Source organism: Dysgonomonas mossii, from assembly GCF_004569505.1.
Taxonomy (GTDB): domain Bacteria; phylum Bacteroidota; class Bacteroidia; order Bacteroidales; family Dysgonomonadaceae; genus Dysgonomonas.
In genome coordinates this window covers 922,743-1,038,085 of sequence record NZ_SPPK01000002.1, presented here as the reverse complement: position 1 = coordinate 1,038,085, position 115,343 = coordinate 922,743, and the positions used below count along the sequence as shown (strand labels likewise).

91 protein-coding genes and 1 riboswitch (2 of these 92 cut by a window edge) are annotated in these 115,343 nt (G+C 37.1%); of the genes, 51 read left to right on the top strand and 40 right to left on the bottom strand.

The window, feature by feature from the left end; genetic code table 11:
- Positions 1–854, top strand: the final stretch of a protein-coding gene (locus E4T88_RS09690) for a M16 family metallopeptidase (RefSeq protein ID WP_135105234.1). The gene continues 1,951 nt to the left of window position 1, outside the view; only the last 854 of its 2,805 coding nucleotides appear in the window; its start codon lies beyond the left edge, outside the window; it ends in the stop codon at positions 852–854.
- Positions 855–990: 136 nt separating this feature from the next.
- On the opposite strand, the gene trxA is transcribed toward E4T88_RS09690, so the two are convergent.
- Together trxA and dnaE are read right to left on the bottom strand one after the other, a co-directional pair.
- Positions 991–1,308 (bottom strand): thioredoxin, encoded by a 318-nt coding sequence (gene trxA / locus E4T88_RS09685; protein ID WP_135105233.1) that lies wholly within the window; start codon positions 1,306–1,308, stop codon positions 991–993.
- A gap of 93 nt (positions 1,309–1,401) precedes the next feature.
- A complete protein-coding gene (gene dnaE / locus E4T88_RS09680) occupies positions 1,402–5,151 on the bottom strand; it encodes a DNA polymerase III subunit alpha (RefSeq protein ID WP_135105232.1) in 3,750 nt (1,249 codons plus the stop codon).
- Positions 5,152–5,707: 556 nt separating this feature from the next.
- On the opposite strand from dnaE, the gene E4T88_RS09675 reads away from it, so the two are divergent.
- Together E4T88_RS09675 and E4T88_RS09670 are read left to right on the top strand one after the other, a co-directional pair.
- Entirely contained in the window at positions 5,708–8,125 is a 2,418-nt protein-coding gene (locus E4T88_RS09675; protein WP_135105231.1) for a TonB-dependent receptor, read from the top strand.
- Between the two features lie 75 nt (positions 8,126–8,200).
- Entirely contained in the window at positions 8,201–9,349 is a 1,149-nt protein-coding gene (locus E4T88_RS09670; protein ID WP_135105230.1) for an iron-containing alcohol dehydrogenase, read from the top strand.
- Positions 9,350–9,387: 38 nt separating this feature from the next.
- On the opposite strand, the gene E4T88_RS09665 is transcribed toward E4T88_RS09670, so the two are convergent.
- The 6 genes from E4T88_RS09665 to E4T88_RS09640 all read right to left on the bottom strand — a co-directional run bounded on the left by E4T88_RS09665 (position 9,388) and on the right by E4T88_RS09640 (position 17,803).
- The gene (locus E4T88_RS09665) at positions 9,388–10,959 is read right to left on the bottom strand and encodes a carboxypeptidase-like regulatory domain-containing protein (RefSeq protein ID WP_135105229.1); all 1,572 of its coding nucleotides are present in this window, start codon (positions 10,957–10,959) and stop codon (positions 9,388–9,390) included.
- Between the two features lie 13 nt (positions 10,960–10,972).
- Positions 10,973–11,824, bottom strand: a complete 852-nt coding sequence (locus E4T88_RS09660) for a FecR family protein (protein WP_135105228.1) — start codon at positions 11,822–11,824, stop codon at positions 10,973–10,975.
- Positions 11,821–12,372 carry an RNA polymerase sigma-70 factor gene (locus E4T88_RS09655; protein WP_135105287.1) on the bottom strand — a complete coding sequence of 184 codons (552 nt, stop codon included), beginning with the start codon at positions 12,370–12,372 and terminating at the stop codon, positions 11,821–11,823. The genes E4T88_RS09660 and E4T88_RS09655 overlap by 4 nt, the downstream gene beginning before the upstream one ends.
- A gap of 51 nt (positions 12,373–12,423) precedes the next feature.
- Positions 12,424–13,686, bottom strand: coding sequence for a carboxypeptidase-like regulatory domain-containing protein (locus E4T88_RS09650; protein WP_135105227.1), 1,263 nt, complete (start codon positions 13,684–13,686; stop codon positions 12,424–12,426).
- 246 nt (positions 13,687–13,932) lie between these two features.
- Positions 13,933–16,062 carry a S46 family peptidase gene (locus E4T88_RS09645; RefSeq protein WP_135105226.1) on the bottom strand — a complete coding sequence of 710 codons (2,130 nt, stop codon included), beginning with the start codon at positions 16,060–16,062 and terminating at the stop codon, positions 13,933–13,935.
- A gap of 223 nt (positions 16,063–16,285) precedes the next feature.
- Complete coding sequence (locus tag E4T88_RS09640; protein ID WP_135105225.1) at positions 16,286–17,803, bottom strand: oligosaccharide flippase family protein; 1,518 nt, start codon at positions 17,801–17,803, stop codon at positions 16,286–16,288.
- 224 nt (positions 17,804–18,027) lie between these two features.
- Here E4T88_RS09640 and E4T88_RS09635 point away from each other — a divergent pair, with 224 nt between their 5' ends.
- Positions 18,028–19,836 (top strand): AMP-dependent synthetase/ligase, encoded by a 1,809-nt coding sequence (locus tag E4T88_RS09635; RefSeq protein WP_135105224.1) that lies wholly within the window; start codon positions 18,028–18,030, stop codon positions 19,834–19,836.
- A 50-nt stretch (positions 19,837–19,886) separates the two neighbouring features.
- On the top strand, positions 19,887–21,017 hold the full coding sequence (gene hemW / locus E4T88_RS09630; RefSeq protein WP_135105223.1) for a radical SAM family heme chaperone HemW: 1,131 nt from the start codon (positions 19,887–19,889) through the stop codon (positions 21,015–21,017).
- A gap of 47 nt (positions 21,018–21,064) precedes the next feature.
- Here the strand turns inward: hemW and E4T88_RS09625 are convergent, their stop codons facing one another.
- The 6 genes from E4T88_RS09625 to E4T88_RS09600 all read right to left on the bottom strand — a co-directional run bounded on the left by E4T88_RS09625 (position 21,065) and on the right by E4T88_RS09600 (position 27,357).
- Positions 21,065–22,432 (bottom strand): DUF58 domain-containing protein, encoded by a 1,368-nt coding sequence (locus E4T88_RS09625; RefSeq protein WP_135105222.1) that lies wholly within the window; start codon positions 22,430–22,432, stop codon positions 21,065–21,067.
- Positions 22,396–23,370 carry an AAA family ATPase gene (locus E4T88_RS09620; protein ID WP_135105221.1) on the bottom strand — a complete coding sequence of 325 codons (975 nt, stop codon included), beginning with the start codon at positions 23,368–23,370 and terminating at the stop codon, positions 22,396–22,398. The genes E4T88_RS09625 and E4T88_RS09620 overlap by 37 nt, the downstream gene beginning before the upstream one ends.
- Before the next feature lie 10 nt (positions 23,371–23,380).
- Positions 23,381–24,763 carry a DUF4350 domain-containing protein gene (locus tag E4T88_RS09615; RefSeq protein WP_135105220.1) on the bottom strand — a complete coding sequence of 461 codons (1,383 nt, stop codon included), beginning with the start codon at positions 24,761–24,763 and terminating at the stop codon, positions 23,381–23,383.
- A complete protein-coding gene (locus tag E4T88_RS09610) occupies positions 24,753–25,436 on the bottom strand; it encodes a hypothetical protein (protein WP_135105219.1) in 684 nt (227 codons plus the stop codon). The genes E4T88_RS09615 and E4T88_RS09610 overlap by 11 nt, the downstream gene beginning before the upstream one ends.
- A 90-nt stretch (positions 25,437–25,526) precedes the next feature.
- Positions 25,527–26,408, bottom strand: coding sequence for a hypothetical protein (locus E4T88_RS09605; protein WP_135105218.1), 882 nt, complete (start codon positions 26,406–26,408; stop codon positions 25,527–25,529).
- Positions 26,368–27,357, bottom strand: a complete 990-nt coding sequence (locus E4T88_RS09600) for a stage II sporulation protein M (protein WP_135105217.1) — start codon at positions 27,355–27,357, stop codon at positions 26,368–26,370. Before E4T88_RS09600 ends, E4T88_RS09605 begins: the two co-directional genes overlap by 41 nt.
- 130 nt (positions 27,358–27,487) lie before the next feature.
- On the opposite strand from E4T88_RS09600, the gene E4T88_RS09595 reads away from it, so the two are divergent.
- Positions 27,488–28,237, top strand: coding sequence for an RDD family protein (locus E4T88_RS09595; RefSeq protein ID WP_135105216.1), 750 nt, complete (start codon positions 27,488–27,490; stop codon positions 28,235–28,237).
- A gap of 7 nt (positions 28,238–28,244) precedes the next feature.
- Here E4T88_RS09595 and E4T88_RS09590 read toward each other — a convergent pair whose 3' ends face one another.
- The 5 genes from E4T88_RS09590 to E4T88_RS09570 form a co-directional block, all read right to left on the bottom strand.
- Complete coding sequence (locus tag E4T88_RS09590) at positions 28,245–29,348, bottom strand: TIGR04133 family radical SAM/SPASM protein (protein WP_135105215.1); 1,104 nt, start codon at positions 29,346–29,348, stop codon at positions 28,245–28,247.
- Positions 29,348–29,821 (bottom strand): radical SAM-associated putative lipoprotein, encoded by a 474-nt coding sequence (locus tag E4T88_RS09585; protein ID WP_135105214.1) that lies wholly within the window; start codon positions 29,819–29,821, stop codon positions 29,348–29,350. The genes E4T88_RS09590 and E4T88_RS09585 overlap by 1 nt, the downstream gene beginning before the upstream one ends.
- A gap of 79 nt (positions 29,822–29,900) precedes the next feature.
- The gene (locus E4T88_RS09580; protein WP_135105213.1) at positions 29,901–31,343 is read right to left on the bottom strand and encodes a glycoside hydrolase family 57 protein; all 1,443 of its coding nucleotides are present in this window, start codon (positions 31,341–31,343) and stop codon (positions 29,901–29,903) included.
- A gap of 18 nt (positions 31,344–31,361) precedes the next feature.
- Complete coding sequence (locus E4T88_RS09575; protein ID WP_135105212.1) at positions 31,362–32,618, bottom strand: glycosyltransferase; 1,257 nt, start codon at positions 32,616–32,618, stop codon at positions 31,362–31,364.
- A 73-nt stretch (positions 32,619–32,691) separates the two neighbouring features.
- Positions 32,692–34,665, bottom strand: a complete 1,974-nt coding sequence (locus E4T88_RS09570; RefSeq protein WP_135105211.1) for a glycogen debranching enzyme N-terminal domain-containing protein — start codon at positions 34,663–34,665, stop codon at positions 32,692–32,694.
- A 377-nt stretch (positions 34,666–35,042) separates the two neighbouring features.
- Between E4T88_RS09570 and lgt the strand changes: the two genes are divergently transcribed.
- Together lgt and E4T88_RS09560 are read left to right on the top strand one after the other, a co-directional pair.
- Positions 35,043–35,888 carry a prolipoprotein diacylglyceryl transferase gene (lgt, locus tag E4T88_RS09565; protein ID WP_135105210.1) on the top strand — a complete coding sequence of 282 codons (846 nt, stop codon included), beginning with the start codon at positions 35,043–35,045 and terminating at the stop codon, positions 35,886–35,888.
- 35 nt (positions 35,889–35,923) lie between these two features.
- Positions 35,924–37,129, top strand: a complete 1,206-nt coding sequence (locus E4T88_RS09560; protein WP_135105209.1) for an FprA family A-type flavoprotein — start codon at positions 35,924–35,926, stop codon at positions 37,127–37,129.
- Between the two features lie 89 nt (positions 37,130–37,218).
- Here E4T88_RS09560 and E4T88_RS09555 read toward each other — a convergent pair whose 3' ends face one another.
- Entirely contained in the window at positions 37,219–37,815 is a 597-nt protein-coding gene (locus tag E4T88_RS09555) for an outer membrane beta-barrel protein (protein WP_135105208.1), read from the bottom strand.
- A 298-nt stretch (positions 37,816–38,113) separates the two neighbouring features.
- On the opposite strand from E4T88_RS09555, the gene E4T88_RS09550 reads away from it, so the two are divergent.
- Complete coding sequence (locus tag E4T88_RS09550; protein ID WP_135105207.1) at positions 38,114–39,001, top strand: helix-turn-helix domain-containing protein; 888 nt, start codon at positions 38,114–38,116, stop codon at positions 38,999–39,001.
- 66 nt (positions 39,002–39,067) lie between these two features.
- Here the strand turns inward: E4T88_RS09550 and E4T88_RS09545 are convergent, their stop codons facing one another.
- Positions 39,068–39,361: a hypothetical protein gene (locus E4T88_RS09545; protein WP_135105206.1), complete on the bottom strand. Its 294-nt coding sequence runs from the start codon at positions 39,359–39,361 to the stop codon at positions 39,068–39,070.
- A 172-nt stretch (positions 39,362–39,533) separates the two neighbouring features.
- Between E4T88_RS09545 and E4T88_RS09540 the strand changes: the two genes are divergently transcribed.
- Positions 39,534–39,806, top strand: a complete 273-nt coding sequence (locus E4T88_RS09540; protein WP_006842849.1) for a hypothetical protein — start codon at positions 39,534–39,536, stop codon at positions 39,804–39,806.
- Positions 39,807–39,884: 78 nt separating this feature from the next.
- On the opposite strand, the gene tsaD is transcribed toward E4T88_RS09540, so the two are convergent.
- Positions 39,885–40,901, bottom strand: a complete 1,017-nt coding sequence (tsaD, locus tag E4T88_RS09535; protein WP_135105205.1) for a tRNA (adenosine(37)-N6)-threonylcarbamoyltransferase complex transferase subunit TsaD — start codon at positions 40,899–40,901, stop codon at positions 39,885–39,887.
- A gap of 175 nt (positions 40,902–41,076) precedes the next feature.
- Between tsaD and gldB the strand changes: the two genes are divergently transcribed.
- A complete protein-coding gene (gene gldB, locus E4T88_RS09530; protein WP_135105204.1) occupies positions 41,077–42,066 on the top strand; it encodes a gliding motility lipoprotein GldB in 990 nt (329 codons plus the stop codon).
- A gap of 100 nt (positions 42,067–42,166) precedes the next feature.
- Positions 42,167–43,684: a replicative DNA helicase gene (gene dnaB / locus E4T88_RS09525; protein ID WP_135105203.1), complete on the top strand. Its 1,518-nt coding sequence runs from the start codon at positions 42,167–42,169 to the stop codon at positions 43,682–43,684.
- Positions 43,685–43,877: 193 nt separating this feature from the next.
- Here the strand turns inward: dnaB and secDF are convergent, their stop codons facing one another.
- From secDF to E4T88_RS09505, 4 genes are all read right to left on the bottom strand, one after another.
- Positions 43,878–46,865 (bottom strand): protein translocase subunit SecDF, encoded by a 2,988-nt coding sequence (gene secDF, locus E4T88_RS09520; protein WP_135105202.1) that lies wholly within the window; start codon positions 46,863–46,865, stop codon positions 43,878–43,880.
- Between the two features lie 264 nt (positions 46,866–47,129).
- Positions 47,130–48,785 carry an AMP-binding protein gene (locus E4T88_RS09515; protein WP_135105201.1) on the bottom strand — a complete coding sequence of 552 codons (1,656 nt, stop codon included), beginning with the start codon at positions 48,783–48,785 and terminating at the stop codon, positions 47,130–47,132.
- Between the two features lie 42 nt (positions 48,786–48,827).
- Complete coding sequence (locus tag E4T88_RS09510) at positions 48,828–49,382, bottom strand: helix-turn-helix domain-containing protein (protein WP_006842856.1); 555 nt, start codon at positions 49,380–49,382, stop codon at positions 48,828–48,830.
- A gap of 12 nt (positions 49,383–49,394) precedes the next feature.
- On the bottom strand, positions 49,395–50,336 hold the full coding sequence (locus tag E4T88_RS09505) for an RluA family pseudouridine synthase (protein ID WP_135105200.1): 942 nt from the start codon (positions 50,334–50,336) through the stop codon (positions 49,395–49,397).
- Positions 50,337–50,549: 213 nt separating this feature from the next.
- Positions 50,550–50,731, top strand: a riboswitch (cobalamin riboswitch).
- A gap of 93 nt (positions 50,732–50,824) precedes the next feature.
- Here E4T88_RS09505 and E4T88_RS09500 point away from each other — a divergent pair.
- The 5 genes from E4T88_RS09500 to E4T88_RS09480 all read left to right on the top strand — a co-directional run bounded on the left by E4T88_RS09500 (position 50,825) and on the right by E4T88_RS09480 (position 59,571).
- The gene (locus tag E4T88_RS09500; protein ID WP_135105199.1) at positions 50,825–52,831 is read left to right on the top strand and encodes a TonB-dependent receptor plug domain-containing protein; all 2,007 of its coding nucleotides are present in this window, start codon (positions 50,825–50,827) and stop codon (positions 52,829–52,831) included.
- A 22-nt stretch (positions 52,832–52,853) separates the two neighbouring features.
- Positions 52,854–53,972 (top strand): YncE family protein, encoded by a 1,119-nt coding sequence (locus tag E4T88_RS09495; protein WP_135105198.1) that lies wholly within the window; start codon positions 52,854–52,856, stop codon positions 53,970–53,972.
- Positions 53,973–53,980: 8 nt separating this feature from the next.
- On the top strand, positions 53,981–55,126 hold the full coding sequence (locus E4T88_RS09490) for an ABC transporter substrate-binding protein (RefSeq protein ID WP_135105197.1): 1,146 nt from the start codon (positions 53,981–53,983) through the stop codon (positions 55,124–55,126).
- Between the two features lie 264 nt (positions 55,127–55,390).
- Positions 55,391–57,262, top strand: a complete 1,872-nt coding sequence (locus E4T88_RS09485; RefSeq protein WP_135105196.1) for an alpha-amylase family glycosyl hydrolase — start codon at positions 55,391–55,393, stop codon at positions 57,260–57,262.
- Positions 57,263–57,417: 155 nt separating this feature from the next.
- Positions 57,418–59,571: a S9 family peptidase gene (locus E4T88_RS09480; RefSeq protein WP_135105195.1), complete on the top strand. Its 2,154-nt coding sequence runs from the start codon at positions 57,418–57,420 to the stop codon at positions 59,569–59,571.
- 57 nt (positions 59,572–59,628) lie between these two features.
- Here E4T88_RS09480 and E4T88_RS09475 read toward each other — a convergent pair whose 3' ends face one another.
- The 4 genes from E4T88_RS09475 to E4T88_RS09460 form a co-directional block, all read right to left on the bottom strand.
- Complete coding sequence (locus E4T88_RS09475) at positions 59,629–60,768, bottom strand: hypothetical protein (protein WP_135105194.1); 1,140 nt, start codon at positions 60,766–60,768, stop codon at positions 59,629–59,631.
- Positions 60,769–60,877: 109 nt separating this feature from the next.
- Positions 60,878–61,435 (bottom strand): 5-formyltetrahydrofolate cyclo-ligase, encoded by a 558-nt coding sequence (locus E4T88_RS09470; RefSeq protein WP_135105193.1) that lies wholly within the window; start codon positions 61,433–61,435, stop codon positions 60,878–60,880.
- A 173-nt stretch (positions 61,436–61,608) separates the two neighbouring features.
- Complete coding sequence (locus tag E4T88_RS09465) at positions 61,609–63,330, bottom strand: S41 family peptidase (protein WP_135105192.1); 1,722 nt, start codon at positions 63,328–63,330, stop codon at positions 61,609–61,611.
- On the bottom strand, positions 63,331–63,780 hold the full coding sequence (locus E4T88_RS09460) for a deoxycytidylate deaminase (protein WP_006842865.1): 450 nt from the start codon (positions 63,778–63,780) through the stop codon (positions 63,331–63,333).
- A 574-nt stretch (positions 63,781–64,354) separates the two neighbouring features.
- On the opposite strand from E4T88_RS09460, the gene E4T88_RS09455 reads away from it, so the two are divergent.
- Together E4T88_RS09455 and E4T88_RS09450 are read left to right on the top strand one after the other, a co-directional pair.
- Positions 64,355–64,978, top strand: coding sequence for an inorganic pyrophosphatase (locus E4T88_RS09455; protein ID WP_135105191.1), 624 nt, complete (start codon positions 64,355–64,357; stop codon positions 64,976–64,978).
- On the top strand, positions 64,968–65,822 hold the full coding sequence (locus tag E4T88_RS09450; protein ID WP_260393679.1) for a metallophosphoesterase: 855 nt from the start codon (positions 64,968–64,970) through the stop codon (positions 65,820–65,822). Before E4T88_RS09455 ends, E4T88_RS09450 begins: the two co-directional genes overlap by 11 nt.
- 18 nt (positions 65,823–65,840) lie before the next feature.
- Here the strand turns inward: E4T88_RS09450 and E4T88_RS09445 are convergent, their stop codons facing one another.
- The gene (locus E4T88_RS09445) at positions 65,841–66,557 is read right to left on the bottom strand and encodes a DUF4276 family protein (protein ID WP_135105190.1); all 717 of its coding nucleotides are present in this window, start codon (positions 66,555–66,557) and stop codon (positions 65,841–65,843) included.
- A complete protein-coding gene (locus E4T88_RS09440) occupies positions 66,557–67,693 on the bottom strand; it encodes an AAA family ATPase (protein WP_135105189.1) in 1,137 nt (378 codons plus the stop codon). Before E4T88_RS09440 ends, E4T88_RS09445 begins: the two co-directional genes overlap by 1 nt.
- A 259-nt stretch (positions 67,694–67,952) precedes the next feature.
- Here E4T88_RS09440 and E4T88_RS09435 point away from each other — a divergent pair, with 259 nt between their 5' ends.
- The 9 genes from E4T88_RS09435 to E4T88_RS09395 all read left to right on the top strand — a co-directional run bounded on the left by E4T88_RS09435 (position 67,953) and on the right by E4T88_RS09395 (position 79,350).
- Positions 67,953–69,197: an efflux RND transporter periplasmic adaptor subunit gene (locus E4T88_RS09435; protein WP_135105188.1), complete on the top strand. Its 1,245-nt coding sequence runs from the start codon at positions 67,953–67,955 to the stop codon at positions 69,195–69,197.
- 107 nt (positions 69,198–69,304) lie between these two features.
- The gene (locus E4T88_RS09430; protein ID WP_006842871.1) at positions 69,305–69,973 is read left to right on the top strand and encodes an ABC transporter ATP-binding protein; all 669 of its coding nucleotides are present in this window, start codon (positions 69,305–69,307) and stop codon (positions 69,971–69,973) included.
- 73 nt (positions 69,974–70,046) lie between these two features.
- A complete protein-coding gene (locus tag E4T88_RS09425) occupies positions 70,047–71,330 on the top strand; it encodes an ABC transporter permease (RefSeq protein WP_135105187.1) in 1,284 nt (427 codons plus the stop codon).
- 111 nt (positions 71,331–71,441) lie between these two features.
- Positions 71,442–72,587, top strand: coding sequence for an ABC transporter permease (locus E4T88_RS09420; protein WP_260393678.1), 1,146 nt, complete (start codon positions 71,442–71,444; stop codon positions 72,585–72,587).
- 26 nt (positions 72,588–72,613) lie between these two features.
- A complete protein-coding gene (locus E4T88_RS09415) occupies positions 72,614–73,873 on the top strand; it encodes an ABC transporter permease (protein WP_135105185.1) in 1,260 nt (419 codons plus the stop codon).
- A 4-nt stretch (positions 73,874–73,877) separates the two neighbouring features.
- Positions 73,878–75,134, top strand: coding sequence for an FtsX-like permease family protein (locus E4T88_RS09410; RefSeq protein ID WP_135105184.1), 1,257 nt, complete (start codon positions 73,878–73,880; stop codon positions 75,132–75,134).
- 21 nt (positions 75,135–75,155) lie between these two features.
- Positions 75,156–76,637 carry a TolC family protein gene (locus E4T88_RS09405; RefSeq protein WP_135105183.1) on the top strand — a complete coding sequence of 494 codons (1,482 nt, stop codon included), beginning with the start codon at positions 75,156–75,158 and terminating at the stop codon, positions 76,635–76,637.
- Positions 76,638–76,678: 41 nt separating this feature from the next.
- Positions 76,679–78,046, top strand: a complete 1,368-nt coding sequence (locus E4T88_RS09400) for a sigma-54-dependent transcriptional regulator (RefSeq protein WP_135105182.1) — start codon at positions 76,679–76,681, stop codon at positions 78,044–78,046.
- A gap of 5 nt (positions 78,047–78,051) precedes the next feature.
- Complete coding sequence (locus E4T88_RS09395; RefSeq protein WP_135105181.1) at positions 78,052–79,350, top strand: sensor histidine kinase; 1,299 nt, start codon at positions 78,052–78,054, stop codon at positions 79,348–79,350.
- Positions 79,351–79,385: 35 nt separating this feature from the next.
- Here E4T88_RS09395 and E4T88_RS09390 read toward each other — a convergent pair whose 3' ends face one another.
- Positions 79,386–80,129 carry an NUDIX hydrolase gene (locus E4T88_RS09390; protein ID WP_135105180.1) on the bottom strand — a complete coding sequence of 248 codons (744 nt, stop codon included), beginning with the start codon at positions 80,127–80,129 and terminating at the stop codon, positions 79,386–79,388.
- Between the two features lie 218 nt (positions 80,130–80,347).
- On the opposite strand from E4T88_RS09390, the gene E4T88_RS09385 reads away from it, so the two are divergent.
- The 4 genes from E4T88_RS09385 (at position 80,348) to E4T88_RS09370 (ending at position 86,640) form a co-directional block, all read left to right on the top strand.
- On the top strand, positions 80,348–82,681 hold the full coding sequence (locus E4T88_RS09385) for a glycoside hydrolase family 3 protein (RefSeq protein ID WP_135105179.1): 2,334 nt from the start codon (positions 80,348–80,350) through the stop codon (positions 82,679–82,681).
- A gap of 68 nt (positions 82,682–82,749) precedes the next feature.
- Positions 82,750–83,535, top strand: a complete 786-nt coding sequence (locus E4T88_RS09380) for a histidine phosphatase family protein (RefSeq protein WP_135105178.1) — start codon at positions 82,750–82,752, stop codon at positions 83,533–83,535.
- A gap of 32 nt (positions 83,536–83,567) precedes the next feature.
- Entirely contained in the window at positions 83,568–85,841 is a 2,274-nt protein-coding gene (locus E4T88_RS09375) for a TonB-dependent receptor (protein ID WP_135105177.1), read from the top strand.
- Positions 85,842–85,860: 19 nt separating this feature from the next.
- Positions 85,861–86,640: an acid phosphatase gene (locus E4T88_RS09370; RefSeq protein ID WP_135105176.1), complete on the top strand. Its 780-nt coding sequence runs from the start codon at positions 85,861–85,863 to the stop codon at positions 86,638–86,640.
- A gap of 355 nt (positions 86,641–86,995) precedes the next feature.
- On the opposite strand, the gene E4T88_RS09365 is transcribed toward E4T88_RS09370, so the two are convergent.
- Positions 86,996–89,410, bottom strand: a complete 2,415-nt coding sequence (locus tag E4T88_RS09365; RefSeq protein WP_135105175.1) for a TonB-dependent receptor — start codon at positions 89,408–89,410, stop codon at positions 86,996–86,998.
- A 155-nt stretch (positions 89,411–89,565) separates the two neighbouring features.
- Entirely contained in the window at positions 89,566–89,844 is a 279-nt protein-coding gene (locus E4T88_RS09360) for a hypothetical protein (RefSeq protein WP_135105174.1), read from the bottom strand.
- A 274-nt stretch (positions 89,845–90,118) separates the two neighbouring features.
- Between E4T88_RS09360 and E4T88_RS09355 the strand changes: the two genes are divergently transcribed.
- The 8 genes from E4T88_RS09355 (at position 90,119) to E4T88_RS09320 (ending at position 96,634) form a co-directional block, all read left to right on the top strand.
- On the top strand, positions 90,119–90,691 hold the full coding sequence (locus E4T88_RS09355) for a hypothetical protein (protein ID WP_135105173.1): 573 nt from the start codon (positions 90,119–90,121) through the stop codon (positions 90,689–90,691).
- 53 nt (positions 90,692–90,744) lie between these two features.
- Positions 90,745–91,353 (top strand): LemA family protein, encoded by a 609-nt coding sequence (locus E4T88_RS09350; protein ID WP_135105172.1) that lies wholly within the window; start codon positions 90,745–90,747, stop codon positions 91,351–91,353.
- 14 nt (positions 91,354–91,367) lie between these two features.
- The gene (locus E4T88_RS09345; RefSeq protein WP_135105171.1) at positions 91,368–92,135 is read left to right on the top strand and encodes a TPM domain-containing protein; all 768 of its coding nucleotides are present in this window, start codon (positions 91,368–91,370) and stop codon (positions 92,133–92,135) included.
- Positions 92,136–92,158: 23 nt separating this feature from the next.
- On the top strand, positions 92,159–92,761 hold the full coding sequence (locus tag E4T88_RS09340; protein ID WP_135105170.1) for a DUF4230 domain-containing protein: 603 nt from the start codon (positions 92,159–92,161) through the stop codon (positions 92,759–92,761).
- Between the two features lie 129 nt (positions 92,762–92,890).
- On the top strand, positions 92,891–93,337 hold the full coding sequence (locus E4T88_RS09335) for a MarR family winged helix-turn-helix transcriptional regulator (RefSeq protein WP_006842889.1): 447 nt from the start codon (positions 92,891–92,893) through the stop codon (positions 93,335–93,337).
- Between the two features lie 36 nt (positions 93,338–93,373).
- Entirely contained in the window at positions 93,374–94,009 is a 636-nt protein-coding gene (locus E4T88_RS09330; RefSeq protein ID WP_135105169.1) for a nitroreductase family protein, read from the top strand.
- 32 nt (positions 94,010–94,041) lie between these two features.
- Complete coding sequence (gene tpx / locus E4T88_RS09325; protein WP_135105168.1) at positions 94,042–94,545, top strand: thiol peroxidase; 504 nt, start codon at positions 94,042–94,044, stop codon at positions 94,543–94,545.
- Positions 94,546–95,032: 487 nt separating this feature from the next.
- A complete protein-coding gene (locus E4T88_RS09320; RefSeq protein ID WP_135105167.1) occupies positions 95,033–96,634 on the top strand; it encodes an ABC-F family ATP-binding cassette domain-containing protein in 1,602 nt (533 codons plus the stop codon).
- Between the two features lie 37 nt (positions 96,635–96,671).
- Here the strand turns inward: E4T88_RS09320 and E4T88_RS09315 are convergent, their stop codons facing one another.
- On the bottom strand, positions 96,672–98,099 hold the full coding sequence (locus E4T88_RS09315; RefSeq protein ID WP_135105166.1) for an alpha-L-fucosidase: 1,428 nt from the start codon (positions 98,097–98,099) through the stop codon (positions 96,672–96,674).
- Between the two features lie 244 nt (positions 98,100–98,343).
- Here E4T88_RS09315 and E4T88_RS09310 point away from each other — a divergent pair, with 244 nt between their 5' ends.
- A complete protein-coding gene (locus E4T88_RS09310) occupies positions 98,344–99,474 on the top strand; it encodes a porin family protein (protein ID WP_135105165.1) in 1,131 nt (376 codons plus the stop codon).
- Positions 99,471–101,180 (top strand): IPT/TIG domain-containing protein, encoded by a 1,710-nt coding sequence (locus tag E4T88_RS09305; RefSeq protein ID WP_135105164.1) that lies wholly within the window; start codon positions 99,471–99,473, stop codon positions 101,178–101,180. The genes E4T88_RS09310 and E4T88_RS09305 overlap by 4 nt, the downstream gene beginning before the upstream one ends.
- 5 nt (positions 101,181–101,185) lie before the next feature.
- Here the strand turns inward: E4T88_RS09305 and E4T88_RS09300 are convergent, their stop codons facing one another.
- The 4 genes from E4T88_RS09300 to E4T88_RS09285 form a co-directional block, all read right to left on the bottom strand.
- The gene (locus E4T88_RS09300) at positions 101,186–102,754 is read right to left on the bottom strand and encodes an NAD(P)/FAD-dependent oxidoreductase (protein WP_135105163.1); all 1,569 of its coding nucleotides are present in this window, start codon (positions 102,752–102,754) and stop codon (positions 101,186–101,188) included.
- A gap of 102 nt (positions 102,755–102,856) precedes the next feature.
- On the bottom strand, positions 102,857–103,318 hold the full coding sequence (locus E4T88_RS09295) for a hypothetical protein (RefSeq protein ID WP_135105162.1): 462 nt from the start codon (positions 103,316–103,318) through the stop codon (positions 102,857–102,859).
- Between the two features lie 70 nt (positions 103,319–103,388).
- The gene (locus E4T88_RS09290; protein WP_135105161.1) at positions 103,389–104,804 is read right to left on the bottom strand and encodes a DHA2 family efflux MFS transporter permease subunit; all 1,416 of its coding nucleotides are present in this window, start codon (positions 104,802–104,804) and stop codon (positions 103,389–103,391) included.
- A 151-nt stretch (positions 104,805–104,955) separates the two neighbouring features.
- Positions 104,956–105,939, bottom strand: coding sequence for a cation diffusion facilitator family transporter (locus E4T88_RS09285; RefSeq protein WP_135105160.1), 984 nt, complete (start codon positions 105,937–105,939; stop codon positions 104,956–104,958).
- Between the two features lie 187 nt (positions 105,940–106,126).
- On the opposite strand from E4T88_RS09285, the gene E4T88_RS09280 reads away from it, so the two are divergent.
- From E4T88_RS09280 to E4T88_RS09240, 9 genes are all read left to right on the top strand, one after another.
- A complete protein-coding gene (locus tag E4T88_RS09280; protein WP_135105159.1) occupies positions 106,127–107,455 on the top strand; it encodes a deoxyguanosinetriphosphate triphosphohydrolase in 1,329 nt (442 codons plus the stop codon).
- Positions 107,456–108,257: 802 nt separating this feature from the next.
- Positions 108,258–109,985 (top strand): S41 family peptidase, encoded by a 1,728-nt coding sequence (locus tag E4T88_RS09275; RefSeq protein ID WP_135105158.1) that lies wholly within the window; start codon positions 108,258–108,260, stop codon positions 109,983–109,985.
- Positions 109,986–110,077: 92 nt separating this feature from the next.
- Positions 110,078–110,689: a DUF4290 domain-containing protein gene (locus E4T88_RS09270; protein ID WP_135105157.1), complete on the top strand. Its 612-nt coding sequence runs from the start codon at positions 110,078–110,080 to the stop codon at positions 110,687–110,689.
- Positions 110,690–110,702: 13 nt separating this feature from the next.
- Positions 110,703–111,221, top strand: coding sequence for a ribosome maturation factor RimM (gene rimM, locus E4T88_RS09265; protein WP_135105156.1), 519 nt, complete (start codon positions 110,703–110,705; stop codon positions 111,219–111,221).
- A 281-nt stretch (positions 111,222–111,502) separates the two neighbouring features.
- Positions 111,503–112,579 carry a glutamate 5-kinase gene (gene proB / locus E4T88_RS09260; protein WP_135105155.1) on the top strand — a complete coding sequence of 359 codons (1,077 nt, stop codon included), beginning with the start codon at positions 111,503–111,505 and terminating at the stop codon, positions 112,577–112,579.
- A 2-nt stretch (positions 112,580–112,581) separates the two neighbouring features.
- A complete protein-coding gene (locus tag E4T88_RS09255; protein WP_135105154.1) occupies positions 112,582–113,835 on the top strand; it encodes a glutamate-5-semialdehyde dehydrogenase in 1,254 nt (417 codons plus the stop codon).
- A gap of 29 nt (positions 113,836–113,864) precedes the next feature.
- Complete coding sequence (locus E4T88_RS09250) at positions 113,865–114,785, top strand: acyltransferase (protein WP_135105153.1); 921 nt, start codon at positions 113,865–113,867, stop codon at positions 114,783–114,785.
- 16 nt (positions 114,786–114,801) lie between these two features.
- On the top strand, positions 114,802–114,984 hold the full coding sequence (locus E4T88_RS09245) for a hypothetical protein (protein WP_135105152.1): 183 nt from the start codon (positions 114,802–114,804) through the stop codon (positions 114,982–114,984).
- Positions 114,985–115,030: 46 nt separating this feature from the next.
- On the top strand, positions 115,031–115,343 hold the 5' portion of the coding sequence (locus tag E4T88_RS09240) for an N-acetylornithine carbamoyltransferase (protein ID WP_135105151.1). The gene runs 641 nt beyond the window's last position; the window shows 313 of its 954 coding nt (coding positions 1–313); it begins with the start codon at positions 115,031–115,033; its stop codon lies beyond the right edge, outside the window.

Below are 115,343 nucleotides of genomic sequence, written 5' to 3'. Positions count from 1 at the left end.
TGAAGAACCTGACATCCGAACCTTCCTTCATCTTGAATATCAACAAGACTAAAGCCATGTATGGAGACAACCCGCGCATGCAAGTTATGTTGTTAGAAGATGCAGAAAAATTGAACTACGATCGTATTATTGAAATATACAAAGAAATATATGCAAATCCAGGTTCATTTGTTTTCAACTTTGTGGGTACAGTAGACGAAGCTATTCTGAAACCATTAGTAGAACAATATCTTGCTTCGTTACCATCAGGAAACAAAGATGCCAAATACAAGAATGTAGATTCGAATATACGCAAAGGACACGTTGAAAATGTCTTCGAACAAGAGATGAAAACGCCAAAAACATCTGCATTCGAAATGTATAGCGGAACTCTGAACTATGAGCAAAAGAATCAAATTGCATTATCTGCGCTTAAGCAAATATTGGATATTGTATATGTGCGTACAGTAAGAGAAGAAGCCGGCGGTACGTATGGCGTTGGGGTACGCTCTTGGATCTCTCGCATTCCGGCAGGTCAGAGTGTATTGCAAATGTCTTTTGATACTGATCCTGAAAGAGTCGCTTCAATAACACCTATTATCAGCCGCGAAATAAATAAGATAGCTGAGAACGGCCCTGAAGATACAGACTTCCTGAAAGTAAAAGAATATATGGTAAAGAAATTCCAAGAGGATGAAAAACAAAACGGCTATTGGGTGGGCATATTAGGTTCTAAATATTTCTATGGAGAAGATAACCATTCAAGTTATCTAGCGCTTGTGAACTCCCTATCCAAAGATGATATCAAAGCTTTAACTAAACAATTGGTATCTCAAGGAAATCATATAGAAGTAATTATGAATCCGAAAAAATAAAAGCTGATTTTTAGAATTCACTTCAAAATAAAGAAAGCCGTCTGAAAATATCAGACGGCTTTCTTATTTATATCTTCAATATCTAAATTACTGTCAATATCTGTAATTCATTATTACACTCTATGAAAATCAGAATTTATTTCAATAGATTTTCAATTTTGTCTACTAAAACAGATTTCTGTGCTGCACCAACTTGTTTATCAACCACTTCACCATTTTTAATAAAAAGTATAGTGGGGATATTACGAATACCATATTTAGAGGTAATCTCGTCATTGTTATCCACATCTACTTTACCAATGGTTACTTTATCGGCATATTCACCGGCCAATTCTTCAACAATTGGACCGACCATACGACATGGGCCACACCATTCTGCCCAAAAATCAATAACGACAGGCTTGTCCGATTTTAGAACATCCTCAAAACTTGCATCTGTAATTTCTAAAGCCATAACTTTTGTCTATTTGTTTATATATTTTATATATTAAGTCTATTTCATTTTTTCCTCTGCAAAGGTAAATAATCTATTTTAGATATAAAAATTTCAATTTACCTTAAAGACAAAACTTTCGTTTTCTACCAGATAATCAATAAGTTCCTGTTTTACATTTATTTTATAGCTTCGTGAGAACAAGTCTACTTTCATATTTCGCTCTCCGTCTACTACTTCAAAATATAACAATGAATTACCCGGATTGTTTTTAGTTAAAGTTGATAATTCTTCTACCATCTGAGTATTCATGTCATGCAGAGGCAATGTAATAGTTATCTTCTCTACCAAGGTATCTTTTATGTCGGGCAACAAATGAATTGAATTAATCTTTAGCTCCATCTGATTTGCATCGTACTTACGCCCTTGGACACGCCCCCTTACAAATACATATAAACCAGGACGGCCATATTTGCTAAAATTGATATAATCATCGCCAAAAAGAGGTATCTCTCCACTACCTGTAAAATCCTCTATACGCAATATCATATATGGCTTCCCATTTTTGGTGATGCCCTCACGCATTCCACTGACCATCCCCCCAAAAGTAACTTCTTTATTTTTCAACGCATCCTTATCTTCTATTTCAGACATACCTACATTACATACATAATTTAGGATGATCTTGTATTCATCAAGTGGATGGGCTGATAAATAGATACCGATCAGTTCCCGCTCTTTATTCAAACGTTCCAGATCTGACCACTTTTCTACTTTTGGAATTTCGGGACGAGCAATATCAAACGAAGCATCGTCTCCAAACAGGGAGTTTGCTGCTTGATTTTTATCTATCTGAAATTTATTTCCATAACGAATAAGCATATCTATAAATGTTTCACCTTTTCCATTCATTCCAAAAAATTGCTCCCGAGTCATTCCCGGAAAGTTGTCGAATGCTCCGGCCAAGGCTAAAGATTCTATGTTCTTCTTATTACATGCACTAAGATTGATACGCTCTACGAAATCAAAGATATCTTTGAAAGGGCCATTATTTCTCCTTTCTTCTATGATATTCATTACAGCCCCCTCTCCTACACCTTTCACGGCTGCTAGACCAAAGCGAATATCTCCTTCTTTGTTCACCGAGAACTTAAGGTAAGATTCATTCACATCAGGACCAAAAACATTCAAATTCATGGCTTTACACTCATCCATAAACTTAGTTATTTCCGTAATATTAGATAAGTTCCGAGATAGAACCGCAGCCATATATTCGGATGGATAGTTTGCTTTCAACCAGGCCGTTTGATATGCAACCCAAGAATAACATGTCGCATGAGACTTATTAAATGCATACGAAGCAAATTTTTCCCAGTCGGCCCATATCTTATCCAGTGTCTTCTTTTGATGTCCGTTCTTTGTTCCTCCCGCAATGAATTTCTCCTTTAGGGCATTCATCTTGTCTATAAGCTTTTTACCCATAGCCTTACGTAGCTCATCGGATTGTCCACGTGTAAAATCAGCTAATAGACGAGAAAGTAACATGACCTGTTCCTGATATACGGTAATACCATACGTATCGTTCAGATAGCGCTCCATTATCGGAATATCATAACTGATCTCTTCCTTTCCATGCTTTCGGGCAATAAATGATGGAATGTAATCCATCGGTCCCGGGCGATAAAGAGCATTCATCGCAATCAGGTCTTCAAACTTGGAAGGCTGCAACTCTTTCAGGTATTTCTGCATACCGGCAGACTCGAACTGGAACGTACCTGTTGTTTTTCCCTGACTATAGAGTTCATATGTTACAGGATCTTCCAAAGATATACTGTCTATATCGATATCTTTACCTGTTGTATGTTTGATATTTTCAATTGCCTCTTTTATGATCGAAAGGGTTTTTAACCCCAAGAAGTCCATTTTGATAAGTCCGGTTTCTTCAATAACAGTACCTTCATACTGAGTAACCAAGATATTTTCTCCGGTCTCCTTATCTTCCGCCGTACTAACGGGTACAATATCTGAAATATCCTGCTGCCCGATAATGATACCACATGCATGTACACCTGTATTGCGGACATTACCCTCTAGCATCTGCGCATATTTTATTGTATCGCGCATTATCGGATCGTAGCTGTTTGCTGCTTCTTTCAGCTCGGGAACATATTCGATTGCATCACGCAAGGTGACTTTTTTCTTATCTGGAATACGATCGGGTACAAACTTTGCCAAACGATTAGATTCTGACAAAGGCAGCTTTTGTACACGAGCAACGTCTTTTATAGCCGACTTAGTCGCCATAGTTCCATATGTGATAATATGTGCCACACGTTCTTGACCATATTTATCTGTTACCCATTTCAAGACTTTACCTCGCCCATCATCATCAAAGTCGATATCTATATCGGGCATTGATATACGGTCGGGATTCAAGAAACGCTCAAACAGGAGGTCATATTTAATAGGGTCTATATCTGTTATACCCAAACAATAAGCAACTGCCGAACCCGCAGCCGAACCACGTCCGGGACCTACAGCAACCCCCATACTGCGTGCTGCAGCAATAAAGTCCTGAACAATGAGGAAGTATCCCGGAAACCCCATAGTTTTCATCGTATTCAACTCAAAATCGAGCCGTTCTACGATCTCCGGACTTCGGTCTTTTCCATATCGTTTATCTGCTCCTATGACTGTAAGGTGTCGCAGATAGTCTGATTCCAGCTTTATACGAATAACCTTATCATACCCTCCCAAACGGTGATATGCTTTTTCTCCGAATTCAAGAATAAGGTCTTCTTCGGAGTACATAATTTTATACCCTTCTTCGGTTCCAAATGAGGCATCGATCGTAAAGAAAGGCATCAATGCATCCGAATCTATAGAATAAAATTCTACTTTATTTGCTATCTCAAGCGTATTGGTCAATACTTCAGGATGATCTGCAAAGATTTGATTCATCTCTGCTGTTGTTTTCAACCATTCCTGTTTTGTATATCTCATCCGTTTAGGATCGTCAAAATCTTTCCCGGTACTCAAACAGATCAGTCGGTCGTGTGCATCGGCATCCTCCTCATCTACAAAGTGAACGTCATTTGTTGCGATTACCTTAACTCCGTACTTTTCACCGATACGAAGCAGTTCTTTATTTACCTTTTCCTGCAAAGGATATGCTTCTGCATTTGCATCGGCACGGTTTGTCTTATGTCTCTGCAACTCGAGATAATAATCTTCCCCAAAGAGATTTTTAAACCACTGAACAGTTTTTTCAGCCTCTTCTATATCATCAGACATAATCTTTTTAGATACTTCACCTCCAAGACATGCTGTAGAGATAATAAGTCCTTCATGATATTTTTCAAGCAATTCTTTGTCGATACGAGGACGCATATAATAACCTTCTGTCCATCCGTACGAAATCATTTTGATAAGGTTTTTATACCCGGTAAGATTTTTGGCCAAAACCACCAAGTGCCAACCACTCATATCCGGCTTGCCTTCCTTCAGATGTCTGCTCCGACGTGCTACATAACATTCGCAACCTATAATGGGCTTAAACTTCTTAGCCTCTTCTTCCTTTATTTTGGTTTTTAAATCTCCTATCTGAATCGAATTATCTGATTCTTTATCTGCCTCTAATTTCTTTATCTCAGTTTTTAATTCCTTAATAGCAGCATCATATTTCGAATTTTTCTTTTTTACGTAATTGAAAAACTCTTTTATCCCAAACATTGCGCCATGATCGGTCAATGCAATGGCTTTCATTCCATCACCAACCGCCTTATCTACTAGCTTTTGAATACTAGCCTGACCATCAAGCAGTGAATATTGGGAGTGAACATGTAAGTGTACAAAATTATTCATATCTCAATCTTTGCTTTTTCACAATTTGTAAAGTTACTATAAATAGCCTGCCTTTACCACAAAAATACGCATCAGTTTTCAACAAATAATATACGTTAGGTTTTATACCCTTGTAGTCACTGAGATAAAGATACGCTGGCAGCTAATCATAAAACCAGAACATTCTGAACATAACGTAAACAACTAACCAAAAGCACCTTAAAATAGACAATACAATAATTAAAAACATCATTTATAAAACATGTGGTCAGAAATTATAAATACTGACAGTTTATTAAATCTATTCATATATTTTTGTAGCAGATGTTAAATCAGACTAAACAGCTTCCTAGCTTTAACTGAGAACATTCTCATTGAATTAACAAACTTTACAAAACTTGAAAATGGTAAGATCCTCCGGATTTTACCATTTTCTACATCTTACATTATCCAAATACTCTGTGTTTGATTTCTGATAAACCAGAAAATCATATTTATACGAATATAATTTTATAATTAACAATATATTGGTACACAGAAAATATATACCTAAATTTGTGTGCACAAAACTGGCCGTATGATCAAGAAAAACATATTATTACTTCTCATATTTATTACATCTCTTGCTTATTCACAGCAAATAAAAATCACAGGAAAAGTTACCAACCAACAAGGAAAATCTTTGGAGCACGTTTCTGTTTCGGAGATGAATAGCCGCAATGGAGTAATAACAAATGAGAGAGGCGAGTATGCATTATCTATACAACCTAAAGATTCGATTAAGATCATATTCTCTCTGATAGGCTATCAACGTCACCAATATATAATCCCTAAACCGAAAAGTGACCTGATACTAAATATCACATTAAAAGAAGATAATAATACTTTAGAAGCCATTACTATAGAAGGTCAACAAACCGTTACCACAGTTATTGAACGAATCGACTACTTAGCAACCAGACGTGCTTCAAATCCTTGGGGAAGTATAGAATCTCTCCTCGCAACGATGGGGGGAGTAAGCTCCACAAACGAACTGAGTTCACAATACTCGGTACGCGGAGGGAACTTTGATGAAAATATCGTATACGTTAATGGGAATGAGATTTATCGTCCTCTCCTAGTGCGCTCAGCTCAGCAGGAAGGGTTAAGTTTTATAAATACTGACATGGTGCAAACCGTCGGTTTTTCTGCCGGAGGATATAGTGCAGAGTATGGAGATAAGATGTCATCAGTGCTTGATATTACATATAAAAAACCTAAAGAGTTTGAAGCGTCTGCCTCAGCCGGACTTCTAGGAGGAAGTGTTCATATCGGTAATTCGACAGGAAAATTCTCGCAGATTACGGGAGTTCGTTATAAAACGACTCACTCCCTACTGAGCTCTACCGATACTAAAGCCGAATACGACCCGTCATTTATTGATGCTCAAACATATATAACGTACGAATTGTCGCCCAAATGGGAAGTTAGTATGCTCGGAAACTATGCGCACAATACTTATGAATATACGCCCAAAACTCGCAGTACTAGTTTTGGTACGCTTACGACACCTCGCAACTTTACGGTATATTTTGATGGATGGGAAAGGGATCGGTTTATTACTTACCAAGCAGCATTTACACTGAAAGGTAGAATAAATGAAAATCTAAATATAGGTATTACCAGCTCTACATTCTCTTCTGACGAGAGAGAGCGTTATGATATAGAAGGCAACTATATATTGAAAGAGCAGAACATTGTAGAAGGGAATGAAGCCTTTGACGAGTCTTCTGTATTAGGGATAGGACGATATATTGAACATGCACGCAATCAGGTAAAATCGGAAGTATATACAATCAGTCATTTCGGAGACTTTAAGATAGGAAGCAACCTCTTGAAATGGGGGCTCACTTATCAACAAGAAAATGTAAGAGATAAGATCAAAGAGTGGGAAATGAGAGATTCTGCGGGTTACTCTCTACCAAATACAGGAATAGATGTCAATCTATATTCGAACCTGAAAGCAGATAACAAAATCAAGCCTTCTCGTTTTTCCGGATATATACAAGACACTTATAAACTTAATACAGACAATGGCTTGTTTATTATAAATGCCGGAGTCAGAGCCAGCTATTGGACTTTAAATAAAGAACTGATAGTAAGCCCACGTGGAGCTATAGCTTTTGTACCCAGCGGAATCGAAAACTTCTCGATACGACTAGCGGGAGGCATTTATTATCAGGCTCCTTTTTACAAAGAATTCCAGAAAATAGTAAACGTAGATGGTAATAATGTTATCGAGCTGAATAAGGATATTAAATCACAAAAATCGATTCATGTCGTACTAGGAAGTGATTATTATTTTGGAGGCGGGGGCGAACACAACTCTCCACCTCTGAAGTTATCAGGAGAAATATACTATAAGAAATTATCTGACTTGATTCCATATACAGTAAACAATGTAAAAATACGTTATTCAGGAGAAAATAGTTCTAAAGGCTTTGCTCTAGGGATGGACATGAAGCTGTACGGAGAATTTATTCCGGGTGTAGATAGCTGGATTAGTCTGGGAATAATGAAAACGCAACAGGAAATAGATGGACAAAAAGTTCCTCTACCCACGGATCAACGTTTCAACTTTGCCTTATTTTATCAAGATTATATGCCGGGATATGAACGCCTAAAAATGAGCCTTAGGGGACTATGGTCGCAAGGCTTACCCGTTTCTGCACCATACAAAGGGTATGAAAACGGATATTTCCGCACACCGGCATATAAACGTGTAGATATCGGTTTTTCGTGGCAAATACTAGGCGAAAACTTCGCTATAAGAAATACAAATTCGCTATGTAAAGCACTAAAAAACATCTGGCTAGGAATAGATATCTTTAATATATTCGACATGCAAAATACAAATACGTATTATTGGATTACAGATATCTACAATCACCAATATGCCGTACCAAATTATCTGACCGGACGCCAAGTAAACGCAAAACTATTAATCGAATTTTAGCTTATTTAATAAATTGAATTCAATCATATAAGGTTAAATAATATAACTTTACTATCAATCAAAAACGAAGAGATTATGGAAAATTTTTCATTAGCAAATCCCGTAAAGATTATATTCGGGGAAGGAATGATCAAAGAGATTACAAACGAAATACCTCAAGGCAGTAAAGTGTTGATGACTTACGGAGGAGGCAGTATAAAGAAAAACGGAGTGTACGATCAGGCTGTAAAAGCTTTAAGCGGTTACGAATGGCATGAATTTGGAGGAATAGAACCAAATCCACACTATGAAACCTGCATGAAGGCTGTCGCTGTAATCAAAGAAAAGGGTATCGATTTTATATTATCCGTAGGTGGCGGATCGGTTCTTGACGCTACAAAGTTTATTTCTGCCGCAGTCTATTTCGAAGAGGGTGATCCGTGGCAGATACTGTCTAAAGGCAGCAAAGTAAAGAAAGCTATGCCTTTTGGTGACATTATTACATTGCCTGCTACAGGATCAGAAATGAATAGCGGAGCTGTAATAACCCGTGCCGAAACTCAAGAAAAACTTGCATTTGGTTCTCCCCTCACCTACCCTAAGTTTTCTGTACTTGATCCGACTGTAACATATTCATTACCTCCCCGCCAAACAGGGAATGGAGTTGTAGATGCTTTTGTACATGTAATGGAGCAATACCTGACGTATAACGAAGGAAATTCTTTGCTGCAAGATAATATGGCTGAAGCTATTGTAAAAACATTGGTAGAAGAAGGACCTAAAGCACTGAAAGAACCTAACAACTATGACGTTCGTGCCAATCTGATGTGGGCTTCAACGTGGGCACTGAATGGCTGGATTGCCTGCGGTGTGCCCGAAGACTGGGCTACTCACATGATCGGACATGAACTTACAGCTTTCTATGGACTTGATCATGCCCAAACTCTTGCTATTGTATTACCGGGAGTAATGACAGTACTAAAAGATCAGAAAGGAAGAAAGATCACTCGTCTTGGAAAAGAGGTGTTTGGCATCCAAGGAAGCGATGCAATAGATAGAACGATTAAAGCAGTGGAAGACTTCTTCGAATCGATGGGTGTAAAAACTCATCTGTCAGACTACGGATTGGGCTACGAGGCTATAAATAAAGTAGCTGAGCGATTAGGAAACCGTGGATGGAAACTCGGTGAATGTCATAATATTACTGCTGATGTAATCAAAGACATCTTGACTTTAAGAAAATAAGTCGCAAATATAGAAAGTAAGCCGATAATTATATCGGCTTATTTTATAATCAGATCTTCGGAAACCTCGCTTAAATTATTTATTATTAATTCTTTTAGCTTTTCTTCCGGCAATATTACATTAAAGTTACCCCAAAAATTTCTGTCATACTGGTACTTAGTATCTGAGAATATGTTTTGAGTAGGTATTCTTTCCTTTCGGGCAAATGCATTTACATCTGTTGTATCTACCATACAGTTTACCATTTCGAACCACAGATATAATGGAGTGCTAAAAAGCTTTCGCTTTCTTTTCATCTTAAATTCGAGGTCTCCGCGAATATGGTTCACATAATAAATACCATCATTGGATAATTTATACGAAACATTATACCGAGCCTGTTGTAATGTTAGCCGAATATCCTTATTTTTTTTTCGAACATAAAGATCTGTAGCCCGTTGAACAAATTTGGGATTGATCTCGAAATGAGCTTCTATCAATGCATAATTCTCTGCGTCAATAAACAATTGTCCTTTAAACAAAGGTTCATCGATATATTCTTTCTGACAGAATGAAATAATATTCACCCTTCTGCCATCTACAACTGTAATATCTGTATGCCCATACTCATATTTATTTTGCTCTTCAGGCTTCAAAAAATCAGGTAAGTTCTTCACCAAATCCAATATCAGACAAGAATTAATACCGGATTTCATTTTTGTAAAGATTGTATCACTTTCCTGAATGCTCTTAATACGGCGCATCTTTATAAGTTTTACCTGATCAAGATTTACATTTACATCATAGCCGGTCTTATACATTTTAAGCACCGCCTCAGTTACATCTATATTATTTTTTTTATGGTCTATCCCCTCTCTGTAGAAGGTTGTAAGATAAACAGGCGAGGTTGAGTAGTTATTCTTACGATTCTCTAGCATACGGTTAATCTCTTCTTGAGGCTCAACTACTCTAATTACAACCTCTTGTAATGGTATTATTCTGGGCTCGAGGGCAAAACGAATATGCTGTCCGGCCAATAGACCGACTTCCACTTCCTGACTTTCGTAACCTACATGAGTAAACTTTACCTTGGAGCGACGAAGAGAATCAGGCAATATCAATTTGAATTCTCCATCCTGATTAGAAATCGTTCCTATTGTTGAGTTGCTGATTCCTACTGCGCTATAAGCTAAAGGCTCATCCGTGATCTGGTCGTATATTGCACCACTAAAAGTAAAGAACTTTTTCTCTACACTATCTACCTTTTCTATTGAAATTACAGTATGTGCTTTTGTCCGATCTGCAACTTGTAACAAGATATGATTTCCAACAACGGAAATCTTTAGTTGATTATTCCCGGTGATCGCATATATGGCTTCCCGCAATGTATATTCGCCTTTTGCAATCTTAACCTTCTTGTCATTGTTTATAATCTGGCTATCATAGATAAATAAATAACCCGACTTGTCGGATACTTGCCTCAGCAGCTTATATACACTCTCTTTACTTTTTGGTAATTGTATCTTCCTATTTAGCACTGCGCCATCATCTGCCTGTAAGATCACTGCTACCATCATTAGCAATAACGATACAAGAATACGATGAAAGGTATTTTCAGCCGTATATTTCATGGCAGTTAATATATTATTTTTGTGATATAGATATCACATTATCTTGCTGTTTAAACTGCAAATTAAGAGCCAGACAAATCAGTTCAGCCATTGTGTATGGAGTATCCCCCGAAAAGGTAACTGTCAGTAGGCGATCTTGCAGTTCGGGTGACACAGTTAGCTGCTCTGCATCGGAGTTCATATTTATAACTCTCACAATATCCGACAATCGCTGATCTTTAAAATGAACCCTTTTAAGGTACGATTCAAACTGTGAAACATCTATGGTTTTAACCTTATGTAGATTATCAGATTCCAAAAGGGCTGTTTCTCCGGCCCTTACATTTACTGTCTGCCCGTTCAATTTTGAAGTGACTCTTACTTCTCCACGCCGTACTGATAAAGAAAATGAATTTTTATTTTCACTCTTCACATTAAATGAAGTGCCCAATACTTCAATAATCGTTTGCTGAGTTTCAATGACAAATGGCTTACTTGGATTTCGACTGATATCAAAAAATGCATTTCCCTCCAAAACGACCTCTCGTTTATCATCCGAAAAACGATTCGGATACTGCAAAGATGCTTGATCTGAGAGATATACTACCGATCCATCTTCTAAAGTAGAGATCAGAGTTGGAGCATCCTTTTCGTTATTGATTGTCAACATTTCCTTATGGCTGGTCTTTTGTCCCCATATAACGAATACTGAAATGGCACAAATACATAAAATTGCAGCCGCAGCCCCCCATCTTACCAAAGATGTACGTATGCTTGCCTTTTTCGCTACTTTATTCTCCGGCAGCAATCCGTCCCGATCGAGCCGCATATAAAGGCGATCCCAAGCCTGATCTGTAATCTTATTATTTGTTTCTTTCAAATTCATGATGCGTGTGTATATTTTTCTATTTCCTGTCTTAATATCTGATATGCTTTTGTCATTTCTGCCTCTACCGTTTTTATTGACACAGAAAGCAATTGTGCAATTTCTTTATATTTACGACCTTCCATCCGATGCATTCTGAAAATGCGAAGTCGTCGTTCCGGTAACTGTTCCAGCGTACGATTTATAATATTCTGCAACTCTTTATATTCAATCTGTTCTTGCGCAGTCGTTTCCGATGCTTCAAGCTTCCTGCTTAATATATTTTCTCTGTGACGTTCTTTTACGTACTGATGTTCGAAATATTGAAGGGACTGGTTACGTACTGCCCCATACAAATAGCTCTTCATCGAACGGACAATATTCAATGCCTCTCGGTCGCGCCACAATACATAAAATAATTCCTGAACAATCTCTTCGGCTGCATCTTTACGACCAATTATGCCAAACGAGTACATGTATAAAGGCAGATAGTACTGGCGAAAAACCTGTTCGAAGGTTTCTATATCACCATCCTTTATCTTCTTGAATATAAGCACATCGTTCAGCATAATAAGTACAATCACAAGTAAGACCAAATATAATAAATCATAACGAATTTATCAGTTACTTTGTTGTTTCTTTAATTTATTTACTGCCGATTCGAGCGACTCTGTAGGTTCTATAATGTTATAGCCCTCCCAGAAATTGGCATCATAGAAGTTACTCACTTTGTCTGATAACGAATATCTGTCGCTAAATGCTTCTCTAGCGGGAATTTTAGCTATATTATTTTCTTGCCTGTCGGTAACAACCATCTCTGATATAATTGTATAGTTGGTAGAGAACAGTCTGCGCTTATAATCACATTTGAAGCGAACTTCGTTACGAACATAATTCAGATAGCTTTTTCCATTCTGCTGCTTATAAGTAACCAAATAGGCTACCTCTTCAGGTTTGAAATGCAATCTGAACGGTTTTTTACGAAGAATGGCCTGTGTAACTTTATTGCGGTCGTCCATACTCAAATTAAACTCTGCCCGTGAAAAAGCTAATGTTTCCTGATCAATGTACAAGTTACCATAAAACAGGGCGTAAGGCATGACAACCTGAGGCTCAAAACTTATCACATAATGAAGACGTTCGTTTATCATTACACTGTTCTCCATCTTGTACTTGTAGTAATGAAGAGAAGCTTTATCTAACATTATATCCCTATTCTTTACAATATCCAGGTAAGTAGACAAGTTTGGACCTCCTACAAATTTAACAAGCAAAGTATCACCGGGTTTTGGACTAAGTAGTTTCCTGCCCTTCAACACTTGTACCCTATCTCCTGCATCCGATTGAGTATATGGGGTCTTGTAGATATCTATAACAGCTTCGGAGATATTTATATAGCTTCGTCTTTTTTGTATAGTTTCACGATAGAATCCGGTTAAAAGATTTGTCATCAAACTATTGTTATCACCTATCTTATCGATAGCTTTTTCTACCAACTGCAATGGATCTGTAGATTCGACAACGACCTCTTTCAATTTGTTCTCGTTACGTGTAAGGAAGATTGTAATATTACTCATATCCTGATCCAATAGAGGTACCCGCTGATTGAAGTAGCCTATGTGGGAAACTTCTATTGTTTTAACATTCAGGGAATCTCTGACCTTAATCGTAAATCCTCCATCCGCATTCGATATTGTACCTATACCTGTTCCGGGAACAGATATACTTACATATTCAAGAGTCTTCTTTGACTTTATATCCTTCACTACTCCGGTTATTGTAATATATCCCGGATCTTTGGCCGAATAAGTTGGAAGTGCTACACTCCAAATTATAAGGACTGTAAATACAGTTTGTATCAATTTTAAACATTTAGTTCTCATGGCTATATTGTTTTTAATGATGATTAATAAAACCGGTTGTATTATTATGATCGTTCAAAAAATGAAAACCCTATCCTTTATCTGATATTTAACATTTAATGAATGAAGGTTTAGTTCTAAACAAATCTGAGCATCAATAAAAACGATATAAATAACAAAATAAACAACTAACAATCTGCCACTTACAAAACAAAGGCTTGTGATTTTACTATCACAAGCCTTTGTTTTCCTTATACTCTTATATTTTTATTTTGCCACTTTCAGCTCGTTGATAAGACGAGGGCAGTTCATTACCTTATCTATTATGTAAAGTACGTAACGAATGTCTACACTGATTGTACGTTGCAACTCTGGTTCAAACAAAATGTCACCGCTCAGCGATTCCCAGTTACCATCAAAAGCAAGTCCGATTAGTTCTGCGTTTCCATTAAATACAGGACTACCGGAGTTACCACCTGTAATATCGTTGTTCGACAAGAAGTTTACATACATTTTTCCATCCGCTTTGTTTGCATATTGTCCAAAGTCCTTACTTGCCAAATCGTCCAATATGTATTGTTGCACACCGAATTCAGGATCGTTAGGAACTTGTTTATTCAATACGCCTTGAGATGTTGAATAATAGTCGTAAGTAACCGCATCGGCAGGCTTATATCCGCCCACAGAGCCATAGCTCAAACGTTGAGTGAAGTTAGCATCCGGGTAGAAAGCTTTATTCGGCTCCATTTCCATTAATCCCGCCATAAACAGACGGCTGCCTTTATCTATCTGAGGATAATAAGGTGCAGATGCCTGACGTAATAGGCTTAAGCATGGTTCTAAAGATTGAGCGAATGCAATTGCAGGGTCATTATTGATTGCCTCCTGATCTTCACTACTTACTAGAGCTGTAGCAGCTTCCAGATTGGTAAATTTAGTATTGTTGTAGAACCACTCGGCAAATTTATCATAGTCTCCACCAAATTCATTTGCAATCTTTGTATATACCGAAGGCAAGTATTCAGCAGGAACTCTTTCTGCATATATTTTTAGTAATGCAGGCATTACTTTACGATCGAGAGCCGGCTCATAATCTTTATAAAGCGGAGCTAAACGTTTTGTGAATTCTTCACCTTTATTTTTGTCAGGATCCATTCTATTTACAAGGAGTGCCGTATTTGCATAGCGGATAATTTCAATCCCATTGAAGAATGTTTCGTACAGATATGTCTGAATTCTAGATGTTTCCATTGTTTCAGTATAGCCTTCTTTCACTAGCGTAAGAGCATCTCCATATTTTGCTTGCAATGCCGGTTTTGACGCAGCCCATTGTGCAAATTTAGCTTCAAGTTGTTCTTTATCTTTTATAACGCCTAGTTTAGCAATAGCTTCGTTCATCCCCATAGCATTTTTCCAGTAGTTGGAGCTTCCTGCATATTTAGACGCATATTTGATACGAATAGCATCGCTTGCGTTCATATCTTTTCTCCAGATATCCTGTTTTGCTCCGCGAACTTCAATCCGAGGTTTATGTTCCGATTCTACCATTTGGTTGATACCCCACGATGTCATATAGCGTTCGGTACTTCCCGGATATCCAATCGTCATGGCATAGTCGTTCTCCTTGTAACCCTTCAGAGAAACAGGAACTGAATATTTAGGTTTGTAAGGTACATTATCTGCACTATATTCTGCTGCACCATTGTCTTTGTTTGCATAAACGCGGAATACAGAGAAGTCGCCTGTATGGCGAGGCCACATCCAGTTGTCTGTTTCACCACCAAATTTTCCTACAGAAGATGGAGGAGTAAATACAAGTCTTACGTCTCTGAATACTTCGTATACAACAACATAGTATTTGTTGTGTGTATAGAAAGGTATTACTTGCGCTCTAAGAAACTTATTGTCTTTATATTTTTCAAGATATACTTGCGACAAAGAGTCTATTTTTTCTTCACGTACATTCTCGCTGTCAGTAGGTAATAGTGTGGAGGTTACAAAATCTGTAATGTCTTCGGTCTTTTGTAAGAAAGCAACAGTCAAACCTTCTGCTGGTAATTCTTCCTGAAATGACTGGCTTACAAAACCGTCTTTCAAATAATCATGATCTACGGAACTAAGCTTTTGTATTGCATCGTATCCGCAGTGATGGTTGGTGAATATCAACCCTTGACGAGATACCGATACTCCGGTACAGCCTCTACCAAAAATAACTACAGCATCTTTCAGCGATGGGTTAGTCTCACTGTATATGCTATCAATAGGGAACTTAAATCCCAGCTCTTTCATGCGGGCAGCACTCTGCCTGTTGAGTTCTTTCAACAGCCACATTCCTTCGTCAGCCTTTACTCCGGCAACAGTAAGGAAAATTGCTAATATTAAAAATAGTTTTCTCATCGTTTTAGTTATTATTAATTAATGATATATTTTATAATTAATCGCCTTTAAGCCACACCTACATAATCTACTGTCTGGCTGAAAGATACAGCAAAAAGGTGACAAAAGTAACAGTTTTTATCTGCTTTTTTTAGTGTAACCTTTTATTCTCCACAGAGCACACATCCCATTTATATACAGATAATTATATTTAATTTTCACAACACGATGAAATAAGAAAGTGTCACTTATTTTTTTTATTGTTGCTAATATATTTACCAATGACAGGAATCTCTTTTAATGGTAGATCTTTCTTTATTATAACGCCCGTAAATATAACAAGGAATACCGTACGATATGCCAGTCGTAAGATTTCGTTATCTATCTGTGGATACATGGCAGCAATATAAAATGCGACAGCCAATGCAAAGTATAAGAAAATGCGCTTCAGATCGTATTTTATCGGATAATATTTTTGTCCTATAAAATAAGATATACTCATAATAATCAGATTACAAATCAGCGTAGCCCATGCACTGGCAATATAGCCATAAACAGGGACAAAGATGATATTGATCGCAACCTGAAGGATACATCCGAAAACAGAGAAATAGGCTCCGTATTTTGTCTTATCGGTCAGCTTATACCATACCGAAAGGTTGAAGTACATCCCAAAAAATATTTCACCCATCATGGCAATAGGAACAATGACTGTACCTACTGTATAGTTTTTGCTGACTATATACTTCAATATATCAAGATAAAACATCACAGCCAGAAAAACGAGTAAAGCAAATATTACAAAATACTTCATTGCATCGGCATACGGTTTTGTACTACTGTTTTCCCTATCCTTGCTAAAGAAGAAGGGCTCGTAAGCATATCGGAATGCCTGTGTAAACATTGTTATAATAACCGTTATCTTAAGGCAAGCATTGTATATACCTAATTGGCTGAAAGCTTCATCGGGATTATCAAATAAAAAAGGATAAGTCAATTGCGCTACAGTCTGATTTATAACTCCTGCCAGCCCCAATATTAAAAGAGGAAATGAGTATATCAGCATACGTCTGATCAGAGCATTATCAAACTGGAGCTTCACATTCTTCATTGTTGTCGGTATCAATAGTATCAATACCACCAAGCTAGACAGCAAGTTTGCCAAAAAGATGTATCCGATACCGATCTCGGGATGAAAGAACTTATTAATAGCCAGGTCCGGATAATTTTTGTATAGCCAAGGACATAGAACCAAAAACAGAAGATTGAAAAATATATTAAACCCTATAAACGTTAGCTTCAATGTAGCAAACCTTATCGGTCTTTTCTGATAACGCAAATAAGCAAAAGGGATTGTCATAAAAGCGTCTAACGCAACAACGATAGCCATCATCCAGATATGTTCCTTATGATCGGTATATTCCATCCATGACGAAATAGGATTGATGAAAGAAAAACAGAATAGAATAAACAGCAGAGATGTTGTAGCTAATGAGATTAAAGATGTAGCATATACTTTATCAGGATTCTCTTCTTTCTTGTTCATAAAGCGGAAAAATCCCGTTTCCATGCCGTAAGTCAGCAAAACCATGAACAACGCCGTGTAGCCGTATATATAGCTTACCTTGCCATACTCGATAGTATCAGTAAAAATATAAGTGTGTAAAGGAACAAGCAACCAATTAAATATGCGGCCAACAATACTACTCAATCCATAGATTGCAGTATCTTTTGCTAAGCTCTTCATTCCACTCCCTGCCATATAGGTATATTTAGTTGGCTACAAAAGTAGTAAAAATAAATCATGAGTTGTATTTTATACCCTGCTAGTTGATTCCATATTTTTATTCGTCAAGACACATTACTTAATCCCTTGATAGTGGCCACAATAGATGCCTAAGCAACTATAAAAAGTGAAATTAAATAATCATTTTTTAATATTATAAATTACCTTTGTGATAATAATAAATAAAAAAGGAAGTCCAAATGAATTATTATCATCTGTCTATATTGGTACATCGTCAGGCTATCAGGTATGGTAAGAGAACAGCTCTGAAATATAGGAATCCGTACGAAAAGAAATGGAAGAATATTTCATGGAATAAGTTTTCGGACAATGTAATGAAAACAGCCTGGGCAATGGCTGAAATGGGTGTAGAAGAAGGCTCTAGGATCGCTGTGTATTCTCAGAATATGCCGCAATATCTTTTTGCGGATTTCGGTACTTTTGCCAACCGTTGCATTTCGGTACCTATCTATGCAACATCATCACCGTCGCAAGTAGAATATATCGTAAAAGATGCCAGTATACAGTTACTGTTCGCCGGAGAGCAGTTCCAATATAATAATGCATTTAAAGTGCAACAAAATTCGCCTGTATTGAAGAAAATTGTTGTATTCGATAATAATGTCAAATTTCATCCCGATGATAAGACTTCTGTCTATTTTGATGATTTTATCGCTACCGGAGAAAATTCACACACAGAAGTTATCGTGCGAGTACGCCTTAAATCGAGAAGAGAAGATGATATAGCTTGTATTATATATACTTCGGGTACAACCGGCGAACCGAAAGGAGTAGTATTACCACATTCGTGTTTCTCTCAGGTTTTCCGTATTCACGACATGCGTCTGCCTATGACTTCGAATAAAGACTTGTCTATGAATTTCCTTCCATTGGCGCATATATTTGAACGGGCGTGGACATATTACGCTATCCATAAGGGAATGACCATTGCTATTAATCAAGATGCAAAGGAAATACAAAAATCAATAAAGCAAGTTCATCCCACTATCATGTGTAGTGTTCCCCGATTCTGGGAAAAAGTATATGCAGGCGTTCACGAAAAAATATCCAGTTCCAAAGGTCTGATGAAATGGCTATATACCGATGCCATCAAGACAGGGAAAAGATATAATTTGGACTTTAAAAATAAAAATCTACGAGCCCCACTTGGTACTCGTATAAAATTTGCTCTATATAACAATACGATATTTTTCGTTCTTAAGCTGGTTATCGGTATCGAGAAGGGAAACATATTCCCTTGTGCAGGAGCTCCATTATCTGATTCAATAATCGAGTTTTTACAGTCGGTAAATATTCCAATAATTGTGGGTTACGGTCTTACTGAAACAACGGCAACTGTAAGCTTCTATCCTGACAAAGAATTTGTTATTGGCTCTATTGGCAGCGTAATGCCGGAAGTTGAGGTTAGGATTGATGAAACAAACAACGAGATTCTTGTGAAAGGAAAAACCGTGATGCGGGAATACTACAACAAACCACAGGAAACCGCTAAAGTTTTCACCGAAGACGGCTTCTTCCGGACGGGAGATGCAGGAAAATTGGAAAACGGAGTGTTGTACATTACCGAACGTATCAAAGACCTGTTTAAGACAGCGAACGGAAAATATATCGCACCTCAGGCTATAGAGACACGCGTAGCCGAAGACAAATTTATCGATATGATTGCGGTTATAGCCGACGAGCGTAAATTTGTGAGTGCACTTATTGTTCCCGATTATAAAGCATTGGAAGAGTATGCTAATGAACACCAAATAAAGTATGACAAAGTAGAGGACTTGTTTTCTAATGTAGATATCCTTCGCATGCTGGACGGACGCATAGAACTCTTGCAAGCTCATTTTGCGCCATACGAAAAAATAAAAAAATACAGGTTGCTAGCCGAGCCATTTACGATGGAAGGTGGTGAATTAACCAATACACTCAAAATAAAGCGTAAATTTGTAGCAGAAAAATACAAAGATATTATCGACAAAATGTATAAAGAATAGAATGTTTAGCAACAACTAATTAATTCTTTCTAATAGCTTAAAATTACGCAATGGCCGGAATTTATATTCATGTTCCTTTTTGTAAAACAAGGTGCATATATTGTGACTTCTATACACGCACAGATATGTCTCCGAAGTATGACTATGTTTCGGCTCTTTGTGAAGAGATAAAGCTACGTAAAAACTACATTGGAGACGAAGATGTAAAGACAGTATATTTTGGAGGAGGTACTCCATCTCAGTTATCTGAGAGTGACTTCCTCCGTATATTTGAAACTCTACACCATGAATTTCGGATAACGCCTGATGCCGAGATAACAATGGAAGCTAATCCCGATGATCTCTCGCCTCAGTATTTAGCAACCCTTAAAGAAAAATTACCGTTCAATCGCTTGAGTATAGGAATTCAAAGTTTTGACGATGAAGAGCTCAAATTCTTGAAGCGCAGGCATTCTGCCGATAAAGCAAAAGAAGCTGTAAGGATGTGCCAATCGTTAGGCTATGATAATATCAGTATAGACCTCATGTATGGTTTGCCGAACCAGACAATGCAGATTTGGGAAAGAAACCTCGAAGAAGCAATTGCTCTCGATGTACAGCATATTTCATCTTATCATTTGATCTATGAACAGGGCACAAGGCTCTATCGTTTATTCAAAATGGGAGACGTAAATCCTGTTGACGAAGACCTGAGTGTAGACATGTTTTCACGAATGATAGAGAAACTTACCGCTGTGGGATTTGATCATTATGAGATCTCTAATTTTGCCCGCCACGGATTATACTCAAAGCATAACAGCTCCTATTGGCTTGGAAAAAAGTATCTGGGACTAGGTCCTGCTGCCCACTCTTACGATGGAGAAAACCGCTCGTGGAACGTAGCCTCTATATCAAAGTATATAGAAGGGATAAGGGCTGAAAATCTAAATCTGGAAATTGAGGTATTAGATGAAAACACAAGATACAACGATTTTATTTTAACAGGTATGCGTACCAAATGGGGAGTAAACCTCTCTGACCTTGAATCCCTTTTTGGCACTAAAATGAAAGCATTCTGCTTGAAAAACGCACGAAAATATCTCGATCAAGGGTTCTTAACCGAAAAGGATAATATCTTAAAATTAACCCGACAAGGAATCTTTATATCCGATGGAATAATGAGCGACCTGATGTGGGTATAATTTAGAGTTTCTACAAAGGTTTTATCTGGCACTAATATTCAAGAAGATTAAATTAATCCTCTTGATTTGAATTCAAGATATTTATTTATAGAATCGATAGTAAGGTTTTCAGGTTTTGAGAGAATTGTATGAATTCCATATCTATTGAGTTCTTTTACAATCAGGTATTTATCGTTCCATAGCTTTTCCGCCATTCCTTTCCTGAATATATCTTCCAATCCCGCAGGAGAAGACTCCAACACCTCGTTGAATTCAGAATTCAAGAAAAATGCAACCAACACCAAGTGATCTTTGGCCATGTGGCTAAGATATTTCAACTGGCGACGCATTCCATTTACAGTCTCAAAGTTTGTAAACAAAACAATCAAACTGCGTTGCGACAATTTGCGACGGACAGTAGCATACAATCGTTCATAATCAGACTCCTTAAAATCTGTTTTCTGTGCATATAGCGTTTCCAAAATCTTTACTCGTTGACGGCGTTGCCTGTCTGCCGGAAGTATTTCATCCACATTCTTCGAGAATGTTATCAGTCCGGCTTTATCCCCCTTATTCAACGCTGTAGTACTTACCATCAATGTAGTATTGATTGCATAATCCAACAGTGTCAACCCGTTGAATGGCATTTTCATAGTACGCCCTTTGTCGATCAAGCAATATACAGGTTGTGATTTCTCTTCCTGATAGGTATTTACCATCAGCTGGCTCATACGCGCTGTTGCCTTATAGTTGATTGTACGAGGGTCGTCACCCAATACATAATGTTTGATCTGATCAAATTCGGTAGCATGCCCGATGCGTCGTATTTTCTTAATACCATAGTCTGTAAGACGATGCGATGCCGCCAATAATTCATACTTATGCATCTCGAGAAAAGACGGATATACCGCAACATCCTTATTCTCGTCAAATATATAGCGACGTGTAACAAACCCAAAAAGGCCTGCCACATAAACGTTTATTGCTCCAAATTGATACACTCCCCTTTCGGTGGGACGAAGATCGTAGTACAAGACCTCTGATTTGCGCACACCTATCGAAGTACTAAATGTCAGATCTCTTTTTTGAAATTGAAAAGGTACTTCTTCTATGATTTTTATTGCAACCCTGAATGGATATTTATTGGATACGGAAAGCGAGATTGTATTTACATCACCATTCGATAACCTTTCGGGACAATTACGAAAAGCTTGTATGCCCCTTGTCTGCCGATAAAGAGAAAATGTATCCAACAATAAGAATACAGCCAACACACTCATCACCACAGTCATTATGAAAAGTGAGGCCTCGAAAATATAAGATACGAAGTATCCCAACACACATAAAGCCAGTGTGAAGAAAAAACGGTTTGAGAGATAGAAACTCTTAAAGAACCATTTTATCGGGGAACTTCCACTTTGTCTATCAATTGACATATAATTGTATCGGTAGATGTACCGTCCATTTCTTTTTCGGGTGTTAATAAAATCCTGTGTCTAAGTACAGGCACAGCAACTTCCTTGATATCGTCAGGCGTTATAAAATCACGTCCTCGTATGGCTGCCAGTGCTTTAGAAGCATTCAGTATTGCAAGCGATGCACGAGGCGAAGCCCCGAGCGTTATCCATGGGCTCTGACGTGTAGCAGATACAATCTGCGCAATATATTCTAATAGCTCATGTTCAACCAGCACTTTATCTACCGCTGAGCGCAAAGAGTTTAATTTCTCAGCCGTCAGAACCGGACGAATACCTATCTCAGGAGATAATTCCCCTCGGTTTTGCCTATCCAAGATATTAATCTCATCCACGATATTCGGATAATCGACTACGATTTTAAATAAGAAACGATCTAATTGAGCCTCGGGCAAACGATATGTCCCCTCCTGCTCTATCGGGTTTTGAGTGGCCATTACAAGAAATGGATAGCTCATTTTATATGTTGTTCCATCATTTGTAACCTGACGTTCTTCCATCACCTCGAAGAGTGCAGCCTGAGTCTTTGCAGGAGATCGGTTTATTTCATCAATCAGCACAATATTTGAAAAGATAGGCCCTCTCTTAAATTCAAATTTGGCAGACCCGGGCAGAAAGATACTTGTACCCAAAACGTCCGAAGGCATAAGATCGGGCGTAAACTGTATACGACTGAAAGCGACATCGATAGTCTTTGCCAAAAGTTTTGCAGATAAAGTTTTAGCAACACCGGGAACCCCTTCTACCAATACATGACCATTTGCCAAGATAGCAATTATCATCTGTTCTATCAGTTGATGCTGTCCAACAACAACACGTCCAATTTCGTTTTTTATCTCCTGAACACTTTGGCTCAATTCGGAAAAATCTATCCTTGATTGAAATTCTAAATCCGACATATATTTTATTTTATTTGTTTTTTACCTTTCTATAAAATTCTTCCAACAAACTATTATATTGCAAGAATATATCATTCGAAGCATAAGGCAATATAATTATATCGTTATATAAATTAAATAGATTACTCAATTTATCTCTTTCAACTCCTGATTTGGCACTCACTACATCCAAAAAGTCGTCATTAATTTTCTCTGTCGACATGTAGTAATTCTTCCTTATATAGTCAAGAAAGTACGCATGCCGCTTCTCGGCAATGGTTTTAAAATCTTTTTTGCGATAATATAAATTACTGATTGTACCTAGAAACTCTAATGAAGAGTTTATATGTGGTTTGATGACAGGTATAATCCGTTGAGTACGTTTCGCCCTGAAGATCACAAAGAGCAACAAACCGCCGAGTATAAGATATAAAGCAATACGTAACAAAGGATTAGACAACATCGCCTTGAATATACTACTATTCGCATCAGTACCACCTTGCTTCTGATATTCGTCCCAAATAACTTTACTATTCTGTGGCAAAAAAGATAAGCACCTGAAAGCAAAATCATATTTGTTTAGTTGCAGTAGATTTACATTAGCAAAAGCAGAAGGAATTGTATGCAAATAGAAATGCCCTTTTCCATATTGTACTTCTAAGAACACTGTATCTTTTTTGTTATTAAAGGCCAATGGACGTGACACCAAGTTGCAACTATCAGTATTAAGCCTTGTTTCACCGGTTATACCTGCAAAATTATATTTCTGATGCGGAGAATCTATTAAATAATAAGTTGTATCTGCTTCAAAATATCTATGTTTTGTTTTTATTCCTAAAGTATCCATTAGGCTCGAAGAAAAGCTTTCTGCCGAGATGAACACATTATTCCCCAACCCAACAAAATCGAGTAAATATTGCATATCTACTTTATCCAGCGTGAATTTGGTATTGATAAAAATATATGCTGTAGTATCTATTTCCGCATTAATACTTTTATACCATTCAGTAGGGTCAGAAGTCAGTTCCTCAAGCCCTTGCTCAAGTACTGTATCTATTACAAGGTCGGTATTTACTTGAGTTGTATCAGACTCTTCAGCATAGTCATATTCATCATCAGAATCTTCATAATAGCCTGAACCATACGAATCATAAGATTTGTCATAGGAGAAGTACTCTTCCATGCTCTCTTTCAAGTTATTATATATTGGTGTGCGTGTAGATCGTATATTCTTTTTGTGAAAGATATCTCCAAGTAGCTCGTATGCAATGTATGTTCCATATGGGGATGTCTTGGTATTTATAAATGTAGGTCTCCAATCTACAGGCTTAGGAGCTTTGGTTCGAGCATACGACAAACCAATCAACAAAAGGATAATCACCCCGATCAGAATTATTAGTTTCTTATCTTTCATGGTTTATCATTTTATTTAGGTCGCCCATACGAGAATCTACTTCAGTGAATTTACCCTCATCCAACTCGAATTCACCATACCATACATAATCAAAGATTAATGTAGTTTCAAGAAATTTGGAGCGCAACAAACTATTCTGTATCTCGTACTGATAACTATAGTTGGTCTTATGGCTACTCCATTCTATAATGTCCTTATCAGACATTTGTTTCAGATTTTTCAGATATAGAAAACGGACAGCCAAACGGTAATCTTTGTTTCTTAATGCATTAGATATTAATGCATCAAAATTCATTTCATGTACATTTTCTGTATAGATATCTATATCCGACTTATCTAGTTCTTTCTTACCCAATAATGTTCTGTAGTCAACTCCGATAAGTTTTAAGACAATCAGACATATTACAACTACTATGATGAGTAGCACTACAATACTCAGCATTCCAGATTCTGCTACCGCACCAAGTAAATTATTGATAAAATTATTGATTGCCAACAATATCCTATCCCACCAGGACAGACCTCTTTCCTCTTTTTTATACTCAAATCGCGGATCTTTTCTATATTCCTCTATCTTACTTTTATCGGGTATGCGGATGTTTACCTTCTCTTGAATATGTATGGGCTTTGTTGTTGCTGTAGAGTCTGCCTGACCAAAAAGATTTATGCACATACAAACCAAGAGCATTAATATAATGCTCTTGAATATGTGTATATTTTTATTTGTATTTACCACCCTAAGGAATATGTTCAAATATTAGTATTAATATTGAGTTGGTTGGTCTTCTTCTTTATTTACACCGATCATATCTATTTCGTCTGTAACTCCAATACCATCCAATTGGCTTCTATAACTGAAGTACATAACACCCAATACTATTATAAGTATAGGGCTCAACAACATGCGAGCCGTGTAACTCAAAGAGTATGTAAGGTATATATATATTTCGCTGGTAAGAAAATCTATTCCTAATAGATTACCGATCATCGTGCCATATACCGGAAGTGTAAACACAAAACCAATAACACTGGCTATAATAGAAAAAATGGTTATTAATGCCGAAGATATCCACCAATGATGGCGAACAAGATCAATACTCCGCTGAAAAGTTTCTACCAGACCCTTTTTTTCTACTATATATGTATAAAAATACAGTGAAAGGTATACCGAAATAATCAGCCCGGGAATCAAACACAATATCCAACCTGCAGAAATCAGAATTCCATAAATGATAGAATAACCAAACAAAGGGAGTGCAACTTGCTTCACTTTTGTCCAAACATCATTACTATCTACCGTGCCATCTTTCGATTCGGCATATAATGCCATATAGCACACAGGATAAAGTGACATTAAATATCCTGCTACCATCATGATAAACCCACCAAGAAAAAATCGCCAATCAAATATAGATCGAAGAATTGCGAATGGATCGTCTTCATATTCGCCAATAGATGTCATACCCATATTGGAAAAAGACAGTAAATTCATAAGAAAATATGTAGCAATAAGTGTAATAGGTATAAATACCAATATACCCTTTAAGATTGCTCCATAATTTTGCTTAATGAATGCAATTGAAGTATCAAAAATACCGCTAAAGTCACGGCTTTGATATAACCTGATCTTTTGTTGTTGTTTCATTTGTTTTTTTATTGATGTAATAAGGATAATAGATAAAATACCATATAATAAATAAGGCCGATAAGCCAATTATTATCAGATTAAAGTAAACCGGCATTTCGGTCAAACGAGTCAGATAACTCTCGATAAAAGCCGCTACAATAAAAATGGGGATCAGTGCAACTACTATTTTCACAGCATCTTTTGCACCCCTCTGTAATGATACTAAGCGTTTGTATGTACGGGGAAATAAAATACTATTCCCCAATATAAGCCCTGCACCTCCGGCTATTACGATTGCTGATATTTCTAATGTTCCATGCAACCAAATGGATATAGCCGAAGTAAACAACAAACCTTTCTTAAAGAAAAAGTATTGAAAAACGCCGAGCATTACACCATTAGGAAATAAAACATAAACAGTTCCGAGAGAAAACAGAATACCTCCGATAAATGCATAAAATGCTACTGCAATATTATTTGTGGCTATTCTGAAAAACATAGGTGCCTCATCCGAGCTTTTATATATAGCCATCGGATCACCGCTTTCTATATTTTCAAGTGTCTGATTCACATACCCAGGAGGTAATATTTGACTAGCAAAGGCAGAATCTTGTTCTAAAGAAAATATCCCAAGCAAAACACCTGCAAACATTGTCAAAAAAGAATAAAGCATGTGTCTGCGATATTTGTACATGATAAGAGGAATTTCTTCTTTCCAGAAACGGAAAAAGCGTCCTTTCTCTTTTTTCTTATACTGGTATATATTGATAAAATAGCGCCCTGTAAGTTGATTTAGATATTTTACAGTTTGCGACCGCGGGTAAAACGTACGGGCATAAGATAAATCATCCGTGAGTTCAATGAAATTATCCGCTAATATTTCAGCCGGAATATCTTTTTCCTTGGTCTGGATATCTATTTCTTGCCACTTATCTCTATTTTGCTTGACAAATGCGGCCTCTCTCATCAAAAACTACAAGTTTGCATTTATAATATATTGTTTAAGCACAAATATAGCTCTTTGGTTAAAAAGAATGAAAAATTTATACTATATAATCATACAAAAAACATAAATTTGTTCTTTATTTTTAGTGTTTATGATAATAGAAGTACAAACAACCCAAAACGTAACAATAGACTACGAAACAGCCGGTGTCGGATACAGACTTTTAGCTTATATTCTCGACTGGGTTGTAATTTTAATTTGGTATTTAGGTTGGATTGGAATTATATCTCTTTTCTCCCAAGCCGGATTATGGAGTGCGTTTGATGGAAACACTGCCATGATATTTATAATTATAATAATGGCTTCCCCTGTACTTTTCTATGACCTCTTATTCGAAACATTAAATAAAGGACAAAGCATTGGCAAAATGATCGTAAAAATACGAGTTGTGAATGTCGATGGTACTGTTCCATCGGGAAGTTCTTACCTGTTAAGATGGTTATTCCGCTTAGTTGATTTTACGTTTACAGAGGGTTTTGTGGCTATCATAATGATTGCTGTTACAAAAAAGTCGCAGCGGTTGGGTGATTATTTGGCAGGAACAACAGTCATAGACCTCAGATTGAATGCTCGAAACAAAGAGTTAAAGCTTTCTGATCTTGATTTTCATGAAGACTATAAAGTTACCTATAAAGATGTGCTTGACAAGTTATCCGACAGAGACATTCAAACGATTACTTCTATCATAGATGACCAACGCATGCAATACAACGAATACTTTAACCAGCGTTTGGCTGACAGAATAAAATCGATTACAGGCTATGAATATGATGGCCCTGACAGAATTTTTCTTCGAAAAGTAGTCACCGACTACAATTATTTAGCGGTACAAGAAGTATAAATGATTATCAGGTAATATTAAGTTCAAGAGTCTCTCCTTCTTTTATACGCTTTAGGTGACAAAACAACAATTCTCCGTTTTCATCTCGTAAGTGCATACCGTTTCCTTCGCAATAACGAAAGTATTTGCAGTCTTTACATTCACCTTGCTTCATCCATCTACGATCTCGAAAGGGCTGATAGCGATTCGACCATATTTCCCAAAAGCTATCTTTATATATATTTCCCTGCGTAAAATTTGATCGTAAATTCGGACACGCCGAGATAGAACCATCAACAAGTACCGATGCAATGTTGATACCGGCATGACAAAAATAGAAATGATCTCGGATCTCAGTTTCATAATTGCCAACAAAACCTTCGCAACCATAACTGAGGTTTATAAGACCTTCCTTACGAGTATGTTTTATAAATTCAAATAATTGCTTAAACTGAATCGGGGATAATTGTAGCTCCTTATGATCGGCAGCTCTTCCGATAGGAAATACAGTGAAAATACGCCATGATTTAACGCCGGTATCGATGAGTAGCTTTTTCAAGTCATTAAGCTGAGAAAATGTATCTGCCGTAACACAAGTAACAACATCAAATACAATATCTTTAGTTTGCGCCAGCATCGAAATAGCATTAAATGCCATACGAAAGCTATTCTTATTTCCACGCATTATATTATGTCTCTCCTCAAGTCCATCGAGGCTTATTGTCACCGATCGCAAACCGGCATCAAGAAGGCTTTTCAATCTTTGTTCGGATAAAAACAACCCGTTTGACACCATCCCCCAGGGATATTCCCTTTTGTACAGCTCCTGTCCGCAAGCCTCAAGGTCGTTACGCATCAATGGTTCGCCACCTGTTATAACAATCATTGTATCATGAGGATTAACATGAGGGGTAACTTCATCTATCACTCGCAGAAAATCTTCCAAGGGCATATCCTTTTGCCTCATATCTTTGTGACAATCGCTGCCACAATGCTTGCATGCCAAATTGCATCGCAAGGTACATTCCCAAATGAGATAGTTTAATTTATGTAGAGATGTCTGATTCTTTTTATGCTGGCGAAACAGCTCTAAACCTAAACGCTTTCGGAAGGAAATGTCGTCTACACTCATTATTTTTCAGGATTAGATGAGTTAAGCTTTACAGTACCCAAATCCTTTGTCGTTTCACCGACATACCAACCACCACTACCATTGGTAAAGCTCGGATTATCAAACCTCACAGTATCTATCACTGTTTCCAATAAGCCGTTTTTCTCCCCATCGATATCTTCGTATTTTATAACAAACTTCTGACTGGATGGAAAGTCTTGAATCGATACATTAAATAATCCTTTCACATCGGTTTTTACACTATCTACATAGCGTACTTTACCTGTATCATAACCATTGTTAATTACGCCTAGTGCAACTTTAAGCCCCGAAACTTCTTTATCGCCACTTTCCACCTTCCCTTTCACTATAAATTTAGCAGATGGAGTCCCATACTCAACTTTAGGATCAACGGTTGAGCATGAATGAAAACCTAGAAAAATGAGAACAAATGATAAAACCCTTGAATACGCAGAAAGAAGCCCAATTTTCATAATATATCTGTTTTATAAGTATAGATTTAGTTGTCTATATATTATGATGCATATAAGACACAGAAAGTTGCATGAATAATTATTTCTTTGCAGATGGCTTAGCTTTTCCCCTAGCACTTACCTTCGGCTTTGCTACAGGCTTCGGACTCTCAAGTTTAGTTTCAGTTTCAACCTTTGGGTTAGTTGCTACACTCTTAGGCTTCTCTGTTGCCTTGGGTTTTGCCGTTGTAGCTTTTGTTTTAGGCTTTAACTGAGTTTCCAGCTTTTCAATTTTGTCTTCCAGCTCTTCTATTTCATTTGCCTGATTGTGAATGGTGGTAAGCAACGCATTAAGTTCCTCATTATCAATAGAACTAGGAAATTCGGCTTCTACCCTTTCCTTGAAGTCACTCAACACATTCATATAGGTATTAAATGCTTCGTATGGAGATGTATATGGGCTAAATGGCAACGCATTTTTTGTTCCCATATAATAAAAATGATCACTCGATTGCAAGTATATCCAGTCTTGTAATATCCGTCGCGATTGGCTTAGGCGAACACGTTCTGCTATTTCATATAGCTTATTGAATGCCTCTTCCTGTAAAGTATTACCCAACCATGCCGAAACATCTTTTTCTTCACCTACCCATGATATAGGATGCATAGACGAAATAGAATCAACAGGCTTCATCGTCTTAAATATTTCTGATGGGGTAGCAAATCCGATATTATTCTCAGCAGCAAAACGAGGCAATACTCTCATAAATTCGAATATACCTGAGCTTTTCTTTTGAAAATTACCTAATGCTTCATAATTCATAAACAGATTGATAACCTGCTCTTCTTTTGGTGTATTAGCCACCCAGGAAATGAACTTATCGGCAGTAAGCGGATACTCATTCCAGCTATAATTCGAAAAACGAGTTGCAATATCGTCACTGAATTTTGGATTACGTAACAATAATTTCAGCTTTGGTTCTTCTGCTGCCTGATAAAGATAATTAGGACTTTTCCATCCCAGTGTTCGCTTAGCACCCTCGGTCAATATTCCTGTATAGCCCATTTCATAGACTAAGTGTCCAATTTCGTCAGAGTATATCAACTCTGTATTGCGAAATACCTTTGGACGTTGTCCGAACAGGCTTTCTATCTTATTGCTATGTTCATTTACCTGCTTCTTAAACTCTTCAGGGTCTACCAAAGAAGCGAGAGAATGTCCTTGTGTTTCAGTCAAAAACTCAACACAACCTGTATCTGCCAACTCTTTGAATCCATCAATAACCTCAGGAGCATATATTTCCATCTGATCTAAAGCCACACCCGAAATAGAGAATGCAACCTTAAATTTACCTTCGTATTCTTTTATCATTTCAAGCATCAACCTGTTGGCAGGTATAAAAGAAACCTCAGCCACCTGTTGCATAAAGTCTTCATTGGCAAAGTCATCATAATAATAATGATCACCGCCAATGTTGAAAAATCTATAGCGCTTTAGCCTGTGAGGCTGATGTATTTGGAAATAGAAACATATATTTTTCATAATGTATTTTGTTTTTTATTATTGACATAGACTATTATAAATATCCCTAACCTTTTGTCCGGCATATTCCCATTTTATATTATCCACCTCTTCTTTGCCTTCTCTGCTCAGGAATTCAGACATGGCATCGTATGTACAAATAGAATATATAGCATCGGCCATACCCTCAACATCCCAATAGTCAACCTTCACCGCTTTATCTAAGATTTCGGCACAACCGGATTGTTTTGATATAATAGTAGGAATACTGCACTGCATCGCTTCTAGTGGCGAAATTCCAAATGGCTCAGAAACCGAAGGCATTACATATACATCGCTCCGTTTGAGCATTTCATATACTTGTTTTCCTTTAAGGAATCCAGTAAAATGAAATTTATCTGATATTCCTCTTTCGGCTGCAAGATAGATCATACGTTCCATCATATCACCGCTACCAGCCATCACAAAACGTATGTGTCTAGCCTTTTCAAGTACACGAGCGGCAGCCTCCACAAAATATTCAGGACCTTTTTGCATCGTGATACGCCCCAAGAAAGTTACAACTTTGTCTTTACCTTTTTGAGGCTCTATAGCGACAATCTCGGCACTTAATGGTTCTACAGCATTGTGTACAGTAGTCACTTTTGCCGGGTCTTGATGATATTTTTCAATTACTGTTCGCCGGGTCAGCTCGCTCACACAGATAATATGGTCTGCGTAATCCATACCGTTTTTTTCCATTTGATAAACCTGCGGATTTACCTTGCCTCGGCTACGGTCAAAGTCTGTTGCATGCACATGTATAACTAAAGGTTTCCCCAAAACATTTTTGGCATGTATTCCTGCGGGATAAGTCAACCAATCATGTGAGTGTATTATATCATAACTATGAGTACGTGCAATCACTCCGGCCACAATAGAATAATTATTTATCTCCTCGAGCAAATTGTCGGGATAACGTCCCGAGAACTCGATACAACCCAAATCATTTGTATGCAGATAATTAAAATCGCCATAAATATGATCGCGTAGATTATAATATTCCTGAGGGTCCATATATTTCGACAGACGCTCACTCACATAGTCCCAGTATACCTCACGCCAGGCTACAGGGGTATTGCATGCTCCTATTATTTTCAGAAAACTCTGGTCTTCATCGCCCCAGGGTTTAGGTATAACAAATGTAATCTCCATATCAGGCTGCAAAGACATACCTTTTGTCAATCCATAACTGGCTGTCCCAAGCCCGCCTAATATGTGGGGAGGAAACTCCCATCCAAACATTAATGCTTTCATATATTTTAGTTCGAAACTATTCTGTTAATTTAACAATCTAAATCATATTGCATAAAGAGGTATTCTTTATCATTCAATATTCATCTCCAAACATTTTCTGAACATTGAGAGCAGTTATTATTCCGGCAACATTTATGGCATAAGAAATCTGCCCATGTCCGAAATAAGGGATACTGCCATCATACACAGAAGATAAAGAACCTATGCCATCGTTAGACATTTCATCCTCAACACCAATCAAAAGACGGTCGAGAAAAGACAATCCACTCTGCTGGAATATTTTAAGGTAAGCTTCCTGATATGCCCGCAGCAGCCACGGCCATGCCGCACCATTAAAAGCACTGTAGAGGCGATCATATATTGAGCCTTCACATCTCGGACGAAAGCCAATGCTCTTCGGACTAAGGGAGCGAATGCCTTTAGGTGTAAGTAATTCTTTAGTTACTATATCAATTATACTTTTACTTTGTCGCTTACCCAGCAGTGGGTAATCGACAGCTATAGCCAATAACATATTAGGTCTGACACTCCAATCTACGAAATTACCTACAACATAATCATATAGATAGCCACCATCGTTAAGAAAGACTTCCAAAAATGATGTTTTGGTTATCTCAGCCAATAGAGCCATCTTTCTTTCCAGCTTCGGATTATCTTGATTGCGTGCTATTTCTTCATTAAACTTGAGTGCATTATACCAAAACGCATTAACCTCAACCAAACATCCTGTACGAGGAGCCAAATAAAGTCCGTCCGAAATCTTATTATGCATCCAACTCGGATAACCAACTTTATTGTCTACAGTAAGTAACCCATTCGTTAATGGCTTCAAGTTCGGGTGATTGCCTTCTTGTATAAAGCTTACGATCTGGCTAACCAAACTTGCATATTTTAAATAAAAACGCTCAGAGTCATACACCTGAAACTTTTTAAGGGCGCGTATCACCCATAAGAGTACATCTGCATCACCTATATCCTTCATAAATCCGGCTATTGGCTTCCCCTCCATAAATTGCTGAATTGTAGGAATAGCAGTATCAACGATCTCTTCAAAAGCATCTTTCTTGCCAACGCCTAGCGTAAGCCCTTCCAAAGCCATAAATTGCTCTCGGGCCTTAACCTCACCCCAAGGATAACCATTCAGTAAATATAGTTCATCTTTAGTGGGACGATAATAAAACTGATGTGCTGAATTTTTCAAACAGTTATAGAAAGAAGAACGAGGGGTACGTTCTTTTATACCTTTTTCAAACGAGAAAACCAGCTTACTCGTATCTACGTGAATATCACTTGCTGAGAATATTACCGACTCACCTTTCTGTATCGGTAATTCAAAATATCCGGGTACATACAAATCTTCTTTGTATGGTAATCCGTGATTCATATCCTGCATATACTCTACACCTTTATACCAGTTGGGCTCAAAGACGAAATTTACAGGCTTATTAAACTGCATAAACAAATCTGGATAGCCGGTATACATACACATACTGATGCCATTTTCCACTTCCTTATATCCAAGCTCTGCTATCGGATTCTCTTCCGTTAGCTCATTCACATCTCTAAATGCTAAGAATGGCTTGAAGCGCATCGTTGTAGGCGAATGAGCATCTATCAGTGTATATCTGATAAAAATAGAATTATCCTCTAAAGAAAACATCTTCTCTTTAGATAAAATCCCCCCCCCTACTCTATATATCGTTCGCGGCAACGAGTCGCAATCAAATTCTCGTATATATTTATGCCCCATCGGGCTATAATTATTTCCATCATATTTATGTATCCCCAGATTGAAATCCGCACCATGCTGTATTACAGTTTCATCTAAGGATGATAGCAATACATGATTTGTATCACCCAAACGGGGTACAGGAAGAACGAGTAGTCCGTGTTGCTTTCGTGTGTTACACTCTACTAATGTTGTACAGTGATATGCTCCCCTCCGGTTTGTTCTCAAAATCTCACGATAAAGCGAGTATTCGAGGTTAACCATCCGCGATTTATCAAATTTGAGGTAAGCATTGGTCTTTTTATAATTGTAATCCATAATGTTACTGATAGATTTTCGGTATTTAATATGTCAACAAACAAGCGATATAAATTCAAACTCGTTTATACAACAAGCTTTTTTGTTCTTAAAGATATGAAAAATGTAAACAAAAAGCGAAGCTTTAGGATATTTTATTAACATTCCCTTATATACACTAATATTCAAATGAATAGACGTCTCTCTATTTAGAATAATTATATATAATAAACTCTTCCTTCTAAAACACACAAATAATTATCAATAAATACTTTATACGCAAATATTAACAAAGAGTACTTTAACTTATCTCAATAAAGTATATCTATTGATAAGTATTTTATATATTTGTACTCCGAAAAAAGGTAAAGTAAAAATTTTGAAATAAAAACAAGTATATGCTTTCATTTATTACCTGGGATGTAAACCCTGATGCTTTTGCTATATTGGGACGAGAAATACGATGGTATGGAATACTTTGGGCTACCGGAGTACTGCTAACAACTATTGTTGTGCAAAAAATGTACAAAGCGGAGAAGCTGCCTGAGAAATGGTTCGATTCGTTATTCATCTATGTTCTCACGGGCCTCATTATCGGAGCACGATTGGGGCATTGTTTGTTTTACGACCCGGTATATTACCTAAGCAACCCGTTAAAGATGCTGATGGTATGGGAAGGTGGCTTATCGAGCCACGGAGGAGCAATAGGCATGACTGTAGGTATATGGCTGTTTTCGGTCAGAGTTACCAAAAAAAGTATGATATGGGCTCTCGATCGCTTAATAGTAGGTGTTGCCATTGGTGCAACATGTATCCGACTTGGTAATTTAATGAATTCTGAAATATACGGAGGAACAACAACTCTTCCTTGGGGTTTCAATTTTGTACGCGATCCGCACTGGCATTTTCCAATAGCTGAAGGTGGCTCAAACGAACTGCCATGTCATCCGACACAAATATATGAAGCTCTCATTTACTTCGCTATATTCTGTGTAGGACTATATCTATTCTATAGAACAAATGCAAAAAACAAACAAGGCCTGATATTAGGGGTCTCACTTATAGGGATTTTCCTTTCCAGATTTTTTATCGAATATATAAAAAATGTACAGGAGCCATTTGAGGTTAATATGATAGCTACTTTCGGTATTAATATGGGACAATTGCTAAGTATCCCATTCGTACTATGGGGTATCTGGCTGGTGTGGAATGCAACAAGAAAAAAAGAAAAAAAGAAACAATAGAAAGCAAAACAATAAAGAAGTAGAAGTAATTTCGTATGTTAAAACCAATTCCAATAGAAGATGACCTTTACTATATCGGAGTAAATGACCGCACTAAGAATCTTTTCGAAAACTTATGGCCACTCCCTAAAGGCGTATCTTATAATTCATACCTTCTTGTAGATGAGAAGACAGCGCTTTTTGATACAGTAGACGTATGTTATTCTGATATCTTTTTCCATAAGTTGGAAATAGCCTTAAATGGAAAGTCTCTTGACTATGTAATCATCAATCACATGGAACCCGATCATTCAGGTTCTCTGGGATTGCTTAGAAACAGATTCCCGAACGTACAGATCGTAGGTAACAAACGTACGGCTGAGATGGTACAAGGATTTTATGGAATCTCAGATGGAGTAAAAATTATAGAAGACGGTGAGGAACTGTCTTTAGGTAGCAAGCATAAGCTTATTTTCAATCTGACGCCAATGGTACATTGGCCTGAAACAATGATGACATATGATACTTATCATAAAATCATATTCTCGGGCGATGCTTTTGGTACATTCGGAACTCTTGATGGTGGTATTACCGATGCGCAATTACATCCTGAACGTTACTACGATGAGATGGTGCGTTATTATTCTAACGTTGTAGGCAAGTTTGGCTCTCCGGTACAAAAAGCACTTGAAAAGCTTAATACTCTCGAAATAAAATATATCTGTTCTACACATGGGCCGATATGGACTCTTGACGAACAGATAAAAAAAGTAATAAGCATATACGACAAGCTAAGCCGTTATGAAGGCGATGAAGGCGTTGTGATTGCTTATGGCAGTATGTATGGCAACACTGAGCAAATGGCTGAAACAGTAGCTTACGAACTGGCTCAACAAGGGATAAAAGAGGTTATATTACATAATGTATCGAAGCGTTCACATTCATACATTATACGTGATATATTCAAATACAAAGGTTTGATCATCGGATCTCCGACATACAATAACAAACTCTTTCCTGAGGTAGAATATCTAATCTCGAAAATTGAGGGTCGTGATATGAAGCATCGTTATTTTGGGTATTTCGGATCATTTACCTGGGCGGGAGCAGCAGTTAAGCGTTTGGCTCAATTTGCAAGCGACAGTAAATTTGAAGTCATAGGCTCGCCGGTAGAAATGAAGCAAGCTATGAACCTAAATACTTATGAAGACTGTGTTTCTCTGGGAAAGGCTATGGCCGACAGACTTAAACAAGACAGATAAGCTATTCGCACATTAAGTAGATATTATATAAAACAAAAGCCGTCCTTTAAAGAACGGCTTTTGTTTTATTATAGAATAAGTCTAAATTCTTAGAACACAAGGTTTACACCAATTTCTGTTTGGCTAAGATCGAAATCGAATCCGAAATTATCACCTTTGATTCCAGCATATTTTGCATGTTGATAACCTAAGAATCCGAATTTACCTGTTAAAGTAATTTTATCTGTAACATTAACTGCTACACCCGGACGGAAACCAACTTCCCAAGCATTCAATTTATACTTTTCAGCGGCAGTCTGACCTGTAGATAGCATATAATCAGTTTTTCCATAAGTATATGCAGCACCACCATCAACAAAGAGGCTACCCATAGTTCCTTTAAGGAATGACATACGTAGGAAAGGATTTACAGTAAATGCATCTTTGAAAATAATATCGGAATTAACAGAACCGTTTAATGCTGGCTTATTGTGTGCATAACCCAATCTGATACCTACTCCCATATTATTAGTAAATGCATAACCTACTTCAGGAAGAATACGGTATGATGATACTCTGTCGCCACCGTCAATTTTAGTGCTGTTGAAACCAACGCTACCTCCAACCCATATCTGACCAACATCTTGTGCTGAAACTGTTGCTGTTAGACCTAACATAATTGCAAGTGTAAAAAATAACTTTTTCATAACTTTTAATTTTTGTTTTTAATTTACCTTTATTTAATTAACTCAATCTTTTAAGATATTCTCTTATTGATGAAGACAAAGGTCTAACAAAATAGAGAACGACAAAAGGTCTATTTTGGCTTAAAGATGTTCTAAAATTCTTTTTAGGCATAACTTTGAAAAATTGTTGAGAACAAAAACAGCCTAAAGTTCTTATTATATGTTCAAAAGTTCTTTTCGACTTTTTCTATATTTCAATGAAAATAGACTATGTTTGCATTCATCTTAATCGACTTTTTACACAAAAAGAATTCAAAATATGAAATTGGCAAAAATCCAACTAGAGGATATTTCAGAACATATAGATCCTTTTGCAATCAAAAATTTTATTATATCCGATAAAGCAGTATTATTTCCTCCTCTGTCCTCCAATTTTCCGTTTATACTCGATGGCGTAGCTTTTGCCATTTGTATTAAAGGGAATGCTCGTATAAAAATAAATTTCAAAGAATATGATATAGAGAAAAACATGATTATTACAATCATGCCTCAGTTTGTCACAGAATTTATCACACGTAGTGAAGATCTGATGCTTGAATTTTTAATTTTCTCTATAGACTTTCTAACAGAAATGCCCAATATATCGAACTTCGATATATCGAGAAGTATTATGCAAAACTCTTGTATAAAAATATCAGAAACGGAAGCTAACAAATATCTGGAGTTCCACTCTTTTATTGTTAAACAATACAAGCGCAGAGATCATCCATTCAGGAATGAAATGGCTAAAAGTCTCTTATATGCAATGCTAACCGAAATAGGTAATATATACTACAATCGGATCAAAGATGTAAGTACATACGAGTGTGATAACATGAATACATCTTCGCATCAGGATGAATTAATCTCACGCTTTTTTAATTTATTATTGCAATATCACAAAAAGGAACGATCGTTACAGTTCTATGCAAGTGAAATGTGTCTCACACCAAAATACTTATCAACTATTGTAAAAAGCAGAACAGGCAGAACAGCCTTTATGTGGATTAATGAAGCTTTGATTGCATCAGCAAAACATCTGCTAAAAACAACAACGAACACAATTTTACAGATATCAGACGAGTTAAATTTCCCCAATCCTTCTTTCTTCGGGCGATTTTTCAAGAAACATACAGGACTAACTCCCGTACAATACAGAGAGACTTAATGCATTAGGGGGAAGAGAAAAATAAAACATAAAAACGGGAAAGAGTTTCGCGATAAAATCGAAATATCATGATATAAACTTCCTTAGTAAGGGGTTCTTTTTCATATCATCATATTTGCGAACTACTACCCCCAGCCTCTCGAATAGTTGCCGGATAAGCGGATCAATATCCATAACATACACCTCTTTGATTCGCTTAGTCAACAACCAAAGAGCCAAATAATTGACGTCCTTTTTTACTAGAATATCTTTTTCGATCTCCACGACTGTATTACTGTCGGTATGCAAAACGATTATAGGTATTGTATCTATATCGGAATCGTCAATCTTATCGTTTTTAAGAAATAATGCTATTTTCATAAGATTAACTTTTAGGTAAAGTTGATAAATATATATGATCGTCAAAAGTCCTATAAAGCGCTATAAGTGTCCTAAATATCCTAAATTACTATTATTTGAACAAAGTATGTCTTCCTTATGTTTAAAATAAAGAGTATACTACACATTAATATTAAATAAAAACAGAAACATTATGAAGAAACTATTAATCGGAGCAGCAGCCGGTATAGGTCTTGCGCTCGTTATTTATAAGTTGGCAGAAAGTGGTAAATTAGATTGTGTATGTGATGACTTAAATAAATTATCAGGTCAGGCTAAGAAAAAAATAAAAGATGGTATCGATGTTGGAAAAAACCAACTGGAATATCTAAAGGAACGTGCAGCCTACAAGTCTGAGCAATTAAGTGAATTGGCTGATGAAGTGGAAAAGAAAGTTTTGGACAAATTAAATAAAGCCAAGAGCTAACTCCAGAATTACTGATTTATAAAAAACAAAAAGGAATGCTAAAGTTAGCATTCCTTTTTTATATAAATATGTCTCTTTTTACATTACTACCCTCGAGTATGGAGCAGCATCCATAGAGCAAAAATCTTTGTCTAAATACTTAAAATAACCTGTAATAGCTATCATTGCCGCATTATCTGTTGTATATCCAAAAGGAGGGATATGTATTTTCCAGTCATAACGTTTTGCATGATCTTCGAAAGCTGCACGAAGCCCCGAGTTTGCAGATACTCCTCCGGCTACGGCAACCTCATTTATATTGTAATCTTTGGCTACTCGTCTGAGTTGTTCCATCAGTACATCGATGATAGTCTTTTGTAATGACGCACAAAGGTCTTCTTTGTTCTTATCAATAAAGTCAGGGTCTTTTTTCAGTTCATCCCTCAAGAGGTATAGGAAAGAAGTTTTCAATCCGCTAAAGCTGTAATTATAACCCGGTATATGCGGTTTGTTCAATTTAAACTTGGTAGGATCACCTTCTTTTGCCAATCGGTCAACAACAGGTCCTCCGGGATAACCCAGTCCCATCACTTTCGCACATTTGTCAAAAGCTTCGCCGGCGGCATCGTCGATTGTTTGTCCTACTATCTCCATTTCTTTGTATGACTTCACAAGAATTATTTGTGAATTTCCACCCGAAACTAAAAGACACAAGAACGGATACTGTGGTTGGTTGTCATCGTCTTTATTCTCTTTGATAAAGTGAGCCAAAACATGTCCGTGCAGGTGGTTAACATCAACCATCGGGATATTTAGTGCCGACGATAGCCCTTTAGCAAAAGATGTACCCACAAGCAACGAACCCATAAGTCCCGGACCTCGGGTAAATGCAATTGCGGACAGATCTTCTTTGTTGACTCCGGCCTTTTTTAAAGCCTGATCTACCACCGGTATAATGTTTTGCTGGTGTGCTCGTGAAGCCAATTCGGGAACAACACCCCCGTAACTTTCATGAACCTTCTGGCTGGATATTACATTTGACAAAAGCACCCCGTCTTGTATAACGGCTGCTGCAGTATCGTCACAGGAAGATTCTATTCCTAATATAGTTATCATTCGTTGGATTTATTTTTTTTTCTATAAGAGACTATGCTTATTACTTGCTCCAAAATATATAATATATTGTTACATTCTTAGTTATAACATTATACATATATGTTTGTTTATAAAGCGGAACAAAATTAAAAAATATAAATTATCTTCGCAAAGAAGAAATCTTAAAAGGGAATAAATGAAAAATATAATTTACTTATTAGGTTTTATTATAATATCTTTCATCGGCTGTTCGGGTACGGTGAAGAGCGACAACAGGCATTCAGCACAAGAGAGAGTAAGCATTATACGTTTCGATAAAGATATATACAACTATATACAACACCCTGATGCCGCAACAGAAAAATCTCTGACCGAAAAATATCCCTTGTTGCTTCCTGCTTTTGGGCAAATCGCCATGAAGACTAGCGATCAAGCGACGTTTTTTCCTCAACTTAGAGATTACTTTGCGAATGAAGATCTACTCAAAATATATCAGGATGTATCTACTAAATATGCAGACGTATCTGTATACGAAGATAAGTTGACTGCGGTAAACGCTTTGGTAGAAGAAAATTTTCCCGGTAAAAAGCTACCTCGGTTAGCGATGCATGTCTCAGGTTTCAGAGCAAATGTAATTATCGTAAACAATCTTATATCGCTGTCGATTGACAAGTATTTGGGTAGTGACTATCCGGCTTATCAAAGTTTCTTTCAACCATACGAACGCCTTCAAATGCAACCGGAGGATATTGTAAAGGATTATATCAAAGCTTGGCTGATAAGTGATATTATAAAACCTGCCGATCACGAAACCCTTCTGTCTGCGATGATAGATGAAGGTAAAATTTTGTATGCACTATCCATTCTGCTTCCAAGCGAGGATACCGATAATCTGATAGGATATACATCCCAACAATCAGCTTGGTGCAAGAATAACGAAAAAGATATTTGGCAAAAAATAGTAAAAGAAAACTATCTTTATTCTACCGATCACATGCTTATCACCCGTCTCACCAATGATGCTGCTTCTACAACAGTAGTATCACCTCAATCTCCGGGGCGTGTAGGTGCATGGATAGGCTGGCAGATCGTAAATCAGTATGCCAATAAGAAGGGATTCTTACTGGAAGATATATTATCTATGGATGCGCAAACAATTTTGAAAGGTGCAAAATATAACCCGTAAAAAAAAGTTATTAACAGCTCCTTGTTCAAAACTTAAGTCTCCATTCAATATTATTTATTTTATCTTTGAATAAAATTTATGGAAAGGGGAGTTCAGATAAATGGCAGAGTCAAATTTTAGGAATCAGGGAAAACGCAAACCAAAGGAAACAACTTTAGTTCCGGATATAGGAAAAATACAACCACAGGCCAGAGAGTTGGAAGAGGCCATACTCGGAGCCCTAATGCTAGAGAAAGATGCTTATTCGGTTGTTAGTGATATTCTTAAACCAGAAAGTTTTTACGATTCCATTCATCAGATTATATACAGAGCAATAGTAGATCTGGCTGTACGTCAGGCTCCGATCGATATGCTTACTGTTGTCGAACAATTACGCAAAGACGGAGAATTGGAGACAGTGGGAGGCCCTGTATATATAGCACAGTTGACTGAGAAAGTGGCATCTGCTGCCCATATCGAATTTCATGCCCGTATTATAGCTCAAAAATATCTTGCACGCGAACTTATCTCTTTTTCATCAAATGTAACAAGCAAAGCATTTGATGAAACCGTAGATGTTGACGATCTCATGCAGGAAGCTGAGAGCAAACTATTCGAGATATCGCAGGGCAATGTGAAGAAGGATGTGACGCAGATCAACCCGGTCATCAAAGAAGCCTTACATTTACTTGAAATAGCGGCAAACCGTCCTGAAGGGTTAAGCGGTCTGGAAACAGGATTTACTCCGCTAGACAAGATAACTTCGGGTTGGCAAAACTCCGACTTGGTTATTATAGCAGCTCGTCCGGCGATGGGTAAAACCGCATTCGTGTTGTCAATGGCCAAAAATATGGCTGTGTCTTATAAATATCCGGTAGCATTATTCTCTCTCGAGATGTCGAACGTACAGCTCGTAAATCGTCTGATCGTAAATACATGCGAAATACCGGGTGAAAAGATAAAGAATGGGCAGTTGCTACCTTACGAGTGGGAACAGCTCGATTTCAAAATAAAAGAACTTTACGACGCACCGTTATTTATAGATGATACCCCGAGTTTGTCAGTTTTCGAACTGAGGACAAAGGCACGCCGTCTGGTCCGTGAGCATGGCGTTAGGATTATCATAATTGACTACCTCCAGCTAATGAATGCCAGCGGTATGAATTATGGTAGCCGTGAACAGGAGGTGAGTATGATATCCCGTTCATTGAAAGGATTAGCAAAAGAATTGAACATCCCAATTATTGCCCTTTCGCAGCTTAATCGTGGGGTTGAGGGGCGTACAGGGGCAGAGGGTAAGCGTCCGCAATTGTCTGACCTCCGCGAATCGGGAGCTATTGAGCAGGATGCCGATATGGTATGTTTTATCCACCGTCCTGAATATTATAAAATATTAGAAGATGATAAAGGTAACTCTTTGATAGGGCTTGCCGAAATTATTATAGCAAAGCATCGTAATGGTGCTACAGGCGATGTGTTGCTACGCTTCAAGAGTGAGTTTGCCCGTTTTCAGAATATTGATGACGATTATAATTTTGGAGCAGGTCAGCAGTTCTCATCTAAGATCAACAATCACCCTGTGGCAGATCAGCCACCACATCCTATGCAAGGTGGAGGGAATGACTTTGTTCCTTTCTAATACGAGCAAAATACATATTCACATTACATATTAGGTATATAAGAAAAATCCTTTCATATTCACTATGAAAGGATTTTTTTGTCGATAATCTCATTGAAGACCTAAAGATATATTCTTTAAGTTTCTACAAAAAAATAGAGGCTGATTACATTGTTTAATCAGCCTCTATATCGAAAAGACAATTTATTTAGTTTTATTTCGCTTCAATTGCAGTATCCTTATTCTTTTCTTCTTTCTTGAAGATAGCCCATGCTATTGGAGTAGCAACAAATACGGAAGAATATGTACCGATAATAATACCGATGAAGATCGCAAATGTGAAGCTTCTGATAGTATCACCACCTAATAAGAAGATACAGAATACAACCAACATAGAACTCAATGATGTATTCATCGTACGTCCTAATGTTGAGTTCAATGCCTCATTAATAGTTTCGGTTATATTGCGTTTTGGATACATGTTTCTGATTTCGCGGATACGGTCGAAGATTACAACCTTGTCATTGATAGAGTAACCTACTACCGTCAATACCGCAGCAATAAACGACTGGTCGATTTCCATCGAGAATGGCATTATCTTATATAGTAAAGAGTATAAGAAAATAACCAATACAGCATCGTGTGCTACTGCGAAGAATGTACCTGCCGAGAACGCTATGTTGCGGAAACGGATAAGGATATAGACAGCCATACATATTACGGCAATTACAACTGCGATTGTGGCAGCGGTCTTCAAGTCGTCGGCAACACTTGGCCCTACACGTTGAGAACTTTGTATATAGCTGTCGATTGTTGTATTTGGTGCCAGATATTCTTTCAATGCGCTGGTCATTTTAGCTCTGATCTCTGTTTCTACAGCATCTGTAGCTTCTTCTACTTTGTAGTTTGTTGTAACACGCACCTGACTTGTTGTAGAAGATTGGCTTGCCGATCCACTGGTTAGTACAAGAACTGTAGAACCTTGGAATTCGGGAACTAATAGTTTTTCTATATCATCAGCATTTACATTCTTGTCGAAACGAATCAAATAGTTTCGTCCACCTGTAAAGTCAATACCTCCGTTCAATCCATTGATAAATAATGAAGCCAATCCTGACACCAAAATGATGGCAGAGAAGATAACAACTTTTTTGGTCATTCCTAAGAAATTGATATTTGTATTCAAGAACAGTTTCTTAGAAAGAGATGTAGAGAATGTAAGATTTCTGAATTTACCTTTTTCGAACATATATTCATAGAATATACGTGTAAGGAATACAGAAGTAAGGAACGAAGCAATGATACCAATTATCAACGTTGTAGCAAATCCTTGTATCGGACCTGTTCCGAAGTATGCTAGAATGATAGCCGTAATTACCTGAGATGCGTGACCGTCGAAGATAGCAGAAAATGCATGTCTGTAACCGTCTACTACGGCAACTTTCACGTTTTTACCCGCTCTTAATTCTTCCCTTGTACGCTCATAAATCAATACGTTAGCATCCACAGCAAGCGCAAGTGCCAATACAAGCCCTGTTATACCCGGTAGTGTCATCACCGCTCCAAAAGCCGCTAGAATACCTATGGTGAAGAACAAGTTGACAATTAGCGCCGAGTTTGCGATTAATCCCGGTATCAATCCGTAAATAACGCAGATATAGATCATTAATAATACCAAGGCTAATAAGAATGAGAATATACCGGCAGTAATAGCTTCCTGTCCGAGTGATGGTCCAACAATATCTTCTTGTACGATATGTACACCTGCTTTCATCTTACCAGACTTAAGAACGTTCTCTAAGTCTTTTGCATCATCTACAGTAAAACGACCTGTGATCTGAGAACGACCACCTTCAATTTTGTTTTGAACGTTTGGTGCTGAATATACAGACCCGTCAAGAACGATAGCGATGCTTCTTCCTTGTTCAGCTCCTGTGATAGTAGCCCAACGTTGCGCTCCTGTAGTATTCATCTGCATATCTACTTCCCATGCAGAACCGTGTTGAGACTGGTCAGCTTTAGCCGAGATTACAACATCTCCATCAAGAGCCGGACCTTTTTTGATACCATCACCACGAAGTGAATATAGTGCAAATTGTGTTTCTTTTAGATCTTCAGCTTTGAAGCCCCAAGCAAATGTTAAGTCGCCAGGGTATAAATCTTGATATCTGTGTAAAATTCTATTTACGGCAGCTGTATCTGTTTTATTTACAAAACCTACGATAGCTCCACCTGCAAAGGTTGTAAAGTATGAACGAAGTGGTTTTGTAAATCCAAGATTATCGGTGCTTTCTACTTTTACAGAGTCTGTGGTTGCAGCAGCTAGAGAATCTGTAGCTACAGGTGCAGTAGTACCATTTGCAGCTAACACTTCTTTCGAACGCTGATCCATCAACTCAATATAGTTTTGGATTTCCTGTAGGTTGTATGTTTTCCAGAACTCAAGATTTGCGCTACCTTGCAATAGTTTCTTCACACGTTCAGGTTCTTTAACTCCCGGCAATTCGATTAGTATACGTTCTGCACGGTCTAGTTTCTGAATGTTAGGAGCAACTACCCCAAAACGGTCGATACGTGTACGCAACACATTGAATGAGTTGTCAGCAACGCTTTGCAATTCTGTTCTTAAAACAGCTACTACTTTATTATCATCATCGGTAGGAGATACCTGATCTCTCAGTTTTGTACTGAATATCGATGCTAATTTGTTATTACCGTTACTAGCTTTGAATTTATCAACAAAAATAGAGATATAGTCTCGGTTACTTCCTTTTCTGTTTTCGTCCGAAGCCTGCCCTAAAGCTGTTTGAAACGCCTCATTGTCGGGATCTCCAAGTGAACGAAGTACTGCGGCAGCATCAACTTCCACAATAACACTCATACCACCTTTAAGGTCTAGTCCGAGGCCAATTTCTTTCTCACGGCATTCTTTCAGGGTATAGCCGATGCTATCTCCAATGCCCAGGATACCTTTAGGCCAAACTTTCTCTGTAGACATTGAGTCTATGTAGAAAGTATATTGCTTATTATACAACTCATCATAGAGTAGTTGATCGCCTTTTGCATGCTCCGTAGCGTATGCAGCTGCGTATTCTTCCGCTTTCTTATCGTAACTTCTTGTTACAAACGTAAAAGACAAGTAAAACAAACAAACTAATGTTAGGAGTATTGCAAAAGTAATTACAAAGCCTTTGTTTTGCATTTTGGATTTTACTTTTTGTTATTTAATTATATTATTTCTATTTTCTTCAAAATTAATAAAATACACATATATCCCGGACACCTCTTTTAAATAAAATGAGGCCTAATGGAGATATATGCACACTTTTAGGCGTGCAAATATAATCTTTTATTCTTTACAAATCATAATAAATATAAAGAAATTAGAGATTAAGCAAATATGCAAATCGGTAGATAATAGTTTTATACTCTATGCCGATAAACATGTTCTTGCATCGATGTATTATTAATTTTCTTCCTGTTTTCTTATTTCCGCTCGTTTGATCTTTCCACTAATTGTTTTAGGTAGTTCTTCAACAAACTCGATGATGCGAGGGTATTTGTACGGAGCTGTAACCTTTTTTACGTGGTCTTGTATCTCACGCTTCAGGTGATCATTGGCCTTGTTTTTATAGTCCATAGCTAATACAATAGTGGCTTTTACTACCTGTCCGCGTATTTCGTCTGGTACTCCGGTGATAGCACACTCTACAACAGCCGGATGTGTCATCAAAGCGCTTTCTACTTCAAAAGGTCCGATACGGTATCCCGAACTTTTGATAACATCGTCTATACGTCCTACAAACCAATAATAGCCATCTTCGTCGCGCCAAGCCATGTCTCCGGTATGGTATACATTATCATGGTATACCTGTTTTGTTAGAGCTTCGTCACGATAATAACCCATAAATAGACCTAGCGGTTTCCACTTGTCGGTCTTAATAACAACTTCACCTACTTCGCCATCTTCTACCGAGCGACCGTCTGCTGCTATCAAGTCCATATCATACGCCGGATTGGGTACACCCATTGCTCCGGGTTTTGGTTCCATCCATGGGAAAGTAACAATAGTCGGCGTGGTTTCAGTTTGCCCGAAAGCCTCCATCATCTTTATTCCTGTACCTTTATAGAATGCCTCGAAAACAGATGGATTGAGAGCTTCTCCTGCTGTAGTGGCATACTCCAACGAAGATAAGTCGTAGTGAGACAGGTCTTCGCGAATCATAAAGCGAAATACTGTCGGAGGTGCACAAAAAGAAGTGATTTTATGTTTCTCTATAAGGTGTAATACTAATTGAGGTGTAAATTTTTCATGATCAAATACCATTACAGCCGCACCGGCTATCCACTGTCCGTAGAGTTTTCCCCACACGGCTTTTGCCCATCCCGTGTCGGCAACTGTAAGATGCAGGCTGTTTTCGTGCAGGTTGTGCCAATATTTAGCTGTTACAATATGCCCTAAAGGGTAAGCAAAATTGTGAATTACCATTTTCGGTTCTCCTGTTGTACCTGAAGTAAAATACAGCAGAGAAATATCATCATTGGTATTTACATGATCGGGACGTACAAAAGGTTTCGCTTCTTTTATTCCTTTATGGAAATCGTTCCATCCCGAAGGTATATTTTCCCCGCATGCAATAAGGCACTTCACTGTTGGCGACTCTGCCATTGCTTCATTTATGTGACTTATCACTGTTTCGTCATTTACACTCAGGATTGCTTTTATACTTGCCGCGTTATTGCGATAAACGATGTCTTTTTTTGTTAATAGATGAGTCGCCGGAATCGCAACAGCACCTATTTTATGCAGAGCTATAACAGCAAACCAGAATTCGTAGCGTCGTTTCATGATAAGCATTACCATATCTCCATGTCCTATGCCTAAAGACTGAAAATAAGCAGCTGTACGGTCGCTCTGTTCTTTGATGTCTGCAAATGTGAAATCGATGTGTTCTCCCTGGTCATTTCCCCAACAAATAGCTCTTTTGCTAGGGTTTATTCGTGCCCATTCATCAACTACATCATATCCAAAATTAAAATTATCAGGAATCTCAACGTGATAATGCTTTGCAAAATCTTCAGTTGAAGTAAAATGAATTTGTTTTACAAATTTTTCCAACATTATATAATGGTGATTAATCTTTTAGTAAATGAAAATACCAGCTTACAGCACAACAGCAATAAACTTCACTCGTTTTCCGTCCAGAGCTTTCATCCCATGCGGCAGGCTTGAATCGAAGTAGATGCTATCACCTTCTTCCAATATCAAATCTTTCCCATTTATTTGTAAAAGCATCCGTCCTTCAAGGATAAGGTTAAACTCTTGCCCGGTATGTGTGCTATGATGTATCCTTACACTATCTTGCTTGGGTTCTACTGTAACTTCAAACACATCGGCTTTTCGATTGTTAAATCCACCGGCTAGCGTCTGATAACTGTAATCTGAAACACGCTTCACAGCTAAACCTTTTCCCTTGCGCGTCAAAAAATAGCTGCTCATGCGAGGTTCGTCAGCAAACATCAGTACAGAAACATCTATATTATGTTTCGATGCAATGTTTTTCAGTGTACTGATAGTCAAATCTTTTCTCCCTTCTTCATATTCGAGGTATACCACAGGATCGATACCACATGATGAAGCGAACTCTTCGGTCGTCATATCCAAAGCCTCACGGAGACCTTTCAGACGCTGACCTATCTGCTTAATATCTTCATTCATACCTAAAATGTATTAAATTGATTCCTCTTTTTCGGGCTTATCCTTTCTTTCTTTTTGTGTTTCGGATATTAGTATTTGCATTGCTTTAGGGATGCCGGCTTTAAATTCAAGCAATTCCCCTGTTCTTGGATGTTTCAAAATTAGTCCCCCGGCATGAAGGGCAATTCTTTTGATCGGATTATTTGAAGCACCATATTTCTTATCGCCAACAATCGGGTGTCCGATCTCTTGCATGTGTACTCTTACTTGATTCTTGCGTCGTGTTTCGAGGTCAAAATCCAATAATGAATAGCCGCCTTTGGATTTTTGTGTCTTGTAATGAGTAACAGATTTCAGTCCTCCGTTATCGATAAGGGATGACATCATTACAAAATTCTTGTTCTCGGTAAGCCACGATGTTACAGTTCCATTTTTAGGATTCGGGCGTCCTTCTACAATTGCCATGTATGAATACTTAGGTACAAGGTTGTCCCAGTTTTTCTGAAAAATATCCTGTAGCTCCGTGTCTTTCGCAAAGATCATTAGTCCCGAAACTTCTCTGTCGAGGCGATGCAGAACATAAACACGTGCTTTTTTATCTTTTTTCTTTACGTATTCATTCAGAGAGTTATATACAGTGCGTGACTTTTCCTTATCTGTAGCTACAGATAGAAATCCTGCTTCTTTTTCGATAACGAGTAAGTCGTCGTCTTCAAATACAATCTTTAATCCCTTCAATCTTTTTTCTTTTCGAGACTGATCGTATTTCATAACAGAGACCTTATCTTTTGCCTTCAATTCGAAATCGAATTGGGTGATAAGCTTTCCGTTTACTTTGATTTGTTTATGTGCAAGAAGCGATTTAACTGCGTTGCGGCTTTTACGCACTTCTTTCTGGACAAGGAAATCTAGCAATTGAGCCGGTTGATCAACTTTTATTTCCTGCAATACTTTATCTCTGGTTGTATTCCTCATTTCATTTATATATGAATATGAAACAAAGGTAAGCGTTTTTCTTTTAAGATAAACACAACATTAGATGTCGATTTACAAATATTAATTTAAATCATGGCTGCTTAAGGTTGGAGAACTTTAATGCATAGAGGCATAAAACACAGGATAATATCTTTCGCATGAAGCATGCTGGTGGAATTAACATTTATATTTTGTCTTTCAATATAATTTATCCTTACCTTTGCAGCACTTTGTTTCGTTTGTTAACGAATTGAAAGGGAATCAGGTGAAAATCCTGAACAGACCCGCTGCTGTAAGCTCTGTAAAGCTTGTGCAACATAGCCACTGTTATTCAAAATGGGAAGGCTGTACAAGTTGGAGTAAGTCAGAAGACCTGCAAAGTAATAGTTCGGACAGCTTTCGAGGAATAGAGCTTAAGAAACAGTGTCAAGATTATATAGTCTTTTCTTTGTTCTTATCGAAAGCATTTTATTGAATAATTTGTGAAGATGAGGACTTTTTTATTCTCCCTTATATTTTTATTTGTAGTAGGCTGTATGCATATACAGGCTCAGATTAATGATAGTCTCAATGCAAAGAAACTGTCAGAGATAGAAATTTCTGCACAGATCAAACCATCTGTCTCACGATCTACAACTCCACTTCAAGTTATTGATAATACAGAGATTTTGCAGCGAGGAATACAAACTGTTTCTGATGCAGTAAGGCAATTTAATGGAATTGTACTTAAAGACTATGGCGGTATAGGAGGTTTAAAGACAATAGCCATTAGAGGGATGGGAACTGAACATACAGCCGTTAGCTATGATGGAATCATGGTTAGTAATATGCAGTCGGGGCAAGTGGATATTGGTCGTTTTTCTTTGGATAATATTTCAATGATATCGCTAAATATAGGACAGTCTGATAATATTTTTCAAACAGCCAGAAGCTTTGCTTCTGTAGGAGTCCTTAATCTGGAAACGGTTACACCGCAATTTACAACCAAAAATTACAAAGGCTATGTTAAAATAGCAACCGGATCTTTTGGTTTATTTAATCCGGTTTTAGATTATGCACACAAAATAAATAATAAATTTATTCTGTCTGCAAACGGAAGTTGGCAAAGAGCTGATGGGCAATATCCATTCAGCATGTTGAATGGAAAAACGCCATACCATAATAAAAGAAAAAATAGTGATGTTGATATCTACAGAACAGAGGTAAACCTCTATAACGATTTTGGTAGCCTAGGGAAGCTAAAAACTAAGATTTATTATTTCGATTCGGAAAGAGGTCTTCCTGATGCCGTTGATTTTCAGAATGATTACCATGTAGAACGGTTGTGGAATAAAAACTTTTTTATTCAGACTGTATATAATAAGAGTTTAGGCCAGAATTTTGAATATAAGTCCCAAGCTAAATACGATTATAATTATACACGTTATAGAGATTTGTATGATGCTTATGAAAATGGTAAAAGAGTCGATATATACAAGCAACAAGAGGTTTATTGGTCGAATGCAATACTGTATAAAGTAAACAAAAACATCAATTTATCTTTAGTCGAAGACTTATCTTACAATAAACTATTTGATAAAACGACTAAGTTTGGAGGAGAAGCCTCCCGTCCTAAAAGATATAGCTCGTTGAGTGCCTTTGCTGCAAAATATACGACCGATCGGTTTACTGTAACTACTAGCTTTTTAGCCACGTATATATCAGAAAAGACAAGGAGTGAGCAAAATAACAAAACATATAAGAAAATTTCTCCAGCCGTAAGCTTATCTTTTGTTCCCATCAAAGATTATAATCAATTCCGATTAAGAGCATCTTACAAAGATATATTTAGAATCCCAACATTTACAGAGGCTTTCTATACTCGGTCTTTATCCCAAGTGAAACCCGAATCTGCAAAACAGCTGAATGCCGGTATGACATGGATAGGCTCTGTAACTTCTGAAAAATCAAATTATGTAAGTGTGAGTGTAGACGGTTATTATAATAGGATAAAAGATAAAATTATCATACAGCCTTCTACATTTTATCCCTATACCACAAATTTAGGTAAAGTCGAAATTACCGGGATAGATGCAAAGGTAGCCGGTGGCTTAGACTTTTCATCAACTATGGGAATAGATTTATCGGGCTCTTACAGTTTCATGAAAGCAATAGATATCACTAATCCGAAAGAAGATGTATACAAAAATCAAATTATATATACGCCAAAACATTCCGGTGCTGCTTCTGCTGTTATAAAGAATCCATGGGTAAATTTCTCATATTCTATTATTATTACCGGAGAACGCTATTTTTGGCATCAGAATATAGCTAAGTATAAAATGGATAGCTATTCCGAACATACTATCAGCATAAATAAACAACTAAAAATAAAGAGCAGTGAGCTATTATTGCAAGCCACCTTACTAAATGTTTGGAATAAGCAATATCAGGTGATTAAAAATTATCCAATGCCTGGTCGGTCATTCAGCATAACTGCGACACTAAAATATTAATTAAAAAAAAGTATTATAAAACATGAAAAAGATTTTATTAAAAGGTATTTTGTTCTCTGCACTAATGTTTTCGTTCATGTCATGTAGCGATAGTGAAAAAGATGAGCCTTGGGTTGAACCTGAATATGCTACTACAGGTATCTATGTCCTTAATTCTGGTAGTATGTCAAGTAAGATCGATGCCGCATTGACATATTACGATAATGATAAAAATATTACTACAGGTGATGTGTTTTTGAATAAAAATGAGATAAGCCTCGGAAACGGTGGGCAGGATATGGTAATTTATGGTTCTAAAATGTATATAACCGTAACACAATCAAACTGTATTTATATTACCGATAAAACAGGTAAATTATTAAAATATACTGATAGAACCAATACTATCATAAAGCCTTTGAATGCTAGCGAGCAACCTCGCAAACCTCGTTCAATAGAAGCTTATAATGGTAAAGTATATGTAACTCTTTATGATGGAAATCTGGCACGCATAGATACTACAACTATGAAGATTGACAAGCTTGCTTCTGTTGACGGTACTTATCCAGAAGAGTTTGCAATTGTAAATAACAAGGCATATGTTACTATTTCTGACTATATGGGTACCGGAGCCGGAAAGAAACTATCAATAATCGATCTAAGTTCTTTTACAAAAACAGGAGAAATAGAAGTCGTAGTGAATCCTACTAAAATAAGAGGCGATAAAAATGGTAACTTGTATGTTATATCTAATGGTAACTATTCTACAATCCCATCAAGCTTGCAAAAGATTAGCACTTCAGACAATAAGGTAACAATACTGGGTACTGATATTGCATCTAATTTGGAAGCAGGAAAAGATAAAATATATTTGATGAAGGAAGATTATACAACAATGTCAACCCTATTATCATACTATGATATTGCAACAAACAAAATAGTAAATGAAGCTTTTGTAGAGGCTGATAAAGCTGATATAAAGCGTGCATATAATATAACTGTAGATCCAATAACAGAGAATATTTATATTGCTACATCCGATTACAAAAATGAAGGGGGAATGCACATTTATAATAGTAATGGAGGATATATAAAGTCCTTTAAAACTAAAGGAATAAATCCGATGGGTGCTTATTTTGTAACAACAGAAGTAAAGAAATAAACTGATTGATGAAATCATTCAATATCACACTACTTTTCACTATTATTCTTGTCTTCACAGGCTGCAACAAACAGAAGCCTGTCGGACAAGATGAGAGTGCTCTTTATAAACAGGCGGACTCTGTTTATACAGTCCATTATGCCAAAGGGTTTCAAGTGAAAAAGTATAATGATTATACCCTTGTTACTGTACGTGACCCGTGGGACACTACTCGGTTGTTACATAGCTATGTGCTTGTAGACCGAACAAAAGAATTGCCTGCCAATTTGCCGAAGGGTGTCGTTGTAAAAATTCCACTTCAGAATGTAGCTACATATTCTACTATTCATTGTTCATCTTTGAATGAATTGGGGCAAATAGATATTATAAAAGGTGTTTGCGAGCCTCAGTATATAAAATTGGATATAATTCAGCAGCGTGTAAAAAACGGCGAAATAGAAAATCTGGGGATGGCTAGCAAGCCCGATGTGGAGAAAATAATTATGTTGAATCCCGATGCTATTTTTGCGACGCCAATACAGGGTTGGACATATGGCAATGTGGAGAAAACAAATATTCCGATACTCGAAACTGTAGACTATACAGAATCTCATCCACTGGGACGCGCTGAATGGATTCGTTTTTATTCTTTATTCACAGGAAAAGAACACTATGCCGATTCTCTGTTTGTTATTACAGAGAAAAATTATAAAGAAGTCAAAGACATCGTAGCCAATGTAACTAAGAGACCTTCGGTACTCCCGGATATACCTTATCAAGGAAAATGGAATATGCCTGGTGGCAGAAGCTTTATGTCCAATATGTTGTCTGATGCTGGAGCAATATATCCATGGAATGAAGACAAGTCAACATCATATATGCCTCTTAACTTCGAAATAGTTTTTGACAAGGCTGGAGAGGCTGATATCTGGATTATCAAATACAATACCCCATCGGATATGACTTATACAAGTCTTGAGAAAGAATATAAGCCATATTCCTACTTTAAAGCATTCAAAAGTAAAAACATATATGGATGCAACACCGCTTATAGCAGTTATTACGAAGATTTGCCTATACATCCCGACTATATCTTAAAAGATATGGCCTATGTATTTCATCCGGATCTCTTCCCTGACTATAAGCCGAAATACTATAAACGGATTAGTGAATGATTATTTATATATAGGTAAGCAAAAGGCGTTGGAATCTTAATTGATCCGGCGCCTTTTCTATATTTACTCTCCTTATAATCTTATTTAATCGAACGCAACAGCATGCTTATATAGTGAGGAATACTAATTGTTTAGAATGCAAACGTTTGCATTCTTTTTTATGCAAGTAAGTTTATTCAGGATAATAACAGTGGTATCAAAAGCCATAGATTTGTGATACGGAAGGCTATTGTGCCAAAATAACCTAATACACTTATTAGTATCATGAAATTATTAAGATTCTTTTCCCCTCTATTACTATGCATATTTTTATCATGCAGTGATAATGGTCCCAACAATCCTGATATACCCGAAGTACCTGTAACGCCAACAATAGGCAGTCTTAGAGATGGTATTACTGTTATCAGCGATGATTCATTGGCTTTTGTCCTTTTTGCTCCTAAAAAACAAACGGTTCACCTTATCGGAGACTTCAATAATTGGACGGTTTCGGATAGCTATAAGATGAAAAAAGACGGGGATCGTTTCTGGATAAAAATAGGCAATCTCCAAAAAGGGAAAGAGTATATATGTCAATACCTCATAGATAATTCGATAAGGATAGCAGACCCCTATACATCTAAAGTTTCTGATCCAGATAATGATCGTTATATCTCTAATAATGTATATCCTAACTTGATACAGTACCCTACGGGAAAGACTTCCGATATAGCTATGGTCGTAAATACTGCTCCGGCTTCTTATTCTTGGAAAGTAAATACTTTTAAGGTTGATAAGCCGGATAATATGGTTATTTATGAGATACTTATTCGTGATTTTACAGAGCAGGGAACGATTAAGGCTGTTGAAGAAAAAATAAGCTACCTTAAAAATCTTGGTGTAAATGCTGTAGAACTAATGCCGTTCAATGAATTTGAAGGTAATAATAGTTGGGGATATAACCCGTCGTTCTATTTTGCTACAGACAAAGCATACGGTACACCTAACGACTATAAAGCATTTATTGACGCATGCCACTCTAATGGAATTGCTGTGATAATGGATATGGTACTAAATCATAGCTATGGACAAAGCCCGATGGTGAGAATGTATCAGGGTAGCGATAAAAACCCTACAGCCGATAATCCTTGGTACAATAAAACATCGCCTAACTCCAGTTATTCTTGGGGATATGATTTCAATCACGAGAGCAAATATACTCAGGCATTTGTAGACAGTGTTTGTGCATATTGGATGAAAGAATACAAAGTAGATGGATTTCGTTTCGACTTTACAAAAGGTTTTACCAATACAAAAGGTGATGGATGGAGTAAAGACGACAGTCGTATAACGATACTTAAAAGGATGGCTTCCGAAATTTGGAAACGGAAATCTGATGCAATTGTCATTTTTGAGCATCTTACAGCCAATGATGAAGAAAAAATACTGGCAGACTATGGAATTAAACTTTGGGGAAATATGAATTATAACTTCAATGAGGTAACGATGGGTTGGGGGGCTGAATCCGGAGACAATGGTCTGAAAGGTGATGTTTCATGGGCTTCGTATAAGAAAAGAGAATGGTCGAAACCAAACTTGGTCGCTTACATGGAAAGTCATGATGAAGAAAGAATTATGTTCAAAAACAACTCATACGGAAAGAGCTATGGTGATTACAATGTGAAGAATTTAGCAACAGGATTAAAACGAACAGAAGCGGCAGCAGTTATTTTGATGTCATTACCCGGACCTAAAATGATCTGGCAGTTCGGAGAGCTGGGCTACGATGAGGAATTAAATAATGACCGTTTGGGGGAAAAGCCTCCTCATTGGGAGTATTACGATGTACCTGCAAGAAAGAATCTTTACGATGTGTTTGCTAAAATAAATAAACTTCGCAATACAAATACTACTTTTTATACGACTGACTATACTATTGATTTAGCAAATCAGTATAAACAAATATTATTAAAATCATCAGCAGAGTCTATCTGTGCCATAGCTAACTTCGATGTCACAGAATTAACTCAAAAAGTTAATTTCGGAAAAACAGGTAAATGGGAGGACTATTTTACGGGTAACCAGCTAAATGTATCTGATAATTCTATAGATATTACACTCCAACCGGGAGAATACCGGTTATACATAAGCAAATAAAAAAACACAAATAGGACTTTAAAAACTACGTATTACTTTAGGTGTTTTTACAATAACCTTTGGCCTTGGTCAAAGGTTATTTCTATTTAATGCGATATATCATTTACAACTCCCATCGAAAATTGATATATTTGTCAAAAATAAATGCTATTGATATGAAAAATGTTTTAGGATTGCTGCTTGCTTGTTTCTTCTTAACAACAGCAAGTGCGCAACGTTTAGACCTTATGGATATTAATTCCGGCAAATACTCTGCTCGAGGTGTTCAGCCGGTTGTGTCATCAGCCGATGGCGAATCTTATTTTCAGGCAGATAATAAAAATACGATGATCATCAAGTATTCGTACAAAACAGGTTTGCCTACCGATACTCTGTTTAATGTTAATAAGGCACGTGAATGTACGTTCAGCTCATTTCAAGGATTTATAATCAGCCCCGATGAGAAACGCCTGGTAGTGTATAATGATTACGAACCGATCTATCGTCATTCATTTAAAGCGAATTACTATTATTACGATATTAGACGAAATTTAGTTCGAAAACTGACTGAAAATAAAGAAAAGCAATCGATACCGACTTTTTCTAAAGATGGAAGAATGTTGGCTTATGTTATCAACAACAATATATGGCTTGTCAAGTTTGATTATGATACAGAATCTCAGATAACAAAAGACGGAGCATTGGGTAAAATAATCAATGGCGGAACAGATTGGGTATATGAAGAAGAGTTTGCAACGACCAGTATTATGGATTTTTCTGAAGACGGGCGTTTGTTGGCATTTGTAAGATTCGACGAAACAAATGTGCCTGAGTATTCGATGCAGATGTATGAAAACAAACTTTACCCAACTTCATTTTCGTTCAAGTATCCGAAGGCCGGAGAACAAAATTCGAAAGTAACATGTAACGTATTCGATATTGACTCGAAGACAATACGGAAAATGAATATACCTGATAATATTGAGTATATCCCTCGTATACAGTTTTTACCTACTGGAGATGATTTAGCAATAATGACATTGAACAGAGAGCAGAATAAATTTGATCTGTTTCTTGCAAATGCACGCTCATCGGTATGCCGTTCTATCCTTCATGAAGAAAACAGCAGATATATAGACTCTGAATTGTTAGACTATATATACTTTTTTGGCAATCAGTTTGTGTATGTTAGCGAAAAGGATGGATATTCTCATATATATCTTTATGATAAGAATGGTGCTCAGCAAAAGAAATTGACTTCAGGAAACTATGATGTAACAAGCCTATTGGCTGTTGATCCGGTTTCTAAAACTGTTTTTTATGAAGCTGCAGAAGACAGCCCTCTCCAAAGAGCAATCTACAAAGTGGATATGGTGAAAGGAATCAAAACTAAATTATCTGCAAAGCAGGGAACTAATGCTGCGACATTTAGCAAAAATGGGAAATATTACATCAATAGTTATACCAATATCTCAATACCTCGGATTGTTACCGTACACGACGCTACAGGAAAGGAACTTCGAGTATTGGAAGATAATGCTAAATTGAAAAATACATTAGCCGGACTCAACTTACCTAAAAAGGAGTTTATTACAGTAAAAGCGGCTGACGGACAAGACCTGAATGCATATATAATGAAACCGGTGGACTTCAATCCATCACGCAAGTACCCGTTGGTAATGGTTCAGTATAGTGGACCTAATTCGCAACAAGTAGCGGATAAGTACGGTGTTGATTGGACAGATTACCTGACTACCCAAGGATTTATTGTTGCTTGTGTTGACGGACGAGGAACTGCAGCCAGAGGGGAAGACTTTCGTAAGTGTACATATATGAATCTGGGTATTTACGAATCCGATGATCAAGCAGCTGCGGCAAGACATTTTGCTTCTTTACCTTATATTGATGGAAGTAAAATTGCTATTTGGGGATGGAGTTATGGTGGATACAACGTGTTGATGAGTATGAGCCGGGGGAATGGCGTATTCAAAGCGGGAGTTGCTATTGCTCCTGTTACCGATTGGAAGTTTTATGACTCTGTATATGCAGAACGTTTTATGCGCACTCCACAGCAAAATGAAGCCGGATATCAATCAGGCTCTCCGATTTTGCTCGCTAACAAATTAGAAGGGAATTTATTATTAATACACGGTTCTGCCGACGATAATGTACATTTTCAAAATACGATGGATTATGCTGCTGCATTAGTCAAAGCCAACAAGCAATTCGATATGTTTGTGTTTACGGATAAAGACCACTCGATACGAGGTGCAGCTAACAGAACTTATTTATTCGAAAAGGTTATTAAGTTTCTAAAGACAAATATGTAAATAAGATATTTCATTTATATAAAAAAGGAATGCTGAGATCAGCATTCCTTTTTCTATTTATATATTTTTCTTATAAGCTCTTCTTTTCTTATGATTCTCGGCATTGAATCCGTCCCAAAGAGAAGCAACCTTATTGTTCATCTCTAACTCGGGATTTGATTCCGCAAATTTGAAGCCACACTTATGCGCTGATGGTATAAAATCGTTAAAGATGATAGCATTTACACCTTTTCCTTGATATTCGGGCGAGATACCAATCAGCAGAAGGTCTACGACAGGATTTTTCTTACTTTTGAGATCCCTCAAGAGATTTATCCAACCAAATGGGAGGAATCGTCCACGAGATTTAATAAGTCCACGAGAAAGGCTCGGCATAGCTATACCAAATCCAACTACCTCATCGGTATCTTCTTTAATTATTATCGATACCAGATCCCAGCGAAGCAATGGCACATACATTTTCACATAGTAATCTATCTGACGTTGTGTCAATGGAGCAAAGCCATATAAAGGCTTATAAGCAACATTCAACAGTTCAAATATTTTACTTACGTACGGTGTTATTTGCTTTAGGCTTTTAAATTTAAGTACCTTCAGTCCATATCGCTGCATCACCATGTTAGCGATACGCTGATGTCTTTCAGGAACAGAATCAGGAACAGGTATCCGATATTCATTCCAGTCGGCATCCTTTTCAAATCCGAGGCGTTCTATCTGATCTCTGTAATACGGATAACTATATGTTGTAGACATTGTCGACTCTCGGTCGTAACCTTCAATCAGCAAGCCTTCGTGATCTAAATCGGTAAAGCCCATAGGCCCTACTATAACATTCATACCTTTAGCTTTCGCCCACTTCCCTGCCGCATCGAACAAAGCATCTACAACCTCGTTGTCGTCAATAAAATCAACAAATCCGAAGCGTGCATTTTTTTGATTCCAGATTTCATTCGCTGTGTGATTTATAATACCGGCAATACGGCCAACGATCTCGCCATCTCTATATGCCAAGAACAATTGTTTTTCACAAAAATCGAATGCGGGATTCTCTTTTTCATTCAACGTACCCAGTTCATCCAGAACAAGAGAAGGTACATAATATGGAGAATTTTTATAAAGAACATCGGTAGGAAATTTAATAAATGCTTTTTTCAAAGCTTTATCATCTTCTTTAACCTCCTTAATGATTATAGACATAGATTAAATAATATGGAGAATAAACTTATTTTCAGAACGCAAATATATGGATTTTTTATTTATTTAATATATCCCTTTAAACTCATAATTAATTGAAATAATATTTCTTTTATTTCCAAATAAATTCATTTTCAGAGACAATATAATCCATCTTTATATCATTCGTATCAACAGGAATAGTATCCAGAAGCTGAAATTCGAAACATATACCCATTTTAGGAGCCGAAACGAGAGACAAGAAGCGATCGTAATACCCCCTACCTCTGCCCAGACGCCCCATCTTTCGATCGAAGGCTACACCGGGAACAATAATTAAATCCACCTTTTTATAATCGGTAAAATTATCACCCAATGGTTCCATTATACCATATGAAGATTGCTTCAAAGTGGTATCCTGAACATATTTTCTGAAAACAATATCATCCTTAACCACAACTGGCAAGTAGAAATTCTTTTCAGCACTCCAACGGTTGATAAAATCGAGGGTCTGTACTTCATCCCCCATGCTATTATAAATAAATATAGTTTTTGCCTGCTGAAATGCTCCTGTTATTTCCAAAACCGATAATACTTCTTCCGAACGATTGTATAAGTCGTCAGCTGAATATTGTTTCTTTAACAAGGATATTTCTTTTCTCAGTTTTTCTTTTTGCTGTGCTATATTCATTCTTTATTTTCTTTGTTCCGTTGGAGATATTTTGTTTGTATAATTAATTCCTTCAACAAAAATACATTTCTTTTTCTAATTTCTACTTAAATAGAACGAATACAAGAAAAAAGGATAAAAGTAGAGTTCTACTTTTATCCTTCTGTTTTATATTATATCATAACCAATCCACATTATTTATATGCTCCTTTCTTTATGGCATCAGGCGTAGCCTTATTAGCCTTAAGCAATCTTACCGCTTCTTTTATCATCTGCTCATCTCTTTGGAACATTTCATAGAAATTGTCTTCGCTGAAGAAGTTGCGTATAATAAATGCTTCGAGCTGTGTTTGAAGAAGCTTGCGCGATTCATCTATCAAATATGGCTGTTTACGGATTCCCTTTGTATAGGCATAGTCTGCAAAATTATCGACAATAGGCTGTGTAGATAAATATTTTGCAGCATCAGTCCATGTTTTAAAGCTCTTCAGTTTATCTCTGTTCTTTTCGGTGTACACATAACTAAACTCCCTGAGTAATCCTTTATTCGCTACCCGCATGTAGTACGAATTGATACCTGTCGTATCGCGAGGAACAAATACATCGGATAAAACGCCATCGTCACCATACACCGGTCTTCCCGAAAGAGTATGGAAAAGAGGTAAGTTATCGAACTTGATACTATCTCTATTGTCAAATTCTCCTCGGCTATATCTGTTGTACAGATCCATACTATATGTCTGGCGGTCTCCCTTTTCGTATGCCTTTTGTACACATCTACCGGACGGTGTATGATATCGGGCAATTGTGAGTCGCATAGCAGAACCATCGTTGAACTTATATTGAGCCTGTACCAATCCTTTACCAAACGAACGGCGACCGACGATCAATCCTCTGTCGTTATCCTGTATAGCTCCGGCAAATATCTCACTGGCTGATGCACTTGTTTCATCGAGAAGAACCACAATCTGGCTTTGCTTGCATGTACCCGAATTATCAGCATAATAATTTTCACGAGGATAAGCTCTTCCCTCTGTATATAAGATCAGCTCTCCATTGGCAAGGAATTCATTCACCATCATTATGGCAGCTTCCATGTATCCTCCTGTGTTTTGTTGGAGGTCTACAACAAAAGATTCACAACCCTGACTTTTCAATTTAGCTATTGCCGAAATAAATTCGTTATATGTTGTGCTGCCAAACTTACTTACCTTTATATATCCTATCTTATTATCAAGCTTGTACGATGCATCCACACTCTTCACCGGCACAAAGGCTCTGGTTACTACAAATGGAATCAACTCATCACGACTTTGTCTCTTCACCCCTATTTTGATTTGGGTCTTTTCAGGTCCTTTGAGTGTGCTGTACACTTTATTTTCATTTATTCCTTTGCCCACAAACAGAGAGTCATTCACTGTTACAACTCTGTCTCCGGCCTGTATACCGACAGCTTCAGAAGGTCCGCCCGGTATGGCTTTTACAATTGTCAGCGTATCATTCAATATAATAAACTCAACACCAATACCACTAAAATGACCTTCCAATTCGTCATCTTTGCGGTTCATAATATCTGCACTAATATAATCTGAGTGCGGGTCTAATCCGGCCAATACAGTTGGTATAGCATTCTCGATCAGCGCATCTACATTTACCGTATCCACATAAGACTTATTGATATAGTCGAGTACAACGTCGAGCTTATTGCCTTTTCGCCCTAAAAATCCGCTTCCCGAACCAAATATAGAATAAGCATTTCCTATAAAGATACCAACAGCGACACTTACAGCAATGCACAACGGAAGCCAGATATAAATACCCCTTCCTCCTTTTTTAGTTTTACTACTATTATTATTCTCTGCCATTTTGCTGTTTGTCCCTTCCCAATTGTTGTTCAAGTTCTTATCGCTTTCCATTTAATCTTCCGATCCCTCTGTGTTAGTTTCTATATCTATAAATACGACCTCTACTCCTGCACGTTCGAGAAGAGAAGCTCCATCTGTACGCCGATATTTCTGATTATACACAACCCGCGTTATGCCCGCCTGAATTATAAGTTTTGCACATTCTATGCAAGGCGATGTAGTCACATACATCGTAGCCCCAAGACTACTGTTATGCGAACAGGCTACTTTCGTGATTGCATTAGCTTCGGCATGCAGAACATATGCTTTGGTTTCGTTGTTTTCATCTTCGCAAATATTCTCAAATCCTGAAGGAGTACCATTATACCCATCGGATATAATCATTTTATCTTTTACAATAAGGGCACCTACTTTTCTGCGCTTACAGTACGAATTTTCGGCCCAAATAGCCGCCATTCTCATGTATCGCTCGTCGAGCAACCTTTGTTTGTCATCGCTCATGAAATTACGTTCTAAAAATTCGAACACAAAGATAATGAAAAGTTCACGATTTAAAGTATTTAGTTAATTTTTATATAATCCACAAATTACCTTTTTGGCCATTGTGGAGGCATATTAAATTTTATTTATAAATGATAGATAAAAGAAGGTCGACAACATTGCTTTTTCTCATCAGAATTATCTCTTGTAGAGGTCTTTGATATAATTGAAATAGATTGTGAGCTAAAACGTCGCTATTATAAGAAACCTAGAAACATATTTTGTCAGAGTATCCGTCCAAGTGTAAAGGAAGATATAAAGTGACAGTGAAATAAGGTTCGAAAGGTGTTACTTTTGTCACCTTTTGCAAACAGAAAATCTATCAAGACGTAAGATATCAATTGGTTACAGAAAATAATCGACAAAGCAGGATATTGTAAATATTGTTACCTTTTTATAGATAGTGATTTGATTTTGAAAATTCGTAACCGAAAGGTATTGAGTTATAAAAGTCGGTATTTTAGGTGAAACAAAAATATTGCTTTAAATTTGCAGCAAAAAATAGGATATACATTATAAGTTTTTAAGATTTGTTATGAACGACCATCAATTTAAAGCACATCCATGGCATGGAATAAATGCCGGAAGCAATGCACCTCAGGTAGTAACATGCTTTATCGAAATAGTACCTACCGACACAGTTAAATATGAGGTGGACAAAGAAACCGGTTACCTTAGCATCGATAGACCACAGAAGTACTCAAATATCATTCCTGCCCTCTATGGATTTATCCCTCAAACATATAGTGCCGACCTTGTAGCAGAACTTACAAACAATGAATTGGGAAGAACTGATATAGAAGGAGATAACGACCCTGTAGATATTTGTGTTCTGACTGAAAAGGATATCACGCATGGAGATATAATAGTGAAAGCCAGACCGATAGGAGGTTTCAGATTACTAGATCACAACAAAGCCGATGATAAGCTTATTGCAGTACTCGAAAATGATGCTATCTACGGTGCATACAAAGATATATCGGACGTACCGCCAATGGTAATAGACCGTCTGAAACACTACTTTACCACCTATAAGGATTTACCCGGAGACAAGTCTCCTCGGTGTATTCTTACAGGCACATACGATGTAAAAACAGCACACGAGGTTATACGCCGCTCGATAAAAGACTACGATAACAAATACAGAAGTGACAAATAAGAGGAAGAAATATCTGGCTTATTTTTCGCTGGCAGCCTTAATGGTTGCCAGTATCTGTCTTATATATGGTTATCTGGAAGCACGGAATATAAAGCTGAAAGAACTGACATTCCGAAGCAAAGATATCCCCAATGCTTTTGTAGGAAAGAAGATAATCTTCGTATCAGATATTCACTCCGGGAAATACTTTACAAGCAAAGATGTAGCACGTCTGGTAGAGAGAATCAATGAACGAAACCCCGATATAGTGATTATCGGAGGGGATAACACACTAAAGAGCACAACATACTCGCATCCTTTCTTTGACGAAATAAGAAAGCTAAAAAGTAAATACGGAGTATACACGGTATTGGGCAACCATGATCACTGGGAAGATGCCAAGCTAATACAGCAAGGCTTTAGCAATTGTGGCTTTCATATCTGCGACAATGACTCATACTGGATAAAAGAAGGCAATGACAGTATAAAAATCGGAGGTGTAGGAGATCTTTGGGAAGATGTGCAGATTATAGACAATACGATTAGTGATGTGAAGCAAAACAACTTCTGCATATTGCTGTCTCATAACCCCGACTACATGGAATTGCTAGACACAGACCTTGTAGACCTTATGCTATCGGGTCACACACATGGGGGACAAATAACACTTTTTGGATTGTATGCTCCCATTATGCCGGCAACCAATCATCCGGAATATATGCAAACGGGACAAAAGTACAGGTATGGTTGGAAAGAAAAAGGTAAAACAAAATTGTATGTTACTTCGGGCGTTGGTATGGGAGGATTTCCATTCCGATTTTTCGCACAACCCGAAATTGTAGAAATAACGCTAGAGCAGAAATAAAACAAGAGTAAAAACTACCTACTTCTTATTTCCTTTGAAGTTATCGATCACACTTAAAAGCCTGTTCAAAGAGCCCACATCGTAACGTACCTGATGCCTGAGACGATTAAAGTCTAGTTTATTTACAACTCTCACAGTAGCATTATATTTCTTTGTATACGACTTGCCTACAAGCCTGTAGATATTATCCAGATCCTTAGCCGGATGGACTCTCGATTCTGAGTTTATGACATAAGGATCAAACCCAAGCCTATCTTTTATAAATCGTCCTGTCAGCCGTTTGTCTATTCTCTTGAAGTGATTCGTTTCTGCCATAAACCAGGCTTCTATTTCGTGTATTGCAATTACAATATCAAAATATGGAGCATCTGCTCTCAGTTTATTCGGCAAGAAGCGCAAACCTTTTTCCAGCTTCTCCAAATCATCTATGGGTATAGGATAAAGATCACGGACACCGATGATCATTTCATACCCTCTTTGTCGAAGGTTAGAAATGTTGTCTAATATCTCCGATTTTACCCTGTTGTCTGAGCCACAATCAAAAATAAGCACTTCGTACTTCGGATTTCGAGAAAATGACGAGTTCCGAACAATCTCTTGTTTGGGTATATTAGATCCTCCACGAAATTGTTTCTGAATAATATTAATCTGTTTATAGCCAAAGACTTCCTTTATCAAGCGATTTATAAAAATCTGCTCAGTCTGTCCTTCAACGAAAAAAGCAATGCGTCTCATCAAACGTTATTATCCTCATCCATAATGCCAAAACCTTTCTGGTAAAAGTCTGTGGCCAAAAAATCGAAGTTATTAAGTCCCGTATATTTAAAGTCTTCAAAAGTATCTTTCGAATTTGTATAATCGTAGAATATCGATTTGCTATGATCCCTACCTATTACAGACCAATAGCGAAGTGGTATTTGGTTCATAATATAGCGATCGTTTGTGGTCATAAAGAATTGCATATTGGATTTGTTCACCTTCTTAATAACAATGTCTGTTATTTTTTTAGAGCTTTCAAAATCAAGACCTTCTCCAATATCATCAATCAACATACAAAATGAAATATTCTTGAGCTTTGCATAATGCAGCAGTATCAATAAAGACAGAGCCCGATACATACCTTGAGACATTTCACGTTGAGAAACAGTATATTTACAATCTTCTTCAACGCATAGTCCGTAAAGTCCGTCAACCTCTTCTATATCGATTTTAGAAATATCATAGCCCAAATCCTGCATGCTCGACAGAATCTCTGATATAAAGGCTTCACCGAACAGCTCTCTCCCCTTGTAGAAAGCGTGAATCAAAGTCTCCGGGTCATCAATATCTTTATTGTTTTCCTCCCCGACGTAGTCCTTCACCAATTTCTTTTTCTCCAACTGGTTTGCAAACATATAGTTTCGAAGAGACCTCCCCCACTCTACAAAACTTTCGTAATAGGATTTCCCTTCGCTGTTTTGCAAAGTAATGGCCAGTTGATTATCTGACACATCCGCATCAAGTCTATTATTTTCAAGATCAATGAATATCTTCTTTTCCCTATCTAATAAGACTTTGTCATCAAACATCAGAACCTCTGTGATGATAGTCCTGTTTTTGAAGGCAAGTATATACTTATATGTGTTTTCACCCTCAGTAAAAATGATTTCAAAGTTTTCGCTAGGACTAACAGTTTGTTTTAAACTAATTTGTCCCGAAAATAAATTTGCAATTTGTCTTATCAGATTTAATGTCCGGCTTTTTCCGGATGCGTTTTTGCCCACCAAAAGATTTAGATTATCAAAGTAAGCATAATCATCATTACTGCCCACGATACTCCATTCGCGAGGCTCGCCCGCATAACGAATATATTTTAATGCACGAATTATCATTTGGGTCTATATTTTACAAAGAGTATAAAATTTACCTCCTCAAATATACACTTTTTTCTCTCTGTAAATAATCTTCGATGGAGAATTCAATTACAGATTCACCAGCTGATTCTTTATAGGCAAACATTTAAGAATGACTACTTCCGAACAAGTCGTCCGATATCGGACATTTACAAAAACGATAAACAACTGATTATATACAATTTACATTTTCGGCATACGACTTGATATAAATAGGTAGAATAATAAAACATTAGAAATGGACAGAGAGATACCATTAAGTGAGCAACGCAAAGAAAGACGTAAACAGATCATACGATATGGTGCTATTATAGTAGGTTTGGCAATAGTAGTTATTATCGTAGTAAATTTTCTGCAAGGTTCGATTTCTTCGAAAAATGTAATTATAGGAACTGTTGACAGAGGAACGATCGAAGTAACGGTAAATGCATCGGGCAAAGTGATTCCTCTGACCGAAGAAATTATTGTATCGCCTATCAATAGCCGGATACTGGAAGTATATAAAGAAGCGGGAGATTCGGTAAACAAAGATGAACCGATCTTAAAGCTCGAACTGGCCTCGATAGAAACAGACTACAAACAGAAACTGGACGAAAAAGAAATGAAGAAAAGCAAACTTATCCAGTCTCAAGTGAGTCTCGACAATACTATTTCGGATCTTCAAATGCAACTACAGGTAAAGGATATGAAGCTCAAACAACTACAAACTGAGCTTAAAAACGAAAGATATCTGGATAGCATCGGGGCAAGTACCTCAGACAAGGTACGCCAAGCAGCATTGAACTATGAAGTAGCAAAGCTTGAGCTCCAGCAACTAAAAGAACAAATAGTGAATGAAAAGAAAAATGCATCGGCCGAGGTCAAAGTCCAACAACTCGACCTGAGTATATTCGAAAAATCGCTGGCAGAAAGTGCCCGTCTCTTAAAGGATGCTCGTATATTATCGCCTCAGAGAGCAACGCTTACCTATGTAAATAATCAAATCGGTTCGCAAGTTTCTGCCGGAGCACAAATAGCTATTGTCTCAGACCTGAGTCACTTCAAGGTATTGGCAGAAATAGCAGACAGCTATGCCGAGAAACTCAGTTCGGGAGCTAAAGCCATAATAAAAATCGGACAATTGCAGCTGGAAGGAACGGTGGTAAATATAACCCCTTCGGTAAAGAACGGCGTAATTAATTTCACCGTTATGCTAAAAGACTCGGGTAATTCACGTCTCAGAAGTGGTCTGAAAACAGATGTATATGTTACACATGGAATACAGGATGATGTATTACGAATTCCGAATTCGACGTATTATATAGGAGCCGGAGAATATGAACTGTGGGTAGTGAAAAACGGAGAAGCGGAAAAGAAAAAAATAAAACTAGGCGAAAGCAGCTTCGAATATGTAGAAGTGATAAGCGGTCTCGAGAAAGGCGAACAAGTAATTATATCGGATATGAATCAGTACAAGAACAAGCAAAAATTAAAAATAAATTAATTCTATAATAGGTAATATAATTTTAGGGAGATCTTTTATACTCTTCCTAATTGAAGGAAGAGTATAAAAGTAAATAAAAAAATAATCATACATAAAATATCAGCACTATGTCAATAATCAATTTACAAGGGATTACAAAAATTTATAGGACGAAAGAAGTAGAAACAGTAGCATTGGAAAATGTAAATCTGGAAGTCGAAAAAGGGGATTTTCTGTCCGTTATGGGGCCATCAGGTTGTGGTAAAAGTACTATGCTAAATATCATGGGTCTACTCGATGTTGCAACCAATGGCAAAGTACTCATCAATGGTACAGAAACAAACAAGATGAAAGACAAAGAAATGGCGGAGTTCCGTAACAAAACACTTGGGTTTGTTTTTCAAAGTTTCCATCTTATAAATTCACTAAACGTACTCGACAATGTGGAACTTCCACTTCTTTATCGCAAGTCTGGAGACACTAGCCGCCGCGAATTGGCAAAGCATGTGCTGGAGAAAGTAGGTCTTTCGCACCGTATGAAACACTTCCCGTCTCAACTATCCGGAGGACAGTGCCAGCGTGTAGCCATAGCCCGTGCAATTATCGGTAATCCTCAAATCATTTTGGCCGATGAGCCTACCGGAAACCTTGACAGCAAGATGGGTACGGAAATTATGGATCTACTGTTTGAGTTGAATAACGAAGGTACAACAATAGTAATGGTGACGCACGATGAGCTGATAGCAAAAACGACTAAACGCATCGTTCGTTTCTTCGACGGAAGACGTGTAGAATAAGCCTCCGACTCTTTTTCTTCTCAAAAAAAATAGGCGGTATACGCCCTAAGCATTAAAGTTAGATGAATATAGAATGAATATAAGTTATTTGAAACAAGCTATAAGATCGATAAAGGACAATCCTTACACTGCGCTTATATCCATTATAGGTGTCTCATTGTCTATTTGTATGATCATATCGTTATTAGTTGCCATCCAAGCTAAGGTTATGGATCTGGAACCTGAAACTAACCGATCAAGGTCGTTATATGTAAAATGGGTTGGAGTAAAGGAAAAGAATACAGGAAATTTCGTTGTCGATGGCTTCATGTCAATAAAAACAATCAGAGAATGTTTCTTGTCACTAAAAACACCCGAAGCGGTTACTATTTCTTCCTTTATTCATTCGCATCTGGCCACTCTACCGGGAGGAGGAAATCAGAAAAGATGTTATGTACTGTATACTGATGATACTTTCTGGAAAGTTTTTGACTTTAAGTTTATAGAAGGAAACGGATATAACAAACAGGAGTTAGAATCGGGTATCAAAAAAATAGTCATCAGTAAGCAATTAGCACGTACGATATTTGGAACAACAGAAAATATCATTGGCAAACAAATGCAATTGAGCTTTATAACATATACAGTATCAGGAGTAGTCGAAGATCTTTCGCCGATAACTGTTGCCACATATGCCCATGCTTGGATACCTTATACATCGATAAATAAAGAGCAAAACCTAGATGCTGAAGGAATAACAGGGATGTATAAATGCCAGATTATAGCGCATTCTTCGAAAGATTTTGATGCCATCCGCAAAGAAACAGAACAGCAAATCAGTCGCTATAATACGACATTAGCCAATTATAAGGTAGAACTCTATGGCCAGCCGGATACCCGATATGTAGAAGATCATCGATTTGGCTCAGGGTATCCCGATATGAAAAATTCATACTTGTCGGATATAGGACTGATATTAATTCTGCTAACTGTACCCGCAATTAATCTATCTGGTCTCACATTATTTCGAATGAGAAAAAGAATTGCAGAACTAGGAGTCAGAAAAGCATATGGAGCGACCAACAAAGATCTCATATGGCAGGTATTAAGCGAACAGATGGTATACTCTCTCATTGGTGGAGTACTTGGGCTACTATTGTCCTTTATTTTGGTTCATTTCATAAGTGATTTTGGTTTTAATCAAAATAATTATTTGGGGCTAGATATCAGAGGAGATTTTAATATGTCTGTATTCATTACTCCATTCACATTTCTGACAACGTTTATCTTTTGCCTTATTATCAATTTCTTGAGTGCCGGAATTCCAGCATGGAGAGTATCAGCAGCCCCGATAGTAGAATCTTTAAAGGAGGAATAAAGCATGTTAAAACAAATATTTAGAATAATAATAAATCAACGTAAAAATAACTTCTGGATATTACTCGAATTGCTATTTGTTGCGGTATGCTTTTGGTATATAGTGGATTATATGCTAGTCCTAAAATCTGTAGAAAATATTCCATTAGGATTTAATATAGAGCACACATATCGTATCGACCTAAATGAACGTATACAGGGAAGTGACAATTATATATCTCCCGAAGAAAAGACTACAACTACCGGTGAAGATCTATTATCTATCATGGAGCTTGTCAGGCAACACCCTGCGATAGAATCGGCATCTCTTTCCGTTGCCTCGCAACCCTATGCGGCAACACCATATAGTTTGATCTTCTATAAAAAGCTATTCTATAACAATACAGGAATATCAGCGCAGGAATATAAAGTTACCCCATCGTTCTTTGATGTTTTCAAAACACAATCTACCGATGGTAAGGACTTGAAAAAAGCATTTAATGCAAAATCTGTGATTATATCTTCAAATACAGCTACCGAGCTCGTGAAGAATATTGATCCTGTTGGTAAAAATATACTAATAGGAGAAAACGGATTAGAAAAACAAATAACAGCACAATATGTCCCAATCAGATGGACAGAATATTATAAGGCCAACCTTTCATTCTGTATTTTACTATCAGAAGAGGAGATCATTAAAACTGTAAATCCTGACAATCTATCCCAAATGGAACTATGCATACGTGTAAAAGCCAATATGGATAACGGTTTCACTGATAACTTCATGAAAGATATGGCATCCAAGTTGATGATTGGTAATATATACCTGATGGATGTTCGACCAACTTCATATACAAGAAAAGCTGTAATAATCCCTGTGGAAAGCACGATCAAAGTTAGATCCATCTTATTAGTTTTTTTATTGATCAATATCTTTCTAGGTATATCGGGTGTATTCGGTCTTCGTACACAGCAACGTCAAAACGAATTAGGACTGCGGATTGCTGTAGGCTCTCCCAAAATAAAAATACAAATATTAGTGATTACAGAGGGATTCCTATTATTGTCAATAGTCATGATACCTGTTATAATCATAGCGCTCAATTTCGGACTATTTGAACTTGTACATCTCGATTGGGTAGCATTCACTTTTTTACGCTTTATAATCGGCATATCGATCACCTATGCTATTATGGCTCTGATTATTCTTGTTGGTGTATGGTATCCGGCATACAGGGCTACAAAAATAAATCCGACAGAAGTATTGCGAAACGAATAAAAATTTTGAATAAAACAGAATAATATATGTATAAAATATATTTCAAACAGGCTTTGGGAATGCTGAAACAAAACAAGTTTATCAGCATAATCACTATCACAGGTACAGCATTGGCTATAATGATGGTTATGGTCATCATAGTGACCGACTCCATTAAGCATGTAGATATAGCACCTGAAGTAAACAGAAGCAAGACCTTCTATGTGAAACGCTATACCAAAAAGAGCAAAGATCAAACTAAAAACAGGATATGGCAAAGTACAATCAGCTACGAATTGTATAAAAATTACCTCTCCGAATTTAAAACGCCCGAATATACTACAGCTGTTGACAAGGCATGGAATGGCAATCAGTTTATGGTAAAAAAGGAGAATGCGAACGAACGTTTCTTATCGGAGATCAAAATGGTAGACGCTAGTTACTGGAAAGTACTATCCTTTACTTTTCTGGATGGAAAACCATTTACGGAAGAAGACTTCAAATCAGGCATACGCAACGCTGTTATTTCAGAAAATCTTGCAAAAAAAGTTTTTGGGAACAATGGAGCTTTAGGCAAAAATATAGAAATAGACTTTAACCTATACAAAGTGATCGGTATTATAAAAGATGTGCCCCAGACCTTTACATACGGATACGGAGAAGCGTATATACCATATACCTCGAAGAATGGGTACAACAACAGGAGCTATCATATTTTATACCTATTGAAGGATAAAAAAGACGCAACGGCATTAACGGAGGAAATACAGAAAGCTCAACGAAAATTTGATAGTGGCGACCCCGAAAACAATATAACGTTTCATGGTCCTTACAATCAGAGACAGCTCTCGATGGAAGAAACCAGGGATATGAAACCGGATGAAAAAACAGCCAATAGAAAAATGATATTCATTTTTACCGTTTTGCTTCTCATTCCGGCAGTTAACTTATCCAGCTTTAGTATGTCTCAAATAAAAAGACGAATCGAAGAAATAGGAGTAAGAAAAGCTTTCGGAGCAAAAAAATATATAATACTGATTCAGATTTTGTTCGAAAATCTAATTACAACTTTCATAGGCGGCATTATAGGATTGATATTGTCATACTTCATTGTAATGTGGCTTAAAAGCTGGCTACTAGATGTAGGGGCAGAGAGTGCTATACCAATTCATGCTTTAATATCATACCCTGTATTAGTAGGTGTATTCTTAGCATGCTTTGTTCTCAACCTTCTTTCGGCAGGGATACCGGCATACAGAGCGTCAAAAGCAGCCATAGTTGATTCTTTGAACAAAAAAAACATGTAACAATATGATAAAGCAAATTTTTAAAATAATATGGAGTGAGCGAAAAATCAACATTTGGATATTATTCGAACTCGTACTGGTCTTTTGTATCCTTTGGTTTTGTGTAGATTACATCTATTTTTTCACAAAACGTTACTTAGAGCCAACAGGCTATAATGTAGAACACGTTTACAACATCAATATGGGTATAAAAGAAGAAGGTCATGTACTTATAAATAATGGAACGGATGCTCAAAAAGATTCATTAGTCAACATCGTATGGACTATCGTAGATCGTATAAAGAAATATCCTGATATAGAATATATAAGTCTCTCTTCGGCTGCTGTTCCTTATTCGGGTTCATTTATGAGCAATAAAGCCTCTTTGGATACGATGGTTGATTACATTCAGTTCAAATCGGTTAGTCCTGACTATTTTAATGTTTTTAAAATCAACTTGCAACAAGGACAAGTAGAGAACTGGAATAACACGGATAATATAGTTATCAGTGGGAATAAAGATAATCAATTTTTGAAGCACGATGCCAAACAAATAAAATCACTCGTAACTGGAGATAATGAAAACAAACAAGTAATTGGTGTTGCAGCATCTTCCAAGAGAAGTGAGTTTGACGAACACAATCCGATAGTTTACACATTATTATCCACAAACGACAGGGAAACAGTCTATTTTGACGGAATCGAAATTTGTGTACGGGTAAAAGCCGAAGCCGATAAAAATTTCATTGAACGATTTACAAAAGATATGCAAGAACAAATTGCGATGGATCCTTATTTTTTATCGTCTGTGACATCTATCAGTGACCTTAGAAAAGACTTTATGAAATGGAACAAATACGATAATAACTTCAAAAGTATTTTTTCTATATCATCGTTCCTTTTCATAAATATCTTTCTCGCTGTAGTAGGCACATTCTGGTTTAGGGTACAGACCCGACGTAACGAAATTGGCTTAAGAGTAGCTGTAGGATCAACCCGAATGAATATAAAAGCTTTATTTATTCTCGAAACTCTCTTCTTATTGCTATTAGCCAGTCTTATAGCCACACCGATATGCATAAACATCGCTTTGGCGGATATACTAAGAGATATTGGAGTACCGTCCATAGATAGAGGAGAAGAGCCTATACGGATAAGCCAATATTTTATCAATTATTTATTTACTGCTTTGATCCTGATCACAATATCAATATCTGCAGTACTTTATCCATCGTGGAGGGCATCAAGGATACAACCGGCAGAAGCTCTGCGAGACGAATAAAACAGAAACAAAACAAAGAGTATGAAAAAGATTTTTTCTTCTATACTATTGCTGGCTTTATTTACAGGTTTGCGAGCACAAGATACGATTACAGTAAATCTGCCTGAGGCTATTCAACGAAGTGTCTCTATCTCGGTAGATGCTGTTGTAGCTCGCAACCAATTTAAATCAAGTTATTGGGGATATAGAACATATAAAGCCGAACTGTTACCCGAAGTAACGTTAAATACAACCCTGCCCTACTATTCTAAATCATACAATGCATTTCAGAATTCGGACGGAACATACACATTTGTAAGCAACGACTATAGTAAAATAGACGCAGGAATATCCATATCCCAAAATATCCCATTAACAGGCGCTACACTCTCCGTAGAAAGCAGTTTTCAAAGATTAGAGCAATACGGAGGCAACGGTTCTACAAGATACATGGCAATTCCGGGATCGATAACACTCCAACAACCTATTTTTGGATTCAACCGTGTGAAATGGTTACAAAAAATAGAGCCGGTGAAGTATCAGGGAGCAAAACAGCAATTGGTCGCCGATATGGAAGATGTATCTAATACCGCAATCCAGTACTACTTCAATTTGCTCTTAGGGCAAATAAATATGGAAATAGCGCAGCAGAATTTAAAAAACACAGAGAAGCTCTATACGATAGCCGAAGCAAGAAGAAAAATAGGACAAATTTCAGAGAATGATTTATTGCAACTGAAAGTCTCATTACTAAAAGCGGAGTCATACCTCACAGATGCACAAGCCTCTTTAAGTTCAAGAATGTTTCAGTTGCGTTCCTTCCTTGGGTATGGAGAAGACATTATCATTAAGCCCGCTATACCGGAAGGGCTTCTAAGTAGAATGCCGGTTTTGTCTTATCCGCAGGTGGTAACTTTGGCACGAGAAAACAACCCCTTTACGCAGAATATCCAGAAAAGAATGCTGGAAGCGTCTCGCGATGTAAGCCAGGCAAAAGCAGACCGTTGGAATGCGACATTGTTTGTTTCATTTGGAATGTCGGGACAGGAAGACCGTTTTGCACAAGCCTTCAACAGCAACAAATGGAGAAACAACCAAGTCGTTAATGTTGGTATCAAAATACCGATCTTGGATTGGGGCAAAAGCAAAGGAAAAGTAAAAATAGCTGAAGCTAATCGTGAAGTGGAAAACTCTAAGATAGAAAAAGAGCAGATAGATTTCAATCAAAATGTATATCTTCGTGTACAGAACTTTAATAGTCAGTCGAAGCAATTGGAACTGGCAAAAGAAACAGATATAATTGCACAGCAACGTTACAATACGTCTATCGAAGCGTTTGTATTAGGTAAAATTGATGTATTAAACCTGAACGACTCCCAATCTTCGAAAGATGAAGCCAGACGTAATTATATCGAACAGATGTATCTGCTATGGTCATATTATTATCAGATAAGAAGTCTGACCCTGTACGATTTTTTAGATAATAAAGAAATATCCGCTGATTACAATAAGATTGTTGATTAACTTGAAAATCATTATTTTTATCCACTAGAACGAAGATTTTTATGATACTGATCTGTGACGACGATGCTGCTATACGTTCATCCCTTTCTTTAGTATTAAAAAGGGCCGGATATGAAACAGCGAATGTAACATCCCCGCAAGAGGCAATTGCTTTTGTAAAAGCCACATCTCCCGACCTGATCCTGATGGATATGAATTATACCAAAGGAACAAGCGGAGAAGAAGGACTTACTTTACTGAAGCAGGTAAAAATTTATTGCCCTGACGTACCTGTTATACTTATTACGGCGTGGGGATCTATCAACCTTGCAGTCAGAGGAATACAAGCCGGTGCTTTTGATTTTGTCACCAAGCCTTGGAACAATATGGCGTTACTGAACACCATTCAGACAGCGATACAGTTGAAAGAGGGAAGTGAAAAAGAGGCAGCCGGAAACAACTCACATATCAGTAGCGACGAGACTTTCCGAAATGATAAGATTATAGGCAAGTCTCCCCTCTTACAAAATGTATTCAATACAATTTCGCGCGTAGCCAAAACAAATGCCTCTATCCTTATTACAGGCGAAAGTGGTACAGGAAAAGAACTTATAGCAGAAGCTATTCACGAGAACAGCGACAGAAAAAAGAATCCATTTGTGAAGGTAAACCTAGGGGGTATTTCACAATCTCTTTTCGAAAGTGAAATGTTTGGTCATAAAAAAGGAGCGTTTACCGATGCTCATTATGACAGAATTGGTCGCTTCGAATTAGCAAATAAAGGAAGCATCTTCCTCGATGAAATAGGAGAATTAGATGCGGCATGTCAGGTGAAATTATTAAGAGTGTTGCAAGATAAAACGTTTGAATCGTTAGGTGACAGCAAGCAAAAGCAAGTTGATGTACGTGTCATTAGTGCAACCAATCGCAATCTTGCCGACATGGTCTCTAAAGGCACATTCAGAGAAGACCTGTTCTATCGGATCAACCTTATCACAATAAGAGTTCCGGCTTTGCGTGAGCGGATAGATGACATTCCACTACTCGTAAAACATTTCGCAAAAAAACAAGTCGAAATAAACGGATTAGAAAATATTGAATTTACATCAGAAGCGATTAGCTTCTTGAAAAGATTACCATATCCCGGAAATATAAGAGAATTAAAAAATCTGGTAGACAGAGTTATTCTCGTTTCAGGTAAAAATATACTTACCGATAGCGATTTTAAAGATCAATATACAGCAATCCCCAATTCATCGTATACACTCCCCGACTCTATCTATCCTTTAGATGAGTTGGAGAAAAAGATGATAGAAAAAGCAATGGAACTATATGGTGGTAATCTCTCGAAGGTGGCAACAGCACTAGGCGTAAGCAGACAAGCATTATACAGAAGGCTGGAGAAATATGGAATAAGCACAAATGATTAGGGGCTATGAAATCAAAAATCTTATTCTGGATATTAGCAGTTCTTGTTTTTGGTTCTTTATTAACTGTAGGGTTTGTTTTTTTTAGAACAGACCTATACAAGTTTCTACTTATAGAAGGAATAGCTATCCTTGCTATTATATTTTTTATCACACTTTACTACCGACTTATAAAACCATACCAGATTATTAGCGATGGAATGGAACTACTAAAAGAACAGGATTTTTCTACGCGTCTGCGTCCCGTTTCCGATAGCGAAGCCAACAAGCTGATTGAGATTTTCAATAAAATGATGGATCAGTTGAAAGACGAAAGGCTGCAAGTGAGAGAGAAAAATCATTTTCTTGATTTGCTTATACAAGCATCCCCACAGGGAGTAATCATTTTAGATTTTGACGATAAAATCACAGAGGTTAACCCATCCGGACTACGCCTGTTGAGTATAAACAATATCAATGACGTAAAAAATAAAAAGCTCGATGAATCGGGAATAAATATAGGAGATCAACTAAGCAAACTAAAGCAAGGAGAAGATGTAGTGATACGCAGTTCGGGTATAACAATGTATCGTTGCTCCCGCTCTTCGTTTATAGATAGGGGCTTTGCGCATCCTTTTATCCTCATCGAAGAGTTGACACATGAATTACTAAAGATTGAGAAAAAATCATACGAAGGCATTATCCGTATGATGGCACATGAAGTAAACAATTCGGTGGGGGCAGTAAGTTCTACTCTTAATGTTATCTCGGATATATTACAACAGAATGAAAACAGCGAATTGATCGATGTATTGCCTGCTGTAGACGCATCCTTCGACAGATGTAAGCATTTGGGGCATTTTATCAGTAACTTTGCCGAAGTTGTAAAAATCCCCGAACCATCGGTATCCGATGTAAGCATAAATGAGTTGGCTCGGTCTGTCGAATCTCTCTCCCGAGCAGAATGCTTAAAAAGGAATATAAATCTTAAATTGAGTCTGACTACCGGGAAAGATTTAGCATGTATCGACAGTATACAATTTGAACAAGTACTGGTCAATATTGTAAAAAATGCCTACGAAGCAATAGACAAAAATGGAGATATAAATATCATTACTACCTCTCAGCCTCTTTCCATCACCATTGAAGACAATGGACCTGATATACCGGAAGAAACAAAACAAAAACTATTTACTCCTTTCTTTACTACCAAACAGACAGGTCAGGGAATCGGATTAATGTTTGTTCGTGAAGTCTTGCTTAATCATAATTGCAAATTTGACTTAAAGTCTGAAAATGGTTGGACAAAATTCGAGATCTTTTTCTAACAACAGGCATTTGTATTCATATCTGAGAGATGCGATCACATCGTATCCTTGATATCGGGAGAAATAAAACTATATAAAATAGGGGCATTATACTCTTTCCCTTTTTTTCGTTCGTCCAGTTGAATAACAAATCCTTCCTGAAGTATTTTTCGTTGAAAGTTTCGCCTGTCAAGCTTTTTATTTAAAAATATTTCATGGATCTTTCTCAATTCGGTCATCATAAATTTTTCGGGAAGCAGCTCATATCCTATAGGTATTATTGGCATTAAAAGTTTGATTGACTCTTGTGCCTTTTTTATAATAAGCTCATGATCTGAATACATAGCAGGCAATTTATTTATATCATACCAATGTAATTGCTTTTTTTCGGACACAAAGTCATTTACCTCATCATACTTCACCAAAGCAAAGTAGCCCATTGTTATAAATCGCCTTAACAGCCATTTTCCATCATTCCTTACCGAGCTATATTGAGCTACATAGTCTAAGTTTTGTTTCATGATAGTTCTGTTAGGATCACTAAACAATGCAAATTGCTTTAGGAAAATATTGCTCAACCCGGTATAAAGTTCCAGTATCCTATGTGCCGCTTGATCAGCACTTTCGTCATTAAAAACAAAACCTCCTAATAGAGCCTTATAATTGTTTATGCCAAAATCTCTCAGCAGAACTTTTATTTTTCCCTTGTGAAAAGCTATTATAACACAATCTACCGAAAAGCCTGGGTGCGAGTTCTCTGCGGTATGATCTTCATATGTCAACGTCGTTAAATCTTTCATAATCTAAGCAATAGGCATCTATATCCTCTCAAAATTAATGAGTCTGTAAAATTAGAGAATATATTCCGAATAAAAATATGATTAATAATGTCAAATTGTGTTGTAAAACATATATGCGTATTTTGTACGCACATTAATTTTTTTCTTCAAAATCAATAAATATATTTGCAAAATATACATGCGTTTACATAACGCACCTAAATATAAATATCAATATTATGAAAAAGAAGTATATTCCAATATTCCTACTCGGAATATTGAGTTTGCAATGTACACAGCCAACTAAAACCGATGATTACATCCTTGTAGAAAATAAAGGTGGCCCTACATTAGGGTACTCAGCAGCATCAGGTGTAAAAATCATTACGGTTGACGATCTAAAGTTTAAAGACCTCAACAAAAACGGAAAGCTGGATAAGTATGAAGATTGGCGTTTGCCTGTACAAGAAAGAGCAGAGAATCTCGCTTCACTGATGTCTATAGAACAGATAGCTGGTCTGATGCTATACAGTGCACACCAATCGTTACCGGCTAAGGAAAGTGGGTTTTTAGCAGGGACATACGATGGAAAGTCCTTCACCGAAAGCGAAGCGAATGCTTGGAATCTAACCGATCAACAAAAGAAATTCTTAAAAGAAGATAACCTACGACATGTATTAGTTATGGGTATCCAAAGTCCTGAAGTAGCAGCTCGCTGGAACAATCAGATGCAAGCTTACATAGAAGGTCTTGGATTAGGTATTCCGGGAAACACAAGTTCAGACCCTCGACATTCGGGACAATTGGTTGGATCTTCGAATCCTGAATTCAACGCAGGAGGAGACCGCATATCTATTTGGCCTGATGGGTTAGCTATGGCAGCTACATTTGACCCTTCTATAGTGAAACAGTTCGGAGAAGTGGCAGCTAAAGAATATAGAGCATTAGGCATAGCAACTGCGCTTTCACCTCAAATAGATTTAGGCACCGAGCCTCGCTGGTTCCGTATCAACATGACATTTGGTGAAAGTCCGGAATTGGCAACAGATATGGCTCGCGCTTATATTGATGGCTTCCAAACTTCGGAAGGTAATGCAGAGATTAAAGACGGATGGGGCTACAACAGTGTAAATGCAATGGTAAAACACTGGCCTAGTGGAGGTCCCGAAGAAGGAGGCCGAGACGGGCATTGGGCTTTTGGAAAATTTGCAGTGTATCCGGGAAATAATTTCGAAACACATCTAACACCATTCCTCGAAGGTGCTTTCAAGTTGGAAGGCAAAACGAATAAAGCATCAGCCGTTATGCCATACTATACAATATCATACAATCAGGCAAAAGACGGAACAAACTATGCTAATGGATTTAGTAAGTATATCATAACAGACCTTCTGCGCGACAAGTATGGATATGATGGCGTAGTGTGCACCGACTGGCTGATTACAGGAGATGAAGGGAAATCTCCGGGAGATTTTGCTGGAAAGCCATGGGGAGCAGAAAAACTGTCTATTTCCGAAAGACATTACCTAACCATCATGGCGGGAGTTGATCAGTTTGGAGGCAACAATGATAAAGAACCTGTATTAGAAGCTTATCGCATGGGTGTAAAAGAGCATGGAGAAGAATTTATGCGCAAACGCTTCGAACAATCGGCAGTTCGTTTATTAAAGAATATATTTCGGGTAGGGCTTTTCGAAAATCCGTATCTCGATCCTAAAGAAAGTGAAGCAACAGTTGGTTGCGAAGCATTTATAAAGGCGGGTTATGAAGCTCAACTGAAGTCTATCGTATTACTAAAAAATAAATCGACAGTATTACCTGTGAAGGATAGCAAGAAAACGGTATATATTCCTAAGAAAATAAATCCTTCTGTTAGAGACTGGTGGGGCAATATAACTCCAGAAACTGAGGCAATACCCGTAAATCTTGACTTAGTAAAACAGTATTACAATGTAACAGACAATCCTCAAAATGCAGATTTTGCTCTTGTATTTGTAAACTCTCCGCATAGCAATAGTGATGGTGGAGGTTATGATAAAGAAGATAGAAAAGCCGGAGGAAATGGATATGTTCCTATTTCTCTACAATATGGGCCTTATACAGCTACAGAAGCCAGAAGTCACAGTATCGCCGCAGGAGACCCAGTAGTAGATCCTTCTATAACAGACAGATCATACAAAGGAAAGTCTACAACCGTAGTTAATACAAAAGATTTGAATACAATACTAGATACAAAAACACAGATGGGTGACAAGCCTGTTGTAGCTGTTGTAAACGCTACCAGACCGATGGTATTTAACGAATTCGAAAACAAAGTAGAAGGCATAGTCATTCGTTTTGGTGTATCAGACAAGGCGGTAATGGATATTGTTTCGGGTAAAGCAGAACCTTCGGGTTTACTTCCTGTGCAAATGCCGGCTAACATGGTTACAGTAGAAAAGCAGAAAGAAGATGTTCCTTTCGATATGGAATGCCACACAGATACAGAAGGCAACACTTATGATTTCGGATTTGGACTCAACTGGAAAGGCGTAATAAAAGATGCACGCAACCAGAAATATATAAAGAATTAATACAGACACAGAAACTATTAGTCACCTCAATATACACATTAATTAACCTATTTAACCTTTAAAATTTTATGAGCAAATTGAAAATTCTCTTTGCCGCTATCTTGCTATGCATAACACCATACGTGTTTGCTCAAGATGCAAGTAAAGATAACACTGTTACTTTTTATGTAACAAGACATGGTAAAACTATACTGAACACCTTAGTGCAGGCTCAAGGGTGGGCAGACACCCCTCTGACTCCACCCGGAGTAGCTGTGGCCGAGTATTTGGGTATCGGAATGAAAGACGTTCCTCTGAAAGCGGCTTACTCCAGCGACTTGGGTAGAGCCCGTCAAACAGCCCGTATCGTTTTAGAGAAAAAGGGGCAGAAAGACCTTCTTTTACAAGAAGATGAAGGATTGCGCGAAGCTTGTTTTGGTAGTTACGAGGGCAAACCAGATGAGAAAATGTGGGGAGACGCTGCCCTTAGAATCGGACTACGCAACATGAAAGAGTTTTTTGAAGCAATGAAGACCGACAACCAAGTATACATCAATGCCATGCAGGCACTAAAAGATTTGGATGAATTGGGCATGGCTGAGAACTATTACGACGTAAAAAAGAGAGGGCAGGCTGCATTTAAAGCAATTGCAGAAAAAGAAGCAAAATTAGGCGGAGGGAATGTATTAGTTGTCGTTCATGGAATGTTTATCGGGATACTTCTATCAGACTTAGATAGCTCGGGTAAATTTATCCAACCTACCCACCTTGGAAACGCATCTGTAAGCAAGGTAATCTACAAAGATGGTAAATTCACTGTAGAGTCGGTAGGTGATATGAGTTATGTAGAAAAGGGCAAAGCTGCCTCCAATTAGTAAAAAAAAATCGAAACACTAAAACAAACAGAATGAAGACAAATAAATATCTTTTCTTAGCTCTATTTCTTGCATTTACAGGTGTAGGAATGAATGCTCAGGAAAAAAATAAATCGAAAAAAGAAGCTGCCGGCGAGGTCAAAGAAGGCGATCGCAATGTGATGCTTAATGCCGCAAATAATACCGGGCCGCGCGATGTTAATATCGGATTACCGGCTAGTACAGGAGGTACAACAGTGTTAGAGAATGGTATACCAACTGTATTCTTTTATTGGCCCGAACTACCACCACGAGCATGGCGTAATGATGCGTCAATTGCAAAAAGAAAAATGCTTGACTTGGGACAAACTGCCGTTCGTGTTGGAGAAGTGGGCGTATCGTTAAGCACTTTCAACAATCTGGGTACTGATAAATTTCAGGGCAGAGGCTCGTTGAATTCAAACCACTTCGGATTAATGCGTGGAGATATTAATCTTAGCGGACCTATAAACCAAAAAGGACTTAAATTCTCTGTCGGTGCATACGGGAGTTTCGACCCGGGTACATTCAAACCTAAAGGTATTACAAGATATTATAACGACAAGGCTCAGTTGTATAAGGCAGCTTTGACGCAGGAGTACAAGGGAGAAAATATAAAAGGGTCTATAACTGCATTCTACAAGTATGCTAATATCGACAACATTAACAATAAGTATAGTCCATTCCGCTTCGATAGAAATGGAAAGGTCTCAGAACTTGATAATTTTAGGTTAGGTCGAGACTCTTATATCGAACAAAGCGGCGTACTTACGTTGAAAGATGCTTACACAGGGCAAGCTGTAAAAAGAGATCCGGTTAAAGATTATGGAACAGCTTCACATACTTTAGATATTATCGGTAAAAATACACTTTCAAATGGCCTAAACATTGACTACATCCTGCGTTATCGTTATGCAAAAACAGGTATGTATACTGCTGTAATGACAGGAGTTGAGAATGTTTCCAACCTTTCCGGCAAGTTAAATTATGTAGATGACGGAAGTGCCTATGCCGGAGAAAATGTACAAAGTGTAATGAATCTGGCTTCGAGAAGAACTCCGATGAATACATTAATGGGTACAGTAGAAGTAGGAAGAAAATCGGGTAACCACAAATGGTCTGTTGGTATTGATCAGTGGTATTTTGAGACTCATAATTTCCTGACCGAATCATCTCAATATTATCAGGAAGTAGCTCCTAATCCTAGGAAACTAAAACTAATCACCAATACAAATCCAAATGGAGATATGAGGTTAAATGCAAACTATGAGTACTATGATGGCAGCGAAAACAAAACCGCACTGTTCTTCTTAGACAAATGGGATGTATCGAATGTCGTTACTTTAGACTTTGGTGCTCGCCTGCAATACTTCAACTTAAGAGGTAATTATATAAAAAGCGGCGACAGAAAAGATCAAAATGGTAACATACGTTTGATTGGTGATGCACCGAAATCAGATATTAAACACGATTGGTTGACAAAGGCTGTAATGGTAAATGCTGTAATCAAGTTGACAGACAAATTTGGTTTGCTAGGAGAAGCTGTTTACAATGAAGATGGAGCCCACTTGAACAAATATTCATCGGGTAAAGACCCTCAGTTAGAAATTTCAAAAGTTCCTGAGGCGGCAATAGGAGTATTTTACAATCACAAGTTTGTTAGCTTAGTATCAAAGGCAACATACATCAACAGGAATAATTACCGTACCACTGTGAATTTCTCAAATCCGAATAATAGCTCCGATGTTGAAAGAGCGATGACACAATACGATGTACAGACATTAGGATGGACTACGGATGTATTATTTACTCCTGCGAAAAGCTTCAATTTACATTTTCTATTGACATTGCAACAACCAAAATATAAAAACTTCAACGGAGACCTTAAATTCTCCGATGGAACAGTCTCTTCTTACGATTTTGGAGATAAGACAGTGACCGGAGTTCCAAAGGTATTAATAGAGATAGATCCTAGTTATACTTGGAAAGATTTAAGAGTTTGGGCTAGTGCAAGATACTTTAGCAAGCAGTATTTCAACAAACCAAATACACTATACTTTGATGGACGTTGGGAGACATTTGCAGGTGTAAATTACAAAGTCTCTAAAAACTTTGATGTAAGTGCTACTTTCGTAAACTTGCTGAATCAACGTGGTGTTTCGGGCTCTATTCCTGATGCAGACCTGATCGTTACCGATGCAGATGTGAAGAGTAAAGAAGGTACTGTAATGTCGGGTACATACATCCGTCCTTTTACAGCCGAATTTGGAGTGAAGTATAAGTTCTAACTAGTTAAATTATAAAGTTATGAAAACAAGAATTACATTAGCCATTTTAGTTTGTTCTTTAATTTCGCTGAATATATTTGCGCAAGACAAAAAGATAAGAGATAAGAGAACAAACCCTGATTTATATTACTTGGAAGAATCGGAAGTCGCAAATAGTCTGGAACTCTTACCTCCTCCACCCGAAGCCAATAGCATTCTTTTCTTATACGATAAAGCTCAACATGACTGGGGAAAACTGCAAAGAAATACCCCTAGAGGAGAACAGGCTGTGAGTGACGCACAGATAGGAGGCAATGGTGTACCATTGGCTTTTTCTGAGGCTTTTGGAATTGAAATCACCCAAGAACAGACCCCTGAAATATACAAACTAATTATCAATATGCGTGAGGATGCCGGAGACTTGGCTACCCGTCATGCTAAGGTGCATTATATGAGGGTTCGTCCTTTCAGTTTTTACAATGAACAAACTTGCCTACCCGAACATCAACACGCACTGTCAACCAATGGTTCATATCCATCAGGTCATACAGCAATCGGTTGGGCAACGGCACTTGTTTTGGCTGAGATAAATGTTGATAGACAAAATGAAATTTTGAAACGTGGATATGAAATGGGACAAAGCAGAGTTATCTGTGGATACCATTTCCAGAGTGATGTTGATGCTGCCAGATTAGTATCGAGTGCAGTTGTAGCACGCTTACATGCGAATGATGCATTTATGGCACAACTTAAAAAAGCGAAAGATGAATTTGCAACTCTTCAAAAAGCAGGTAAGGTAAAGCCTAGTGATAAGAAGTAAGTTCGAAGAATTGGGTACACGTTCGGTAAAAAGACAATAATACAAATGTGTAACTAAATAAAATTAAATATTTATTACGGAGAGAGGCTACTGTTTTAGTAGCCTCTTTTTGTTGAATCACTAGATAACAATCAACTATAATTAATTTTATTATTTATCTATATACAAACCAATAGAGAAAAAAGAAACAGAAAAGTTACAAATAAAAAGAGTAAAATAACTGTCACTTTTGTCACCTTTTTCATTAAAGAATGTATAGATCAGAATTATTCGAAGTGTATAATAAAAGCAGCCCGATGATAATAAATATCACTCGAGCTGCCTTCTTTATAAATTGGAGTTATAGCCTATCTGTTCAGAAAGACAAAGGGATCAGAAGTTTCAAGCTGAAATTTCGCCCCATGTTATACACCCCTTGCCTGCCTGTCACAGGATTTTCATCGGCATACTTCAATCTGCTCAAATGGTTCTGATAAGCTTTATCTGTCAGATTATTCACAGCGAAGAAAAGTGAAGCTATCGTTTTCCCCTTGTGGACAAAGTCGGTACCTATCGAAGCGTTGAAAAGGGTATAAGCTGGTGTCGGTGTCTCAGTTCTAAAAGCTGAATAAACTTTACTCTGCTTCAAGTTGCTTTCTACACCAAAAGAGATATAGGTATTGTTAAGTAACTTCTTACCGTGACGTATCAGATCGTAACGAATATCAGATATAAGCTTAGGAGCCGGTGTAAACGGAAGATACTTTGTAGAATCAGGCTGGTTTAGCTGTACGGAACTTACATACGAAAATGAGTTCTGAAAATGCAGTTGCTCCACAGGGTGTATATCAACACTGATTTCACCACCCATAATACGAGCATCACCTGATACAAACTGATATGTCTTATAGCCATCGGTAAGCAAGTCTTCCCCATTAGTGTCCAATAATTTATGAGAAAAGATATAGTTATTTATCCTATTGGCAAACAGAGACAGCTCTCCCGAAATAAGCGGAGAGGAGTAACCTAGCCCCCAGTCAGCCTGCCAGCTATTTTCGGCCTTTAGGTCACTGTTTCCTTTCTCATAGCGAATTGTACCTTCGTGAGCACCATTAGATGCAAGCTCACTCATATTTGGAGCACGAAATCCATGTGATACATTCAACTTTGTATTCCATTCGTCCGAAAACTGATAAGTCAATCCTAAACTGGCACTAACACCGGTAAAGTTTCGGGAAAAGGCATGAAACTTTTCTTCAGCATCGGGGCTTGATGGGGTAACAGCCTCTTCTTGTTCATTCAAGAACAATTCTTTAGCCTTATTATAGCGGCGATCGATACGTAATCCGCCGCTAATATCAAGAGCTCCGATATTTTTGCTTACCAATGCAAAAGCTCCTATATCAAACAGGTTATACTCAGGTATCAGAAACTCCGATCCTTTGTTTAACGATCGTTGATACATACCGTTTATGCCTGCTACAAATTTATAACCCGCGATATCAGGCAGCGTATAGCGAATGTCATAGTTTACTGTATGAAGTTGAAAATACAAACCGTAAGTATCAGGTTCTGCAATTTCTTCAAACTCCTGCCTCTTGTTTTGTTGATAACCAATAATTGTTTTCAGATTCCCCTCTCCCACTATAATACTATTATTCAGTACTGCTTTGTAGTGATATATCTGCTGATAAGGCATCTGCTTTCCGTATGATTTGCTATCACTATCAGATGCCACAACTTCAGTTTCTTCTCCGTTTATAATAGCTGGTTTCAGGAATCTTCCGGTTGCTTCGTCTCGCTCACCTTCTACTATTCCGGGGGTCAAGTGATAATAATCCAGGCTAAGATGCGAATAGCCCCAGCTTCGGTTAATACCAAGCAGCCCGGACACAGCCCGTTCTCTAAATCCTGAATTATAGACATAGCCATCGTACTTATTTTTATACGAATGAGCCATTTTATCACTATAACGCCAGTTCCATACGAACCCGCTATTATTGCCCGCTGCATTTACCGAATAGTTGAACAGTCCATTATTAGTCTGATACTCACTCATCAGATTGGCTTTTATTGTTCCCTCGGGCAGGATAGGTTCGGGTAAGAAATTAATAACTCCCGCCAAAGCATCAGAACCGTAAATCAAACTGGCAGGACCTTTCAGTATTTCAACAGAGTTCACGCTTTGTGCATCTATCTCTATACCATGTTCGTCTCCCCACTGTTGCCCCTCTTGACGAATACCGTCATTGACAACCACAACTCGGTTGTACCCTAGTCCTCTTACAACGGGCTTTGATATCCCATTTCCTGTGGTTATCTGAGCTATGCCGGGCTGTTTCGCTATAGCATCTATAATATTCGAAGAGGATTGTTGCATAAGCTCTTTTTTAGAGATATACGATATCGGTGAGGGTGTGCGTTTTATTAGCGAGTTCCCAGTAAGAGCTGTGATGACCACTTCGTTAATCTCCGCATTCGATTCTTTCATTACAAAATCAAGAGTAGAAGTATTTTTAAGGTCAACAGTTTCAACAATTGTTTGATGTCCGACATAATTGACCTGTATAGTTGTTTTTATAGCCGGCAGATTAGCTATACTATAATTTCCGTTTTCATCACTGATTGCTCCCTTTTTCAGTTCGGGAAGGTAGATGCTAACTCCGATAAGTGGAGCGCCATCGATACCGTCAGTTACCTTCCCTGCTAATGTCCTACTATCTATAGGGACATTTGCGAATATAGAAGTAACAGTAAAAAGGAAAAGAATGAATGTATATATTGTTCTCATAATTATATACGAATAGGAACTATTTATCTTGTATACACAATAGAGATAAACAGTTATATAGAGTTAATAAATATATAATATAAAATTGATCTTCGTATCAGGCTTTACCAAATAGGAGAATAATGTTCTAAGCTAAAGAACACTCAAATAAGAAATTAGTTTGTATATGAAGAAATATAGGCAGGAGGACCACGTGTGGATATATCGGAGATGAGTTGGGGTAAGAATATAACCCGATCTGAAATAATAAACGTTGTTACATAAACAGTAATTAGCTGCCTGATATTTCCAAACTTCTGAAGAGTAAAATTGAAAAAAGAAAAAAGGCAGATACTACAATCATGATGTTGGTCGGATAATTCCTGTTGCGATGAGCATGAGGTCTCTGCACAATAGTGGCTATGGTCTGTAAATATAAAGTGAAAAGGCTTCATCAGTATCATACTGACGAAAATACTTACAAACACAATTGCTATTTTCCGATGGGATATCATCTAACTCGATTCCTTGTGACGAGCAAAAGTAGTATTATAAATTAAACTATTACTCGTCCTTTTATTTTAAATAAGAGAGTTAACTTTTATTTGGTAAAAAGATCTGCATTATATTGATATTCTACCAATAAAAAGATCAGAGAGATATCTTATAAATAGAATAATTTAATATTTATCATGTACATTTGTATCTGAAAACTTAATAATAGAACGAATGAGAAATTTGTGTATAACATTGATAATTGTACTTGTAGTTCCTGCCGTATGGTTTTCTTCATGTGCTAAAGTTGATAACTATGAAGGAGCTGGAAAACCGACAGTTTCCGACGTCAGATTCAACGCCAATGATACATTACACCTTCAGGATGGAGAAGTCATAGTTTTGAATGATTCTACTAAAAGAGGTCCATCGCATATTGACACATTAATTATAGGCAAAACACTCTACCTGAATGCCCGTTTTAGAGACAACATTGGTTTATCAAGTTATAGAGTGAAGATGGAAATAAATAGTCAAGCAGGCGAACCATATAAACTTTGGGCTCTTGGAGAAGATATTTTCAGTACAAAAAGACATAAGGTGACAGACACAATAATTATTCGCAATTCTTTGTTTTCGATTCCTTATTATGTTCTTAATAAAGACACTATATATATGAAACAAGGTGAACATGAGATACAAATTGCATATGGAAATATAGCAAACAAAACAGACTCTTCTTACTATAAGGTTTTGCTTCTTTCCAGAGACTCAATACTTTCAATCAGGAAGAAACAAAATATATAATCTGTTTGTTTTATAATCAAAGTAAAATATTTAAACACTAAAATACACTCACAATGAAAAAAAGTACAGTTATTATTATTGTTATTGCAATAGCTGTTGTGATATTTGGCTTGATTGGACTTGTATGGGGTAGCTCCTCCTATAACAGTTTAGTAGCAAAATCTGAAAGTGCCTCTTCTCAATGGGCTCAGGTACAAAACGCATATCAACGTCGTGCCGATCTTATACCAAACCTTGTGGCAACAGTGAAAGGGTATGCTACACACGAACAACAGACACTGACAGAGGTAGTGGAAGCTCGTGCTAAGGCCACACAGATGCAAGTAAATGCAGATCAGTTGACAGAAGAAAATATAAAAAAATATCAGGAAGCTCAAGGACAACTAGGTTCTGCTTTGGGACGATTAATGATGATTACTGAAAATTATCCAGATCTGAAAGCGAATACAAATTTCATACAGCTTCAAGATGAACTCACAGGCACAGAAAACCGTATCTCTACAGAAAGAAATAAATTTAATGAAAGAGTAAAGGAGTATAATACAACTATCCGTATGTTTCCTAAAAATATATTTGCAGGACTTTTCGGCTTCCAAAAGAAAGCTTATTTCGAAGCAGATCAAACTGCACAAACTCCTCCAAAAGTAGATTTCTCTAAATAACAGTATATAAAGACTTGAAATATACATATAAGATATTGTTCCTATTATTGCTTGTGCCGGTATTACTACTGGCACAAGACGATGATTTACCAAACCCCATCACCAGTCCTTCACCCAGACTGGTAAACGATTTCAGTAATACATTTACGAGTGAACAGAGAGAAGACTTGGAAAGGATACTCCTCGCCTATAACGATTCTACTTCAACTCAAATTTATGTGGTTACTGTAGATGATCTAAAAGGTTACGACATCTCTGATTATGCAGCCCGATTGGGACAAAAATGGGGAATCGGACAAAAAGACAAAAACAATGGGGTGCTTATACTTATCAAGCCTCGAATAGGTAATGAAAGAGGTAGAGTATTTATCGCCACAGGATATGGGGTAGAGCATATACTAACCGATGGACGTGTAGGGCGCATCATCGACCAATACATGATCCCTTACCTTCAGAATGGAGATTACTATAATGCAACCAAAGGAGCTATCGGAGCCATAATAAAATATCTATCGGGAGAGTTCCAAGCTGATGAAGATAACGGAGATAAAGGTTCTCTTGTCGGACAAATCTTTATCATATTATTCATCCTCTTTATCTTGTATATTTCGTACCGAAACAATAAGGGAGGTCCATCTTCGGGAGGACGCAACCGTGGAGGCGGTGGCTACTATGGTGGCTGGGGAAGCGGACGATCGGGAGGTGGCTGGAGTAGCGGAGGTGGTTTTGGTGGTGGTGGAGGCGGAAGCTTCGGAGGCGGTGGCGCCGGAAGAGGTTTCTGAAAAATCCTATAAAATATACGCTTATGGCAATCAATATAAGACCTCAGACATTAAAATCACAGATCTTTATACTCGCTACAGGAATCATTCTGGGTATAATGGTGATGTACCTCATTAATACAAAAAAGAATGCTACGGTACAGATATCCCACAATATGGTACTTCAAGAAATAGAAAGTCTAGGCAATCTTGAAGTAACAAAGTATAGTATTCAGGATATGATGAAGTATAAAAAAATCCGAAGATGGCTGCCTAACGCAAAAACTGGACTAATTATATATGGAGAAGTTATATGCTGTGTAGACCTGACCAAACTAAAACCCGAAGACATAACTGTTTCCGAAAAAACAATACATCTACAACTCCCCTCTCCCGAAATATGCCATGTAAAAGTTGATCATTCCAAATCGAGAGTATACGACATGGAATTCGGTCTATGGGAATCAACGGATATAGTTGATGAAGCATACACCTTTGCAGAACAACAGCTCAACGAAAAGGCCAAACAACTGGATATGCTCAGCCAAAGCAGAGACAATGCAGTAAACCTATTGAAACCTATCCTAAAAGCGATGGGATTCGAAGAGGTAGTTATTACATTCAGATCTAAATCGGGCAAAGGATAAATCCCTTTTCATCAACAAACTCTATACCTCATACTTTAATTCTATATCTATTTTATTTAACATTAGAAACGCTCAATTATATTTTATAATATTTAATTTTACACAATCAAATTTAGGGAAACTAAAATAATGAATGATAGTTTAAAATTAAATAATCAATTATGCTTTCCGATATATGCTTTATCGAGACAAGTTACTGCAATATATCGTCCTTATCTCGATAAGATAGGACTCACCTATCCACAGTACCTCGTCATCATGGTTTTATGGGAATATAAAACGGTAACAGTAAAGCAACTAGGCGAATTACTTTGGCTCGACAGCGGAACTCTTACCCCACTCTTGAAAAGGATGGAAGCAAATGGATTCCTTATCCGCAAGCGTTCTTCCGAAGATGAAAGAGTAGTTGATATTCTTATCACAGAAAAAGGTGAAGCTTTGGAGAAAGAAGCAGAATCTATCCCTCCGGCAATGAAGAAAGCATTGGAGATTGGAGATGAGGAATTGGTAACACTTCGGGAGCATCTAAAAAAAATACTGAATATAACGAGTAAATGCAATGCCAAATTGCTATAAATATTTTCTAATTATAATAAAACAACAAAAAACAATATGAGCTTAATAGAATCTTTGGAATGGAGATATGCAACAAAAAAATTTGACTCTTCAAAAAAAGTAGATCAAAAATTAGTCAACGATATTATTGATGCAGCTTGGCTTGCACCTACTTCATCGGGATTACAACCTTTTGAGGTAATAGAAATTACAAATCAGGAATTAAAAGAAAAAATCGTTCCGATTGCATTCAACCAACAACAAATAGCCGATGCATCGCACCTATTGGTGTTTGCCGCATGGGACAATTATACAGCAGAACGCATAGACACAATATACAAACACACTACAGACGGCCGGAAGCAGGACCCCAACCAGTATAAAGATTACACAGATAGACTAAAAAATGCGTATTTACAGCGTCCGGCCGAGTTGAACTTCGAGCATGCAGCGCGTCAGTCATATATTGCATTTGCATTCGCAATGGCAATGGCTGCAGAGCTTAAAGTAGACAGTACTCCAATGGAGGGTTTTGATAATGATGCACTAGATAAATTATTAAATTTGAACGAACGTGGCCTCAAAAGTGTTACAATACTACCATTAGGTTATCGTGACGAAAATAATGACTGGCTCGTAAATCTAAAAAAAGTGCGTCACCCTAAAAAAGATTTTCTTATCGAAATAAAATAATAATATTAACTAACGCTTAAAAACAAAAAATTATGGCAAAAATAACATTTAAAGGATCTCCGGTTAATACCAGTGGACAATTACCAACAGTAGGTTCAGTAGCTCCGGCTTTCACTCTTGTGAAAAAAGATTTATCAGACGTCACATTGAAAGATCTTAAAGGTAAAAATGTAATTCTAAATATTTTCCCAAGTATCGACACCGGAGTATGTGCTGCATCAGTTCGCAAATTTAATAAAGAAGCTGCAAGTCTTCCTAACACTGTTGTATTGGCTATCTCCGCCGACCTTCCATTTGCTGCCGGACGTTTCTGTACAGCAGAAGGTATAGATAATGTAGAACCAGCTTCTGTTTTCAGAAATGCTGAATTTGCAAAAGATTATGGAGTATTAACTGTTGACGGCCCATTGAAAGGTCTTTTGGCTCGTTCGGTAGTAGTACTTGATGCTGATGGAAAGGTGCTATACAATGAATTAGTAGAAGAAACTACAAATGAACCGAACTATGAGGCAGCCTTAAGTGTTCTAAAAAAATAAAAACTAGATAGCTGTAAAGCAATAAGAAGTATTTTTCAATCAAGGCTTTTGCAATATTTGCAGAAGCCTTGTGCTTTTAGTATATACTTGCATTGTTTGTAAATTAAATTTTTATATGAAAGACCTAGTTTTACGATTATACAATATTGCTTTATTGAATTCTCTAAAAGATTGTTACCTTTGCAATACTATTAACGAATAAATACTCCAATGAGAATATCTAAGTAATACGATGGTTGTAACAGCCATTTTGTCAAATCCGGATTATCCGGTACATTTTGGTTAAATCAGTATTCAACTATATCAGACTATCCACAGTCTGCTAAACTTAGATATCATGTAATCCTCTATTTTTAAAGAATAAAAAGTATTAATCGATACTCTTATGTAAGTTGCATTTTGTTCAAACTTTTGAACAAAGTCTTCGACTATCATGGCATATGCCATAAAACACAATTACCTAATTATTTATTTAAAAAATAGGTTTATGAGTATTATCGTAAAACAATTATCATATATACATCGTGATAAAGAGCCCTTATTTCATAATATTAATTTTTCTGTTCCTAAAGGACAAAAAGTATCGTTGATTGGCAGTAACGGATCAGGAAAGTCGACACTCTTAGGTATCATTTCAGGAAGTGTTCAACCATCGGAAGGAGAAGTTATCTATCAGGATGAACGCCCCTATTATGTACCTCAACATTTTGGTCAATACGATCATTACACCGTTGCGGAGGCTTTACAAATCAGTGAGAAATTGAGAGCGCTTCATGCAATATTAGAAGGAAATACAAACACTACTAACTTTACACTCCTCGCAGATGATTGGAATGTAGAAGAACGTGCGTATAGCGCCCTGTCAAAATGGGGTTTACCTCATATTCAGCTATCTGAGATGATGAGAAACCTTAGCGGAGGAGAAAAAACAAAAGTATTTTTAGCTGGAACCTATATCCATTCTCCAGCCAATGTTTTACTGGATGAACCGTCGAACCATTTAGATAAAGCTGGTCGGGCACAATTGTATGATCTTATAAAAAATAGTAGTGCTACTGTAATTGTAGTAAGTCACGATCGCACTTTACTCAATTTGATTGACCTTACGTTTGAACTCACTCGCAATCAGATTGAAGTCTATGGTGGAAACTATGAGTTTTACAAAATACAGAAAGGTGAACAGCAAGAAGCATTACAGTCCCAACTTGAAGAAAAGCAAAAAGAACTTCGCAAAGCCCGAAATATAGCCAAAGAAACAGCAGAAAGAAAACAAAAACGCGATGCACGAGGTAAAAAAGACCTGGGAGATAAAGGTATTCCACGTATCATGCTGAATACTATACGCAACAGAGCAGAGTCAAGTGCAGCAAAGTTGCAAGAGACCCATGCCAATAAAATGGATAATATTGCAGATGAAATGAAACAGTTACGCCAACAGCTACCCGAGAAAAGAGACCTCAAATTAAATTTTGACGATGCGAATCTCCATATCGGGAAAATATTGGTAACCGCCCAAAATATCAATTTTGGCTATAGCGATCAGATGTTATGGAGCAGTCCTCTTGATTTCCAAATTAGAAGTGGAGAAAGGATAGTTATAAAAGGAGAAAATGGAAAGGGGAAAACAACCCTGCTTAAACTTATATTTGGAGATTTAGAACCTAAGCAAGGGCATATTATCCGATCGAATTTTCAGTACTTATACATCGATCAGGATTATTCAATTATAGATAATGAACTTACGGTTTTTGAACAATTACAAAAATTCAATTCATATCATTTGAGTGAAGATGAATTACGCATTTTACTGCATAGATATTTGTTTACATATAATACATGGAACAAGCCATGCAAGATTTTGAGTGGTGGTGAAAAAATGAGGTTGGTATTTTGCTGTATGCAAGTTGATAACAAAGCTCCTGATATGTTTATTCTGGATGAACCGACTAATAATCTAGACATTCAAAGTTTGGATATTGTCACCGATACAATAAAAGATTACAAAGGAACTCTTCTGGTGATATCACACGATGCATACTTTGTAAGAGAGATAGGTATAACAAAAGAAATAGAGCTGAAGGATCATTAAATCCTTCAGCTCCCATCCTCAATAATTCGTTCGATCCTTATTTTACAAAAGAAAAGGCTAAAGCAGCCTGATCTTTAGGAAGTCCTGCCGGAATTGAGACTTCAATTCCTTGTGCTGTTTTCTTCCATTTTACAGTTTTCCCTGTCTGCAAGAATTTTATTTTACTTCCTTTCGCGGGTTCATTACCTTTCCATACAACAGTAGTAGGCAGAGGCTTTCCTTCTTCCAAGCAAACAATAGCATATATCGTTTTGCCATCTTTACTTTGGGTGAACCATGTTTTACCATCATTATAAACAGGAGTAATGCGTGTGTTATATATCGCTTCTCCATTCTTGATTGTCCAATCACCTATTTTCTCCAATCGTTCAACTACCTGATCCGGCAATGTTCCGTCAGGTTTTGGACCGATACCCAATAATAGATTACCTCCTTTAGCTACAATCTCCACTAGGGTATGTATTATAGCAGCCGGTGATTTATACTGATCTGTCGGTACATATCCCCAATCCCAACCAAGGGTAATACAGCTCTCCCAAGGATGATCGAGTTGCGTTTCGGGAATTCCTCTCTCAGGTGTCTGATAATTTTCATTCTCTCCCGGAACAGTACGGTCTACCACCAATATACCGGGCTGATAACGACGTGCCATCGCTGCTATTTTAGGCATATCAATATCTTGTGCTCCTCTATAATTTTTACCGGCACGCTCGGCATCTCCGCTACGAGCAGGACGTACCCAGCCACCATCGAGCCATAATATATCAATATTACCATAGTCGCCGTTCATAAGTTCCTCTATCTGATTATAGGTAAACTCTTTGAACTTGTTCCATCTCCACTTATTTTTTTCAATATCGTAATTATTATTACGGTTGGGAGTCGGGTATCTATCCCACCAATAATATTGAGAATGCCAGTCGGGTTTTGAATAGTAAGCCCCTATCATATAACCTTCGCTACGAAATGCATTAAACACTTCTTTAGCAATATTACTACGTGGGTCATTCTTAAATGCACCCTTCGTTACCGAAAAATCAGATTGCTTTGTATCGAACAGGTTAAAGCCATCGTGGTGCTTTGTTGTGAAAACAACATAATTCATCCCTGCCTTTTTTCCATACTTAGCCCAAGAAGCCGGATCTAGTTTTTCAGGTTTAAAGCTATTTATCGTATTCCAATAATTTCGTTTATAGGCATCATAAGTAATTGTAGAATCTCGAGGGATCCAATCTTCTTCTTCACCACAAATAGACCATGATTCTACAATTCCCAACTGAGAATATAATCCGTAGTGAATAAGCATTCCAAACTTTTGGTCTTGCCACTTGTCGAGTTTGTCCAATACTTTTTCATCCTTAGGCCATGTATACGACTCCGACCTGCCATGAGCAAAAGTTTGGGCAAATGTATTTGACGTTATCAATATCGACAACAATAAAAGAGTAATGATTTTTCTATTCATGCTATATTGGGATTTTAAATTAATGAAGGACATTTTTTTTAAATTTCTTCTGTTTCGTTATACAGAAAGTTTACAAAGGCACAAAATTAATAAATTGTGAGAAGTTATAATTATAGATGAATAGCGCGACATAAAATTTATGAAATATTTCATAAATTTTATAAAAATACACTATATTTACATTCTTTTATTCATGTTTATCCTTAGATATATAAGGTATTTAAATACATCAACTTAAATCTATATGCAGAAGAAGACTTGTAAGAAAACTATCTTATTTATATTAATTTCCATTGCAACTTTATCATGTTATTCTCAAGAAAATTATTTAAAAACAGTAGATCACACATCTTACGACATTAATTTATCAGATGAAGGCGACGTATCGAATGCGAAATTTTGCACTGTTATCGAAAAAAATAAAACAACACACTATTCTCCATATGAAGTATCTGAATATGCATTAAAAAATGGCAAAAAATATAAAGCAAAAGATATTCAGCTGAACGACTCCACCATAAGAGTATTTCTTCAAGTAGTAACAGAAGGTAATATTGCCTTCTATTATTATAAAGGAGAAAAAAAGGAGAGATTTTTCGTCGAAAAAAATGGCGAATTGAAAGACTTCCCAGAATTTGACAACACAGGAAAATCTGTTTTCAGAGAAAATCTATCGACAATAACAAGTGCTTGCAGCGAATTAACAAACGTAATTAAACAATCCAGATATAACCAGACTTCAATCAAAGGTGTAATGAAGAGATATGAGATATGTAGCTCTGACCCTATATTATACGTAAGATATGGAATAACTGCAGGCTATAATTTCGAAAAACTAAGAATGACTTCTAATGCAAGCAATAACTTAAAATTTTTAAATTACAAATATGAAGGTGCGTTCTCTATAGGTGGATTCATTAATATACCAATCTCTTTAACTGATTTTTCCTTCCATGTTGAGGCTTATTATTCCAAACACAGCTATTCTTACTCATCTAGTAATGCGATGGGTGATATTGACTATATTGCAAATATGCACACATTAAGTGTTCCTCTTCTTTTCAGATATACTCTTCCTTTAAATAAAGTATGCCCTTATATAAATGCAGGTCTAATATATTCATATAACTTCAAGTGGAATAACTCTTTATTTAATTCAACAATAACAGATAATACAATAACAATCGATAAGATAGATCATCCAATAATAGATAGCCACCAAATAGGTTACAATATAGGAGCAGGTTTAGAGTATAAATTGAATTATAAAAATTCATTATTCTTTGATATAAGGTATTCTGATAATTTCACTTCATCTAGCTCTAACTATTTTAATAAATCTACAATTTATTTTTCAACAAGTATAAACCTATGAAATATATATTAATTATACTTTTACTAATCATATCAGTTGTTTTTAACACAAGTTGTGTGGACGACGCAGAACTACCTGAAAAAGACTATCCATTCGTTGAAACCAAAGACGCTGTAGTTACCTCTACAAATGTTACCCTTGTAGGAAAATTAACGCAAAAAGGAAGAGACAAAATTATTGACTACGGATTTATATTTATAAATGACAGTAAAGAAATAAAATATAGTATTTATGAAACAAATGAAATAGACGACTTCGAAAAAATAATAAACACTGATTTAAAAAAGAATACAACCTACACTTACAAGGCCTACATAAAAACAGAAAAATATTTAATATTAGGAAAAGCTGTTACCTTTACAGCCTTAGGGAGTGAACCTCCTGTTGTAGAAAATATTAATCCCAATAGAGGTTTTGATGGAACAGAGGTCAAAATATCCGGTAAATATTTTGGATCAGAGAAAGATAAACGTCATATATATATTAATGACAGAGAAGTAAACATCACTGAATCCGGAGAGAATTATATATCTTTTACAATACCTCCCTCTTCTTTTGTTGGTGATGCAGTAATCCGGATTGTTGCCGGAGAAAATGAAACGAATACTACATTCACGGTTATTGGCCCCGAAATTGAGTCGATTACTCCACTCACAGGACATGCTGGTAGTTATATTGTAGTTTCTGGAAAAAACCTCACAGAGAATGGAGATCAGACGATGATATATTTTGGTAGTTATTTAGGTCTAATATTGCAAAAAAATATTGGAGCTAACGCGCAAACGACTTTTACAGTAGCGATTCCTCCTGCTGACAATGTACTATCAGAAGTATCATCACCAATAAAATTACAAAATGGAGAAAAAATTGTCGAATATAAAAATACATTACTGACTAAATCATCGTGGAAAAGTCATACTTCGGAATATTTTGGATCGGACTATAAATATGATGGATTTTCGTATAACAATAAAGGTTATGTAATGGAAGTGGAATCAATGGAGTTTCATGAATACAATCCTGTTGCTGACAAATGGACAACAATAAAACCTATATCCAATAAACCAGATTTTTATTATAATAGCTTATTAATTCCTTCTGGTGACAAGTTTTATAAAGTTGGAGGTTTAAATTTATTAGAATTAAACGATGACTTATGGTATTTTAAAATATCCGACAAGACATGGAATAAAAAAAACAAACTCCCTTTTGTGTTCCAATCTGCAAAATCCTTTAAACTAAATAATAAAACATATATAATAACAGACAGAAAAGAATTATGGTTATGTGACTTTGATAATGAAAAATATTCTAAATTAAACAATTTTCCTTCTGATATAGATATATTCCTTTTAGCTACATTTGTTACCGATAACACTGCATATCTGACGACTTATGGTAAAACATGGAAGTACAATATACAATCTGACACTTGGAGCGAAATGGCTTCATACCCTTATACTTTTGGACTATACTATTCTTGCATGAATGCTTTTACATACAAAGGCAATGGCTATATCCAACTAGGAAGAAACATCTACAAGTATGATTCATCTTATAATTATTGGGTTTTAGCATCATATTATCCTGACAGCAGAGCATATGACCGTGAGGCAACTTTTACTATAAATGGTAGACCTTATTTATTTACGACATATGATCCTTTTATTACCGAAACATCTATGTTTGAATATCATACTGAATAAACTTATCATAAATTTAGGCTTTTCATCTTCTCTGCCAATGCTTCAGCACATCGTTCACCATCCATTGCAGCAGAGACAATGCCTCCGGCATACCCAGCTCCTTCCCCACATGGGTAAAGCCCATCTATTTCTATATGCTGCATCGTTTCACGATCTCGGATAATACGTACCGGAGAAGATGTACGGCTTTCTACCGCCAGAAGTATTGCATCATTTGTCAAATATCCTTTATAGCTCTGCCCCACCTTTTTGAAGGCTTCTTGCAAGCGCGATGCAACAAATCTCGGCATCCATTCGTGCATCGAAGAAGACACAACTCCGGGAGCATATGATGTTTCGGGCAAAGTAGAGCTCTTCTTTCCGTTTACAAAATCATACAATCGTTGTGCCGGAGCCACCTGAGTCTTTCCTCCGTGTACCCATGCCGATTCTTCCAGATCTTCTACAAACTTGAGCAAAGCCAATTCATTATATTTTTCATACTCAGGAAAATCTTCAGGATGGATCTCAACCACTACACCTGAGTTAGACCAACGAGAGCCACGGTTAGATGGAGACATACCATTCACTACAACCTGTTTGGGTCCACTTGCCGATGGTACGATTGTTCCTCCCGGACACATACAAAATGAGTATACACCTCGCCCTCCTGCCTGAACTACAAAGCTATATTCTGCAGCAGGCAAATATTCTCCTCGTCCTTCTTCACAATGATATTGTATTTGATCGATCAGATGAGAGGGATGTTCTACTCTAAATCCAACAGCCAACCCCTTGGCTTCTATTTTTATTTTCTGGTCGTACAGCATATAATAAACATCTCGGGCTGAATGTCCTGTTGCTAAAATAACCTGACCATGAAAAACTTTTCCTATATTAGTTTCTATTCCTTTTACACTACCGTCTTCTATAATCAGCTTATCCATGCGTGTTTGGAAATGGACCTCTCCGCCTGACAATATGATTTGCACACGCATTTTTTCTATTATGCCCGGTAGTTTATCTGTACCAATATGCGGATGTGCATCAACAAGCACAGATGCATCTGCACCATGCTGGCAAAAAACATTCAGAATTTTTTCTACATTACCACGCTTCTTACTTCGGGTATAAAGTTTTCCATCCGAATATGCCCCTGCTCCCCCCTCACCAAAACAATAGTTGGACTCTGGATTCACGACATGCTCACGATTCATCAGTGCTGTATCACGTTTACGATCACGAACATTTTTACCTCGCTCTACTACTATGGGGCGAATGCCCAGCTCTATAAGGCGTAATGCCGCAAACAGACCTGCCGGCCCTGCTCCTACGACAATTGCCTGCGGGCAATGTTTTACATTGGGGTAATAAGTAGTTTGGAAATCCGGATCATTTTGGTCTTCATTAATGTAGCCTCTTACTTTGAGGTTCACGAAAATATTTCGTTGGCGGGCATCAATGGATCGACGAAGAATACGAACCGAATTTATATCTCTTAATGGAATACTTGTCTGGGATGAATAGATGCGTCTGACTTTCTCGATATCTGACGCCTGCTCTGGCGTAATGCGTAAGTCTATATCTTTTTGCATGATTAAATGTAATTGAAGGACAAAGATAAAATATTTAGAGCATAAAGAAAAGCACAAGTATCACTACTTATGCTTTTGTGCCATCAGTTACATTCACAATATTTATTCTAAATAAATTATCGCCAAATCTTTTTCATCACAGAATACATGACAAGCATCTGTATAAACTTTAATAGTCTTTTTAAACAGCTCCTTATCTTTTTTATATCCGACAAAGTCAACCTCCCCAATAAATTTGGTTTCATTCCACTTCGTTGGCTTCACAAAGTCAGGAAAATGCCTATCGAATCCGTCGCCTACAAAAAGATAGGTTCCCTGCTTCTGACAATACTGAAAAAATGTATCATTAAAATCCTTGAAGACACTGACGTTCTTCAATCCTTCCTTTGTTGCGATAAAAGACTTTACACTATCCAGCACATAAGGGCTCCCATCTTTATGCTTAACTCCGACACCAATCATACGCATCTCGTCTGTACAGTAAACAATATTATCATCAGCTTTATTATCAGAACACGATACGAATAGAAAAGATAAGAATAAAAACAAAATAAAGTTTTTCATAGTTATAGCAGATTAGTATCTATATTATTATAGATGAATAGAGAAGGGTAAAAGCTGCATGAGAATATTTTTATCCTACGTTCCGGTCTCTTTTTTTCACACGAACAGCATCTCCGGCATCGGGAGTTAACTTAGTGAAACCGTATAGAGAAACAACACCGAGTATTGCTACAAAGATGAAAGCCAAACGAAAATCTGCAACAGTATAATGTTCAGAATATCCGTTTATCATATTAGAGAATCTCAGGAATACTGCACCCATTGCAATCCCCATTCCTGTAGACATTTGTTGCACGGTACTGTATAATGTGTTAGCCGCAGTCATCTGCTGCTGTGGTATTTCGGCAAAGGCCAAAGTTGTAATAGCACTAAACTGCATGGAACGAAACATACCCGACAGAAACATTACAACAACAATCAATACGACAGGAGTAGTTGGTAAAAGCAATGCTGTGAAAAAAGAAAATAAAGCGACTAGAAAACCATTCACAACTAGCACTGTTCGGAAATTATAATGACGCATCACCCATATAGTCGCGGGTTTCATTGCCAAATTGCCTGCCATAGTAGCAAGAAACAATGATCCTGATTCAAATGGATTTAGCCCAAATCCTTCCTGAAACATCAATGGTATAAGATATGGTGCCACCCCTATCACCATACGAGAAATAGAACCTGTAAATATAGTTACCTTATAGGTAGGGATTCGTACAACAGAATAGTCTATCAGAGGATTTGATATATGTTTCGAATAGCGAACATTAAACAGGAGCAAACAGATACTAACCAGTATAAGTAGTACAGATACATAGTACGGCACCTCCCTACGGCTAAGTAGTTCCACTCCATACATAAACCCGACTAAGGCTGAACCACTGAGCACAAATCCTACTAAATCGAACCGCTTTTTAGGAGAGTTGCTCTTCTCTTCTTCAGGAATAAAACGCCAGCCAAGAATCACACATATTATGCTAATAGGGATATTGAGGTAAAAAATCCAATGCCAGGTCCAATAAGTCGTAAGATACCCTCCTACTACCGGCCCTAAAATAGGTGCAACAAGCGCAGGCCATACAATGTATGCCATTGCCGTCACCAATTTGTCTTTCGTTACCGACTTTAATACAGCAAGCCTTCCCACAGGAGTCATCATTGCACCTGCCATACCTTGAAATATTCTGAATATAACAAACTGTGTCAATGTCTGAGACATACCACATAAAGCTGAAGCTGTGATAAATAAAACGATGGATGTACAAAAAACTCTACGTGTGCCATACCTATCGGCAATCCAACCACTTACAGGAATAAAGATAGCTAATGCAATCAGATAGGAAGTAATACCCGCACTGAGATGTACAACATCTGTATTGAAAGACCGAGCCATAGCGGGAATGGCAGTATTTACGGCAGTGGTATCAAGCCCTTGCATAAAAAAAGCAATGGCAACAACTAATGATACGGTATAGGTCTTATCGATTTTCATCGGCGAAGAGTTACTCTGTAAAACGAATGCAAAGTTAGTTTTTTTAGTAACTATCAGCTAAGGAGTAAATAAAAAGAGTAGAACACCAAACACACAATGAACTAATAATCAACAACTAAAAAGCGACAAATAAAAATAAATTTATGATCCCTTAACTTTCCTCGGCAGTAGTTAGCGTCTCTTTGGTAAAAGGTATTCTTTCTTTCAATGGTTCTTTTCTATATGAGCAGTCCTTAACCCGACAAACCGAGCAATATTTCTCGAGGCACGAATCGGAGTGTATAGATATCAATGTATGCTGAGGGAATAACTTGATAAGACTTAATCTTAATTCTTCGCAAGAAGAGTGTCCCTGATCTATATTATAATACCATGGCAGAGTGAGATCACAATCTATAAAAAAGTCGCTTCCTGATTTTAACACCTTCAGATTGTGAATATCAATCCAATCATCCTTTCTATTTTCATTTATCGATTTGGTTATTTTCTCCAATGCAACAATATCTGCCGTATCAATCAGATTTTGTATCGTTTTTCGCAAAATACCTATTCCTGTAAAAACAATTATTCCACCAAAAATAATTGCAAGCGCACTATCAATCCATACCAAACCGGTGAAATAAAGTATCAACAAACCTGCAACAAGCCCAATAGTAGAATATGTATCCGATTGGAGATGCTTTCCTCCTGCAACAAGTGCTATAGAATCATATTTCTTCCCCTGATGAATACTATAATATCCAAGAATATAATTTACAATACCGGCAGCGGCAATAACAACAATACCAATATCCAGCTTTTCTATTACAGAAGGGGTAAACAATCTTGCAATACCTTCATAGATAATCAACCCTCCTGCCAGAATGATTAATATTCCTTCTATCGAAGCTGATATTAATTCTATTTTACCATGCCCGAACGGATGATCCTGATCTTTGGGTTTGGCTGCTTTATGTATGGCATACAGGCTGATAAAACCGGCAACTATATTTACAATACTTTCCATTGCATCGGTAAGAATCCCAACAGAATTAGTCAAAACGTAGGCTGTAAATTTACCTATCATCAGAATAATACCACAAGCAACAACAAGAGTTTGTACTCTTTGTTTTATTTTATCCGGATTTGTTTTCATTATTAAAGCTAAGATAAAGAGCCTAATCAAGAGAGCCCTCTGAAATGTTTGAATTTAAGTTCAAATATACCTTTTTTTTCTAAAACCAGAACAAAACAATCCTAAGACTTAAGAAGTATTATAACTTATGTTCGTACATAAAAATAACTGAAAAAACTTTATCTTTGATTCTCAAACTAATTAAGGTATGAACTGGCAACAACTGCTTTCCGCAAAACGATTCGGTATGGAAGAATACCATGATGATAAACATCATGATAGAACTGATTTTCAAAGAGATTATGACAGGCTAATCTTTTCAGCACCTTTCCGCCGTTTGCAAAACAAAACACAAGTTTTTCCTCTTCCGGGTAGTATATTTGTGCATAACAGGCTCACCCATAGCATCGAGGTTTCATGTGTAGGACGCTCTTTAGGTGTTATTGTCGGTAAAGAACTAAGAAAAAAGTATCCAAATTCGCCGGCCGATTTCGAAGAAATAAACTCTATCATTGCTGCCGGTTGCCTTGCTCACGATCTGGGTAATCCCCCTTTCGGCCATTCAGGTGAAACAGCCATCACGAGCTATTTCTCTGAAGACAAAGGTATGCGGCTAAAGGAAAAAATAATAAAAGAAGGTGGACGTTGGGAAGATTTTATCAACTTTGAAGGCAATGCGAACTCAATACGTCTGCTTATACATCAGTTTAATGGCAGACGAAGAGGCGGTTTTGTTATGACCTACTCTATGCTAGCTTCAATAGTTAAGTACCCCTACTCTTCCATCGCTGCAAATGGAGCCGGCAAATTCGGTTTTTTCGAAGCGGAGGAAAAAGATTTCAGAAGAATAGCAAACGAATTGGGCATGCACTGCATTCAAGAAGATCCGTTAAAATACGCCAGACATCCCTTAGTATATCTCGTAGAGGCTGCCGATGATATTTGTTATAAAATAATGGATTTAGAAGATGCTCACAAGTTAGGACTATTAACTACTGAGCAAACAATAGAGCTCTTCTTAAATTTCTTTCCGGAAGAAAAACAGAGAAAAATGCAGAAAACGCTCCAGGTAGTCAGCGATATTAATGAGCAAATTGCATATCTTCGCTCAAGCGTTATCGGTTTACTTGTAGATGAATGCTCTAATGTATTTCTGGAAAACGAACAGAGTATCCTGGATGGTGGGTTTGAAAAACCATTAATAAAATGTATTTCTCCATTACCCAATAATGCTTACCAAATAGCTACAGATGTTAGCTATAAAAAAATATATAAAACAAAAGATGTAGTAGATATAGAACTGGCCGGGCATCGGATTATTGGATTCCTTCTCGACACATTTATATCGGCTGTGGAAGAGCCTAATGCAAAATATTCAAAATTGATTCTTAGCCGTATACCGGAACAATATGAAAAAGACGCACCAACATTATATCAAAGAATTCTTGCCGTTTTAGACTTTGTATCAGGTATGACAGACGTATACGCCCTCGACTTGTACAGAAAAATCACAGGAATGAGTTTACCAACTGTTTAACATCTCTGATTTTATCGTTAATAAAGATTAACAACAACATAACCAAATAACCAACAACACTTTAATAAACAAGAAAAGGGATAAAACAGAGCAAAATAAAATAAAAAATTGCAATATGAATTATAAATAATATATTTGTACCAACAAACGGATACAACTTTTTAAACTACAGCAATAATCAATTACATTGCTATAAAAAATATTGATTTTAACAGAATTAAGAAATATAGCATTTTGTATCATATTGTCATATATTCACGCAAAACATGAAATTTCAGTTGTATTCATCCGAAAAGCCCGGAATGAGGAGTTATGCAAACGAATGAGATCTATAGCCCTGTCGCCCAGAATCATTATTTTGCACGTATGAATTATAAAAAACGAAAACGAACATTCTACCCGGAAGGATTGTGTTAAGTAATTATTGGTAATACTAAAAAATATACTGACATTAAATAGAAATAAAGATTAAATTCAGTGCCTGATGATATACGGAGATGTAATAAACTATTCACATTTGTATTTGTCTTCAATGTTTGTCCCTCCTTTTTCATTCTAGAGCTTGTGAAAGTATTGAAAGAAAAATCTCAGGCGCTGAATTTTACTTTAATAAGCAAGTAAATCAAAAGAAGTATAACGCTCTGTTTGTTTATTTAGTTCACTATCCCGAAATTTCTACACTTTTACGTTTTTTGTTAAAAATAAGAGATATATAACCATCGTAATTTTATTTATTTATAAAAAAAGTATTTCCTTTGCGTAAAATAATGGAATACAAAACATTTTATATAATTACAGTCTAATGAGAAACCGTTTAATTGCATTTTTCACATTCTCAGCACTTTTGGGGACTACTTTTACCTATGCACAAAGTAATCAGGGAAAGAACCAAGAGCAACAGCGCTATTTTGATATAAATAAGAACATCGAAATATTCAACAGTGTAGTCCGCGAGATGGATATGTTCTATGTCGATAGCCTCGACATCAATAAAACAATACGCACAGGCATAGACAATATGCTAGGCACGCTTGATCCTTATACAGAATACTACAATGAGGATGACATGAAAGAGTTTAGCACCCAAATAACAGGTGAATATGCCGGAGTTGGAGCTATCGTATCTTTCAAGGATGGACGAGTTACTATTATAGAACCATACGGTGATAAGCCGGCCGCAAAAGCCGGATTGAAAGCGGGAGACGTAATCTTGGAGATAGACGGAAAAGATATGACGACCTGCGACTCTGTACCCGAAGAGGTGTTTGGGCGCACATTGAGCAGTTTTGTAAGCAATAATCTAAAAGGGCAACCGGGAACAACAATAGAAGTAAAGGTAGAACGCAAAGGCGAGAAAAAACCTTTAACACTGAAGGTTGTACGCGAGAAAGTTGTTATGGATCCTATTACATACTATGGTATGGTAACCCCTACTATAGGATATATAAGTTTTAGCACCTTTACCGACAAAAGTGCTGCTGAAGTAAAAAACGCTTTCTTGGAGCTAAAGAAACAGGGCGCTAAATCCCTTATATTCGATGTACGCCAAAATGGTGGAGGAATCATGGAAGAAGCGGTTCAGATTGTAAATATGTTTGTGCCAAAAGGAAAGGTTGTGCTATCTACCAAAGGAAAACTAAAACAGACCGATAGGACATACCGCACCACACTGGAACCAATAGATACTGAGATACCAATCATCGTTTTAACGAATAGAGGCTCTGCTTCTGCTGCCGAAATCGTAGCCGGATCGTTACAAGATATGGATAGAGCTGTACTTCTTGGAGAACGCACATTCGGGAAAGGATTGGTACAAGTAACTCGTGAAGTACCTTATGGAGGTGGAATAAAAGTAACGTCTTCTAAGTACTACATCCCCAGTGGCAGATGTGTGCAAGCAATAGATTATTCCCACAGAAATGCTGATGGTAGCGTGGGACGTATACCGGATAGCCTCACTACTGTATTTTACACTCAGGCAGGACGTCAGGTAAGAGACGGCGGAGGTGTTACTCCCGATATTGTAATGAATGAACCTAAAACCCCAAATATCACCTATTACCTCGAAAATCAATACATCGTTTTCGATTGGGTTACAGATTGGGTAGTAAGACATAAATCGATCGAATCGCCTGAAAAATTTTCTATATCTGACGAAGACTATGAGGACTTTAAGAAGTTCGTTAAATCCAAAGATTTTCAATACGATCGCATGAGCGAAAAATCAATGGCTTCACTAAAAGAGGTGATGGAGTTTGAAGGCTATATGAAATATGCCAATGACGAGTTTAAGGCTTTGGAAGCAAAACTTATCCCGAACCTTGATCGGGACTTGGAAACTTTCAAAGAAGATATAATGAAACAGATAAACTCAGCCATCGTTAAACGTTATTATTATCAGCGTGGGGAGAAACTTTATTCTCTTAAACATGATGCTGACGTAGATAAAGCAATAGAAGTTCTCGGGGATACAGAATTGTACAAAAAGACATTGTCTGCTCCCGAAAAAATAGCAGAAACTGCGAAGTAAGAAAATTAATTTATAGAGGTAAGTAATTATTTCGTATCTTTGTGGATATCTAATTACTTACCTTTTTATTTATACATATATTACATTTACAAATGGAGTATAACACTCAGTTAAAAAAACTTACTCTTCCTGAATATGGAAGGAATATACAAAATATGGTCGACTATTGTCTTGCAATACCTGACCGAAACGAACGCAAACGCTGTGCAGATACTATAATAAACATTATGGGAAATATGTTTCCACACCTTCGTGATGTAAACGATTTCAAGCACATCTTATGGGATCACTTGGCTATTATGTCCGACTTTAAGCTGGATATAGATTATCCTTACGAGGTAGTTAAGAAAGAGGACTTGAATACTAAGCCTGGAAAAATAGAATATAGTCGTCCCGACATGCAATACCGCCATTATGGTAAAACATTGGAAAAGATGGCAAAGATGGCTATATCGATAGAAGATCCCAAAGAAAAAGAACAATTTATTTTGCTGGTTGCCACACATATGAAAAAATCATATATACAGTGGAACAAAGATGTTGAAGATCACAAAATATTCCTTGACCTTTATGATTTATCGGGTCATAAGATCGATATCAGGAACTCAAACATCAAACTTCCTGAAATGAAGGATCTAGGTCAGAGAAATACACCCAACAACAATGGTGGTGGGAAAAAAAGCAACCAACAAAAGAAAAAATAAACATGCCTGAGCTATGATAAAAGATAGCGAAGTATTTAAAATAGGTAAACTTATCAAACCTCATGGAATAAAAGGTGAGATAAGTTTTGCTTTTGAGAACGATATATTCGACCGGGTCGATTGCCCATACTTGATATGCCGTATAGACGGCATCTTTGTCCCTTTCTTTGTGGACGAATATAGGTTCAAAGGAAGTGAAACGGCTTTAATTACATTTGAGGGTGTCGACAGCGAAGATAAAGCAATGCAAATGTCGGGATTGGAAGTGTTTTTCCCCCGCAAATACTTTGAAGAAGAATCGGATGATGATATAGACTATTCGTGGAACTTCTTTATTGGATTTTCGGTAGTGGACAAAGTTGCCGGCAATTTAGGTACGATTGAAGAAATAGACGACAAAACGATTAACACACTATTCCTCGTGAAGAACGACGATGAAGATCTGATAATACCCGCAACAGAGGACTTTGTCGAAAAAATTGATGCTAAAAAAAGAATATTATATCTAAATCTACCCGAAGGGTTGGTATAGGCATACAATTTTTCAATAAATTTTATCATATATAGTATAAAGTCTGCTGCACAAAGCTGTAGTAGAAAAGTGACATCAGAAACAACGTAAAAACTGTTACTTTTGTCACCTTTTACAAATAACAACCTATATATAAATCATTTAACAAAACACTCAAAATCATTTTAAGGCACTACAAGCACAAAAAGAAAAGATAGCAAGCAATTTAACGCCTATTTTCTATTTTATCTATCATTTTACCTGAAATAAAATTTTAACTTTGTTTTTTTGATATTCTTCTAATGAAAGAGCGTATTACTGTAAAAATAGGAAGTCAGATATTAACCCGAAAAGACGGGACATTAGATGTCACACGTATGTCTGCACTGGTAGACCAAATTGCAGAGCTGCACAAAAGTGGCGTAGAGGTTATTCTTGTATCATCGGGTGCTGTAGCATCAGGTAAATCGGAGATTAAAGTCAAGTCTAAGTTAGACACGATTTCTGCGCGTCAGCTATATTCATCCATCGGACAGGTAAGGTTGATAAACCGTTACTCAGATTTGTTTCATCAACAGAATATTACCTGCGGACAGATATTGGCTACGAAAGAAGATTTTTCAACCAGACGACATTATCTTAATCAACGAAATTGCATGTCTGTGATGTTGGAAAATAAAGTCATACCGATAGTCAACGAGAACGATGCCATTTCTGTTACCGGACTTATGTTTACAGACAATGATGAGATGTCGGGACTGGTAGCCACAATGATGGGCTGCGAAAAACTAATTATACTGAGCAATATCGACGGTATATATAATGGCAATCCGTCCGACCCTAAATCGGAGATATTTAAAAAGATAGATATTACAAAAGATAATATAGAAGACTGTATACAATCTTCGAAGTCATCTACCGGACGTGGCGGGATGACTACCAAATATAATATTGCACGCAAAGCTGCAGAAGAAGGAATTGAAGTAATAATAGCCAACGGGCGTAGAGACAATATACTTGTAGATCTTATAAAAGGGAAAGATGTGATTTCCACGCACTTTATCCCCTCTACAAAGAAAACAACAAGTATAAAAAAATGGATTGCTCACTCCGAAGGGTTTACCAAAGGAGAAATATACGTCAACCAAAATGCTAAAGAGGTACTTTTGGGAGACAAGGCTGTCAGCTTACTTCCTGTTGGTGTAACCAAAATTATTGGTAACTTCGAGGCTGACGATGTAGTGCGCATCATGGATGAAAAAGGGAAATTGATTGGCATTGGAAAAACGGCATATAGCAGCGAAAAAGCCAAAGAAGTAATAGGGAAAAATAATAAAAAAGCAATAATTCATTACGACTATTTATATATTGAAAAATAAAAATGGACGATTATCACCAGAATACGTTCCAGTTAGTTGCAGAGGCTAGTAAAAGCCTTAACTTATTGGAAGAAAAAGAAATAAACGCAATACTGGAAGCTATTGCAAAAGAGACCGAATCGAAAATGTATTACATTCTTGCAGAGAATCAGAAGGATTTGCAAAGAATGGATACAAGTAATCCAAAATACGACCGCTTGCTGCTCAATGAGCAACGGATAATGGATATTGTGAAAGATATCCGCAATGTAGCATCACTCCCCTCCCCTGTAGGAAAAGCACTAATGCAGAAAACACTGCCCAACGGACTAAACCTATCAAAGGTGACTGTGCCTTTCGGAGTGATAGGTATCATATACGAGGCACGTCCGAATGTCAGTTTCGACGTATTCTCGCTTTGTCTCAAATCTGGAAATGCCTGCATACTAAAAGGCGGCTCTGACGCTCGTTTTTCGAATGAAGCCATAATTGATTTGATAAGAAACGTATTGGACGCAAATGGAATCAATCCGAATGTCTGTACACTATTGCCTAACGACAGGACTGCAACTGAAGCATTAATGAATGCACGCAACTATGTAGACCTTATTATACCTCGTGGTGGGCAAGAGCTGATAAACTATGTTCGTGAAAATTCTCGAATTCCTGTGATAGAAACAGGTGCAGGTGTTTGTCATACATATTTCCATAAAGATGGAGATATCAAGAAAGGGAAGGATATTATTACCAATGCTAAAATCAGAAAAGTGAGTGTCTGCAATTCCCTCGATTGCCTTGTTATAGATAGAGAAAGACTCGATGACTTACACTATCTGTGCGAAGAACTTGACAAGAAAGACGTTATTATCTATGCCGACAAACATGCATACGAAGCACTGTTCTCATACTACTCGTACGACCAATTAAAGAAGGCTGACGAAAAAAGTTTCGGCACAGAGTTTCTCGACTATAAGATGTCTATCAAAACAGTGACAGATATAGAAGAAGCAATAAGCCATATATCCAAATATAGCTCGAAACATAGCGAAGCTATCATCAGTGAGGATGCTGAAGCGATCAAGCTTTTTGAAAAAATGGTAGATGCAGCTTGTGTGTATTCCAATGCATCTACGGCATTTACCGATGGAGCGCAATTCGGACTGGGAGCCGAAATAGGTATCAGCACCCAAAAGATGCATGCCCGAGGGCCTATGGCATTAGAGGAGCTATGCACCTATAAATGGCTGATAAATGGTAATGGACAAACCAGGTCGTAAGAGAGATTAGGCCTTGATTGATACTGATAATGGAAAGAAACGTTACACTCGATTATTTCAAGGTATTTCTAAGTATATTGGTAATAACAATACACATAGGACCATTATCAGCCACATACCCTTTGCTCAACTGGCTAATATCGCAAGGTATCGCGCGGATTGCAGTACCTTGTTTCTTTGTTATAAACGGATATTACCTTGCAAAAAAAATTGATAATCCGAAAGCCTTAAAAAAGTATATCCGACATCTACTGATAATATATGCCGTATGGTCGGCTTTTTACATATTATTGAATATGGATCAGCCTCCCATTACAGTCTCGCTCTTCCTCGAATATATCACTTTAGGCATCTTACATTTATGGTATGTAATCGCTCTGGTCTATGGAACTCTCTTGCTATATATCGCAAAGAAATTTATAAAGAATGATACTGTTCTTCTAGTCTTGGCGATTCTCATTTTCTCAATTGGTGTCTTCTGCGAACCATTGAGAGATGGGAATATACACATCGTAAGAAATGGCTTTTTTGTAGGTTTCCCTTTTATTTTTTTAGGATATTACATTTATAAACATAACTTAATACTAAAATCCGGTAGTATCACCTTGGCGGCTCTCATTGCATTAAGCCTTATCACATCATGTATTGAATCTTCATATGCCAAAGATATGTGCTTTGTACGAGATACCTACCTGTCACTCATTGTTTGTTGTCCTGCTATAATAATATTTGTATTTAAACATTCGAGCTATAGAATGCCTAATACATATCTTACTTATTTAAGTTCATTAGGCTCTGCAATATATTTTATTCATTACTTTGTCATCATTAAGCTATGGGGTATAAGCATGCCTTATACAATCATCCGTTTCGGAGTTATTTTATTTTTATCAATTATTTTATCCGTTTTTATCATATACATAAACAAGCGGATAAAAATATTTCTATAACAGTTAAATTCTTGTCATGAAGAAAAAGAAGAAAACAGCAGGTAAAATATCTATAAAGGACTATATAAAAGCTGTAAAAAAAGCAGACCGGGAAGATGAATTATCTCAATCGCCGGGGTGGCGACGTACAACAAATGTGCATAAGAGCAAAAAGGTATACGACAGAAAAAGGGAAAAAAGAGATATATCCAAAGAATAAGATTTAACTTTGTACCTTTAATTTGAATACAATAACAAACAACATAATGAAAACTTATACCAATGTAAAAGACTTGGGCGACCTAAATGCTGCAATAAAGGAAGCTCTGGAAATAAAGAAAAATCGTTTTGCTTATAAGAAGCTTGGAGAAAACAAGACCTTGCTAATGGTGTTCTTCAACTCAAGCTTACGCACACGCCTCAGCACACAAAAAGCCGGAATGAATCTGAGTATGAACACGATGGTACTTGACATCAACCAAGGAGCGTGGAAGCTGGAAACAGAACGAGGAGTGATTATGGATGGTGATAAGTCTGAACATATATTAGAGGCAATTCCTGTTATGGGAAGCTATTGTG

What these genes read in the sequence shown, in the direction of transcription:
- E4T88_RS09590 (WP_135105215.1), bottom strand. Translation starts at nt 29,348, where the DNA reads ATGAGTGTAGACGACATTTCCTTCCGAAAGCGTTTAGGTTTAGAGCTG.
- E4T88_RS09600 (WP_135105217.1), bottom strand. Translation starts at nt 27,357, where the DNA reads ATGAGAGAGGCCGCATTTGTCAAGCAAAATAGAGATAAGTGGCAAGAA.
- E4T88_RS09310 (WP_135105165.1), top strand. Translation starts at nt 98,344, where the DNA reads ATGCAGAAGAAGACTTGTAAGAAAACTATCTTATTTATATTAATTTCC.
- E4T88_RS09440 (WP_135105189.1), bottom strand. Translation starts at nt 67,693, where the DNA reads ATGATAATTCGTGCATTAAAATATATTCGTTATGCGGGCGAGCCTCGC.
- E4T88_RS09300 (WP_135105163.1), bottom strand. Translation starts at nt 102,754, where the DNA reads ATGCAAAAAGATATAGACTTACGCATTACGCCAGAGCAGGCGTCAGAT.
- E4T88_RS09400 (WP_135105182.1), top strand. Translation starts at nt 76,679, where the DNA reads ATGATACTGATCTGTGACGACGATGCTGCTATACGTTCATCCCTTTCT.
- E4T88_RS09395 (WP_135105181.1), top strand. Translation starts at nt 78,052, where the DNA reads ATGAAATCAAAAATCTTATTCTGGATATTAGCAGTTCTTGTTTTTGGT.
- E4T88_RS09555 (WP_135105208.1), bottom strand. Translation starts at nt 37,815, where the DNA reads ATGAAAAAGTTATTTTTTACACTTGCAATTATGTTAGGTCTAACAGCA.
- E4T88_RS09255 (WP_135105154.1), top strand. Translation starts at nt 112,582, where the DNA reads ATGGACGATTATCACCAGAATACGTTCCAGTTAGTTGCAGAGGCTAGT.
- E4T88_RS09470 (WP_135105193.1), bottom strand. Translation starts at nt 61,435, where the DNA reads ATGAATATAGCACAGCAAAAAGAAAAACTGAGAAAAGAAATATCCTTG.
- E4T88_RS09355 (WP_135105173.1), top strand. Translation starts at nt 90,119, where the DNA reads ATGAGAAATTTGTGTATAACATTGATAATTGTACTTGTAGTTCCTGCC.
- E4T88_RS09615 (WP_135105220.1), bottom strand. Translation starts at nt 24,763, where the DNA reads ATGAAAGATAAGAAACTAATAATTCTGATCGGGGTGATTATCCTTTTG.
- E4T88_RS09490 (WP_135105197.1), top strand. Translation starts at nt 53,981, where the DNA reads ATGAAATCATTCAATATCACACTACTTTTCACTATTATTCTTGTCTTC.
- E4T88_RS09270 (WP_135105157.1), top strand. Translation starts at nt 110,078, where the DNA reads ATGGAGTATAACACTCAGTTAAAAAAACTTACTCTTCCTGAATATGGA.
- rimM (WP_135105156.1), top strand. Translation starts at nt 110,703, where the DNA reads ATGATAAAAGATAGCGAAGTATTTAAAATAGGTAAACTTATCAAACCT.
- E4T88_RS09330 (WP_135105169.1), top strand. Translation starts at nt 93,374, where the DNA reads ATGAGCTTAATAGAATCTTTGGAATGGAGATATGCAACAAAAAAATTT.
- E4T88_RS09640 (WP_135105225.1), bottom strand. Translation starts at nt 17,803, where the DNA reads ATGGCAGGGAGTGGAATGAAGAGCTTAGCAAAAGATACTGCAATCTAT.
- E4T88_RS09375 (WP_135105177.1), top strand. Translation starts at nt 83,568, where the DNA reads ATGAAGACAAATAAATATCTTTTCTTAGCTCTATTTCTTGCATTTACA.
- E4T88_RS09460 (WP_006842865.1), bottom strand. Translation starts at nt 63,780, where the DNA reads ATGAGCGATGACAAACAAAGGTTGCTCGACGAGCGATACATGAGAATG.
- E4T88_RS09475 (WP_135105194.1), bottom strand. Translation starts at nt 60,768, where the DNA reads ATGTCTATAATCATTAAGGAGGTTAAAGAAGATGATAAAGCTTTGAAA.
- E4T88_RS09545 (WP_135105206.1), bottom strand. Translation starts at nt 39,361, where the DNA reads ATGAAAATAGCATTATTTCTTAAAAACGATAAGATTGACGATTCCGAT.
- E4T88_RS09575 (WP_135105212.1), bottom strand. Translation starts at nt 32,618, where the DNA reads ATGAAAGCATTAATGTTTGGATGGGAGTTTCCTCCCCACATATTAGGC.
- E4T88_RS09430 (WP_006842871.1), top strand. Translation starts at nt 69,305, where the DNA reads ATGTCAATAATCAATTTACAAGGGATTACAAAAATTTATAGGACGAAA.
- E4T88_RS09275 (WP_135105158.1), top strand. Translation starts at nt 108,258, where the DNA reads ATGAGAAACCGTTTAATTGCATTTTTCACATTCTCAGCACTTTTGGGG.
- trxA (WP_135105233.1), bottom strand. Translation starts at nt 1,308, where the DNA reads ATGGCTTTAGAAATTACAGATGCAAGTTTTGAGGATGTTCTAAAATCG.
- E4T88_RS09435 (WP_135105188.1), top strand. Translation starts at nt 67,953, where the DNA reads ATGGACAGAGAGATACCATTAAGTGAGCAACGCAAAGAAAGACGTAAA.
- E4T88_RS09570 (WP_135105211.1), bottom strand. Translation starts at nt 34,665, where the DNA reads ATGGATTACAATTATAAAAAGACCAATGCTTACCTCAAATTTGATAAA.
- E4T88_RS09305 (WP_135105164.1), top strand. Translation starts at nt 99,471, where the DNA reads ATGAAATATATATTAATTATACTTTTACTAATCATATCAGTTGTTTTT.
- E4T88_RS09485 (WP_135105196.1), top strand. Translation starts at nt 55,391, where the DNA reads ATGAAATTATTAAGATTCTTTTCCCCTCTATTACTATGCATATTTTTA.
- E4T88_RS09580 (WP_135105213.1), bottom strand. Translation starts at nt 31,343, where the DNA reads ATGAAAAATATATGTTTCTATTTCCAAATACATCAGCCTCACAGGCTA.
- E4T88_RS09665 (WP_135105229.1), bottom strand. Translation starts at nt 10,959, where the DNA reads ATGAAATATACGGCTGAAAATACCTTTCATCGTATTCTTGTATCGTTA.
- E4T88_RS09420 (WP_260393678.1), top strand. Translation starts at nt 71,442, where the DNA reads ATGCTAGTCCTAAAATCTGTAGAAAATATTCCATTAGGATTTAATATA.
- E4T88_RS09635 (WP_135105224.1), top strand. Translation starts at nt 18,028, where the DNA reads ATGAATTATTATCATCTGTCTATATTGGTACATCGTCAGGCTATCAGG.
- E4T88_RS09650 (WP_135105227.1), bottom strand. Translation starts at nt 13,686, where the DNA reads ATGAGAACTAAATGTTTAAAATTGATACAAACTGTATTTACAGTCCTT.
- E4T88_RS09655 (WP_135105287.1), bottom strand. Translation starts at nt 12,372, where the DNA reads ATGCTGAACGATGTGCTTATATTCAAGAAGATAAAGGATGGTGATATA.
- E4T88_RS09480 (WP_135105195.1), top strand. Translation starts at nt 57,418, where the DNA reads ATGAAAAATGTTTTAGGATTGCTGCTTGCTTGTTTCTTCTTAACAACA.
- E4T88_RS09645 (WP_135105226.1), bottom strand. Translation starts at nt 16,062, where the DNA reads ATGAGAAAACTATTTTTAATATTAGCAATTTTCCTTACTGTTGCCGGA.
- E4T88_RS09620 (WP_135105221.1), bottom strand. Translation starts at nt 23,370, where the DNA reads ATGTCGGATTTAGAATTTCAATCAAGGATAGATTTTTCCGAATTGAGC.
- E4T88_RS09610 (WP_135105219.1), bottom strand. Translation starts at nt 25,436, where the DNA reads ATGTGCATAAATCTTTTTGGTCAGGCAGACTCTACAGCAACAACAAAG.
- E4T88_RS09455 (WP_135105191.1), top strand. Translation starts at nt 64,355, where the DNA reads ATGAACGACCATCAATTTAAAGCACATCCATGGCATGGAATAAATGCC.
- dnaB (WP_135105203.1), top strand. Translation starts at nt 42,167, where the DNA reads ATGGCAGAGTCAAATTTTAGGAATCAGGGAAAACGCAAACCAAAGGAA.
- E4T88_RS09370 (WP_135105176.1), top strand. Translation starts at nt 85,861, where the DNA reads ATGAAAACAAGAATTACATTAGCCATTTTAGTTTGTTCTTTAATTTCG.
- E4T88_RS09560 (WP_135105209.1), top strand. Translation starts at nt 35,924, where the DNA reads ATGTTAAAACCAATTCCAATAGAAGATGACCTTTACTATATCGGAGTA.
- secDF (WP_135105202.1), bottom strand. Translation starts at nt 46,865, where the DNA reads ATGCAAAACAAAGGCTTTGTAATTACTTTTGCAATACTCCTAACATTA.
- tsaD (WP_135105205.1), bottom strand. Translation starts at nt 40,901, where the DNA reads ATGATAACTATATTAGGAATAGAATCTTCCTGTGACGATACTGCAGCA.
- proB (WP_135105155.1), top strand. Translation starts at nt 111,503, where the DNA reads ATGAAAGAGCGTATTACTGTAAAAATAGGAAGTCAGATATTAACCCGA.
- dnaE (WP_135105232.1), bottom strand. Translation starts at nt 5,151, where the DNA reads ATGAATAATTTTGTACACTTACATGTTCACTCCCAATATTCACTGCTT.
- E4T88_RS09495 (WP_135105198.1), top strand. Translation starts at nt 52,854, where the DNA reads ATGAAAAAGATTTTATTAAAAGGTATTTTGTTCTCTGCACTAATGTTT.
- hemW (WP_135105223.1), top strand. Translation starts at nt 19,887, where the DNA reads ATGGCCGGAATTTATATTCATGTTCCTTTTTGTAAAACAAGGTGCATA.
- E4T88_RS09670 (WP_135105230.1), top strand. Translation starts at nt 8,201, where the DNA reads ATGGAAAATTTTTCATTAGCAAATCCCGTAAAGATTATATTCGGGGAA.
- E4T88_RS09250 (WP_135105153.1), top strand. Translation starts at nt 113,865, where the DNA reads ATGGAAAGAAACGTTACACTCGATTATTTCAAGGTATTTCTAAGTATA.
- E4T88_RS09510 (WP_006842856.1), bottom strand. Translation starts at nt 49,382, where the DNA reads ATGAATGAAGATATTAAGCAGATAGGTCAGCGTCTGAAAGGTCTCCGT.
- E4T88_RS09445 (WP_135105190.1), bottom strand. Translation starts at nt 66,557, where the DNA reads ATGAGACGCATTGCTTTTTTCGTTGAAGGACAGACTGAGCAGATTTTT.
- E4T88_RS09415 (WP_135105185.1), top strand. Translation starts at nt 72,614, where the DNA reads ATGTATAAAATATATTTCAAACAGGCTTTGGGAATGCTGAAACAAAAC.
- E4T88_RS09595 (WP_135105216.1), top strand. Translation starts at nt 27,488, where the DNA reads ATGATAATAGAAGTACAAACAACCCAAAACGTAACAATAGACTACGAA.
- E4T88_RS09280 (WP_135105159.1), top strand. Translation starts at nt 106,127, where the DNA reads ATGAACTGGCAACAACTGCTTTCCGCAAAACGATTCGGTATGGAAGAA.
- E4T88_RS09340 (WP_135105170.1), top strand. Translation starts at nt 92,159, where the DNA reads ATGGCAATCAATATAAGACCTCAGACATTAAAATCACAGATCTTTATA.
- E4T88_RS09390 (WP_135105180.1), bottom strand. Translation starts at nt 80,129, where the DNA reads ATGAAAGATTTAACGACGTTGACATATGAAGATCATACCGCAGAGAAC.
- E4T88_RS09605 (WP_135105218.1), bottom strand. Translation starts at nt 26,408, where the DNA reads ATGAAACAACAACAAAAGATCAGGTTATATCAAAGCCGTGACTTTAGC.
- E4T88_RS09335 (WP_006842889.1), top strand. Translation starts at nt 92,891, where the DNA reads ATGAATGATAGTTTAAAATTAAATAATCAATTATGCTTTCCGATATAT.
- E4T88_RS09515 (WP_135105201.1), bottom strand. Translation starts at nt 48,785, where the DNA reads ATGTTGGAAAAATTTGTAAAACAAATTCATTTTACTTCAACTGAAGAT.
- E4T88_RS09425 (WP_135105187.1), top strand. Translation starts at nt 70,047, where the DNA reads ATGAATATAAGTTATTTGAAACAAGCTATAAGATCGATAAAGGACAAT.
- E4T88_RS09405 (WP_135105183.1), top strand. Translation starts at nt 75,156, where the DNA reads ATGAAAAAGATTTTTTCTTCTATACTATTGCTGGCTTTATTTACAGGT.
- E4T88_RS09365 (WP_135105175.1), bottom strand. Translation starts at nt 89,410, where the DNA reads ATGAGAACAATATATACATTCATTCTTTTCCTTTTTACTGTTACTTCT.
- E4T88_RS09465 (WP_135105192.1), bottom strand. Translation starts at nt 63,330, where the DNA reads ATGGAAAGCGATAAGAACTTGAACAACAATTGGGAAGGGACAAACAGC.
- gldB (WP_135105204.1), top strand. Translation starts at nt 41,077, where the DNA reads ATGAAAAATATAATTTACTTATTAGGTTTTATTATAATATCTTTCATC.
- E4T88_RS09350 (WP_135105172.1), top strand. Translation starts at nt 90,745, where the DNA reads ATGAAAAAAAGTACAGTTATTATTATTGTTATTGCAATAGCTGTTGTG.
- E4T88_RS09320 (WP_135105167.1), top strand. Translation starts at nt 95,033, where the DNA reads ATGAGTATTATCGTAAAACAATTATCATATATACATCGTGATAAAGAG.
- E4T88_RS09625 (WP_135105222.1), bottom strand. Translation starts at nt 22,432, where the DNA reads ATGTCAATTGATAGACAAAGTGGAAGTTCCCCGATAAAATGGTTCTTT.
- E4T88_RS09550 (WP_135105207.1), top strand. Translation starts at nt 38,114, where the DNA reads ATGAAATTGGCAAAAATCCAACTAGAGGATATTTCAGAACATATAGAT.
- E4T88_RS09505 (WP_135105200.1), bottom strand. Translation starts at nt 50,336, where the DNA reads ATGAGGAATACAACCAGAGATAAAGTATTGCAGGAAATAAAAGTTGAT.
- E4T88_RS09540 (WP_006842849.1), top strand. Translation starts at nt 39,534, where the DNA reads ATGAAGAAACTATTAATCGGAGCAGCAGCCGGTATAGGTCTTGCGCTC.
- E4T88_RS09290 (WP_135105161.1), bottom strand. Translation starts at nt 104,804, where the DNA reads ATGAAAATCGATAAGACCTATACCGTATCATTAGTTGTTGCCATTGCT.
- E4T88_RS09360 (WP_135105174.1), bottom strand. Translation starts at nt 89,844, where the DNA reads ATGAAGCCTTTTCACTTTATATTTACAGACCATAGCCACTATTGTGCA.
- E4T88_RS09585 (WP_135105214.1), bottom strand. Translation starts at nt 29,821, where the DNA reads ATGAAAATTGGGCTTCTTTCTGCGTATTCAAGGGTTTTATCATTTGTT.
- E4T88_RS09380 (WP_135105178.1), top strand. Translation starts at nt 82,750, where the DNA reads ATGAGCAAATTGAAAATTCTCTTTGCCGCTATCTTGCTATGCATAACA.
- E4T88_RS09385 (WP_135105179.1), top strand. Translation starts at nt 80,348, where the DNA reads ATGAAAAAGAAGTATATTCCAATATTCCTACTCGGAATATTGAGTTTG.
- E4T88_RS09315 (WP_135105166.1), bottom strand. Translation starts at nt 98,099, where the DNA reads ATGAATAGAAAAATCATTACTCTTTTATTGTTGTCGATATTGATAACG.
- lgt (WP_135105210.1), top strand. Translation starts at nt 35,043, where the DNA reads ATGCTTTCATTTATTACCTGGGATGTAAACCCTGATGCTTTTGCTATA.
- E4T88_RS09285 (WP_135105160.1), bottom strand. Translation starts at nt 105,939, where the DNA reads ATGAAAACAAATCCGGATAAAATAAAACAAAGAGTACAAACTCTTGTT.
- E4T88_RS09295 (WP_135105162.1), bottom strand. Translation starts at nt 103,318, where the DNA reads ATGAAAAACTTTATTTTGTTTTTATTCTTATCTTTTCTATTCGTATCG.
- E4T88_RS09675 (WP_135105231.1), top strand. Translation starts at nt 5,708, where the DNA reads ATGATCAAGAAAAACATATTATTACTTCTCATATTTATTACATCTCTT.
- E4T88_RS09500 (WP_135105199.1), top strand. Translation starts at nt 50,825, where the DNA reads ATGAGGACTTTTTTATTCTCCCTTATATTTTTATTTGTAGTAGGCTGT.
- E4T88_RS09245 (WP_135105152.1), top strand. Translation starts at nt 114,802, where the DNA reads ATGAAGAAAAAGAAGAAAACAGCAGGTAAAATATCTATAAAGGACTAT.
- E4T88_RS09660 (WP_135105228.1), bottom strand. Translation starts at nt 11,824, where the DNA reads ATGAATTTGAAAGAAACAAATAATAAGATTACAGATCAGGCTTGGGAT.
- E4T88_RS09410 (WP_135105184.1), top strand. Translation starts at nt 73,878, where the DNA reads ATGATAAAGCAAATTTTTAAAATAATATGGAGTGAGCGAAAAATCAAC.
- tpx (WP_135105168.1), top strand. Translation starts at nt 94,042, where the DNA reads ATGGCAAAAATAACATTTAAAGGATCTCCGGTTAATACCAGTGGACAA.